At 72.1% G+C, this 112,735-nt stretch carries 102 protein-coding genes and 1 pseudogene (1 of these 103 cut by a window edge); 46 read left to right on the top strand and 57 right to left on the bottom strand.

The window, feature by feature from the left end; translation table 11 throughout:
• From IF67_RS39055 to IF67_RS0111850, 10 genes and pseudogenes are all read right to left on the bottom strand, one after another.
• Positions 1–330, bottom strand: a pseudogene (locus IF67_RS39055) (LysE family translocator); it reaches 314 nt to the left of the window's first position.
• A gap of 306 nt (positions 331–636) precedes the next feature.
• Positions 637–1,257 carry an L-threonylcarbamoyladenylate synthase gene (locus IF67_RS0111890; protein ID WP_030984849.1) on the bottom strand — a complete coding sequence of 207 codons (621 nt, stop codon included), beginning with the start codon at positions 1,255–1,257 and terminating at the stop codon, positions 637–639.
• A gap of 124 nt (positions 1,258–1,381) precedes the next feature.
• On the bottom strand, positions 1,382–3,109 hold the full coding sequence (locus tag IF67_RS0111885; RefSeq protein ID WP_030984846.1) for an acyl-CoA dehydrogenase family protein: 1,728 nt from the start codon (positions 3,107–3,109) through the stop codon (positions 1,382–1,384).
• Positions 3,110–3,216: 107 nt separating this feature from the next.
• Positions 3,217–3,774, bottom strand: coding sequence for a PadR family transcriptional regulator (locus IF67_RS0111880; RefSeq protein WP_030984844.1), 558 nt, complete (start codon positions 3,772–3,774; stop codon positions 3,217–3,219).
• 138 nt (positions 3,775–3,912) lie between these two features.
• Complete coding sequence (locus IF67_RS0111875; protein ID WP_030984843.1) at positions 3,913–4,443, bottom strand: DinB family protein; 531 nt, start codon at positions 4,441–4,443, stop codon at positions 3,913–3,915.
• 155 nt (positions 4,444–4,598) lie between these two features.
• Entirely contained in the window at positions 4,599–5,015 is a 417-nt protein-coding gene (locus tag IF67_RS0111870) for a hypothetical protein (protein WP_030984841.1), read from the bottom strand.
• 3 nt (positions 5,016–5,018) lie between these two features.
• Positions 5,019–5,405 (bottom strand): hypothetical protein, encoded by a 387-nt coding sequence (locus IF67_RS0111865; RefSeq protein WP_030984839.1) that lies wholly within the window; start codon positions 5,403–5,405, stop codon positions 5,019–5,021.
• 41 nt (positions 5,406–5,446) lie between these two features.
• The gene (locus tag IF67_RS0111860) at positions 5,447–6,154 is read right to left on the bottom strand and encodes a hypothetical protein (protein WP_030984837.1); all 708 of its coding nucleotides are present in this window, start codon (positions 6,152–6,154) and stop codon (positions 5,447–5,449) included.
• Between the two features lie 77 nt (positions 6,155–6,231).
• Complete coding sequence (locus tag IF67_RS0111855) at positions 6,232–6,612, bottom strand: hypothetical protein (protein ID WP_030984836.1); 381 nt, start codon at positions 6,610–6,612, stop codon at positions 6,232–6,234.
• Positions 6,613–6,930: 318 nt separating this feature from the next.
• Entirely contained in the window at positions 6,931–9,846 is a 2,916-nt protein-coding gene (locus IF67_RS0111850) for an ATP-binding protein (RefSeq protein WP_078889384.1), read from the bottom strand.
• 229 nt (positions 9,847–10,075) lie between these two features.
• On the opposite strand from IF67_RS0111850, the gene IF67_RS0111845 reads away from it, so the two are divergent.
• Positions 10,076–10,627, top strand: coding sequence for a nucleotide triphosphate diphosphatase NUDT15 (locus IF67_RS0111845; protein ID WP_051817923.1), 552 nt, complete (start codon positions 10,076–10,078; stop codon positions 10,625–10,627).
• Between the two features lie 226 nt (positions 10,628–10,853).
• Positions 10,854–11,276, top strand: a complete 423-nt coding sequence (locus IF67_RS0111840) for a DUF779 domain-containing protein (RefSeq protein WP_030984833.1) — start codon at positions 10,854–10,856, stop codon at positions 11,274–11,276.
• A 184-nt stretch (positions 11,277–11,460) separates the two neighbouring features.
• Here IF67_RS0111840 and IF67_RS0111835 read toward each other — a convergent pair whose 3' ends face one another.
• From IF67_RS0111835 to IF67_RS0111825, 3 genes are all read right to left on the bottom strand, one after another.
• The gene (locus tag IF67_RS0111835; protein ID WP_030984832.1) at positions 11,461–12,408 is read right to left on the bottom strand and encodes a hypothetical protein; all 948 of its coding nucleotides are present in this window, start codon (positions 12,406–12,408) and stop codon (positions 11,461–11,463) included.
• Positions 12,409–12,579: 171 nt separating this feature from the next.
• Positions 12,580–13,098: a lytic polysaccharide monooxygenase auxiliary activity family 9 protein gene (locus tag IF67_RS0111830; protein ID WP_030984831.1), complete on the bottom strand. Its 519-nt coding sequence runs from the start codon at positions 13,096–13,098 to the stop codon at positions 12,580–12,582.
• A 223-nt stretch (positions 13,099–13,321) separates the two neighbouring features.
• Positions 13,322–14,341 (bottom strand): LacI family DNA-binding transcriptional regulator, encoded by a 1,020-nt coding sequence (locus IF67_RS0111825; protein WP_030984829.1) that lies wholly within the window; start codon positions 14,339–14,341, stop codon positions 13,322–13,324.
• A 336-nt stretch (positions 14,342–14,677) separates the two neighbouring features.
• Here IF67_RS0111825 and IF67_RS0111820 point away from each other — a divergent pair, with 336 nt between their 5' ends.
• Complete coding sequence (locus IF67_RS0111820) at positions 14,678–15,625, top strand: nucleoside hydrolase (protein WP_030984827.1); 948 nt, start codon at positions 14,678–14,680, stop codon at positions 15,623–15,625.
• Entirely contained in the window at positions 15,622–17,064 is a 1,443-nt protein-coding gene (locus IF67_RS0111815; protein ID WP_030984825.1) for an MFS transporter, read from the top strand. Before IF67_RS0111820 ends, IF67_RS0111815 begins: the two co-directional genes overlap by 4 nt.
• A 120-nt stretch (positions 17,065–17,184) precedes the next feature.
• Here the strand turns inward: IF67_RS0111815 and IF67_RS45710 are convergent, their stop codons facing one another.
• Together IF67_RS45710 and IF67_RS0111805 are read right to left on the bottom strand one after the other, a co-directional pair.
• Positions 17,185–17,313: an LPFR motif small protein gene (locus IF67_RS45710; protein WP_267959187.1), complete on the bottom strand. Its 129-nt coding sequence runs from the start codon at positions 17,311–17,313 to the stop codon at positions 17,185–17,187.
• A 101-nt stretch (positions 17,314–17,414) separates the two neighbouring features.
• A complete protein-coding gene (locus IF67_RS0111805; protein WP_030984823.1) occupies positions 17,415–18,554 on the bottom strand; it encodes a Vms1/Ankzf1 family peptidyl-tRNA hydrolase in 1,140 nt (379 codons plus the stop codon).
• Positions 18,555–18,825: 271 nt separating this feature from the next.
• On the opposite strand from IF67_RS0111805, the gene IF67_RS0111800 reads away from it, so the two are divergent.
• Together IF67_RS0111800 and IF67_RS0111795 are read left to right on the top strand one after the other, a co-directional pair.
• Positions 18,826–19,242 (top strand): DUF2795 domain-containing protein, encoded by a 417-nt coding sequence (locus IF67_RS0111800; protein WP_030984820.1) that lies wholly within the window; start codon positions 18,826–18,828, stop codon positions 19,240–19,242.
• A gap of 114 nt (positions 19,243–19,356) precedes the next feature.
• Positions 19,357–19,839: a DUF5709 domain-containing protein gene (locus IF67_RS0111795; RefSeq protein ID WP_030984817.1), complete on the top strand. Its 483-nt coding sequence runs from the start codon at positions 19,357–19,359 to the stop codon at positions 19,837–19,839.
• A gap of 31 nt (positions 19,840–19,870) precedes the next feature.
• On the opposite strand, the gene IF67_RS0111790 is transcribed toward IF67_RS0111795, so the two are convergent.
• Together IF67_RS0111790 and IF67_RS0111785 are read right to left on the bottom strand one after the other, a co-directional pair.
• Complete coding sequence (locus IF67_RS0111790; protein ID WP_030984815.1) at positions 19,871–20,410, bottom strand: cysteine hydrolase family protein; 540 nt, start codon at positions 20,408–20,410, stop codon at positions 19,871–19,873.
• A gap of 114 nt (positions 20,411–20,524) precedes the next feature.
• Entirely contained in the window at positions 20,525–21,151 is a 627-nt protein-coding gene (locus tag IF67_RS0111785) for a DNA polymerase ligase N-terminal domain-containing protein (protein ID WP_030984813.1), read from the bottom strand.
• Positions 21,152–21,354: 203 nt separating this feature from the next.
• On the opposite strand from IF67_RS0111785, the gene fdh reads away from it, so the two are divergent.
• The 6 genes from fdh (at position 21,355) to IF67_RS0111755 (ending at position 29,685) form a co-directional block, all read left to right on the top strand.
• Positions 21,355–24,624, top strand: a complete 3,270-nt coding sequence (gene fdh / locus IF67_RS0111780; protein WP_030984811.1) for a formate dehydrogenase — start codon at positions 21,355–21,357, stop codon at positions 24,622–24,624.
• Positions 24,621–25,535 carry a 4Fe-4S dicluster domain-containing protein gene (locus IF67_RS0111775; RefSeq protein WP_030984809.1) on the top strand — a complete coding sequence of 305 codons (915 nt, stop codon included), beginning with the start codon at positions 24,621–24,623 and terminating at the stop codon, positions 25,533–25,535. Before fdh ends, IF67_RS0111775 begins: the two co-directional genes overlap by 4 nt.
• A 2-nt stretch (positions 25,536–25,537) precedes the next feature.
• Positions 25,538–26,506: an NrfD/PsrC family molybdoenzyme membrane anchor subunit gene (nrfD, locus tag IF67_RS0111770; protein WP_199812717.1), complete on the top strand. Its 969-nt coding sequence runs from the start codon at positions 25,538–25,540 to the stop codon at positions 26,504–26,506.
• Positions 26,507–26,691: 185 nt separating this feature from the next.
• The gene (locus IF67_RS0111765) at positions 26,692–27,999 is read left to right on the top strand and encodes an NAD(P)/FAD-dependent oxidoreductase (protein WP_030984806.1); all 1,308 of its coding nucleotides are present in this window, start codon (positions 26,692–26,694) and stop codon (positions 27,997–27,999) included.
• 126 nt (positions 28,000–28,125) lie between these two features.
• Positions 28,126–28,425: a DUF6479 family protein gene (locus tag IF67_RS0111760; RefSeq protein ID WP_030984805.1), complete on the top strand. Its 300-nt coding sequence runs from the start codon at positions 28,126–28,128 to the stop codon at positions 28,423–28,425.
• A 177-nt stretch (positions 28,426–28,602) separates the two neighbouring features.
• Positions 28,603–29,685, top strand: coding sequence for an SMP-30/gluconolactonase/LRE family protein (locus IF67_RS0111755; protein WP_234341057.1), 1,083 nt, complete (start codon positions 28,603–28,605; stop codon positions 29,683–29,685).
• A gap of 63 nt (positions 29,686–29,748) precedes the next feature.
• Here IF67_RS0111755 and IF67_RS0111750 read toward each other — a convergent pair whose 3' ends face one another.
• The 3 genes from IF67_RS0111750 to ctaD form a co-directional block, all read right to left on the bottom strand.
• A complete protein-coding gene (locus tag IF67_RS0111750) occupies positions 29,749–30,162 on the bottom strand; it encodes an Asp23/Gls24 family envelope stress response protein (RefSeq protein WP_030984803.1) in 414 nt (137 codons plus the stop codon).
• A gap of 247 nt (positions 30,163–30,409) precedes the next feature.
• Complete coding sequence (locus IF67_RS0111745; RefSeq protein WP_030984802.1) at positions 30,410–30,760, bottom strand: hypothetical protein; 351 nt, start codon at positions 30,758–30,760, stop codon at positions 30,410–30,412.
• Between the two features lie 12 nt (positions 30,761–30,772).
• The gene (ctaD, locus tag IF67_RS0111740; RefSeq protein ID WP_051817921.1) at positions 30,773–32,506 is read right to left on the bottom strand and encodes a cytochrome c oxidase subunit I; all 1,734 of its coding nucleotides are present in this window, start codon (positions 32,504–32,506) and stop codon (positions 30,773–30,775) included.
• 260 nt (positions 32,507–32,766) lie between these two features.
• Here ctaD and IF67_RS0111735 point away from each other — a divergent pair, with 260 nt between their 5' ends.
• A complete protein-coding gene (locus tag IF67_RS0111735; RefSeq protein WP_051817919.1) occupies positions 32,767–33,156 on the top strand; it encodes a TraR/DksA family transcriptional regulator in 390 nt (129 codons plus the stop codon).
• Between the two features lie 55 nt (positions 33,157–33,211).
• Here IF67_RS0111735 and IF67_RS0111730 read toward each other — a convergent pair whose 3' ends face one another.
• The 3 genes from IF67_RS0111730 to IF67_RS0111720 are packed head-to-tail and all read right to left on the bottom strand — an operon-like array spanning position 33,212 to position 37,184.
• Positions 33,212–35,086, bottom strand: coding sequence for a GMC family oxidoreductase N-terminal domain-containing protein (locus IF67_RS0111730; protein WP_030984799.1), 1,875 nt, complete (start codon positions 35,084–35,086; stop codon positions 33,212–33,214).
• Complete coding sequence (locus IF67_RS0111725) at positions 35,083–36,501, bottom strand: hypothetical protein (protein WP_030984798.1); 1,419 nt, start codon at positions 36,499–36,501, stop codon at positions 35,083–35,085. Before IF67_RS0111725 ends, IF67_RS0111730 begins: the two co-directional genes overlap by 4 nt.
• Complete coding sequence (locus IF67_RS0111720) at positions 36,498–37,184, bottom strand: FadR/GntR family transcriptional regulator (RefSeq protein ID WP_030984797.1); 687 nt, start codon at positions 37,182–37,184, stop codon at positions 36,498–36,500. The genes IF67_RS0111725 and IF67_RS0111720 overlap by 4 nt, the downstream gene beginning before the upstream one ends.
• A 152-nt stretch (positions 37,185–37,336) precedes the next feature.
• Here IF67_RS0111720 and IF67_RS0111715 point away from each other — a divergent pair, with 152 nt between their 5' ends.
• The gene (locus tag IF67_RS0111715) at positions 37,337–38,068 is read left to right on the top strand and encodes a class I SAM-dependent methyltransferase (RefSeq protein WP_030984796.1); all 732 of its coding nucleotides are present in this window, start codon (positions 37,337–37,339) and stop codon (positions 38,066–38,068) included.
• A gap of 323 nt (positions 38,069–38,391) precedes the next feature.
• Here the strand turns inward: IF67_RS0111715 and IF67_RS0111710 are convergent, their stop codons facing one another.
• Positions 38,392–39,213, bottom strand: a complete 822-nt coding sequence (locus IF67_RS0111710) for a maleylpyruvate isomerase family mycothiol-dependent enzyme (protein WP_030984795.1) — start codon at positions 39,211–39,213, stop codon at positions 38,392–38,394.
• A gap of 425 nt (positions 39,214–39,638) precedes the next feature.
• Between IF67_RS0111710 and IF67_RS0111705 the strand changes: the two genes are divergently transcribed.
• The gene (locus tag IF67_RS0111705; protein WP_037839208.1) at positions 39,639–40,301 is read left to right on the top strand and encodes a TetR/AcrR family transcriptional regulator; all 663 of its coding nucleotides are present in this window, start codon (positions 39,639–39,641) and stop codon (positions 40,299–40,301) included.
• Here IF67_RS0111705 and IF67_RS0111700 read toward each other — a convergent pair.
• A complete protein-coding gene (locus tag IF67_RS0111700; RefSeq protein ID WP_030984791.1) occupies positions 40,292–41,776 on the bottom strand; it encodes an LVIVD repeat-containing protein in 1,485 nt (494 codons plus the stop codon). The two genes, IF67_RS0111705 and IF67_RS0111700, sit on opposite strands and share 10 nt — an antisense overlap.
• A gap of 164 nt (positions 41,777–41,940) precedes the next feature.
• Here IF67_RS0111700 and IF67_RS0111695 point away from each other — a divergent pair, with 164 nt between their 5' ends.
• Positions 41,941–42,612, top strand: coding sequence for a DUF305 domain-containing protein (locus IF67_RS0111695; RefSeq protein ID WP_107050205.1), 672 nt, complete (start codon positions 41,941–41,943; stop codon positions 42,610–42,612).
• 9 nt (positions 42,613–42,621) lie between these two features.
• Here the strand turns inward: IF67_RS0111695 and IF67_RS0111690 are convergent, their stop codons facing one another.
• On the bottom strand, positions 42,622–43,713 hold the full coding sequence (locus tag IF67_RS0111690) for a DUF6214 family protein (RefSeq protein WP_030984789.1): 1,092 nt from the start codon (positions 43,711–43,713) through the stop codon (positions 42,622–42,624).
• A 193-nt stretch (positions 43,714–43,906) separates the two neighbouring features.
• On the opposite strand from IF67_RS0111690, the gene IF67_RS0111685 reads away from it, so the two are divergent.
• The gene (locus IF67_RS0111685) at positions 43,907–45,292 is read left to right on the top strand and encodes an FAD-dependent oxidoreductase (protein ID WP_037839206.1); all 1,386 of its coding nucleotides are present in this window, start codon (positions 43,907–43,909) and stop codon (positions 45,290–45,292) included.
• A gap of 55 nt (positions 45,293–45,347) precedes the next feature.
• Here the strand turns inward: IF67_RS0111685 and IF67_RS0111680 are convergent, their stop codons facing one another.
• A complete protein-coding gene (locus IF67_RS0111680; RefSeq protein ID WP_030984787.1) occupies positions 45,348–45,719 on the bottom strand; it encodes an ArsR/SmtB family transcription factor in 372 nt (123 codons plus the stop codon).
• 166 nt (positions 45,720–45,885) lie between these two features.
• Between IF67_RS0111680 and IF67_RS0111675 the strand changes: the two genes are divergently transcribed.
• The 7 genes from IF67_RS0111675 to IF67_RS0111645 all read left to right on the top strand — a co-directional run bounded on the left by IF67_RS0111675 (position 45,886) and on the right by IF67_RS0111645 (position 52,983).
• Positions 45,886–46,989, top strand: a complete 1,104-nt coding sequence (locus IF67_RS0111675) for an NADH:flavin oxidoreductase/NADH oxidase (RefSeq protein ID WP_030984786.1) — start codon at positions 45,886–45,888, stop codon at positions 46,987–46,989.
• A 156-nt stretch (positions 46,990–47,145) separates the two neighbouring features.
• Positions 47,146–48,228, top strand: a complete 1,083-nt coding sequence (locus IF67_RS0111670; RefSeq protein WP_030984785.1) for a WD40/YVTN/BNR-like repeat-containing protein — start codon at positions 47,146–47,148, stop codon at positions 48,226–48,228.
• 158 nt (positions 48,229–48,386) lie between these two features.
• Complete coding sequence (locus IF67_RS0111665) at positions 48,387–49,064, top strand: uracil-DNA glycosylase (RefSeq protein WP_030984784.1); 678 nt, start codon at positions 48,387–48,389, stop codon at positions 49,062–49,064.
• A gap of 23 nt (positions 49,065–49,087) precedes the next feature.
• Positions 49,088–50,200: a phospholipid scramblase-related protein gene (locus tag IF67_RS0111660; protein WP_030984783.1), complete on the top strand. Its 1,113-nt coding sequence runs from the start codon at positions 49,088–49,090 to the stop codon at positions 50,198–50,200.
• Positions 50,193–51,230, top strand: a complete 1,038-nt coding sequence (locus tag IF67_RS0111655; RefSeq protein ID WP_030984782.1) for an N-acetylglucosamine kinase — start codon at positions 50,193–50,195, stop codon at positions 51,228–51,230. The genes IF67_RS0111660 and IF67_RS0111655 overlap by 8 nt, the downstream gene beginning before the upstream one ends.
• A 93-nt stretch (positions 51,231–51,323) precedes the next feature.
• Positions 51,324–52,277: a sirohydrochlorin chelatase gene (locus IF67_RS0111650; protein WP_420708637.1), complete on the top strand. Its 954-nt coding sequence runs from the start codon at positions 51,324–51,326 to the stop codon at positions 52,275–52,277.
• Positions 52,278–52,641: 364 nt separating this feature from the next.
• Positions 52,642–52,983: a nuclear transport factor 2 family protein gene (locus IF67_RS0111645; protein WP_030984780.1), complete on the top strand. Its 342-nt coding sequence runs from the start codon at positions 52,642–52,644 to the stop codon at positions 52,981–52,983.
• Between the two features lie 17 nt (positions 52,984–53,000).
• On the opposite strand, the gene IF67_RS0111640 is transcribed toward IF67_RS0111645, so the two are convergent.
• The 8 genes from IF67_RS0111640 to IF67_RS0111605 form a co-directional block, all read right to left on the bottom strand.
• Positions 53,001–54,047 (bottom strand): lactonase family protein, encoded by a 1,047-nt coding sequence (locus tag IF67_RS0111640; RefSeq protein WP_030984779.1) that lies wholly within the window; start codon positions 54,045–54,047, stop codon positions 53,001–53,003.
• A 200-nt stretch (positions 54,048–54,247) separates the two neighbouring features.
• Complete coding sequence (locus IF67_RS0111635; RefSeq protein ID WP_030984778.1) at positions 54,248–55,756, bottom strand: FUSC family protein; 1,509 nt, start codon at positions 55,754–55,756, stop codon at positions 54,248–54,250.
• Positions 55,757–56,085: 329 nt separating this feature from the next.
• Positions 56,086–58,068 carry an acyltransferase domain-containing protein gene (locus IF67_RS44805; RefSeq protein WP_063754333.1) on the bottom strand — a complete coding sequence of 661 codons (1,983 nt, stop codon included), beginning with the start codon at positions 58,066–58,068 and terminating at the stop codon, positions 56,086–56,088.
• A gap of 338 nt (positions 58,069–58,406) precedes the next feature.
• The gene (locus IF67_RS0111625) at positions 58,407–58,691 is read right to left on the bottom strand and encodes an acyl carrier protein (protein ID WP_030984776.1); all 285 of its coding nucleotides are present in this window, start codon (positions 58,689–58,691) and stop codon (positions 58,407–58,409) included.
• 11 nt (positions 58,692–58,702) lie between these two features.
• Positions 58,703–59,956: a ketosynthase chain-length factor gene (locus IF67_RS0111620; protein WP_037839204.1), complete on the bottom strand. Its 1,254-nt coding sequence runs from the start codon at positions 59,954–59,956 to the stop codon at positions 58,703–58,705.
• Positions 59,953–61,218, bottom strand: a complete 1,266-nt coding sequence (locus tag IF67_RS0111615) for a beta-ketoacyl-[acyl-carrier-protein] synthase family protein (RefSeq protein WP_030984774.1) — start codon at positions 61,216–61,218, stop codon at positions 59,953–59,955. The genes IF67_RS0111620 and IF67_RS0111615 overlap by 4 nt, the downstream gene beginning before the upstream one ends.
• 302 nt (positions 61,219–61,520) lie before the next feature.
• Positions 61,521–63,119 (bottom strand): acyl-CoA carboxylase subunit beta, encoded by a 1,599-nt coding sequence (locus IF67_RS0111610; RefSeq protein ID WP_030984773.1) that lies wholly within the window; start codon positions 63,117–63,119, stop codon positions 61,521–61,523.
• 106 nt (positions 63,120–63,225) lie between these two features.
• Positions 63,226–64,020, bottom strand: coding sequence for an AfsR/SARP family transcriptional regulator (locus IF67_RS0111605; RefSeq protein WP_030984772.1), 795 nt, complete (start codon positions 64,018–64,020; stop codon positions 63,226–63,228).
• Positions 64,021–64,287: 267 nt separating this feature from the next.
• Between IF67_RS0111605 and IF67_RS0111600 the strand changes: the two genes are divergently transcribed.
• The 4 genes from IF67_RS0111600 (at position 64,288) to IF67_RS0111585 (ending at position 68,899) form a co-directional block, all read left to right on the top strand.
• Positions 64,288–64,554 carry a hypothetical protein gene (locus IF67_RS0111600; protein WP_030984771.1) on the top strand — a complete coding sequence of 89 codons (267 nt, stop codon included), beginning with the start codon at positions 64,288–64,290 and terminating at the stop codon, positions 64,552–64,554.
• A gap of 4 nt (positions 64,555–64,558) precedes the next feature.
• Positions 64,559–66,850, top strand: coding sequence for a TOMM precursor leader peptide-binding protein (locus IF67_RS0111595; protein WP_051817917.1), 2,292 nt, complete (start codon positions 64,559–64,561; stop codon positions 66,848–66,850).
• A gap of 145 nt (positions 66,851–66,995) precedes the next feature.
• Entirely contained in the window at positions 66,996–68,231 is a 1,236-nt protein-coding gene (locus tag IF67_RS0111590; protein ID WP_078889383.1) for a sensor histidine kinase, read from the top strand.
• 53 nt (positions 68,232–68,284) lie between these two features.
• The gene (locus IF67_RS0111585; RefSeq protein ID WP_030082846.1) at positions 68,285–68,899 is read left to right on the top strand and encodes a response regulator transcription factor; all 615 of its coding nucleotides are present in this window, start codon (positions 68,285–68,287) and stop codon (positions 68,897–68,899) included.
• Between the two features lie 37 nt (positions 68,900–68,936).
• Here the strand turns inward: IF67_RS0111585 and IF67_RS0111580 are convergent, their stop codons facing one another.
• The 11 genes from IF67_RS0111580 to IF67_RS0111530 all read right to left on the bottom strand — a co-directional run bounded on the left by IF67_RS0111580 (position 68,937) and on the right by IF67_RS0111530 (position 82,106).
• Positions 68,937–69,773 (bottom strand): 4'-phosphopantetheinyl transferase family protein, encoded by an 837-nt coding sequence (locus IF67_RS0111580; RefSeq protein ID WP_030984768.1) that lies wholly within the window; start codon positions 69,771–69,773, stop codon positions 68,937–68,939.
• A gap of 1 nt (position 69,774) precedes the next feature.
• Positions 69,775–71,025 carry an acyltransferase domain-containing protein gene (locus IF67_RS39050; protein WP_030984767.1) on the bottom strand — a complete coding sequence of 417 codons (1,251 nt, stop codon included), beginning with the start codon at positions 71,023–71,025 and terminating at the stop codon, positions 69,775–69,777.
• A 58-nt stretch (positions 71,026–71,083) separates the two neighbouring features.
• Entirely contained in the window at positions 71,084–72,793 is a 1,710-nt protein-coding gene (locus IF67_RS0111570) for an acyl-CoA dehydrogenase family protein (RefSeq protein WP_051817915.1), read from the bottom strand.
• Entirely contained in the window at positions 72,790–74,532 is a 1,743-nt protein-coding gene (locus IF67_RS0111565) for a fatty acyl-AMP ligase (RefSeq protein WP_030984765.1), read from the bottom strand. The genes IF67_RS0111570 and IF67_RS0111565 overlap by 4 nt, the downstream gene beginning before the upstream one ends.
• 129 nt (positions 74,533–74,661) lie before the next feature.
• Positions 74,662–74,862: an acyl-CoA carboxylase subunit epsilon gene (locus IF67_RS39045; protein ID WP_037839202.1), complete on the bottom strand. Its 201-nt coding sequence runs from the start codon at positions 74,860–74,862 to the stop codon at positions 74,662–74,664.
• A gap of 140 nt (positions 74,863–75,002) precedes the next feature.
• Entirely contained in the window at positions 75,003–75,632 is a 630-nt protein-coding gene (locus IF67_RS40275) for an antibiotic biosynthesis monooxygenase (protein ID WP_051817913.1), read from the bottom strand.
• Positions 75,619–76,599, bottom strand: coding sequence for an aromatase/cyclase (locus tag IF67_RS0111550; RefSeq protein WP_030984763.1), 981 nt, complete (start codon positions 76,597–76,599; stop codon positions 75,619–75,621). The genes IF67_RS40275 and IF67_RS0111550 overlap by 14 nt, the downstream gene beginning before the upstream one ends.
• Positions 76,600–76,714: 115 nt before the next feature.
• A complete protein-coding gene (locus IF67_RS0111545; protein WP_030984761.1) occupies positions 76,715–77,749 on the bottom strand; it encodes a ketoacyl-ACP synthase III family protein in 1,035 nt (344 codons plus the stop codon).
• A 63-nt stretch (positions 77,750–77,812) separates the two neighbouring features.
• Positions 77,813–79,462, bottom strand: a complete 1,650-nt coding sequence (gene cimA, locus IF67_RS0111540; RefSeq protein WP_030984759.1) for a citramalate synthase — start codon at positions 79,460–79,462, stop codon at positions 77,813–77,815.
• 284 nt (positions 79,463–79,746) lie between these two features.
• Positions 79,747–80,811, bottom strand: a complete 1,065-nt coding sequence (locus tag IF67_RS0111535; protein WP_030984757.1) for a glucose-1-phosphate thymidylyltransferase — start codon at positions 80,809–80,811, stop codon at positions 79,747–79,749.
• A 152-nt stretch (positions 80,812–80,963) separates the two neighbouring features.
• A complete protein-coding gene (locus IF67_RS0111530; protein ID WP_037839242.1) occupies positions 80,964–82,106 on the bottom strand; it encodes a CaiB/BaiF CoA transferase family protein in 1,143 nt (380 codons plus the stop codon).
• A gap of 247 nt (positions 82,107–82,353) precedes the next feature.
• Between IF67_RS0111530 and IF67_RS0111525 the strand changes: the two genes are divergently transcribed.
• From IF67_RS0111525 to IF67_RS0111500, 6 genes are all read left to right on the top strand, one after another.
• Positions 82,354–83,517 carry a winged helix DNA-binding domain-containing protein gene (locus IF67_RS0111525; RefSeq protein ID WP_078889380.1) on the top strand — a complete coding sequence of 388 codons (1,164 nt, stop codon included), beginning with the start codon at positions 82,354–82,356 and terminating at the stop codon, positions 83,515–83,517.
• An 88-nt stretch (positions 83,518–83,605) separates the two neighbouring features.
• On the top strand, positions 83,606–84,376 hold the full coding sequence (locus tag IF67_RS0111520) for an SDR family NAD(P)-dependent oxidoreductase (RefSeq protein WP_030984750.1): 771 nt from the start codon (positions 83,606–83,608) through the stop codon (positions 84,374–84,376).
• A gap of 104 nt (positions 84,377–84,480) precedes the next feature.
• Complete coding sequence (locus tag IF67_RS0111515) at positions 84,481–85,602, top strand: epoxide hydrolase family protein (protein ID WP_030984748.1); 1,122 nt, start codon at positions 84,481–84,483, stop codon at positions 85,600–85,602.
• Positions 85,603–85,630: 28 nt separating this feature from the next.
• Positions 85,631–86,854, top strand: a complete 1,224-nt coding sequence (locus IF67_RS0111510; protein WP_030984746.1) for a cytochrome P450 — start codon at positions 85,631–85,633, stop codon at positions 86,852–86,854.
• A gap of 86 nt (positions 86,855–86,940) precedes the next feature.
• Positions 86,941–87,264 (top strand): 2Fe-2S iron-sulfur cluster-binding protein, encoded by a 324-nt coding sequence (locus tag IF67_RS0111505; protein ID WP_030984744.1) that lies wholly within the window; start codon positions 86,941–86,943, stop codon positions 87,262–87,264.
• Complete coding sequence (locus tag IF67_RS0111500) at positions 87,264–88,505, top strand: NAD(P)/FAD-dependent oxidoreductase (protein ID WP_030984741.1); 1,242 nt, start codon at positions 87,264–87,266, stop codon at positions 88,503–88,505. The genes IF67_RS0111505 and IF67_RS0111500 overlap by 1 nt, the downstream gene beginning before the upstream one ends.
• Before the next feature lie 55 nt (positions 88,506–88,560).
• On the opposite strand, the gene IF67_RS0111495 is transcribed toward IF67_RS0111500, so the two are convergent.
• The gene (locus tag IF67_RS0111495; RefSeq protein ID WP_158713072.1) at positions 88,561–89,040 is read right to left on the bottom strand and encodes a hypothetical protein; all 480 of its coding nucleotides are present in this window, start codon (positions 89,038–89,040) and stop codon (positions 88,561–88,563) included.
• 188 nt (positions 89,041–89,228) lie between these two features.
• Between IF67_RS0111495 and IF67_RS0111490 the strand changes: the two genes are divergently transcribed.
• The gene (locus IF67_RS0111490) at positions 89,229–89,612 is read left to right on the top strand and encodes a hypothetical protein (protein WP_030984737.1); all 384 of its coding nucleotides are present in this window, start codon (positions 89,229–89,231) and stop codon (positions 89,610–89,612) included.
• A 76-nt stretch (positions 89,613–89,688) separates the two neighbouring features.
• Here IF67_RS0111490 and IF67_RS0111485 read toward each other — a convergent pair whose 3' ends face one another.
• A complete protein-coding gene (locus tag IF67_RS0111485) occupies positions 89,689–90,720 on the bottom strand; it encodes an MDR family NADP-dependent oxidoreductase (protein ID WP_030984734.1) in 1,032 nt (343 codons plus the stop codon).
• Positions 90,721–90,837: 117 nt separating this feature from the next.
• Entirely contained in the window at positions 90,838–91,341 is a 504-nt protein-coding gene (locus IF67_RS0111480; protein WP_234341056.1) for a DinB family protein, read from the bottom strand.
• A 250-nt stretch (positions 91,342–91,591) separates the two neighbouring features.
• On the opposite strand from IF67_RS0111480, the gene IF67_RS0111475 reads away from it, so the two are divergent.
• The 4 genes from IF67_RS0111475 (at position 91,592) to IF67_RS0111460 (ending at position 95,983) form a co-directional block, all read left to right on the top strand.
• Positions 91,592–92,122, top strand: coding sequence for a nuclear transport factor 2 family protein (locus IF67_RS0111475; protein ID WP_030984730.1), 531 nt, complete (start codon positions 91,592–91,594; stop codon positions 92,120–92,122).
• Positions 92,123–92,193: 71 nt separating this feature from the next.
• A complete protein-coding gene (locus tag IF67_RS0111470; RefSeq protein WP_037839201.1) occupies positions 92,194–93,414 on the top strand; it encodes a cytochrome P450 in 1,221 nt (406 codons plus the stop codon).
• 4 nt (positions 93,415–93,418) lie between these two features.
• Entirely contained in the window at positions 93,419–94,804 is a 1,386-nt protein-coding gene (locus IF67_RS0111465; RefSeq protein WP_030984725.1) for an NDP-hexose 2,3-dehydratase family protein, read from the top strand.
• Positions 94,805–94,870: 66 nt separating this feature from the next.
• On the top strand, positions 94,871–95,983 hold the full coding sequence (locus IF67_RS0111460) for a winged helix DNA-binding domain-containing protein (protein WP_063754331.1): 1,113 nt from the start codon (positions 94,871–94,873) through the stop codon (positions 95,981–95,983).
• Between the two features lie 63 nt (positions 95,984–96,046).
• Here the strand turns inward: IF67_RS0111460 and IF67_RS0111455 are convergent, their stop codons facing one another.
• From IF67_RS0111455 to IF67_RS0111445, 3 genes are all read right to left on the bottom strand, one after another.
• Positions 96,047–97,003, bottom strand: a complete 957-nt coding sequence (locus tag IF67_RS0111455; RefSeq protein ID WP_030984721.1) for an NAD-dependent epimerase/dehydratase family protein — start codon at positions 97,001–97,003, stop codon at positions 96,047–96,049.
• Between the two features lie 11 nt (positions 97,004–97,014).
• Positions 97,015–97,596 (bottom strand): dTDP-4-dehydrorhamnose 3,5-epimerase family protein, encoded by a 582-nt coding sequence (locus tag IF67_RS0111450; RefSeq protein WP_030984719.1) that lies wholly within the window; start codon positions 97,594–97,596, stop codon positions 97,015–97,017.
• Positions 97,597–97,666: 70 nt separating this feature from the next.
• Complete coding sequence (locus tag IF67_RS0111445) at positions 97,667–98,899, bottom strand: class I SAM-dependent methyltransferase (RefSeq protein WP_030984717.1); 1,233 nt, start codon at positions 98,897–98,899, stop codon at positions 97,667–97,669.
• Between the two features lie 251 nt (positions 98,900–99,150).
• Here IF67_RS0111445 and IF67_RS0111440 point away from each other — a divergent pair, with 251 nt between their 5' ends.
• A complete protein-coding gene (locus IF67_RS0111440; protein WP_051817908.1) occupies positions 99,151–100,734 on the top strand; it encodes an MFS transporter in 1,584 nt (527 codons plus the stop codon).
• 193 nt (positions 100,735–100,927) lie between these two features.
• A complete protein-coding gene (locus IF67_RS0111435; RefSeq protein ID WP_030984712.1) occupies positions 100,928–102,100 on the top strand; it encodes a winged helix DNA-binding domain-containing protein in 1,173 nt (390 codons plus the stop codon).
• 84 nt (positions 102,101–102,184) lie between these two features.
• On the opposite strand, the gene IF67_RS0111430 is transcribed toward IF67_RS0111435, so the two are convergent.
• The 5 genes from IF67_RS0111430 to IF67_RS0111410 all read right to left on the bottom strand — a co-directional run bounded on the left by IF67_RS0111430 (position 102,185) and on the right by IF67_RS0111410 (position 107,588).
• Positions 102,185–102,907, bottom strand: coding sequence for an SDR family oxidoreductase (locus IF67_RS0111430; protein ID WP_030984711.1), 723 nt, complete (start codon positions 102,905–102,907; stop codon positions 102,185–102,187).
• 167 nt (positions 102,908–103,074) lie between these two features.
• A complete protein-coding gene (locus IF67_RS0111425; RefSeq protein WP_030984709.1) occupies positions 103,075–104,097 on the bottom strand; it encodes a methyltransferase in 1,023 nt (340 codons plus the stop codon).
• Positions 104,098–104,177: 80 nt separating this feature from the next.
• The gene (locus IF67_RS0111420) at positions 104,178–105,236 is read right to left on the bottom strand and encodes a methyltransferase (protein WP_030984707.1); all 1,059 of its coding nucleotides are present in this window, start codon (positions 105,234–105,236) and stop codon (positions 104,178–104,180) included.
• A gap of 62 nt (positions 105,237–105,298) precedes the next feature.
• Positions 105,299–106,546 carry a cytochrome P450 family protein gene (locus IF67_RS0111415; protein ID WP_051817905.1) on the bottom strand — a complete coding sequence of 416 codons (1,248 nt, stop codon included), beginning with the start codon at positions 106,544–106,546 and terminating at the stop codon, positions 105,299–105,301.
• A complete protein-coding gene (locus tag IF67_RS0111410) occupies positions 106,539–107,588 on the bottom strand; it encodes a Gfo/Idh/MocA family protein (protein ID WP_078889379.1) in 1,050 nt (349 codons plus the stop codon). Before IF67_RS0111410 ends, IF67_RS0111415 begins: the two co-directional genes overlap by 8 nt.
• 199 nt (positions 107,589–107,787) lie before the next feature.
• Between IF67_RS0111410 and IF67_RS0111405 the strand changes: the two genes are divergently transcribed.
• The 5 genes from IF67_RS0111405 to IF67_RS44800 all read left to right on the top strand — a co-directional run.
• Positions 107,788–108,171 carry a hypothetical protein gene (locus tag IF67_RS0111405; RefSeq protein ID WP_030984700.1) on the top strand — a complete coding sequence of 128 codons (384 nt, stop codon included), beginning with the start codon at positions 107,788–107,790 and terminating at the stop codon, positions 108,169–108,171.
• A gap of 159 nt (positions 108,172–108,330) precedes the next feature.
• A complete protein-coding gene (locus tag IF67_RS0111400) occupies positions 108,331–109,350 on the top strand; it encodes a methyltransferase (protein WP_030984698.1) in 1,020 nt (339 codons plus the stop codon).
• A 249-nt stretch (positions 109,351–109,599) separates the two neighbouring features.
• Complete coding sequence (locus tag IF67_RS0111395; RefSeq protein WP_030984696.1) at positions 109,600–110,889, top strand: nucleotide disphospho-sugar-binding domain-containing protein; 1,290 nt, start codon at positions 109,600–109,602, stop codon at positions 110,887–110,889.
• 212 nt (positions 110,890–111,101) lie between these two features.
• On the top strand, positions 111,102–112,655 hold the full coding sequence (locus IF67_RS0111390) for an alpha/beta fold hydrolase (RefSeq protein WP_234341055.1): 1,554 nt from the start codon (positions 111,102–111,104) through the stop codon (positions 112,653–112,655).
• The coding region (locus IF67_RS44800; RefSeq protein WP_234341066.1) for an adenosylhomocysteinase at positions 112,652–112,735 on the top strand (84 nt) is incomplete at its 3' end. The genes IF67_RS0111390 and IF67_RS44800, both read left to right, overlap by 4 nt.

Genomic DNA, 112,735 nt, shown 5'->3' with positions numbered 1-112,735 from the left:
GCTTTCGCTCTTCGGCGTGCCACCGTCGGACACCGCCGGCAGCCGGCGGTTCCGCCACGCCTGAACCCCCAGATGCACGAGATACAGCGCACCGGCGAACTTCAGCAGCGAGAAGACGAGCATCGAGCGCTCGACGACGCTCCCCAGCCCGAACGCCACCAACGCCACCTGCACCAGCAGGCCCGCCTCGTTTCCCACCGCCGTGAACACCGCGGCCCGCCGCCCGAGCGCGACACCACGGCTGACGACGAACAGGACGCTCGGCCCCGGCACAGCGATCAATACGGCCACAGCGGTCACGAAGACGGCAAGACGGCCTAACTTGATCATGACGACAAGTTACCCACCGCATTCACTGCGTGATGTGGTTTCCGGTGTGCCGGCGGGGTGAGAGCGGCCGGCGGTGGGGCCCGCCTCGGCGGGGCTCCTGTCGTGCGGTGCGTCCGCCGGGTCCTTGCGGGGGCACCACCCCGGCATCAAGCGGAGGAGCACGCATGACGGGGGATCAAAAGGCCCTCGATCACGAACGCTGCTGTCGGAGCTCCGAGTCGGAGAGGAGTCCCCCTGGACGTCGAACAGGCCCGCACACGCCTTGCCGCCCTCCGCGCGGCCGACAGCAAGGTGTCCTCGGTCCGGCTACTCGAATCGTGCGACGTCGCCTGCCCCTCGGCGTACGATCTCGGCGTCGCCACCGGAGAAGTCGATCACCGTGGTCGGCTCGGTGCCGCAGTCGCCCGAGTCGAGCACTGCGTCCACCACGTGGTCGAGCCGTTCCTTGATCTCCCACCCCTGCGTCATCGGCTCCTCCTCGTCCGGCAGCAGCAGGGTGCTGGAGAGCAGCGGCTCACCGAGTTCGGCGAGCAGGGCCTGAGTGACGACATGGTCCGGGATCCGGACTCCGACGGTCTTCTTCTTCGGGTGCCACAGCTGGCGCGGCACCTCCTTGGTGGCGGGGAGGATGAAGGTGTAACTGCCGGGCGTCGCCGCCTTGATCGCGCGGAAGACGTCGTTGTCGATGTGCACGAACTGCCCGAGCTGAGCAAAGTTCTCGCACATGAGGGTGAAGTGGTGACGGTCGTCGAGGTTGCGGATCGACCGGATCCGGCCGATGCCGTCACGGCTGCCCAGCTGGCATCCCAGCGCGAAACAGGAGTCCGTCGGATACGCGATGAGCGCGCCGGAGCGGATGCTGTCGGCCACCGTGCTCATGGTGCGCCGCTGGGGGTTCTCGGGGTGCACGTCGAAATACTTCGCCATCCGCCGAGCCTACGTGATCCGGCCACTCGCGCCCACGTCACAGGTCCGGCAAGGACCGGCCGGCGCCTGGGGGCGTCGGCCGGTCCGCCGGTCCGCGATGCGGGCGGCCCGGGGGGCTCCGCTGCTACGGCGCCATCTCGTACGCCCCGGCCAGGGCCTCGACACGCTCCCAGACGCGCGTCGAGCGGGCGTCGTCGACGACCGGACGCCGGACCGCGTCCAGTGCCCAGCGCTGCTGTGCTTCGGTGGCGGAATCCTTTCCGTGCAGCTCGACGGCGTGCGCGGAGAAGTCGCGGACGAGGACGGCGAACAGCTCGTCGAGCACGTCGGCGTCGAGACCGGTCAGGCGCGCCTGCTCCAGGATCAGCTGGCCGTGCACGACCAGCGCGAACAGCTGGCCGACGGCGAGCAGCAGGTCGAGGTCGCGGCTCTGCTCCTCGCCAGGGGCGGCGGTGGTGACGAACTCGCAGAGGGCGTCCGCCTGCTCCCGGAAGCGGCCGACGTTGGGCACCTCGGCGTAGGCGTCGTAGGCGGTGCGCCAGTCGTGGAAGCGGATGGAGCCCAGGCCGCGGGCCGGTCCCTGCCGGAAGAGGAACGCGTCGTCGGCCGCGTCGAGGCGGGTCGGCACCGCCTCGTAGTCGGCCGCGTTCAGCAGATGGTTGCCCATGAACTTGAGGATCAGGGCGAGGTTGACGTGGACCGTGCCCTCCAGCTTCGGCAGGCCGCGGATCTCGGTGGCGGCCTGGGCGAAGTAGGTGTCCTTCTCGAAGCCCTTGGCCGCGATGACGTCCCACATCAGGTCGATGACCTTCTCGCCCTCGGTGGTCACCTTCATCTTCGTCATCGGGTTGAAGAGCAGATAGCGGCGGTCGTCGGGGCCGGCGGAGCGGAAGTAGTCGACGGCGCGGTCGCTGAACAGCTTCATCCCGACGAGGCGGACGTATGCGTCGGTCAGCTCTCGGCGCACATGCGGGAAGGCGGTGACGGGGCGGCCGTAGAGGATGCGGTTCTGCGCGTGCGTGACGGCCTCGTACATCGCGTGCTCGCAGATGCCGATCGAGGCGGTGCAGAGGTTGAACTTACCGACGTTGACGGTGTTGAGGGCGGCGTCGAAGGCGGCGCGGCCGGTGTGCAGTACGTCGTCCGGGCCGACGGGGTAGTCGTCGAGGCGGAACTCACTGACGTACTTCGAGGAGTCCACGACGTTCTTCACGAGGTGGTAGGCGGGGTGGCGGCTGTCGGCGGCGAAGAAGACATAGCCGTCCGGGCCCTCGATGTCGGTGCGGCGGCCGAAGACGGAGACGAGCCCGGCGGCGTTGCCGTTGCCGATGTAGTACTTGGAGCCGCTGGCACGGAAGCCGCCGGCACCGTCGGCGTCCGGCTCCAGCAGCATGTCGGTGGAGTAGATGTCGGCGCCGTGGGACTTCTCGGACAGGCCGAAGGCGAACACCTCGCCCTGGGTGAGGAGCTCGGCGGCCCGGCTGCGGGCGGCGGCGTTGTCGCTCTGCCAGACCGGGCCGAGACCGAGGATGGTGACCTGCCAGGCGTACCAGTAGTCGAGCCCGTAGAAGCCGAATATCTCGTTGAGGGCGGCGATCCGGGCGGTGTCCCAGCGCTTGTCCGGCTGACCGTCGGCGGCGGAGGCCGGGGTGAGGAAGGTCGCGAACAGCCCTTCCTTGGCGGAGAACGCGAGGAAGTCCGCCAGCCAGGCACGGGAGCGGTAGTCCTCGATCAGCCGGCGCTTGCCGCGCTCCTCGAACCAGTCGACGGTGGCGCGCAGCAGCCTGCGGGTCTCGGGGTCGAAGTGCGCCGGGTCGTAGGTGCGCGGGTTGAACAGCAGCTGGTCGGCCATGGATGTTCGCCTTTCCGGCTCGGGGGTTGAGGGACGTGGAGGGAAAGCTTCGGGGCCGTGTCGGTGGACGGCGGGGTGGGGCGGTCAGGCGGCTCGTCGGCGCCGGTTCAGCGCGCGGAGCCGAGTCGGTGCAGGGTGGCGAGTACGTCGTCGAGCCAGGCGAGGGTCATGCGCTCGTACGCGATGCCGCCGCGCAGCACGACGTGCTGGAGTTCTTGCCCGGCGTCGGGCGTGGCGGGGGCCTCGGGGCCGGTGAAGTCCCGCCGCTCCCCCGCGAGATAGTGCGCGAGCCGGTCGGTGTGCACCTGACGGTGCCGCTCGACCTCGCGGATCAGCGCGGCCGGGTCGTCGAAGGCCGCGCCGCGGATCTTCACGGCGAGCTCGTGCCGCACGCTCTCGGGTTCGATCGGCTCGTGCAGCCACTGGGAGAGCGCGGCCCTGCCGGGGGCGGCGACGGAGTACTCCTTCTTGTCCGGCCGGGCCTGTTGCGGCACCTCGCGGACATCGAGCCGCCCGTCGCTCTCCATGCGCTTGAGGACGCGGTAGATCTGCTGATGGGTGGCGGTCCAGAAGTATCCGATGGACCGCTCGAACCGCCGGGCCAGCTCATAGCCGGAGCCCGGCTTCTCCAGCAGAGAGACGAGGATCGCGTGTTCGAGCGCCATGCCCCGATCCTTCTATGCAACGAGTTGCATAGACAAGGGGCACCGCCGGGGTGAGACACGGCTCACCCGGGCGGGGTGCAGCTCCTCGGCTCTTGCCCCCGTTGGTGCCGGCCCATGACGGGCGGGCGGTGTCGTCGGCTACTCCCCGACGGCTCCATCGGCCAGCTCGCGTGCGATGTCGAGGTGCCCTACATGTCGGGCGTACTCCTGGAGCAGGTGGAAGAGGATCCAGATCAGGGTGGGACGGTCCTCGTCGGCCGGAACTTTGCCGCCGAGGGTGGCAGCCTGGTCCTCCAGCCGTGCCGCGGCGACGATGGCGCGGGATCGTGCGCAGGTCTCCTGAAAGAACTGCTTGACGTCCTCGAACGTTTCGCCGGAGTCGACGTGCCACGGCCCGGGGCGCTCTTTGAAATCGGCCCATGGCTCTTCGATGTGTTCTCCGTTGAACCCCCATTGCAGCCAGCGCGATTCCACACAGGCCAGGTGCTTGAACAAGCCCAGCGGCGACCAGCCGGTGGGCAGCCGGCTGTTCCTCAGCTCCGCGTCGGACATTCCCTCCACCTTGCGCAGCACGGCGTCCCGGTAGAAGTCGAGGTAGCCGGTCAGAAGGTCGGAGGGGCTGGTGAGAGTGACCGGAGGCTCTACGGCGGGCTCGATCTTATGGACCATGATGAGGACCTTAAGGAGGGGAAAGTGAACTGTCCAGTGATGCGTTCCGTTCAGTGCCGGTCCCTCTGGGAGCTCCCCGAAAGGCCGCATGCGGTCAGGCGACATACCGCGGGGCCCGTCGGCGGAATGCACCGACGGGCCCCGGAGTCAGTCGCTCAGCACTTCGTATCGAGGACGTGGATTCCGGGCAGGATGCCTTCGATCCGGTAACAGTGGTTCTTGTCGGCCTCGTTGATGTACAGCGGCTGTGAGCCTCCCGACCAGTGCACGGTGACCGTGACCCCGGTTGCCTCAGCGGGGAAATAAGCCTTCCAGGAATCCCCGACCGGCCGGTAATTGTGGCAGTAGTTCTTCTTCTCTATGCCCTCCGGGCCCTTCCACTCGTAGCAGGTGTCGATGAGAGACGCCGCCTGGTGGTCAAACTGGAGGTAGTTGTCCGAGGCGGCAGTGGCGGCGGGGGCCGTCAATACCGCGCCGGCCAGCGCCAGGCCCAGGGCGGCGGCGCCGTATGCCAGGGAACGCTTCTTGCTTCGCATGCTGGAGTTCGCCTCTCGCTTCGATGGTCCGGGCATGCCCTAGCACTCCTTGTCAGTGATCGCCGGGCTACCCGTGAGACCGCTCAGCACGTAGCAATGATTGCGGCTCAGGTCCGTTATCTGCGGCGACACATTGCCGCCCCCGACCTGCGCAAGCACCGTCACCTCGACCCTGACACCCTGGGCGTCGTCGGGGATTTCCACCCGCCAGTCCGTGCCCTTGGGCTTTCCTCTGTCGCAGGAGTCCGGGGTCGCCGAGGACTGCCAGTGGAAGCAGGTGTCGACGAGATACCAACCGTTGTTGGTGAAACCGATGTACTTGCCCGAGCCCGCCGCCGCGGCGGACGGTGCGGTCATTGCTCCGCCGGCCAGCGCGAGGCCCAGGGCGGCAACGCCGTAGGCCACCGACTTCTTGTAATTCCGCACAGGATGCCCCTTCATGAGTTTTTGGTGAGCGGAACCGGCGCTCAACTCTGCTCCTTCTTCAGCAGTTCACCGCACTTGACCACGTCGGTGCTCACCCGCGCCGCCTCGGCCAGGAGGATTTCGGTGCGCAGTCCCGAGATCTTCGCGCCGCCGAACTTGCCACCCTGGATCGTCACATCGGAGATTCGCTGTTCCGTGTCCTTGCCCATCATCAGCATCCCCCGCTCGCCCGGCTTCACGGTGATCCGGATGTCGCCGGCCTTCGTCTCGGCATTGGTCTCGCTGTACTGCGCGGAGGCGCCGATCTTCAGCACATCCTTGACCAGGGTGAGATCGACATTGCCGCCGACGTTCCAGCCCCAGGTGAAGGTTTTGCTTCCGCTGAGCGTCTGGTTTATCTCCCCCTGCCCTGTACCGCAGTTCTCGATGGGGCCGACGCCCATGGCGTCATTGCCCACGTCGAACCACTTCGTCACCTGCTTGCTTTCCACGGGCTTCTCGGCGCACGAAACACTGCTGTCCTTGCACTGTTCCAGTGCGCTCTTGACTTCTTCCGCGGAGTCCACCTTGTAACCGTTGTCGTAGGTGACGGAGGGAGTCGCCTGCGCCATCCACTTGTCGGTGTGGCCGTTCACCTGGGTGAGGTCGGCGCCTTGTGCGGCCGCCGATGCCGTGGGCGCCACCAGGAACAGCGCGGTGGTGACGGCACCGAGGGTGATACCTATTCGGGATGCGGATGTGGAGATCAACGTTTTCCTCACTCTGTTGCTGACGGAAGCTTTTCCGGCGGAGAGCGCCGCACCGGCGCTCTCCGTGATACCTGCCTTCAGCAGCCCGTTTCCTGAAGCTTCGGCCGGTCGGCGAGGCCGGTTATCTCGAAGCAGTGGTTCTTGTTGGTATCGATCACCGCTGCGGAGTCCACCGTGGCGTAGTCCACCACGCTGATGCTGAGATCGATCATCGCGCCGGTCGCTTCCGCGGGGAAATACGCCTTCCAGGTCTGGCCCACCGGCTTGACGTTGTGGCAGTAGTTCTTGTCCTCGGCGCCACGCCACTTGTAGCAGGTGTTGGCGAGGACGCCGCCGTGGTTGGTGATCTGGATGTAGTTGTCGGATCCCGCGTAAGCGGCGGGAGCGGAGAGTACGGTTGAGAAGCACGCGGCACCCACCGAAAGAAGACCGAATACGGCCCGATGGCTGATCTTCACGGTTGCTACTCCCTCTTGCGCTGGCTGGTGACGTCGAAAGAATGTGACGCCATGAGAGGTGAGTAAGTCATGCCAAGGCCGCCGAATCAATTGATTGCGGCTAAGACTTCGGTACCCGGAGACCTCCCCTCCCGGGACAACCACGAGGAATGCCGGAAGAAATCCGGAACCACGGCTTTGGACCACGAGAACCACGAGAACCACAGGGCTTTGTCCCTGCGGACCACAGGACCGATGACTGCCGACGGACATACCGAAAGCCCCTCACCTTCCGATGAGGGGCTTTCGAGGTCGGTCGCAGAGCCTGTGGGGCCGTGATCAGGCGTCTGCCGGGTCGCTCCCCCTGCGGAACCTGGCCGCCTCGGCCATCGCGGCCGCCAGATGCGGGCGCCCGGTGATCCCGAGCTTGCGGTAGGTGCCGGTGAGGTGGGTCTCCACCGTCCGCAGCGTGACGACGAGCAGTTCGGCGATCTGCCTGTTGCTGTATCCCTGAGCCGCCAGTGTGCTGACGCGTTCTTCCCCTGCGGTCAGCGCCCGGATCCCCTGCCCACCTGATCTGCCGACCCGGCCGCCGGCGAGGTGCAGCCGCTCCCCCAGCCGTGTGGCGAGCGCCGTGGCACCACAGCCGACGGCGAGATCCAGCCCCTCGCGCAGTGCACCGCGGGCACCTCGTCTGTCGTCCTGGCGCAGCAGTGCGACACCGAAGTCGTGCAGGGCACGGGCGAGTTCGAGGCGTGCGGGGGTGGGGCCGAGGACGCTCACGGCTTCGGCCAGCAGGTCCAGCCCCTGGCGGCCACGCGTCACCGTTCCCGCCACCCGCAGCGCCACCCCGAGGGCACGGGGGATCCGGCAGCGGCGGGCGAGATCGAGTTCCTGCTCGGCCAGCTCATGGGCCGACTTCACGTCCCCCAGCGCGAGATGGGCGGCCGCGGCACGGGAGCGCCACGGAGACATCGCGGGGCTGACCGTCCCGGCGGCGTCGCAGTGGTGGCCGCACTCACGGAGCAGCGAGAGCCCCGTGCGCAGATCGCCCTGAGCGATCCGCAGCGCCGCCAGGCTCATCAGGAACCGGGGCCGCTCCCACGCCACTTCGGCCTGCCCCGCCACGGCATGGGGGACCGCGACCCGCTCGGCCGCCTCGATGTGGCCCTGCGCGAGAAGTGCATCGATCCTGATCGTGTCCAAGGTCAGCGCGTACGGGGGCCGGCCGGCGGAGGATGCCTGGTCCGCCGCGGCCTGCGCCGTGTCGAGGGCTTCGGTGATGTTCCCGCGGCGCAGCGCCAGCCCTGCTTGGTACAGCAGCAGGGAGGAGACGAGCAGTTCCATGCCCTTGCCCGAGATCTCCCGTGTCAGATGGCGGTTGAGCCGGTCGGCGGTATCGAGCTCGTCGAGATACAGCAGCGTCTGGGCGACGAAGTAGTGCAGCGGGAAGAGGTCATGGGAGAAGGCCGGCAGATTGACGGACGCGCGCTCGATGAGACCGGCGATGTACGGGGCGGGCAGGGCGGCGCGCAGGGCACGGAAAGCACGGATGGCGAGCAGCTGCCGTTCCCCCGCGGTGCGGTCGGCCAAGTCGTCGTCCGTGCCGGGCGCCGGCGCCGGGGCGGGGCCGACGGACGGCCGCTCGAACTCCATCCACGAGCGCAGCGCGGTCATCCGCAGCGCCAGCTCCCGGTCGGCGGCCCCGGAGCCCGCGGTGCGCCGGTCGCACAGTGCCGCGATCTTCCGGTCCACGCTGGACAGGTCCGTACGGGAGCCGCGGGAGAGCAGCAGTGAGTAGGCCAGCACGCCCAGGGCGTCGCTGCGGGCCGTTTCGTCGGTCAGTTCTTCGAGCGCGCCGGTGACACAGGAGATGGCCAGCGCGGCGTCGTAATGGCTGGCCGCCGTGCCCAGCTCGAGGAGTACGCGGGCGCGTTCGGGCAGGTCCAGCGGCTGGTTCAACGCGGCGTGCAGATAGGTCACGGCGGTCTCCGGTGCGCCACGGCGTAAGGCCTGGGTGGCTGCTCTGCGCAGTGCCGGCAGGACCCAGGAGCCGTGTACGGGACCGGCCGCCAGCAGATGGGCCGCGACTTCCTCGTCGGGACGTCCGCTGAGGCAGGACACCTGGGCCGCCCGCGCATGGCCGACGCCGAGTTCTTCGGGCGACAGCGTTCCCAGCACCGTGTCGCGGACGACCGGGTGGGTGAGGCGGAGGTCGCCGTCCGCCCGCAGCAGGCCCAGCGACCGCAGGTCCTCGGCCGCGGAGAGCACCACGGCCCGTCCTGTCCCGCAGTACGCGGCGAGCAGCTCGGGCGGTTTGCGGTCGCCCAGGAAGGCCAGCGCCCGCGCCAGCGCCACGACTTCGCCGGACGCCTGGCAGAGCCGGTGCGAGATCTCCCCGCCGAGCGTCGACAGCAGGACCGTGGGGATCCGGTCCCGGAATTCCGCCGTCGGCTGCGCCCCGTTGCGCTGTGCCTGGTGGAGCAGGGCGCGGACGAACAGGGGGTGCCCGCCCGTCGCGGCGTGACAGGCGGCGCAGAAGCCCTCGTCGGGCGCCTCCGCACCCCACAGCGTCCGCACCAGCTGCCGCACCCCGGATACGTCGAGCGGCTCCAGGACGAGGGTGTGGCAGTTCGCGGGACGGACGAGTTCGGCGAACAGCGGATCGAGCCTTTTGACCTCGCCACTGCGGGTGGTCACCGCAATCAGCACCGGGTGGCTGTCGGCCCGTCCCACGAAATGGACGAGCCATCGCAGGGACGGCTGGTCGATCCACTGGAGGGCGTCGACCGCCAGGAGGAGGGGCTGCCGGCGGGAGAGCCGGGAGACGAGCACGTCGAGTTCCCGCAGCGTCGATGCCGTCACATCGGCCGCCTCCGGGCGCACGGGGTCCGTGGCGGCGGCGTCGTCCAGCGCCCGCAGCGTGGCGGCCGCGGAGCCTTCCAGGAGACGTGCGCGCTCGGTTTCGGAGACCGCCGCCAGCAGCGGCTTGAACAGCTGTCGTACGGCGCCGAAGGCGAATTCGCGCTCCAGGGGATGGCAGCGGGCCCGTAGCACCCGGAACTGCTCGTTACGTTCCCACCAGGTGCTCAGCAGGACGGACTTGCCGATCCCGGCCGGCCCTTCGAGCTGGACGACGCGCGACCGGCCGGACAAGACGTCGGCGGCCACGGCGTCGAGGGCAGCGAGCTCGCGTTCGCGCCCCACCAACGGCCAGTCGTCACCGCATGCATCACGGGAATGTCCGAACGTCACGGGTTGCTCAACTCTCCTCTGTTCCATCTGGCTTTCGAGACGTCCCGATGACCACCGCGGTTGCTTGATCCGGGCGCCCAGATGTACCCGGCCGACGGATCCGCCGGAGAGACGTGTGTCCGGGCGGAATGCTGCGGTCCGTCACGGGAGGCGGGTACTCCGCGCGCGTACCGCCGCCGACGGCATACGCTGCTGCCCCTCTCACCGGACGGACTCCAGGAGGCCCGGCATGACGGACGGAACCACTCGAGGCACGGTGACCGGCCGGCCGCGCAACAGCCGGCCTCCGGAGGCACGGGCCGCCTTCGGCGTGGGCGTCATCGTCCTCGCCCCTCAGGGACAGGTCCTGATCGGACGGCACCGCGCCGGGACCTGGGAACTCCCGGGAGGCAAGATCGACCCGGGCGAGAGTGTGCCGACCGCCGCCGCACGGGAACTGCACGAGGAAACCGGCCTGCACGCCGAGCCGCACGCCGTCCGGGTCTTCGCGATGCTGCACGACGACGTCCAGGGCGTCCACCGCATCACGATGGCCGCCCTCGTCACCGCCTACACCGGCACGCCCTACCCGGCCGAGCCCGATAACGTCGGCGACTGGCAGTGGCACGACCCCGCCGGCCTGCCGGGCCCCCTGTTCACGCCCTCCGCCCAGATCCTCGCGGCCTGGCGCCCCGACCTGGACATCGAGGTACCGCCGCCGCACTTCTTCGGCATTGCGGCGCCTCTGTCGCACCACGACCGCCGGGAATCACCGGACGCCGACGGGAGCCGCCGCGTCTGACAGTTCCCGCCCTCATGTGCAACCACCGCGCAACGTTGCAGGGAGTTAACTGGGGCACTGCCTCTGTGGCGGCGCGGTGACCACGATCCGGCCCCGTCCGGGCCGGTTCGCCGCCGTCCCGGGGCGGCGTCCGTTGTGGCCGGTCAAGAGAGGAACGGCACGTGTACCGACAAGAGACCGACAACCCGCTGGTCAGCTGCTGCGCGAAGAAGCCGGGGGACATCTGATGGGCGGCGGCGAGGGGCAGGAGGCTGCCGGGGCCGCCGCCCCGGAGGACGCTTCGCGTATCGCACTCAGCGCGGCGGCGACGGAACTGCTGCGCCTGCTGCACGATCAGCACGGCCCGCTGATGTTCCACCAGTCCGGCGGCTGCTGTGACGGCAGCGCGCCCATGTGCTACCAGGCCGGGGAATTCCGCACAGGTTCGTCGGATGTGCTGCTGGCCCGGCTGACCGTGGAGGGCGTACCGGAACCGGTGGGGTTCTGGATGTCGGCCGACCAGTTCGAGCGCTGGCGGCACACCCATCTGACGGTGGACGTCGTACCGGGGCGGGGCAGCGGCTTCTCCCTGGAAGCGCCGGAGGGCGTCCGCTTCCTGATCCGCTCGCGGTTGCTCACCGAGGAGGAGCGCGCAGGGCTCGACGGCTGAGACCGAGCGGGCGGGCCGGAGCTCACAGATACCGGCCCGGAGACATAGTGAGGCCCCACGCACGGGGGAGAGCGTGGGGCCTCACCAGTGATAACGGGTGGAGGGGGCCGCAGGTTCCCTCATGGTGAATATTTCGCAAGAAAATCTTGTGCGAGGTGTGCGCGCCCGGACGGTGCGGCGCCGCTCAGGCCTCGTCCTGCACCAACCGCTCCAGCATCGCCTGGAAGTCCGCATCCGCCACCACCCGCAGCCCGCCGCCGTCCAGCTCGCTCAGCGGGGTCATCACGCCCCGGCGCCACCAGAAGACCCTCGGGCTGATGGCGCCCGCCGCGTCCTCGTGGCCGGCCGCCGCGAACTGCGCCATGGCCTGCAACGCCGGGACGACCTGGGCATCGTGGATGCGGTGGAACGCCAGCTGGTGGCGGAAGGGCAGGGCGACCAGCGCACCGTCCGGAGTGAGCTCGGTGCCCATGAGCCGCTGCACCAGTTCGTCCAGTACCAGCACCCGGCTCGCGGTGAAGAAGGAATCGCCGAGCAGCACCTCGAACGCCGAACCGTCGCCGCGCCGGACGGTCTCGTGCCCCTCGACCGGCAGGGCGCGCAGATTGTTCATCGCCCGGATACGCAGCTCGGCCACGTCCCCGAGGTCGTTGAGCGAGTCCTCGCTCAACATCTGCACCGCCTCGGGCATATCGAGGGCGAGCACCTCCCGCAGCCCCGGTGCCGGCGCACGGCCATAACGGAAGGAGTCCGAGGCGGGCAGCGTCTCCTGGGCGACCACACGGGGGTAGAGGCAGGCCCGGATCTCGTCCGCGCTGAGGATCTCCAGCGGCTGCGGGCCGTCCATCGTACGGAGCACCTTGCCGACGTGATCCCGGATCAGCGCGGGCCAGCTGCGCTCACCGCGCCGGTCGCGGTGGCACACCGCGGCGAGGTTGCCGAGGCCGAACTGCCGGCCCGCGGAGTCGGTGACCACCCCCGCGTACGCGGTGACTTCGAGTCCCTGTTCCGCGAAGGCCTGCCGGACCTGTGATCTGAAGACGCCGCCTTCGCGCTCGGAGAAGAAGCCGAACTCCCCGTCACGTGCCAGCTCGCGGGAATCCCGCTTCGGTCCTCGGCGGAACAGGCCCATCTCTTCCTCCCGGCAGCGGCCACGCACAACGGCCTTGAATGGGCCGATCGTAACGGGTGCCTCACCGCCCTCGTCGCCCTGCCGCTCGGCTGCTCACGGCTGTGACCGGCGAAGGGAGACGGGGGCGGTGGTGCCGGGAGGGGCGAGGGAGCGGGCACCGAGGGGAGACGCTCAGCCGCCGATGTTGACGTCGATGCAGGCGTAGAAGGCATTCGCGGTATCGGCGATGTTCCAGACCGCGAGGATCTTCTGCTTGCCCTTGAGGGAGCCGAAATTGACGGTGTGCGAGACGGTCTCGGGCGGCTGGGCACCGCCGTCGTTGAATTCGGCGACCTTCTGCCCGCCGACGAAGTACTGCCAGGTGCTGGTGGAGTGACGGGCCGTCAGTCTCCAGTTGAAGGACTGGGAGCTGCCGATCGGAGTGACCTTCCAGCCCTTGGCGTCATTGTCGAGTTCGGCGAACCGGCTGTTGCCGCCACTACAGCTGGTCAGCCCCTTGGGCCCCTCGACGCTCTGCGGCTCCCATTTGACGGGGCCGCACTCGATGGTGCCCGCGGCACACTGCGCCTGCCGGCTCGGCGGCGAGGACACATAGCCGTGCGCGCTTGCCGGGCTGACCGGCATGGTGACGACGAGCAGCGGGGCGATGCCCGCCCCGATGGCGAGGGCCAGCCTTCTTTTCCTGTGCATGACAACCCTTTCGCGAAGGAGACCGCCACGCGAGAACGGCGGACCCGACGCCGCCGACGGCGCCGAACGCCCGCCCCGGGAGGCCTCGTCGAGTGTGGGGTGGATGACGCGAGGGTGTGCTGATTGGTCTAGACTTTACTCGCTGACCGCGTACGGTCAAGAGTTGCGGAGCCGCTCCGATACTCCCCCACGGGGAAGCGGTCAGCGGACCAAGAGGCAGCGGTCAGTGGGCCGAGGGGGCGCCGACCGGTGCGCTGGAGGCCCGTACGACCAGCTGCGGTGCGAGCCGGACCGTGTGCCGTGGTCCCGGCTCCCCTCCGGCCGGGCGCCGGCTCAGCAGACGGGCGGCCTCGGCGGCCAGTTCGCCGACCGGCTGGCGGACGGTGGTCAGCGCCGGATCGGCGAGCCCCGCCAGCGGGATGTCGTCAAACCCGGTGACGGCGACCTCGCCCGGTACGTCCGCGCCCAACTGCCGCAGACGTTGCAGCGCACCGGCGGCGATGAGGTCGTTGGCGCAGATCAGGGCATCCGGCCGGGACGGCCAGACACGGTCGACGGCGGCCCGGCCCCACTGCACCGAGAAGTCGCCGAGTTCGATGCGGCCGGGGGCCGTGGGGTCCAGCGCCCCGGCGCCCGCCTCGTAGGCCGCGCGCCGCTCGACCGCCGCCGACGCGGTACCGGCGGCGCCGACGAAGCACGGGCGGCGGCGGCCGGTGGCCGCCAGATGATCGAGAACGAGAGCCATGCCCGCCGCGTTGTCGACGGCGACGGAGTCGGCGACGCCGGGGCCGCATCCGCGGTCCAGCAGCACCAGCGGCACCCGGGCGGCCGCGCTCGCCACCGCCTCCCGGCTGCGCCGCTCGTCGACCGGTATCAGAAGCAGGGCGTCGACCTGCCGCCCCAGGAACGCGCCGATCCGGGCCGCCTCGGTCACCGGGTCGTCGTCGCAGTCGGCGAGGAGCACGGCCCGCCCCTCGGCGTGCAGGGCGTGCTCCAGCTCCCGGACGAGGGAGGGGAAGAACGGGTTGGTGATCTGCGGCAGAACGAGTCCGACGGTGCCGGTGGAACGGCTGCGCAGGGCGCGGGCCACATGGTTGGGCCGGTAGCCCAGCCGCTCGGCCGCCTCGCGTACGGTGCGGGCGGTCTCGGCGCCGACCGGACGGGTGCCGGCCAGGACGCGGGAGACCGTGGCAATGGAGCAGCCCGACGCCAGCGCGACATCCTTCAACGTGACTTCGGCCACCGTCTCCCGGCTCCCTTCGCTCGGCCCACCCGAACCGGAGGGAGCATACGCCCCTTTGAACGCCTGGCAATCGTTGTCCCACAGGACGTGGATTCACCGGCCGCGCCACCCACCCTTCATCCCGATAAGGGGCGGAAGGCCAGAGATTGAACCGTTGACAACCGGCCGGTCCATGCGTCAAGTTTCCGGAGAACGTTTTCCCATGCTGCTCGCCCGTCGGCTGACCCCACGCCCGGGCTCACCATGGGTGACCGCCGGGCGCGCTGTGCGCCGGAGCCCATGTCGGCCCGCACACATCACCGCTTTTCCGAGCAGCAGAGCAAAGGGGCTCCTCCGTTGGCCAGAAAGATCATCCTCGACTGCGACCCGGGGCATGACGATGCGATCGCCATGCTCCTGGCCCATGGCAATCCCGACGTCGAGCTGGTCGCCGTGACGACCGTGGTCGGGAACCAGACGCTGGAGAAGGTGACCCGCAACGCCCTGTCCGTGGCGCGCATCGCCGGGATCACGGGCGTGCCCTTTGCCGCCGGCTGCCCGCGTCCGCTGGTGCGGTCGATCGAGACGGCGCCGGACATCCACGGCGAGACCGGCCTCGACGGCCCGGACCTGCCCGAGCCGGCCATCGAGCTGGACCGCCGGCATGCGGTGGACCTGATCATCGACACGGTGATGTCCCACGAGCCCGGCGAGATCACCATCGTCCCGACCGCGGGCCTGACCAACATCGCGCTGGCCGTCCGCAAGGAGCCGCGGATCGCGGAGCGGGTCCGCGAGGTCGTTCTGATGGGCGGCGGCTACCACGAGGGCAACTGGAGCGCGGTCGCCGAGTTCAACATCATCATCGACCCCGAGGCCGCGCACATCGTCTTCAACGAGAAGTGGCCGGTCACGATGGTCGGCCTGGACCTCACGCACCAGGCACTGGCCACCCCCGCGGTCGAGGAGAAGATCGCCGCGGTCGGTACCAGGCCCGCCACCTTCGTCCTGGAGCTGCTGGACTTCTTCCGCGAGGCCTACCGCGAGAACCAGGGCTTCGACCACCCGCCGGTCCACGACCCGTGCGCGGTCGCGTATGTGATCGACCCGGACGTCATGACCGTGCGCAAGGCCCCGGTGGACATCGAGCTGCGCGGTGCGCTGACGCTCGGGATGACCGTGACGGACTTCCGTGCGCCCGCCCCGGACGACTGCACCACCCAGGTCGCGGTCAAGCTCGACCACGAGCGGTTCTGGAACCTCGTCGTGGACGCGCTCGAGCGGATCGGCGACGTCGAGGCATGAACGTTTCCACCACCCAGCGCCCCGTCGAGGTGACGGACGGCGGCGGCTCCGGCGTCCGGATAGGCGTCCTGGTCGCGGCGCTGCTCGCGGCGTGCTTCGCCTTCCAGCTCAACGCCAGCATGCTCAGCCCCGCGCTGAAGAACATCGAGGACTCGCTCGGCGCCAGCTCCGCGGAGATCGGCCTCACCCAGACCGCGTTCTTCACCTCGGCGGCGCTGTTCTCCCTGTTCCTCCCGCGGCTGGGCGATGTCATCGGCCGCCGCCGGGTACTGGCCGGCATGCTCGGCCTGATGGTCGTCGGATGTGTGGTCGCCGCGCTGGCGACCAGCGTGCCGATGCTGTTCGCCGGCCGGGTCATCCAGGGGGTCTGCGGTCCGGTCGTCCCGCTGTGTCTGATCATGCTGCGGGTCGAGGTGAAGGAGCCGAAGCGCTACGGCACCCTGCTCGGCGTGATCACCGCGGTCAACGGCGGTATCGCCGGGGTCGACTCCCTGGCGGGCGGCTACCTCGCCGACCACCACGGGTTCGGGTCGGTCTTCTGGGCGATGGCGGTCGTCGCGGCCCTGGCCACCGTGCTGGTCGCCACCCTGACCCCGGAGTCGAAGGCGCCCGCGGCGACCCGTATGGACTGGCCCGGGGTCACGCTGCTCGTCGTCTCCGTCGGCTCGCTGCTGACCGCGCTCAACGAGGCGGGCAAGCTGGCCGCCGCCGACTGGCCGCTGATCGCCGTCCTCCTCGTGGTGTCCGCGGCCGCCTTCGCCCTGTTCTGGCGGACCGAGAACCGCAGCGGGCACCCGCTGGTCGCCACCCGGCACCTCAAGCAGCGCGCGACGTGGGCGACGTTGCTGACCACCGTGCTCACCATGACCGGTGTGTTCGCCGTCATGAACGGGCTGATCCCGGCCTTCGCCCAGGACGCCCAGGCCGGTCTCGGGATGAGCGCCGAGGCCTCCGCATGGTGGACGCTGTCGCCGTACGCGCTCGCCGGGCTGGCCATGGGCCCGCTGGCCGGCCGCCTCGCCGCCACCTTCGGCTACGGCCGGATCCTGCGGTTCGGCCTGGTCGGCTCGGTGGCGACGGTCGTCCTGATGCTGCTCACGATGCACAGCCATTCGCAGGTCCTGCTGCTGGTGACGTCCATCCTGGTGGGCGTCGCCTACGCGGGCGTGGCCAACATCGTCCTCAACGGGCTGGGCATCGTCCTCTCCCCCAGCGAGAACCCGGGCTTCCTGCCCGGTCTCAACGCGGGCGCGTTCAACCTCGGCGCGGGCCTGAGCTTTGCGCTCCTCTACGCGGTCAAGACGGCCGTCACGCCGACGGACCCGTCGTCAGCCGGCGGCTACACCGCAGGAATGATCGCGGGCGTGGTCATTCTGACCGCGGCCATCGCGACGTCCTTCCTGATCCCGAAGCCGGTGGCGGCCGAAGCCGAGAGCTGAGGCAGCCGCCCGGTACCACACCGCCGCCCGCCGACCGGATTCCGGTCGGCGGGCGGCGGTGTGTCGGCGGAAGTGTGCGCGGGAGTGCCCGTGCGGCAGGCCACGCTCTCCGCGTGCGTTTCAGTGGCGTCCGTGTGCGGTGTCCGCGGCCCCGCCGAAGAGCCGGGCCACGGCCCTGAACGGCAGGGTGACGACGGTGGCGATGGCGCCACCGATCGACCTGAGAACATCTGCGATCGCCGTCAGCATTCTGAGCCTCCATCATGGCGTCCGGCAACGCGGGAGATGCGTCGCCGTCGGCCGGTTCGATCGGTCGGGGGCTGCCCGCCGAAGGAGAGTAGGTCACCAGGTCACTCCGGTGCCGTCTTTTCGGTTCCGCGCAGGATGGCGCCGAGCCCGCCGGACGGCGCCCGCTCGGGGTCACGGACCACCACGACGTCGGCGCCGGTCGCGGCCGCCGACCGCACCAGGGCGTCATCCGCCCGCGCGGCGACCGGATGCTCCTCACCCAGATACGTCAACTCCGTACCGCGCACGGCAAGTTGGTCCGCATCCGAGCCCACCCAGATATGCCGTGCGATGTCCGCGCCGTGCGGACTGACCAGCAGCGTGTCGATCCGGTGTTCCCGGGCCGCTTCGACCAGGGCGGGGATGCCTGCGGCGGCGTGCGGGGCGCTCTTGTTCCCGGGCCCGGCGCCCGTGCGGAAGCGGTCCGCCACCTGCGCGACATGTTCGCGTTCCTGGACCGCCCTGACCTGGGCGATGTCCCGGTCCACCAGTGCGCTCTCGGCACCGGGCGCACGCCCGCCGTGCTCGCTCTCGTAGGTGAGGGCGCGCAGCGGTTCGGGCAGCTTGTCGTGTACCGAGTGGCGTTCCCGCGCCTCCCCGATCAGGAGGACGGCCTCGGCGCCGCTCCTCTCGAATGCCTCGCGCACCGCGTCGGCGATCTCTGCGGCGTTGTGTTCCCAGGTGTTCTCCACCTTGGTCCGGAAGTTCCGTTCGGACGGGTCGCCCGACGAGGTGCGGTGGAGGTGCCGGGCGGCACCGCTGACCTGGCCGGCGTCCTCGGTGCCCCGTTGACCGAGGACCGCGAAGTCCGCTCCGGCCCGGTCCAGACGGACCACGAGGCAGACGGGGTCGTCGCCGATCGCCGCCAGCAAGGGGGTGACCCGGGGCACCGGGCCCCAGGCCGCGAAGGGGAAGGCCGGGGGCCCGGGAAGGGGGGTGTCGAGCACGACCGCACCGTGGGCGGCGAACAGCGCCCGCCCGGCGTGCGCCCCGCTCTCGCCACCGCGCCACGTGAGCAGTGCCTCGTGCACCGCACCACAGGTGGCCTCGTCGGCGCCGAGCGCGAACAACTGCGCCGTGGTGGCACTTGCCGTCAACTCTTGTTGTTTTGCGGCGTCCTCGGTGCTCTGCGGGATATTGGCATAGACGGATGCCCAGGGGCCTGGCCGGTCGATAACCGGTTTCAGGAGCGAGAGTCGCATGGTGCTGCCTCCTTGGCTTCCTCGGATTCCGCGGATTCTCCCGTTGTGCGAGGGGCTGTCATCGGTGTGTGGTGGGCTGACATACGAATTCCCGTTCCCGAAAGGCGTATGCATGGCGGGCATATGCATCTGCCGTCACGTTCCGCGCATGCCCGGACGGTTTCCGTATGCACGCTTGAAACAGCCGCCGCCGGGTTGTTAGGGCTGAGGGACCAGGGAAACTGGGAGTAACGCGTCGGGTCGGCAGGGACCCGTAGAGCCGGAGGCACCCATGGTCATGGAACACGGCACGGACAAGACCGGCCCCGCCCGGGACGACGTCATGAAGAAGCAACTGCGGGCGCAGATGACGGCGGAGCGCTCCCTGCGGACCGATGAGGAGCATGAACTCCAGCCGGCGGGCGAGGACCAGCCGGTGGCGGCATGGTCCCCCGAGAGCGACTTCAGGGGCGGCACGCCGTACGGCATGACCGAGCAGGACGTCGGGCTGCGCTCCGAACTCGCCCAGCACCTCGGGCGAAGCCTGTATCCGGCCGACAAAAACTCGGTCATCGAGACCCTTCGGCAGAACAACGCACCGGACCGGCTGGTCGCCATGGCCGAGCGGCTGCCCGCACACGAGCGGTTCGGCAATGTGCAGAGCATCGCCGAGGCCGTCGGCATCGCGACCGAACACCGGCGCGCCTGAGCCCGGCTCCGCCTCCTGGCGCTGCCGCGAGGCACCAGGAGGCGGACAATTGGTCGTACAGGCACCAGCCGCACCCCGCGGCCGGGCCACCGGACGGGAAGAGGGAGGGCGGTCATGTCCGACGACGCGATGGGCGACGAGGTCTACCAGCCGCCCAGATCCGATCCCCAGGACAACCCCAACGACCTCGACATGGAGGACGCCCTGGACGAGCCGGATCTCGATCAGACGCTGGACACGGGCTACTCGCCTCCGGAACGGCCCTTCGTGGTGAATCACGACGGGACCACCGCGCAGGAACTGCACGACCGCGAGACGCTCGACCATCGGCTGGCCGTGGAGGTACCGGACGTCTGCGCACCCGACGGCGACGGTATCGGCGACCTGCCGGGCGGGGTCGGTGAACCCACGGACCTGGAATGCGGTGACGAGCGGGCGGGGCGTCTCGTGGGGTCCGACGAGGGTTTCTGGCGCGGGGGCAGCAATGACATTTCCGCCCGGGATGTCGGCATAGACGGCGGCGCCGCGTCGGCGGAGGAGGCGGCGGTGCATATCGCCCGGGACAATGCGGGGGACGGGGAGCCGGAGAGCGGTTAGTCCCCTCCGGCGGGCCGGGGCGGCGGTACCGTCAGAAGATGTCTTCGTCGGCCGACCGCACGATACGGGCCTGGATATTGCGTTCCATCATGTGCAGCGCGGCCGCGGCGAGATCGCTGTGGATATGCGCACAGGCATCCTCGACGACGGTCACCCGAATATGCCGGATATGGGCATCGAGTGCCGAATAGAGCACACATTGTTCGGTCACCTGGCCACAGAGCACGATGGTGTCGATACCGTGCTGGCGCAGCAGATATTCGAGCGGCGTCTGATAGAAAATCGAGTGCCGCACTTTCACGACGAACAGGGACTTCTCGTCCGGCCGGATCGGCTCCACCAGGTCGGCGTGCGGGCTGCTCAGCACGTTTTCGAGGAGTTCGTCGTGGTGTGACCGCCACAAGCCGAAGTTGTCATTGACATAAATGACCTCGACACCGTGCTGTCGCGCCCTGTCGAGCAGCGTGACGAGGTGTGGCAGGGCCTGGCGCGCCGACCGCAGAAGAAGCTCCGCGTCTTCGTGCTCGTAGGAATTGAGCATATCGATCACGATGAGCGCCTTTGCCGGCATGGCAGCCTTCCTCTCGTCGGCCCTGGGCGGGCTTCTCCCGGACCGCGCCCGCGGGCCGCGTCAGCGACCGCCGCGTGGCAGGCAGGGATGCCGGAGGGCCGCTGACCATGCCCCTCAGGCCGCTCCATGCCCCGCGGCCTCCTCGGCGGCGGTCTGCTTCAGGGTCCGCCCGCTGAGCACGGACCGGGCCCGCCGCGGGTCGGGGGCACCGCGCCGGCCGGCCCGGTCGTCGTTCTCCTTCACCAGCAGCCAGGCCTCCCGTTCTCCGGGGCGCTCGCCGGTACGGAAGCGGGTGAGGGCGTAGCCGCCGTGGAGTTTGCCGCCGTCGAGCCAGAAGGAGGCGTGTCCGTCCTCCAGGGCCTGGCCGAACGACCGGGTGCGGCCCTTCTTCTTCCCGGGCAGCGGGCGATAGGTACCCCGGTCCCAGACGATCACGGTGCCCCCGCCGTACTCCCCCGCCGGAATGACCCCCTCGAAGGCGAGGTACTCCAGCGGATGGTCCTCGGTGGGCATCGCCAGCCGCTTGTCGTGCGGGTCGGCGGACGGGCCCTTGGGGACGGACCAGGACTTCAGCACGCCGTCGGCCTCCAGCCGGAAGTCGAAGTGCAGGGTGCTCGCGTCGTGGATCTGCACGACGAAGGACGGCGCCTCGCCCGTGGACGTCCGGGTGCCCGGTGGCTCGCGGGTCCGGTCGAAGTGCCGTTTCCCGCGGTACGGCGTCAGCCCGTCCTTGCCACCCACGTGCCCCGCCTGCCCTTCGTGCCGATGGCCGCATCTCTCACTGTCGCGCGCGGCGGCCGGCGGCGCATGTGCGGACGCGCCGCCGGTGCCCGTGCCCCTTCCGGGTGCCCGGTTGGGTCAGTGACAGGCCTGCCAGGAAGCGGACGGAGCCCACGGGAGAGAGCTTGGAGGCATACCTGTCGAGCCGAGGCGTGGGAGGAACCATGGGCGTAGGCAGGCTGCTCCGCGACTGGCCCGCCTACCGGCAGCTCAGGGGCGAGGACCCGCTGGGCCGGGGACGCGCCGCAATGTCCCGGCGCACCGAGGAGCTGCGGCCGCGCACCGACACCGCCGAGCGCGTGGTGGCCTCGGTCTGCCCGTACTGCGCGGTCGGCTGCGCCCAGCAGGTGTACGTCAAGGACGAACGGGTGGTGCAGATCGAGGGGGATCCCGGCTCCCCGATCAGCAGGGGGCGGCTGTGCCCCAAGGGGGCGGCGACGCTTCAGCTGACGACGGGCCCGTCACGGCGCCATCAGGTGCTCTACCGGCGCCCTTACGGGACCGAGTGGGAGCCACTGGATCTCGACACGGCCATGGACATGATCGTCGAGCGGGTGATCAAGCTACGTCGTGACACCTGGCAGTGGGAGGAGGACGGCAGGCGGGTCGCCCGGACGCTCGGCATCGCCAGTCTGGGCGGCGCGACCCTCGACAACGAGGAGAACTACCTGATCAAGAAGTTGCTGACCGGCCTCGGCGTGATCCAGGTGGAGAACCAGGCCCGGGTCTGCCACAGCTCCACGGTCGCCGGCCTCGGCACCTCGTTCGGGCGCGGCGGGGCGACCACCTTCATGCAGGACCTCCAGCACGCGGACTGCATCGTCATCGAGGGCTCCAATTTCGCCGAGGCGCACCCGGTCGGCTTCCAGTGGGTCATGGAGGCCAAGGCCAGGGGTGCCCGGATCATTCATGTCGATCCGCGCTTCACCCGCACCAGCGCCCTGTGCGATCTGCATGTGCCGATCCGGGCGGGCAGCGACATCGCCTTCCTCGGCGGGATCATCCATCACGTCCTGAACGAGGAGAAGGCCTTCCGGGAGTACGTCCTCGCCTACACGAATGCCGCCACCTTGGTCCGCGAGGACTTCCGCGACACCGAGGATCTCGACGGCGTCTTCTCCGGCATGGACGAGGAGCGGCGGCGTTACGACCCCGAGAGCTGGCAGTACGAAGGCACCGACGTCCAGGCACCGGCGGGCGACGTCGAGCAGCTGCACGACCAGCGCCTCCGGGGCAGCACGGTCGAGCCGCAGGCGATCCCGGGTCATGCCGAGACGCATGGCGCGGGCGGCCCCCAGGCCCACTCCCGCGCACCGCAGGACCCGACGCTGCAACACCCCCGCTGCGTGTACCAGATCCTCAAGCGGCACTATGCCCGCTACACCCCCGAGATGGTCGAGCGGACCTGCGGGGTGCCACGCGAGACGTTCTTGCAGGTGTGCGAGGCGCTGACGGAGAACTCCGGGCGCGAGCGCACCAGCGCGTTCGTCTACGCGGTGGGCTGGACCCAGCATGCGACCGGCTCCCAGTTCATCCGGGCGGCCAGTGTGCTCCAGCTTCTGCTGGGGAACATCGGGCGCCCCGGCGGCGGCATCCAGGCGCTGCGCGGCCATGCGTCCATCCAGGGCTCCAGCGACATCCCCACGCTCTTCAACCTGCTGCCCGGCTATCTGCCGATGCCGCATGCGCACGCCCACGAGGACTTGCACACCTTTGTCGCGGCGAGCCGTACCGACAAGGGTTTCTGGGGCGAGATGCGGGCGTACTTCGTCAGTCTGCTCAAGGCCTACTACGGCGACGCGGCCACTGCCGACAACGACTTCTGCTTCGACCATCTGCCGCGGCTGACCGGCTCGCACAGCACCTATGACACCGTGCTCGCCCAGCTGGACGGCGTCTGCAAGGGCTACTTCCTGTTCGGTGAGAATCCGGCCGTCGGCTCCGCCAACACCCGGTTGCAGCGGCTGGGAATGGCCAACCTGGACTGGCTGGTCGTCCGTGACTTCTCCCTCATCGAGTCGGCGACCTGGTGGCAGGACGGGCCCGAGACCGAGACCGGCGAACTGCGCACCGAGGACATCGGGACGGAGGTGTTCTTCCTCCCGGCGGCCGCCCATACCGAGAAGTCCGGGTCCTTCACCAACACCAACCGCTGGCTCCAGTGGCACCATGCCGCCGTCGAGCCGCAGGGTGACGCGCGCAGCGATCTGTGGTTCATGTACCACCTGGGCCGGCGCATCAAGGAGAAGCTGGCGGCGTCCACCGATCCGATGGACCGGATGATCCAGGATCTGACCTGGGACTACCCGGTGGAGGGGCCGCTCAGGGAGCCGGTGGCGGCGGCCGTGCTGGCCGAGATCAACGGGCACGGTCCCGACGGGGCGCCGCTGAGCGCGTACACGGAGCTCAAGGACGACGGTTCGACCCGGTGCGGCTGCTGGATCTACTGCGGGGTCTTCGCGGACGGTGTCAACCAGGCCGCCCGCCGCACCCCGCACACCGAGCAGGACTGGGTCGCCGCACGATGGGCCTGGGCCTGGCCCGCGAACCGGCGGATCCTCTACAACCGGGCCTCGGCCGCCCCCGACGGCACTCCCTGGAGCGCGCGCAAGGCCTATGTCTGGTGGGACGCCGACGACGGGCACTGGACCGGCCATGACGTCCCGGACTTCGTTCCCGACCGGGCCCCGGACCACGTACCGCCGACGGACGCCACGGGACCTGACGCCCTGCGCGGCGACGACCCCTTCATCATGCAGGCGGACGGCAAGGGCTGGCTCTACGTACCGGCCGGGCTGCACGACGGGCCGCTGCCCACGCACTACGAGCCGCAGGACTCCCCGTTCCCCAACGCCCTCTACCCCGACCGCCCACGCTCCCCCACCAAGCAGCTCTACTTCCGCGAAGGCAACCGCTACCACCCCAGCGGCGACGAACCGGGCGCCGAGGTCTATCCGTTCGTGCTGACCACCCACCGTCTCACCGAGCACTTCACGGCGGGCGGGATGAGCCGCTGGTCGCCGTATCTGGCCGAGCTACAGCCCGAGTTGTTCTGCGAGGTGTCACCGCAGCTCGCCGCGGAGCGCGGTCTGGAGCACAACGGATGGGCCACGCTCATCACCGCCCGCAATGCCATCGAGGCCCGGGTGGCGGTCACCGACCGCATCAGGACGCTGACGGTGCACGGCCGTACGGTCCACCAGATCGGGCTGCCGTTCCACTGGGGGCCCAACGGGATCGTCACCGGCGACGCGGCCAACGAGCTGGTCGCCATCGCACTGGACCCCAACTCCCATATCCAGGAGGACAAGGCCCTCACCGCCGACATCCGGCCGGGACGGCGGCCGCGCGGCCCCGCGCTTCCCCGACTGGTGGCCGACTACCGGCGGCGCGCGGGTATCACCGAGCACACCGGAGAGGACCACCGGTCATGACCGACAGCCTGCTCAGCGGCCCGGAGCCCGACCCGGCCGGCGACGCCGGGCATGCCGATGCCCCGCCGCGCGTGGGGTTCTTCACCGACACCTCCGTCTGTATCGGCTGCAAGGCCTGCGAGGTGGCGTGCAAGGAGTGGAACGCGATCCCGGAGGACGGCCTGTCCCTCACCGGCATGTCGTACGACAACACCGGGGGCCTCGGCGCCTCGACCTGGCGTCATGTGGCCTTCATCGAGCAGTCGGCGCCACCGGCCGCGCCGGCGGTGCCCGCCCCCGAGGGCCGTACGCAACTCCCTCTCACCGCGGATGCCGTACCGGCGGGCGGCGAGTTCCGCTGGCTGATGTCCTCCGACGTCTGCAAGCACTGCACCCATGCTGCCTGCCTCGATGTCTGCCCGACCGGCTCGCTCTTCCGTACCGAGTTCGGGACAGTCGTGGTCCAGGAGGACATCTGCAACGGCTGCGGCTACTGCGTCCCGGCCTGCCCCTACGGCGTCATCGACCAACGCCCGTCCGACGGCCGGGCCTTCAAGTGCACCCTGTGCTACGACCGGCTGGGCGTGGGGCTGGAGCCTGCCTGCGCCAAGGCGTGCCCGACCGAGTCGATCCAGTTCGGCCCGCTGGACGAACTGCGCGCCCGCGCGGCACTGCGGGTCGACCAGCTGCATGCGGCGGGCGTGACCGACGCCCGGCTCTACGGCCACGATCCCGAGGACGGGGTCGGCGGTGACGGGGCGTTCTTCCTGCTGCTCGACGAACCCGAGGTGTACGGGCTGCCACCCGATCCGGTGGTCACCACCCGGGACCTGCCCGCGATGTGGAAGCACGCCGGCGCGGCGGCACTGTCGTTGGCGGGCGGTATTGCCCTCTCCTTCGCGCTGCCGACGCTCCTGCAAAGGAAGGTATGACGATGACCGACCAGGCACCCCGCAGGGGCGGCACCCGCTCGCGCCGCAGCCCCAAGGGCGAGCAACTCATGGTCCCTCGGGCGGAGTTCCGCTCCTACTACGGCCGTCCGGTCATCAAAGCCCCCTCCTGGGCGGCCCGCGACATCGCCGGATACTTCTTCCTCGGCGGCCTGGCGGGAGCCGGCTCGGTGCTCGCGGCGGGCGCCCAGCTGACCGGCCGCACGGCGCTGGCCGCCGCGATGAAGGTGTCCTCCCTGGCAGCCGTGTCCCTCTCCGCCGCCGCGCTCATCAACGACCTGGGCCGCCCGGCCCGCTTCGCCCACATGCTGCGCGTGCTGAAGCCGACCTCGCCGATGAGCGTGGGCTCCTGGCTGCTCGGCGGCTACGGTCCGGCGGCCGGCGCGGCGGCCCTGTGCGCAGTCACCGGCCGGCTGCCGCGGGCCGGCGCCGCCGCCACCGCGGCCGCCGCGGTCCTGGGACCGGCCGTGGCCACCTATACCGCCGTGCTCGCCGCGGACACCGCCGTACCGGCCTGGCACGGCGCGCACCGCGAGCTGCCGTACCTCTTCGCCGCCTCCGCGACCGCCGCCGCGTCCGGTATGGCGCTGGTTCTCGCCCCCGCCCAGGAGAACGCCCCCGCCCGCTGCGCCGCCGCCCTGGCCGCGGTGGCGGACTCGGTGGCGGTCCGGGCGGCCGAGCGGCGGCTGGGGATGGTGGCGGAAACCTACCGGGAGGGGCGGGCGGGCAGGCTGCTGCGGGGTGCGCAGGTGCTCACCGGCGGCGGCGCGGCGATGGCGGCGCTCGGGGGCCGTCGCCACCGCGCAGCGGCCGTCGCAGGCGGCCTGGCACTGCTCGCCGGCTCGGCCTGCACCCGCTTCGGCGTCTTCGCGGCCGGCCTCGCCTCCGCCGAGGACCCGGCCTACACGGTCCTGCCTCAACGAGCCGCCCAAGGGCTGCTGCCGTCACACTGAGAACAGCGAAGCGCCCTCACCACCATGTGTACCCGGCCGCTCACCGGTAAGCCGACAGAGCACGACCTCTTCGACCGGTGCATCTGCGCGGGCCGACCGTTCACCGCGGACCGTGACCGTGTGGCCGGCGCTTGAGCACCCCCTCGACCGCGGGAGTCCACGTGCAGCGACGTCGTCCTCGGATCGTGATCGTCGGAGCCGGTTTCGCCGGTTACGAATGTGCCCGCACGCTCTCCCGGCTGGCCAAGGGAGCCGCCGAGATCGTGCTCCTCAACCCCCATGACTACTTTCTGTATGTGCCGCTGCTGCCGGAAGTGGCGGCCGGGATTCTCGAACCCCGGCGGGTGGCGGTATCGCTCACCGGCACCTTGCCGGGTGTCCGGCTCGTCCTCGGGCACGCCCACGACGTGGACTTCGATGCCCGTCGGGTGAGCTACACCGACCCCGAGGACCAGGAGGGATCCCTGTCCTACGACCGTCTGGTCCTGACCGTCGGCAGCGTCAACAAACTGCTGCCCGTCCCCGGGGTCGCCGAGCATGCCCACGGCTTCCGCGGCATGCCCGAAGCGCTGTACCTCCGCGACCACATCACCCGCCAGATCGAACTGGCGGGTGCGGCCGAGGACCCGGCCGAACGGTCCGCCAGAACCACCTTCGTAGTGGTGGGCGCCGGCTACACCGGCACCGAAGTCGCCGCCCACGGCGTGCTGTTCACCGACGACCTGGCCCGGCAGAACACGGGACTGCGGGACGGTCCACGCCCCCGCTGGCTGCTGCTGGACGTCGCCGACCGGCTGCTGCCCGGACTCGACGAACGGCTGTCGCGCACTGCCGACCGGGTCCTGCGCTCCCGCGGCGTCGATGTCCGCACCCGCACGTCCGTCAAGGAGGCGACCCCGGACGGCGTACTGCTCGACGACGGCGAGTTCCTCCACAGCCGCTCGCTGATCTGGTGTGTCGGCGTACGGCCCGACCCGCTGGTCGACTCGCTGGGGCTGCCCACCGACAGGGGGCGGTTGTGCGTCGACAAGTTCCTGGGGGTGCCCGGCCGGCCGGAGGTGTTCGCCTGCGGTGATGCCGCGGCCGTTCCGGACCTGACCCGGCCCGGTGAGGTGACGCCGATGACCGCCCAGCACGCCCAGCGGCAGGGCAAGGTGGCGGCGCGCAATGTGGCGGCGTCCTGCGGCCAGGGCGCACCGCGCGCGTACGAGCACCGCGATCTGGGGTTCATGGTCGACCTCGGCGGTGTCCAGGCCGCGGCGAACCCCCTGCACGTCCCGCTCTCCGGCCCGCTCGCCGGCGCCCTCACCCGCGCCTACCACCTCATGGCGATGCCGGACAACCGCATCCGGGTGGCCGCCGACTGGCTCCTGGAGGCCGTGCTGCCGCGCCACGGCGTACAGCTGGGTCTGCTCAGCTCCTGGTCGGTACCGCTGGACACGGAAACCCCCGAAGTGGCCCGCCTGCCGCACGACCCGTCGGAAACGGCTTAGGAACTGTCGTTCGGATCAGGCCGGGCTCGCGGGGTCCGGCCTGATCCACACGACAGGCCCTGGCCGCCACGGTCTGCGCGTCATTCCCGCCACGCCGGGTACCCGGGCCGAATGGAGAATCTGGTGATGGATGCAACGACCGTGCCCGAACAACTCGCCGCTCCTCACGTGACCAGCGGCGCCCTGCTCATCCTCGTCGGCGTGCTCCTCGTCGCCGTCATCATTGCGGCCTTCGCCTGGGGACGCCGCCTCAAGGCCCGCGCACCGGCCCCGCCCACGCCCGAGGAGCAGCCACGACTGCCGGAGGGCGGGCCCGTGGGCGATGTCGTCGAGAGCCGCGAGCCCGATGAGCTCCCCCGAACGGACCAACGGCGCACACCGCACGAGCTGAAGGGCGACGGGAGCGGCTCCCGGCGCGGTTTCTAGCCGTCGGATGCACTGACCCCGCGGGGACTCGTCGCTCTCCGGTAACGGCCTTCGCCGCCGTGGAGGAATCTCCGGATGCCGGATGCCGGATGCGTCCGCTTCTGCTTGGCTTGCCGACGTATGCGCGCGGCGCGTACGGACGGTGTCGCACGTCGTCGGCACCCGCACGAGGTGGAGGTGGGAGATGGACCTGCACTGCGGCCCGAGGGCGGCCCGGCGCCGCGGCACGCGATGAGCGGGCAGTTGGCGGCCGGCGTCAGGAGGGACGGCCCCCAGCCGCTGCCGGTGCCCCGTATCGTCGCCCCCGCGATCCAGGGACCCGAGGATGTGGTGGCCGACGCCGACGGCAGCTTCCTCGCCGGCGCGGCGGACGGCGCGATCTGGCGGCTGCGGCTCTCGGCGTCGGGCGCGGAGGAGGGAGCGGAGGTCGTGGCACACACCGGTGGCCGGCCGCTCGGTCTTCAGCCCCTCGCGGGCGGCGAGTTTCTCGTCTGTGACGCCGTACGGGGACTGCTGCGCATCAGCCCGCGGCACGGCACCGTACGCGTCCTCGCCGACGAGGCGGCCGGAGCGCCCCTGCGGTTCGCCAGCAACGTCACCGCGGCTGCGGACGGCACGCTCTACTTCACCGTCTCCAGCCGCCGCTACGGCCTCGACGAGTGGCTGGGCGACTTCCTGGAGCACACCGGAACCGGGCAGCTGCTGCGCCTGCGCCCCGACGCGACGACCCCCGAAGTCCTGTTGGACGGGCTCCAGTTCGCCAACGGGGTGGCCCTGGACCCGGACGAGTCCTTCCTCGTCGTGGCCGAGACCGGGGCACGCCGCCTTCGCCGCTACCGGCTGACCGGCCCGCGGGCCGGCACCGCCGACATCTGGGCCGGTGACCTGCCCGGCTACCCCGACAACATCTCCCGTGGCCCCGACGGCGCGTTCTGGGTCGCCCTGGCGGCACCGCGGGCGGCCGGCCTGGAGCTGCTGCACGGCATGCCGCGCGCCTTCCGGCGACTGTCATGGCAGGTGTGCAAGCGGTTGCGTCTGCGCCCGCCCGTGCAGCAGACAGTGCGCGTGCTGGCGCTGCGGCCCGACGGCGGCACGGCGCGCGACCTGCGCGCCGTCAACTCCCCGTACCGGATGGTCACCAGTGTCTGCCGAACGGAAAACCTCCTGCTCATGAGCAGCGTCGAGGAACGCGGCATCGCCGTCTGCACCCTTCCCGGGCCGGACGGCGTGGGCAGCGCGGGCCCGGCTCCCGGACGGTGACCGGCGCACCAGGGCCGGCGCAGCGACGGACCGACCGGCCTCAGGGGCCGGCCGCAAGGCCGCCTACTGCACTCGTTCCGGCTCTTCCTCCTCCTCGGGGAGCCATACATCGCTGACCGCGATATTGACCTCCACGACTTCGAGACCCGTCATCCGCTCGACCGAGGAAATCACGTTCTCGCGCACGGCTTTCCCCACCTCGGGGATGACCTCGCCGTAATCGACGACGACGTCCAGATCGACCGCCGCCTGTTTCTCGCCGACTTCGACCTTGACGCCGTGCGTGCTGGTCGTGCCGCCCCCGGGTACGCGTTTGCGCAGGGCTCCCACCGATCTCGAAATCCCGCTGCCCAGGGCATGGACCCCTACCACCTCACCGGCTGCCAGAAAGGCGATCTTCGCGACCACACCGTCGGCAATGGTCGTGCGCCCCAGGTCCCCGGCCTTCCGCGACCCGCGCTCGGCGATCTCGGTCATCGCGCATCACCCCTTTGCTCCATTGCGGGGAAGTTCTCCGCCCGTCTCTTCACGCTATGGCCGGACGGGTGACGCTGCCTCCCGAAACGGGGCGGGGCGGTCCGGGGCCGGGGCGGGGACCGGGATGTGGGCCGGGGCCGGGGCATGACGCCCTCTCCATTTGCCGTTTCAGCAAATATGTTTGCGCGACCTGAGAGGGTGTCCTCGACCCGCGTACGCAGCGCACCCTCTCGGCTCGTGACGCCGGTCAGCGGGCCAGCAGCAGGACGTCGAGGAACGTGAGGACCGTCAGCAGGGCCAACGCGGTGACCAGGACGCGCCGTTTGAGGACGTCATAGCGTTGCTGGTACTCCCGGCGGAGCTGGAGTGCGCGGGTGGCGATACGGGTGACGGCCTTCTGTGAGAGGTCGAGCTGGCGACGGGCCAAGAGGGCCACCAGCTCGTCCCGTTGGGCGGATGTCGGCCAGTCGAGGGCGTCGACGAAGGCTTCGGCGTCGGTGCGGGCGCGGTCGATCTCCGCCTGCCACAGGAGGTAGCCCTCCATGCGGGCGATCCCCGCCTCGACGGAGCGGCTGTCCGGCGTTCGGCTGTGGGTCATGGCGCGGCCGGCTCAGCGCGGCTCGTCCCCCGAGGGGCGGTCGCCGTGATGTGGCTCTTCGGGTTCGACCACATCGCGCCGCGCGCCCTTCCTGGCCAGTTCCAGGGCGGCGACGTCGGGATGATGCAGGTCGAAGGCCGGCGACTCGGAGCGGACCCGGGGCAGCGTGGTGAAGTTGTGACGCGGCGGCGGGCACGAGGTGGCCCACTCGAGGGAGCGTGCGTAGCCCCAAGGGTCGTCGGCGGTCACCTTCGGTGCGTACTTCGCCGTCTTCCAGACGTTATAGAGGAACGGCAGCACCGACAGCCCCAGCAGGAACGAGCCGATGCTGGAGATCGTATTCAGCGTGGTGAAGCCATCGGACGCCAGATAGTCCGCATAGCGGCGCGGCATGCCTTCGACGCCGAGCCAGTGCTGGATGAGAAAGGTGAGGTGGAAACCGATGAACAGGGTCCAGAAGTGGATTTTGCCGAGCCGTTCATCGAGCATTTTGCCGCTGAACTTGGGCCACCAGAAGTAGAAGCCGGCGAACATCGCGAAGACCACGGTGCCGAACACGGTGTAGTGGAAGTGGGCGACGACGAAGTACGAATCGGACACATGGAAGTCCATCGGCGGCGAGGCCAGCAGAACGCCGGTGAGTCCGCCGAAGAGAAAGGTCACCAGGAACCCGATCGACCAGAGCATGGGTGTCTCGAAGGACAGCGAACCATGCCACATCGTGCCGACCCAGTTGAAGAACTTCACTCCCGTCGGTACCGCGATGAGGAAGGACATGAAGGAGAAGAACGGCAGAAGTACCGCGCCCGTCACGAACATGTGGTGCGCCCAGACCGTGACCGAGAGCCCCGCGATGGAGATCGTCGCCGCGATGAGTCCGATATAGCCGAAGATGGGCTTGCGGCTGAACACGGGGAAGATCTCGGTGACGATGCCGAAGAACGGCAGCGCGATGATGTACACCTCGGGGTGGCCGAAGAACCAGAAGAGGTGCTGCCAGAGCAGCGAGCCCCCGTTCGCGGGGTCGAAGACATGCGCGCCGAATTTCCGGTCCGCCTCCAGCACCAGCAGCGCGGCGGCCAGCACGGGAAAGGCGAACAGCACGAGCACGGCCGTCAGCAGAATGTTCCAGGTGAAAATCGGCATCCGGAACATCGTCATGCCGGGCGCGCGCATACAGATGATCGTGGTGATGAAGTTGACCGACCCCAGGATCGTCCCGAAGCCGGAAAAGGCCAGGCCCATCACCCACAGGTCGCCACCGATTCCGGGGGTACGGAGAGGACCCGACAGCGGGGTGTACGCGGTCCAGCCGAAGTCGGCGGCCCCGTCCGGTGTGATGAAGGCGCCGAGGGCGATCAGGGAACCGAACAGGTAGAGCCAGTAGGCGAACATATTGAGCCGAGGGAAGGCCACATCAGGCGCGCCGATCTGCAAGGGCATGATCCAGTTCGCGAACCCGGCGAACAGCGGCGTCGCGAACATCAGCAGCATGATGGTGCCGTGCATCGTGAAAGCCTGGTTGAACTGCTCGTTCGAGAGAATCTGGAGACCCGGCCGGGCGAGCTCCGCCCGAATGGCCAGCGCCAGAAGACCGCCGACCATGAAGAATCCGAACGCCGTACTCAGATAGAGCGTGCCGATGGTCTTGTGGTCGGTGGTCGTCAGCCAATCCACCACCACCCGTCCGGCATTCTTCCGCCGCCTGGCTGGTTGCAACGATTCCGTCTGCTGTACGGCAGTCACGGTCCGGGCTCCTCATCGCACGTGGTCGCCCCCCTCGCCGGGCTGACGGTACAGACAGCTCGGAAGACGCCAAAGAGGCTCGCCGCCGCGCGCCATCAGTCACATCAAGGGCGGGCACGGGAGTTCTCCGTCGTGCGTCGCGCGTCGCGCACCGTGCGGACGGCGACCCTGTGCACGGACGGGTTCGGCGGGACCCCGCGCATACCCGAGATTCCGGGCATACTGGAATAGGCGGATCACGCAATGTGTTGTGTTGTGGCGTGGAAGACCGTACCGAGAGCGCCGGGGGCTCACGCGCACAATGGACTGCCGCGGCAGAGCGGATCGCGGAGGACCGGGCCGGTACCGAGCGGCTGATCGGCTCGTTGACGCGCCTGTGGGACGGGGTCGTCGAGGCGGCGAGTCTGACGGCCAACGACGACGAGCACGACCCCGAGGGCGCCACAGTCGCGTTCGAACGGGCCCACCTGCGCGACATGTTGAAGCAGGCACACGCCGACCTGGACGACCTCGATCGTGCCGCCCGGCGGATAGCCACCGGCGCCTACGGCAGCTGTGAGCGCTGCGGCGGGCCGATCTCCTCAGGACGGCTCACCGCCCGCCCGACGGCGAGGACCTGCATTGGCTGCGCCAACAAGGCCGGCAGATGACCGGCCGGGAGACCGTCAGCCGCGTGAACACCCCTGCGGGTCTCGCCGGGCCCCCTCACCCCGCCTCCACCGCTCGCTCCGCGACGCCCAGGGCCGCGGCCATGATGCTCAACTGCGGGTTCACTTCGGGGCAGCTGGGGAGCAGCGAGCCGTCGGCGAGCAGGACCCCGTGGACGCCGCGCAGGCGGCCTTCCCCGTCGGCGGGGCATCGGTGGGGGTCCGACCCCGCGGCCACCGTTCCGGTGGGATGGAAGGCCGAGAGGTGGAGCCGGCGTGCGCTCACCCCGTCCAGCAGTGCGGACAGCTCGGCCAGGGAACGGGCGCGCGGAGCGGTGGGGATGCCGGTCAGTACCTCCTGGGCGCCGGCTGCGAAGAGCAGTTCGCCCATGGCACGCACCGCGGTCATCAGACGCCCCGCATCGCGGGGATCGAGGTCGTAGCGGAGTACGGTGCGGTCCCGGCCCAGGACCCGGCCCGACGGGCGGTCCGCGATCATGGCGCCGAGGGTGGCCAGCCGGTCGGCGGCGTCCAGTTCGCGGCGCAGCTCGCGGCCCACGCCCGGGAGGACGAAGCTGCCCATGCCCGGTGGGGTGGCGGTCGCCTCGATGAGGATTCCGTCGCTGTGCAGCTCCTCGACGCCGACGCTCTGCAACACCCCCTCCCAGGCGGTCACCGGCTCGGCGAAGCGGCCCGCCACGCTGGTCGCCGGATGGACGCTGAGGTTTCGGCCGAGCCGGGGATGGGTGCCCAGCCCGGAGCGCCGCAGCAGCGGCGGCGACTGAAGGGCGCCTGCCGCGACCACCACCAGCGGGCTCAGAATCTCCAGGTCAGCACCGTCCGGGCGGTGGACGGACACCCCCGCCGCCCTCGGACCGCCGGGCCGGTCGGCATCCACCAGAATCCGCCGCACCCGGGCCCCGGTGACGATCCGGGCTCCGGCGGCGCAGGCGTCCGGCAGCACCGACAACTGCACGCTCTGCTTGGCGCCGTTGGGGCAGCCCACGACGCACTGACAGGAACCCCGGCAGCCAGGGGCGTTGCGGCGCAGCGGTGCGGCGCGCCAGCCGAGGCGTTCCGCCCCGGCGAGGGTGAGCAGACCGTTGTTGCCGAGGACGTCGAGGGGCTGGGTGGCCACGCCCAGGGTGCGTTCCGCCTCGTCGAGATGCGCCCCGAAGCCGTCGGCGAGGTCGAGTCCGAAGGCGGTGCGCCAGCGCTCCAGCACGTGGTCGGGGGTCCGGTAGCAGGTGCCGGAGTTGACGAGGGTGGTCCCGCCCACGGCCCGTCCGGTGGGCAGCAGCAGTGGTGGGCGGCCGGCCGCCACGGTGGCGCCGCCGTCGCGGTAGAGGTCCGCGAACCGTTCCAGGGGCGTGCGCCGTCCGAAGGATGCGGTGGTGTGGTGGTCGCCCTCTTCCAGGACGACGGTACGCAATCCGGCCCGGGCCAGGGCCCGCGCCGCCATGGCGCCTCCGGCGCCGGAGCCGATCACCACCGCGTCCGCGGTGCTGCGCGCGGGCCAGTGCCGCGCCGGTGTGCAGTCCAGCGGCGGATCGCGCGGCGGTGCGAAGGCGAGCGGGAGCGCTCCCCCGGCACCGGCACCGCGTCTCGCGCGGGCCCGGTCGTCGAGCATCCGCTCCGTGCCCGCGGCCAGCAGCACCGGAACCTTCAGCAGGTCCAGCAGCGAGGCCAGGCGCGGCCGGGCGGCGAGCGCAGTCATCAGCCGGTCGCGCTCCACCGGGTCGAGGGCGGCGAGCGGGCGTCCCGTGCGGGCCAGCGCATAGGCGTCGACGGCCCGTGCGGCGCCGCGCACCCCGGCGCGGGCCGGTGCGGGCATCGAGGCCAGGACGTCGTCGAGCCGGCGGGGCACCTTGGCCGGCCAGCGTTCGCTGCCGTCGTCGGCGAGGAGGGCGGCGACGAGTCCGGCGGCGCTCATCGCTCCCCCACCTCCGCGTGCGCGGTTCCTTCGAGGAGCCACTCCGCCTCCGGGCGCCAGCGCCCCCACCAGCGTTCCAGGCGGACGACGGCGTCGGCGGTCTCGCTGTTGTGGCAGCGGGCCGGACTGCCGTCGGGGTCCGCGTAGTCGAGCCGCAGGGTGCGTTCGGCGGGCAGGCTCACCTCGACCCGGATGCGGCGCAGCCCGGCGCGTCCTGTGACGCTCCAGTCCGGACGCCCGAGGGCGGCGCGGAAGCGGCCGAGTCCCGCCCAGCCGAGCGCGGCGCGCTCCGCCCGCCGGGGCCAGGTGCGGCCGCCACGGCGCAGCCGCAGGAAGACCAGCGGCGGCAGCCGTCGCAGTCCCGGTCGCATCGAGACGGCGGCGACGATCTCCAGTACGTCGCCCTCGCCGAGATCCGCGTGCAACCAGGCCCAGCGGAGCGCGTTGCCGTGCCCGTAGATGCGGGCGGAGGCGCCCGGCGCACCCTGAAGGGTCAGTTTCTCGCCGCCATAGGTGACCGTGCCGTCGTACGAGGCGCGGGCCGCCGGGAGCATCTGCGCGGCGGGCAGCCGGGGGCGGCGCCAGGACCAGCGGGGGAAGGTGAACAGCGGGCCGTCCTCGGGGCGTTCGGTCAGCTCCCAGCGAAAGTCACCGGCCGCACCTTCGAGATGCCCGGCACGCGCGACGATGCCGTCCGCACGGAAGCCGTCCGGGCCGCCGTGCCAGGGCTCGGGGCCGAAGCGCACGTGCCGCACCGCGTCCTGCGGGCCGTCCGGTTCCGCCCGGGGGAAGACGGCGGCCCAGCCGTGTACGAAGGGCGGTGAACCGTCGGTGGGCACGGTCAGCTCGTGGTGCAGCCACAGGCCGTGGCCGGTCGCCGGGTCGGTGACGGTGGTGTACCAGACCTCGGTGCGGCCGGGCTCTCCGCGCCAGCGCGGCGCCAGGTGCCGGCTGCCGTCCTCGCGGCGCGGAAAGCGGACGCTGCCCAGGAAGGGGGCCAGGCCGGTGGCCAGGGGGAAGCGCAACGTGCCGGTGCCGACCCGCTCTTCTCCGTCATGGAGCGCGTAGGGCAGCACCGTCATCGAGCGGACGGGGTGGCGCAGCGAGACGGATTTCCAGCCGTCCAGGGTCAGCCGGCGCCCTTGCACGGTGCAGGTCAGCCGGTAGCGGATACGGCGCCGGGCGAACGGCGAGATCTCCATCTCGCCCGTGACGTACGGGTCGTCGGCCCATCCGGCGATGCGCAGGCGCCCGCTCAGCCTGGCCTTGGTCGTCCCCAGCGGACGCAGTACGTCCTGCGCCGCCACCCGCAGATCGAGCCGGGCCGGCCGGGTCCCGTCCTCGCCGTCGATCCGGGCGCTGCCAAGCATGGTCTCGGTGAAGGTGGTGCCGCGGGCGCTGTCGCCGTCGCTCACGCGAGCTCCTCCAGCATGATCCGTTCGGTGGCGGTCAGATAGCTCTCGGCGGCGGTGCGCGCAGCTCCCGCGTCGCCCGCCGCCACCGCCTCGACCAGGGGCGCCAGCCGGGCGTGCGCGGCGTCCGGGTCGGTGAAGGGCCGTACCAGGGCGGAGCGGAACGGCAGATAGGCCTGGAAGAGGGTGTTGGTCAGCAGCACGTAGACGCGGTTGCCGGTGGCGCGGGCCAGTGCGCGGTGCACCTCGATGTCCGCGAGCTGTACGGCGTCGCCGCTCTCGGCCGTCCGTACGACCGCCAGCAGCTCGCGCAGCTCGGCGTGCTGCGCGGCCTGCGACCGTGCGGCGGCCCGCTCGGCGATCAACGCGCCGACACCGCGCCGCACTTCGAAGATCTCACCGATCCAGTCCGGGCTGTGCCGCACCAGCATCGGCAGCAGATCGGCACCGCCGAGGCGCAGGAAGTCGCGCACCCGGGTGCCCACGCCGTGCCGCGTCTCCAGCAGTCCGGCCTGGAGGAGACGGCCGTAGGCGTGCTTGAGGGTGGTGCGGTTGACGCCGTACCGCTCCGCCAGCCGGCGCTCGGTGGGCAGATAGCCGCCGGTGGGGTAGCGGCCGGTGAGGATCTCCTCCCGCAGCCGGTTCTCCAGGACGTCGACGACGGTCTCACGGGGCAGCGTCTCCACGATTTCCCTCCCGGGGCAGGCAGTTGCCCTTGCGCCACCCGGCGGGGCCAGGTGAGCCAGTGACTGAGTGGATGATCCACTGCACCATCACGGTGCACCCCCGTCAAGCCCTTTCACCGCAGCGGCTGTTGTCTTCGGCTACGTTCCGGCACATGGCCGACGCATCCTTCCGAGACCCACAACTGGCCGCGCTCTACGATCCGCTCGATCCCGATCGCCGCGACCTGGAGGCATACCTGCACCTCACAGAGGAGCTCGGCGCCCGTCACGTGCTGGACATCGGCTGCGGTACAGGTGTGCTGGCGCTCCTGCTGGCCGATCGCGGGATCGAGGTCGTCGGTGTGGATCCCGCCCTGGCTTCCCTCGACGTGGCCAAGGCCAAACCGGGCGGTGATCGGGTCCGCTGGATCTGCGGCGACGCGACGGCACTGCCCCCGCTCCGGGCCGACCTCGCCACCATGACGGCGAACGTCGCCCAGGCCATCGTCGATCCACAGGCTTGGCGGCAGACACTGGAGGGAGCCCGCGAGGCACTTCGTCCGGGCGGCCATCTGGCATTCGAGACCCGCGATCCGTCCCGGCGCGCCTGGGAGGAGTGGAACCGCGAGGCCTCCTACAGCGTGACGGAGGTCCCGGGTGCCGGCTCGGTGGAGAGCTGGGTCGACCTGATCGACGTCGACGGGCCGCTGGTGACATTCCGCTGGACCTATGTGTTCGCCGCCGATGGGCAGGTGCTGACGTCGGATTCGACTCTGCGGTTTCGTGACCGGCAGGAAGTCGAGGCGGACCTGCTCGCGCACGGGTATGTGGTGAAGGAGGTGCGCGACGCCCCCGACCGGCCAGGGAGGGAGTTCGTCTTCCTCGCCCTCCGGCCCGCGCCCTGAGCGAGAGGTGCCAACTGAGGGAGCCGCGGGGGCCGTTACGACTGACTCCCGAGCCCCATCCCTGACGAACAGGCACACCGTTCACCGCCTTCGCCGCGGTCTTCGGGGTGGTACGCCCCACCCGGCTGATCTTGCCCGCACTCCTCGGGAGCGGCCTTCTGCTGACCGCTTTCCTCACCTGACACACGCTCAGGAGCCCTTGTCCGCCGACCTGCCGCCCTCCCCATCGGCTCTCTGTCCGTCAGGCGTCGGGGTCGACGACACCCCGGTCGCCTCGGTCCCCTCAAGACCGGCTGCCTGTGGCCGAACCCTGCCCGCCGTGTTCAGGGCGCCTTGAAGAGAGCCGGGAAGCGAGGGGCGAGCCACGGCTTACGGCCCCGGACGAGTATGCGGCCCCGGGCGAGGGCGCCCCACTGGTTGCGGCGGCCGAGTGCCATCAGGAGGAAGGTGACCGGCTCGATGAGGATGGTGCAGTCCGGACGGGCCGGGGGCTGCGGGCCCACGGACACCGCACCGTTGGTCACCGTCACGCCGAATCGGGCGCCGCCCCACAAGCGGATCGCGTAGCGGGCGGAAAGCCCGGCTGTGCGGGCGGTGTCGGTCACCCGTGGCATGGCCGTGATCAGGAACGGCAGGGTCAGCTCGACCCGGGCGCGGTCGATCATGTGCGGACGCCCCAGTGCACGGGCGAGGTCGTATCCGTGACCGAGCATGTGCGTGAGCAGGTACGACCCCAGGACGTCCGGGTCCATCGGACCCAACGGGGTGGCGACGGTTCCTTCCGTCGCGCTCTCGTCCCTCGCCTTCAGATAGGCCTCCGCCTGGGCCACGATCATCGCGGCCAGCGGCTCGGCCCCGCGCTCGTCGAATGCGGCGAGCGCTCGCTCGTTGGCCGCGGCGAGGCTCTGCGGCGTGCCGTCCCCATGACTGCGTACGTGCCCTGCCGCGATCTCCGCCATCAGTTCGTTGGCCTGCGCCAGATGCGCTGCCGCCTCCCCGACGCTCCACTCCGACCCGGGTACCGGAAGCCCCGTGTCGGCGCCCCCGCGCAGCAGCGCGGCGATCTCCTCGGCGGTCTCGCGCAGGGCCGCACCGAGCCCCTCGGGCAGAGTGCCCCGTGCATCCTGCCCAGCCGCTGTTTCCACGCCGTTCTCCTCGTCGCTCCCGTGCCCGTGCCGGATGCGTACGCAAACGGGCCGCGAACGCGCTACGGATCACTCGGCGTACAGAAGACCAGGCAACGGAGCCTGCGACAAGGCCCTGAGCAGGGAGGACGGACGGTTCGAAGGGGGAACGTCCGGCGCGGGCCGCCGGGCGCACCGCCGTCCGGCGCTCGCTGCACCCGCGGGCCTTTCAGAAGGGCGGGCAGGATCCCGATATGAGCCAGGGGCGGCCTCTTGACCTGGTAAGGCGCAGGTCGCGAGACCGCCACTGGTCTCATCGCCACCCGATTCGGGCGATCCCCCGCGTCGCCCGAATCAGGCAGCTTGCCCGGGTTCCGCCTGAAGACGGACATCCGGAGTCATACAGAGTATGTTGGCCCTGAGCCAGTCAACGCAGGAGTTACAGGATGTCCCCCCGCAGCGCATCGGTCAATGAAGAATTGCGGCGGCGGTCCCGCGAACGGCTGCTCCAGGCGACGATCGAGCTGGTCGGAGAGCGCGGGTTCGAGGCCACGACGCTCGGAGACATCGCTCATCGGGCGGGGGCGGCGCGGGGGCTCGTCTCGTACTACTTCCCCGGTAAGCGTCAGCTGCTCCAGTCCGCCGTGCACCGACTGATGCACCTCACCTTGCAGGCCGCGCTGGAGCGCGAGCCTCCGCCGGCCGGACCGGACGCGGGGCGGGAGCTGATGGCGCGGGCCATCGACGCGATCCTGGGGCTTGCGCATGATCACCCGTTGCTGATGCGGACGCATATGGCGGGCATTCTGACGGCCGACGGATTCATCCAGTGCCCCGAGCAGCAGCGGCTGGCCCAGTTGCTGCGGGAGACGGTCGTGGCATACGGCTCGTCGGATCCCGATGCCGACTATCCGCTGTTGCGGGCGCTGCTGATGGGCGCGGTGGTGCCGATGCTGCTGCCGGGAGCGTCGATGCCGCGGGTGCGGCTGCGTGCCGAACTGTTCCAACGGTACGGACTGGCCTGGGAGTTCGGGGTCCCGCCGGGCGAGGAGCCGCCCGGCGGGACTGCCGACGCGAGGAGTGGTACGGGGGTGTCCGGTCAGCGGTAGTCGGGCTGGGTCTGGACGTTGAGCTCCCGCATCCGTACCGGCTCGGCGCTGTCCGTGCGACGGTCGTCGATCGCGAGGACGTCGAAGCCCTTGGCCATGTCGTTCGAGTAGATGTGGCCGTTGTAGTAGTACGCGGACCACGCGCCGCCGGTGACCAGTGCGTCCGTGGAGAGCGGGCCGCGCTCGAAGTAGCCGATCTCCTTCGGGTGCGCGGAGTCGGTGAAGTCCCAGATCGAGACGCCGCCCTGGTACCACGCCTGGACCATGATGTCGCGGTTCCTGGCCGGGATCAGCGAGCCGTTGTGGGCGACGCAGTTCTCGGTGTCGGCCTGGTGGCGCGGGATCTTGTAGTAGCTCATGAAGACCAGCTTGCGATGGGTGCCCTTGCCGACGATGTCGTAGATCCCGTCGGCGCCGCGGTTCGGTCCGGTCTTCTCGTTGCAGGTGGCCGCTCCACCGCCGCCCAGTTCATCGGTGAACACCACCTTGTTTCCGCGCTCGTTGAAGGTCGCGGAGTGCCAGAAGGCGAAGTTGACGTTGTCCTGGACGCGGTCGATGACCTTGGGTGCGGCCGGGTTCGAGAGGTCCATCAGGACGCCGTCGCCCATGCAGGCGCCCGCGGCCAGCTTCAGCTTCGGGAAGGTGGTGATGTCGTGGCAGCCGGTGGTCTGCGAGACGCCCGGGTTGGTGGAGCCGCCGGGGTTGCCGCCGTCCGGGAAAAGAACGGGGAAGTCGACGACGGCGGCCTTTTCGGGCGCGGAGCGCGGCACCTTGATGACGGAGATGCCGTCGTGCGGCGGTTGGCAGTCGGGGAAGGCCGCGCTGGGCGAGTAGGACGAAACGTAGACATAGACGTTCCGGCGCTCGGGAAGCAGCGTGTGGGTGTGGGAACCACAGGCGGTCTCGACGGCGGCGACGTACTGGGGGTTCTTCTTGTCGCTGATGTCGAAGATCTTCATGCCCTCCCAGGAGGACTTCTCCGTCGCGGGCTGTGCGGCGCTGCTACAGGAGTTGTCGCTGCGCGAGGAGTCCGTGGACAGGAAGAGCAGGTTCCCGGAGACCGAGACATCGTTCTGTGAGCCGGGGCAGAGCACCTGGCTCACGGTCCTGGGCGCCTTGGGCCGGGAGATGTCGTAGATCACGAAGCCGTCGTAGTTGCCGGCGAAGGCGTACTTCCCCTGGAAGGCCAGGTCGGAGTTGGTGCCCTGGAGGGCCTGCTTCGGGATGTTCGCCAGATGGCGGACGTTGGCGCTGTGGACGACCTCGTCCACGCCGGGTATGTCGCCGTTCTTGATCGCGGCCCGGGTGTCCGCCTCCTGGCCGCGGCTCACCTCCCGGGCCCCTGAGGGGTGGTCGCCGGGGTCGGGAGTTGCGGCCGCCGGTCCGGCCACGAGGAGGGAAGCGGCGAGCCCGAAGGCCGCGGCCACCACCCTGAGGGGTCTGCGCCGCACGCGGGGTGTGTGCAACGACGTCACGAGGACCTCCTGAAGTCCGTTCCGATGTGAACGGTTCTTGGCCCCGGTAGTATCGCGCTGCTCATGTACATATCAATAGAAGGCAATGAAGAGGTAACGCCCGAGTGAGGCGGACGAGGCCGGGCGCGCCCCGGCGGAGGGTCCGACGGACAGGAGTGCGCGCGTTGAAGCGTCCCAGGAGAGCGATCATCCTCGCCGCGGCCGGCTGCGGGCTGGCCATCTCTCTTGCCCTGAGCGGCTGTTCGTCCGACGACGGCGCCGGAGCGAACCGTGCCGCCGCACCGAACGTGGTGGCACCGGGCAAGCCGGGTGAACCCGCGAAGACCCTCACCGTCGACGAGGCCAGGAAGGCGCGCGGTGACGACTCCCCCAACTCCGCCGACTTCGGCTACGTCCAGATGATGATCCCGCACCACCGGCAGGCGCTGGTGATGACGGGCCTGGCCAAGCGGTATGCCCATACCGAGCAGGTCGGGCGGGTGGCGGAGCGGATAGCCGCGGCCCAGGGGCCCGAAATCGGCGCCATGGAGGGCTGGTTGAGCGGCTTCGGCGGGCCGCGCGCGGAGGGCGGGCACCACCATCACGGAGAGATGCCCGGAATGGCGACCGCCGCTCAGCTCGCCCAGTTGCGGGCGGCGCGCGGCGAGAAGTTCGACGCGCTCTTCCTGAAGTTGATGATCGCGCACCACCGGGGTGCGGTCTCCATGGCCACGGATCTGCTCTCCGAGGGCAGGAACACGCTCGCGGAGGAGATGGCGAACGATGTCATCGCGCAGCAGAGCGCCGAGATCGGGCGGATGCAGCGGATGCAGCCGGACGCCGGGGAGACGCCCTGACGTTGCCGGTCAGCGCTTGTTGTGACGTGGCGTCAGCAGCCCTTCGTCACGGGCGCCGGCGATCAGCCGCAAGGCCCTTCGGCGGTTACGGCCGGTGGCCAGCATGACGGCCAGCACCGGATCGCACCCTTCCCGCTGGGCCTGGCGGTACGCGTCCGCGGCGACCCTGCGGCGCGCACCGGCCCGCGACCGGGCGAGGACGGCGGAGCGGGCGCGCTCGGACGCCTTGGCCGAGGCGGGCGGCGGCTCGCTCGACGTCGGTGACGTGGCAGGCGTGGAGGCCGTGGCGGGAGCGGACGACGCGGGCGAGGCGGCCAGAGCCGGGGACGGTTCGGCGGAGGGCTCGGCTGCCGGTTCGGCCGGCGCCTCGGCGGACGGCTCGGCAGGGTGGCCGGTAGCCCTGTGCGTTGGCGTCCCGTGGACTGCGCTGTCGCCCCGCGCGACACCCGTCGGGCCCGTCGGGCCCGTCGGGCCCGTCGGCCCCTCGCCTGGCGCGGCCGCACCCTGAGGCGCGGGCGCCACACCCTCCCCTGCCGCCGCTCCCGCTCCGGCACCCCTCGGTTCCGGTCGCGGCTCGCGTCCTGGCGCCGTCCCGGCCATCGGCCGTGGTGTCGACGATGTCGGCCCGTTCGGCGAGTTCGGCCGCGGGCCGGTCGCCGGCTCGGGTGCCGCGCCTCTCGCCGGCTCCGTCGGCGGCCCGGCCGGCGGCCTTCCGCCGCGCTCAGGCGAGGTGGCCGCCGGACCGGTCTGCCGGGGTGCGGGCCGTGTCCTGCGCGGCCGCCCGGTGGCCGCCCGGAAGGCGTCGTCCAGGGGGCCTTCGATCCAGCGGGCCAGGTCGGTGAGGCCGGTGAGCGTCAGCGGCGGGTCGGCCCGCACGTCCTCGACGGTGATGCGGTCGTCGGAGACCGTCACCAGGACATCGACCCGGGCGCCGTCGGCGAAGGTCAGCCGGGCGCTGCACCAGGGGCCCAGCGGATCGAGCCGGGGCAGTGGGCATCCGGGGCCGCGGGGTCCGGCCGGATCGTCGGGGGCGGCAGGGTCGGGGGCGAGAGCGGGCGCGGCGGAGCCGTGCGCCTGGAGCTCCCACGTGGGCCACTCCAATGGCGCGCCCTTGGCTTCATATCGGTGATTAACGGTATAAAAGTCACTTTCCGACACATTGAAAACCTAGCCCCCCGCTCACCCGGCCCAGTAGCGCGGCACGCTCATCCCACCGGGAGCAACCCCGATAGCGCATCTCCCGTCGCGCGCCTGCCGGTGCGATCCTGGGGGTATCCCGCGGAAGGGGCCACTCGTGCTTCGTGTCGCAGTGATCGGTTCTGGACCCAGCGGCGTCTACACCGCCCAGTCCCTGATCGAGCAGCAGACCGTGCCGGACATCGAGGTGTACGTCCTCGACCGGCTGCCCTGCCCGTACGGCCTGGTGCGCTACGGCGTCGCCCCGGACCACGAGAAGATCAAATCGCTCCAGAACAATCTGCGCACGGTGCTGGAGCATCCCAAGGTGCGCTTCCTGGGGAACGTCGAGGTCGGGGCGCAAGGGCTGGGCGTCGAGGAGCTGCGGGAGATCTTCGACGCGGTGGTGTTCTGCGTGGGCGCCGCCACCGACCGGCATCTGGGCATCCCCGGTGAGGATCTGCCCGGCAGCCATCCGGCGACCGAGTTCGTCGCCTGGTACAGCGCACATCCGGATGCGGCCGCGGTCCGTTTCACCCTCGCGGCACGGTCCGCCGTGGTGATCGGCGTGGGGAATGTGGCGGTGGACGTGGCGCGGATGCTGTCCCGAGGTGCCGACGAGCTCGCCGTCACCGATATGCCTCAGGGACCGCTCGGCGCGCTCGCGGACAGCCGCGTCGAGGACGTCTGGATGGTCGGCAGACGCGGCCCCTCCCAGGCCAAGTTCACCACCAAGGAGCTACGGGAACTGGGCTCCCTTGCGGGTACGGAGGTGCTCGTACGGCCCGAGGAGCTGACGCTGGATCCGGCGTTCCGGGATCCGGGCGGGCTGCCCGCGGCGGGGCGGCGGAATGTCGAGGTACTGCGCGGCTGGGCGGAGCGGACGGCTGCCGCCCCGCCGGTCCCGGACGCGGGGGCCGAGGGGCCCGGGCGCCGGATTCATCTGCGGTTCTTCCTGCGACCGGTCGAGGTGCTCGGGGACGCCACCGGAGTGCGCGCGGTCCGGTTCGAGCGGACGGCACCCGACGGGCGTGGCGGGGTCACCGGGACCGGCGAATTCGAGGACATCGAGGGGCAGTTGGTGCTGCGTTCGGTCGGCTACCGGGGGACGCCGCAGCCCGGCCTGCCGTTCGACGAGACGTCCGGGACGGTGCCGCACCTGGCCGGGCGGGTGCTGCGGGACGGGACGCCGCTCCCCGGTGTGTACGTGGCGGGCTGGATCAAGCGAGGCCCCACGGGGGTGATCGGCACCAACCGGCCGTGCGCGAAGGAGACCGCGCTGTCGCTGCTGGCGGACGCCCCCACGCTCGCGGAGCGCGGCAGCGCCGGGGACCCGCTCGCCGCACTGATCCGGGCGGGGCAGCGGCCGGTGCCGTGGCCGGGCTGGCTGGCGATCGAGGCCGCCGAGGCGGAGTGGGGCCGCGGACTGGGCCGAGGCACGGTCAAACTGCCGGACTGGGCAGGACTGCTGGACGCGGCGCACTCGGTGGAGATGACCCGCTGAGCCGGGGGCGGGCGAGGGCGAACGGACCCTGGCCCGCCGGAGCGGCCCGGCTCTGCTACTCCGCCCCGAGGCGGCCGGCCTGGAGATCGGCCGCCCGCAGGACACCGTCGATCAGGCCGGGGAAGAGCTCTTCCAGATCGGCCCGGCGCAGCCCGTTCATCTTGGCCGTGCCCCGGTAGAGCTGCTGGATGACGCCGTGCTCACGCAGCACCCTGAAGTGGTGGGTACAGGTCGACTTGCTGACCGGGAGCTCGATGTCCGCGCAGTTCAGCTCGCCCTCGGCGGCCGCCAGTGCGCACACGATCCGCAGCCGCACCGGGTCGGCGAGGGCATGCAGCACATCGGCCAGCCGGATGTCCTCACGGGCCGGGTGCTCCAGCGACCGGGAGCCCGACGGAGCGTGCGGGGAGGTCGTTTCGGTCGGCATGAGGGCTCCTGACTGGTTCTGCGGGGCTCGGTGGGGCCTGGCGCGCCGCGCCCGCCCGCTCATTGTACGAGAAGCTTCGTAGTTTGACATCCACCGTAGTACGACGCCTATCGTATGAGTGCGGGGCCGGCCGGCACCCGTTCGCCTTCAGGTACAGGAGCCTGCCGTGAGCGCACTGTTCGAGCCCATCACCCTTCGCTCGCTGACCGTCCCGAACCGCCTCTGGATGGCACCCATGTGCCAGTACTCCGCGGCTCCCGAGGGCCCGGCAGAGGGGGTGCCCGGTGACTGGCACTTCCAGCACCTGGCCGCGCGAGCGGCGGGCGGCACCGGCCTCATCCTCACGGAGGCCACCGCGGTGAGCCCCGAGGGACGCATCAGCCCGTACGACCTCGGCCTGTGGAACGACACCCAGACCGAGGCCTTCCGGCGCATCACCGGCTTCCTCAAGGAGCAGGGCACCGTCCCTGGAATCCAGATCGCCCACGCCGGCCGGAAGGCTTCCACCGAGCGCACCTGGGTGGACCGTGGCGCGCCGCTCCTGCCGGGGCAGCGGTACGGCTGGGAGCCGGTCGGGCCGAGCCCGGTGCCGTTCGGCGAGGGGTTCGTGGCCCCCGCGGAGCTGACCGTGGCGCAGATCGGCGAGATCGTCGCGCAGTTCCGCGCGACGGCCCGGCGGGCGCTGGCGGCCGGCTTCGAGGTCGCCGAGATCCACGGTGCGCACGGCTACTTGATCAACCAGTTCCTCTCCCCCTTCACCAACCGGCGCACCGACGAGTACGGCGGCTCGTACGAGAACCGGACGCGGTTCGCGCTGGAGGTCGTGGACGCCGTACGGGAGATCTGGCCCGACGAACTGCCGGTCTTCTTCCGGATCTCGGCGACCGACTGGCTCACCGAGGACGAGAGCGACGCGCGCGAGGGCTGGACGGCCGACGACACCGTTCGCTTCGCGCGCGAGCTGCGGGAGCACGGGATCGACCTGCTGGACACCTCCACGGGGGGCAATGCGCCGGACGCGAAGATCACCACGGGGCCCGGCTACCAGGTGCCGTTCGCGGAGCGGGTCAAGAAGGAGAGCGGTCTCGCGGTGGGCGCGGTCGGTCTGATCACCGAGGCCCGGCAGGCCGAGAAGATCATCGCGGACGGTCAGGCCGACGCCGTACTGCTCGGCCGTGAACTCCTGCGCTCCCCCAGCTTCGCGCAGCACGCGGCCCGGGAGCTGGGCGCGCGGATCGCCGTGCCGCAGCCGTACCACCGGGCCGTCTGAGCCCGTCCGAGGCTGCCCGCAAGGGCGTGCGGGGCCCGTGGCAGGAGCGGGGCCGCACCGTCCGACCTGCGCGGACACGTTCCGGGACGCCGTTGTCAGTGGCCGGGTGCAAACTTGCCACTATCTGAGACAACGGCGTCCCGGAGGTGTTCCGGCATGACTGACGTACTACTCGCGGTGGGCACGCGCAAAGGGCTCTTCATCGGCCGTCGACGGCATGGTGACTGGGACGTGAGCGGTCCGCATTTCCCCGCGCAGGCGGTGTACTCCCTCGCGATCGACACCCGCCGTGCCACGCCCCGGCTGCTGGCCGGGGCCGACAGTGCCCATTGGGGCCCGTCGGTGTTCCACTCCGACGACCTGGGCGAAACCTGGCACGAGCCCTCCCGTGCCGCGGTCAAGTACCCGAAGTACACCGGGACTTCACTGGAACGGGTCTGGCAGCTGCATCCGGCCGGTCCCGCCGCCCCCGATGTGGTCTACGCGGGCACCGAACCCGGCGGCCTGTTCCGCTCCGAGGACGGCGGTGAGACCTTCGAGCTCGTACGGGCGCTGTGGGACCACCCGAGCCGGGAGCAGTGGGTGCCGGGCGGCGGCGGGCTGGCCGTCCATACGGTGATCACGGATCCGCGGGATGCCGACGCGGTCACCGTCGCCGTCTCCGCGGCAGGGGTCTTCCGCACCCTCGACGGGGGCGCCGGCTGGGCCCCGTCGAACAAGGGCGTGAAGGCGGTCTTCCTGCCGGACCAGCATCCCGAGTTCGGCCAGTGCGTCCACAAGATCGCGCAGGACCCGGTGCACCGCGACCGGCTGTATCTCCAGAACCACTGGGGCGTCTACCGCAGCGACGACGCGGGCGCCGAGTGGACGGACATCGGCGGCGGGCTGCCTTCCGACTTCGGCTTCGCCGTGGCCGCCCATCCGCGCACGGGAGATGTCGCCTACCTCTTCCCGATCACCGCCGATATCGACCGGGTGCCGGCCGGGCGCCGCTGCCGGGTCTTCCGCACGACCGACGCCGGCCGGAGCTGGCAGGCCCTGAGCGACGGACTGCCGGACGAGGACCATTACGGCACGGTGCTCAGGGACGCGCTGTCGGTCGATGACGCCGATCCCGCGGGGGTGTATTTCGGCAATCGCAACGGCGAGGTGTACGCCAGCGCGGACGACGGCGACAGCTGGCAGCAGCTCGCCTCCCATCTGCCGGATGTGCTGTGCGTACGGGCCGCGGTGGCCTGAGGGAGGCGGAGGAGCAAGGGACGCGAGGCGGCGCGATGGCTCGCATATCGGATAACGGCACCTTACGGGGCGTCAGTTGGGATGGATCACCGTGCCGGCCGGACGAGGCTCGGGCCATCGGTTGAAGGGGAGCGGGCCGCGGCCAGTAGGGTGATCCCGTGGCTGCACGACCTCTCCAAGACATTGTCGAACCAGGCTGGGCCAAGGCACTTGAGCCCGTTGCCGGACAGATCTCCGCGATGGGCGAGTTCCTGCGGGCGGAGATCGCCGCGGGACGCACCTATCTGCCGGCCGGCAGCAATGTGCTGCGCGCCTTCCAACAGCCCTTCGACGAGGTGCGGGTGCTCATCGTCGGACAGGACCCCTACCCCACACCGGGGCATGCGGTCGGGCTGAGCTTCTCCGTGGCGCCGGATGTGCGTCCGCTGCCCGGCAGCCTGGAGAACATCTTCCGCGAGCTGCACTCCGACCTCGGACTGCCCCGCCCGTCGAACGGCGATCTGACCCCGTGGACGCACCAGGGCGTGCTGCTGCTGAACAGAGCGCTCACGACGGCGCCCCGCAAGCCCGCCGCGCACCGCGGCAAGGGCTGGGAGGAGGTCACCGAGCAGGCCATCCGCGCGCTGGTGGCGCGCGGGCGCCCGCTGGTGTCGGTGCTGTGGGGGCGCGATGCGCGCAATCTGCGGCCGCTGCTCGGCGATCTGCCGGCCGTCGAGTCCGCGCACCCCTCCCCCATGTCCGCCGACCGGGGATTCTTCGGCTCGCGGCCCTTCAGCCGGGTGAACGACCTCTTGGTGCGACAGGGCGCACAGCCCGTCGACTGGAGGCTGCCCTGACACCGGGCGATAGTGTGCCTGGCATGACGAATGCGAACATCCCTGCGGGCTGGTATGCCGACCCGCAGGGCACCCCCCACCAACTTCGCTGGTGGGACGGGTCCCAGTGGACGGAGCACACCCACCCGGGACAACAGGCCGCAGCGCCGGGCCAAGGCCGGGCGCCGCAGCCCGGGGCTCAGCAGGCCCCGCATCAGCAGGCTCCTCAGCAGCAGGCCGGTCAGCAGCCTCCGCAGCAGCAGACGCTCCAGAAGCCCGCGCCGCAGCAGCCGATGCCCCAGCAGTCCGCGCCGCAGCAGCAGGCCCCGGGCCAGGCGCCGGGCCAGGCCCCGTATCCGGGCCAGCAGCAGGGCGGCGCTCCGTACGGTCAGCAAGGGTACGGCTATCCCCAGCAGGCGCCCGGCCAGCAGGCGCCGGGCCAGCCCGTGCAGCAGCCGTACGGACAGCAGCCGATGCAGCAGCCGGGTGCGCACCCGGGCGCCGTGCAGCAGCAGGTGCAGCACCAGGCGGGGGTGGCACCCGGCGGACCGGGCGGCGGCACGCTGTTCACCGAACCGGTGCTGGTGGTCAACCAGAAGGCCAAGCTCATCGAGGTCACCAACGAGTACGGCGTCTTCGACCAGCACGGCAACACGATCGGCGCGGTCGTCCAGGTCGGCCAGAGCACGGCCAAGAAGGTGCTCCGCGTCGTCTCCAGCCTCGATCAGTACATGACCCACAAGCTGGAGATCCGGGACGCTCACGGCCAGCCGCAGCTGATCCTGACCCGGCCCGCGAAGATCATCAAGTCCAAGGTGATCGTGCAGCGTCCGGACGGCTCACCGGTCGGCGAGATCGTGCAGCAGAACGCCATCGGGAAGATCAACTTCGCGATGATGGTCAACGGCCAGCAGATCGGCGCCATCAAGGCCGAGAACTGGCGCGCCTGGAACTTCGCCATCGTGGACCACGCCGAGACCGAGGTCGCCCGGATCACCAAGACCTGGGAAGGCCTGGCCAAGACGATGTTCACGAGCGCGGACAACTACGTCCTCCAGATCCACCACCAGCTGCCCGACCCGCTGCTGAGCCTGGTCGTCGCCACGGCCCTGACCGTCGACACCGCCCTCAAGCAGGACGCCCGCGGCTTTGGCTGAGCCCGCCGGCCACAGCCCGGACGCCCTCGGGTCCGGCCGTTTTCTCGGGGTTCTCGGAGTCGACTCGGGCGGGTCGGGGCTGCGGATCGCCGTCGCACGCGCCGACGACGCCGAGGCCCGGCCGCTGGCCGGCCGCACCTCGCCCGAGCCGGTGCGCACCGGCCCCGCCGGGATCGACGCGGACCACATGCTGTCCCAACTCCTGCCCATGGCGGAGGAGTTGCGGCGCGAAGCGGGAGCGCACGGGTTTGCGGCGGTGTGCGTGGGCGCGGCCGGTATGGCGACGCTGGGCGACGATCTGCGCGCCCGGCTGCCGGCCGCACTGGCCGCCGCGTTCGGGGTGCACCACCTCGCCCTCGCGGCGGACGCCGTGACCGCGTACGCCGGTGCGCTGGGCCAGCGGCCCGGTGCCGTGGTGGCCGCGGGCACCGGCATGATCGCCCTGGGCACGGACCTGACCACGGAGGGCGGTTGGCGCCGCGCGGACGGCTGGGGTCATCTGCTGGGCGACTGCGGTGGCGGCGCGTGGATCGGCCGGGCCGGGCTGGAGGCCGCGATGCGGGCGTACGACGGCCGGCCGGGCGGTTCGGCCGCCCTGCTGGCGCGGGCGGAAGCGACGTTCGGGCCGGTCGCCGGGCTTCCCGGCGCGCTCTACCCGCGCCCCGACCGGCCCGCCGTACTGGCCTCGTTCGCCCCGGAGGTCGCCCGCTGCGCCGCCGAGGACGACCCGGCGGCCCTCGGCATCGTGCAAGCCGCCGCGGGCCATATCGCCGATGCCGCCGCCGCGGTCTGCCCGCCGGGGACCGGCACCGCGGTGGCCTGCACCGGCGGGCTGTTCGGGCTGGGCGAACCCCTGCTGGCCCCGCTGCGTACGGCGCTGGCCGAGCGGCTGCCCGACGCCCGCCCGGCAGCGGCCGCGGGCAGCCCGCTCGACGGGGCGCTGACCATCGCCGCGGCACTGGCCGGCGACCGCCTGGCACTGCCCGCCGACGCGCAGTTGTTGCAGATCACACGGCCTGCGCCAGGGTAATTGGCGTGACGCGCGGGATAAATCGGGACGGATACCTCAGCACCGAACCCTCCCTCCGCGCGGGGGTGGTCCGAACCGTTAGCATGCGGCGCCATGAGTTCCCCCACTGGGCCCGCACCTGGCTCGCCCGATTTTGACGCCGCATCCCCGAGCCCGGGAGCCGCACCCGGCCTGCCTGTACGAATGCCGCGACGGCAGACCGGCCGCCACCGCAAGCCGGAGCCGCTCGCCGCACCCGAGGGCGCACCCGCCCTGGTGCTGGCCGTACCCGGCACCCCCTCCGCCGCCTCGCGCAGCCTGGCGGAAGAGGTCTCCAGCATCGCCCGCTCGGAGCTCCCCGGCCTCGACGCCCGGATCGGCTACGTCGACGGCGGCGACGACGAGTTCCCGTCCCTGGAGGCCGTGCTGGCGCAGGCCGCCGCGGAGCACAAGGCCCGGGTGGGCGCCGACGGGCAGCCCGACCCCGGCCCCGCCGCTGTGGTGGTGCCGCTGCTGGCCGGACCGGACAGCGCGCTGCTGCGCCGGATACGCCAGGCCATGATGAACAGCGGCTCCGGCGCCGAGCTGACCGATGTCCTCGGCCCGCACCCGCTGCTCGCGGAGGCGCTGCACGTCCGGCTCTCCGAGGCCGGTCTGGCCCGCGCGGACCGCGCCCGGCTGTTCACCGTCGCGACGGCAGCGGACGGCATCATCCTCGCCACCGTGGGCGGCGAGGAGGCCGTGCAGGCCGCCGGGATCACCGGCATGCTGCTCTCCGCGCGGCTCGCGGTGCCGGTGCTGGCCGCCGCCCTGGACGAGGAGGGCGCCATCTCCCGTACGGCCGAGCAGCTGCGCGGGTCGGGTTCGCAGCAGCTGGCGCTGGCCCCGTACCTGATCGGCCCGGAGATCACCGACGGCCTTCTGGGGGCGGCCGCGGCGGAGGCGGGCTGCGCATCGGCCGAGGCGCTGGGCGCCTACGGCACGGTGGGCCGGCTGGCGCTGTCGAACTACGCGGCGGCGGTGGGCATCACCCTCCCGACGCAGACGCAGGGGGCGCCGGTCCGCTAGGGGTCTCCCCGGGCCGGACGCATCTCCCCGAAGGGCCGTCTTCGCGCAGTGCGCGGGGGCGGCCCTTCGCCGTGTCCGGGTGCGGTGTCCCGGCTCGGCGTCCGGCGCGTCCAGGCGGAGGCGATACGTCCGATTCCGCTCCGAGCGGCGCAGATGCGCCTGAGGTGACCCAGGAGCCCGGCGGTCGCGGTGCTGGCGGATGCGTGGGTGTACGTCCGCGAGAGGCCCTTACAGGTGGCTTTCCGTACCCCTTGAGCGCCGACTGATGAGTCGGAGGACCCGGCGGCGTCCCCCACCCTGTAAAGGCCATTCACCTGCCGCTCGCCGTTCGTGGCGCGGCCGGGCCGCCCACGGAAGGAAGTTCATGTCGAACGTCGGCCTTGTCCGCGCCGCCTTCGCGGCCTGTCTCGCCCAGGACCGCGCGGCCATGGAACGGCTGCTCGCCGAGGATTTCGTCTTCACCAGCCCCCAGGACGACCACATCGGCAAGGCCGCTTTCCTGGAGATCTGCTTCCCCACGGCGGACCGCTTGCGGTCGCAGGAGATTCTCGACGCCGTGGCCCTCGACGGCGAGCAGGTCTTCGTCCGGTACGAGTACGAGCTGACGACGGGCGAGCGGCACCGCAACGTCGAGGTGATGAGCGTGCGGGACGGCCGGCTCGCCGAGACGCAGGTGTACTTCGGCGGGCGCTTTCCGCAGGGGTGAGGCGGCCCGGGGGCAGCTCAGACGAAGACCACACAGGAGGCGGCCGGTGCCTCGACGGATCCGCCCCGGGCCGGGACGCCGGTCGCCGGGTCGACGGTGAACCAGGTGACGTCGCCGGAGCGCTCGTTGGCGGCGTAGAGGTGCCGGCCGTCGGGATGCAGTGCCAGATCGCGGGGCCAATGGCCGCCGCAGGGGACGGTGGTGACGAGGGTTGCGGTGCCGCCGTGAAGGGACAGGACGGAGAGGCTGTCGTGGCCCCGGTTGGCGGCCCAGGCGAACCGCCCGTCGCGGGAGACGACCAGTTCGGAGGGGAAGGTGTCCGCCGCATCCGCCCTGGCCTCGTCCGGGAGCAGGCGGGTCTCCCCCAAGGAGGTCAGCGCACCGAGCCCGGGGTCCCAGCGGCAGACCGTGACCGTCGGATCGAGCTCGTTGAGGACATAGGCGCGGTCGCCGTCGGGATGGAAGGCGAGATGGCGCGGGCCGCTGCCGGGCCGCAGCCGGGTCTCGGTGTGTACGGTCAGCGCCCCCTCGGTGTCCAGGGCGCAGCTGCGGACCGAGTCGGTGCCCAGGTCGACGCTGAGCAGCCAGCGGCCGCTGGGGTCGGGCAGCACGGCGTGGGCGTGCGGGCCCTCCTGGCGGTCGGACCGCGGGCCGCTGCCCCGGTGGGCGAGCACGGTGGCGGGTCCGGCGAGCGTGCCGTCGGCCCGTACGGGGAGCGTACTGAGGCTGCCGGAGCTGTAGTTGGCGGTGACGAGACGGCTGCCGGCCAGGGTGAGGTGGGTGGGGTCGGCGCCGTCCACGGGGACGGCGGGTGCCAGTAGTTCCGGTCCCCTGCGGGTCAGGGCGAAGGCGGCTGCGGCGCCGTCCGGGGTCTCGCTGACCGCGTAGAGGTACCGGCCGTCTGGGCTCGGGGCCAGGTAGGAGGGGTTGGGGACGGCGTCGGTGGAGTGCAGCGGGGTGAGTGCGCCGGTGTCCGGGTGGACAGCCGCCGTGGTGATGCCGAGGCCGCCGGCCGCGGTGAACGATCCGATGTATGCCCGTCGGCCGTGGTCGCTCGTCCCCACTGGTCCGCCCTTCGTCCGCCCGCCCGTTGAGGTGCCCCGGGCGACGCTAACAGCCAGGGGCGGGGCGTTGCGGGCGTTGGCCGGTTCCTGCTCACGGGCGCGCGCCCGTGGGCCCGGGTGCCCGTGATCGCGGCTACGCCGGAGGGCGCTCCGGGCGCAGCGAAGCGGGCGTGGAGAGCTGCGTCCGGAGGCGCCGGGGGTCAGGCGTCGACCAGCGGGGAGCGCCGGGTACTGCGCAGTGGCGCCGCGAGTTCGGCGAGCGCCCGCTCCAGGCCGTGGAGATGGACCAGTGCGGGTTCCGCCGCGGGAGGGTGCGACTCGGCGACGGTGGCGGCTGCCGCGTCGCGTGCGCCGCGCGGTGTGGTGAGAGCCTCGACGGCTGCCTCCACCCGCTGGCAGGCGGCGGTGAGCCGGGCGTCGTGGGATGCCTCCGGGTCGGCGGCGATGGAGGCCAGCCCGCGGACCTCACGGGCGCAGTCGTCGAGCAGCGCGAGCACCTGACGCGCCCGCGCCTTGCGGGCCCGCAGCGGGCTCAGCGGGTGCACGAGCGGGGAGAGCGACAGCCGCACCCTGCCCAGCAGGAGCTCCAGGTCGGCGACGTGGGGGGCGGGGTCCGCGGTCGCGGAGCCCGCGAGGCGGGCGGCCGCCTCGGCGGTGCAGTGGTGCACACAGCGCAGGGCCCGCTGGATCCAGGCGTCGGTGGTGGCGTGGGTCGTGACGGGCAGCACCAGGAGCACCGCCAGCGCCGCGCCGAGCGCGCCCACACCGGTCTCCGCGAGACGCAGCGTGAGCAGGTCGGCGTCCAGCACTCCCAGGAGCCCGTACAGCAGCGTGGCCATCAAGGTCACCGCGAGCATCATCCAGGTGTACGAGACGGCGGCCGTGTAGAAGATGCCGAAAACGCTGGCCGCGACCAGCGCCACGGTGGGGACGACGGCACCGTGCAGCGGGACGGCGACGAGCAGCCCGAGGGCGATGCCGACGACCGTGCCGAGGGTCCGGCGGAAGCCGCGGACCAGCGTCTCGCCGCGCGACGCGGTGTTCACAAAGATCCACCAAGTGGCGCCCACGGCCCAGTACCAGCGCTGTTCGGAGAGCAACTGGCCCAGGATGAGGGCGAAGGCGCTGCCGGCGGTGGCCTGGATCGCCTGGCGGGTGGTCGTCCGGGCGAGTCCCCGGCCGCCCGGCGGAGCGGGCAGCACGACCGGGGGCAGCCGGCGCTCGTAGCACCACACCCCGAAGCGGACGGTCGAGGAGGCGAGCAACGAGAGGGCGACCGCGGTATACAGCTGGGGCAGCTGGTCCGGCACCGTGTGCAGGAACTGCGCGGCGAAGAAGGTCATGAACGCAAACACCCCCAGGGCGTGCCCGCGCGGCCCCCAGCGGCGGGCGTAGACCCCCGCACCCACCACGGCGGCGAAGGCCACGCCCCGTGCCACCGGGTGATCGTGGAGCGCCGCCGCGGCGGCGAGCACCGGGAAGCCGACCGCGGGCAGCAGGCCCGTGGTGACCATCTGTTTGCCGACCGTTGCGTCGGTGACCGTGAAGAGGGCGAGCAGCGCGGCGAGCCCGCCGGTGATGGCCGCGACGAGCGAGTGCTCGGCGTAGCCGCACACGGTGACCGCCAGGCCGATGCCGAGGACGGACCGGGCGGCGCTGCGCAGCCGCAGCCACCCCGGATCCGGAGCCACGAACATCCTCTTCAGCACAGCTTCCGCCCCTTCGGCTTTCCCGCATGAAAAAGGCGCCGCGGGATCCGCAGCGCCATCGACGGGCCCATCACAGCATCATTGCGGCAGGTTGCTCAACCTAGGTCGTGGGGACTGTGCCATTGGTACAGCCAGGTCCGCCCCCGATGTGCCAGAAGGAGGCCAATGGGCGAGAGCGGGGGCCGGGGCAAGATCTCCGGTCCCGGACCGCTCTCGGGGGCACGGCCGGTGCGGGGAGCAGCCGGCCGCGCCCCGGCAGTCGGCAGGGGGAGCGGCCGACGGGAGAGGAGATCCGGCGGGGGCACGCCGGATTCCCGTGCGCGGCGGCTTCAGCTCGCGACGCCCACCGGGGGTGTGCCGGCACGGGTGGCGGGGGCGGGGTCGGCCTCTTCGGCGGCGCAGGTCCACAGGCGGGCCAGGGCTTCTCCTTTGAGCTGGTGGCCCTCCTGCCAGAGGCGGCAGGCTGCGGTCAGGACGGCGTGCCGGTCGGCCTCCGGGGTGGTGGGGCGGGCGGGCAGGAGGGGGACGGCGGCCGAGGCGCCCAGGCGGACGGCGCGGTGACGGCGGGCGAAGACGGTGAGGGTCTGCCGGGGGCCCGCTTCGACGAGGAGCATGTCGTCGGCCGCCAGCAGCTGGTCGAGCGCGGGCTGGAAGAGCACCGGGTCGGTGATCTGACGGGCCCAGAAGCGGGGGCTCACCGCGTCGTCGGGCCCCAGCAGGTCGCCGGTGTAGCCGGAGTAGAGCGGCAGGGCGGGGATACGGAAGGGGATACCGGTGCAGGCGCGTTCCACCGCGGCCGCTGCCGGGGCCATGGCCGGGCTGTGGAAGGGGCTGGTGGCGGGCACCGTGACGACGGTGTGCCCGTCGGCGCGCAGTGCGGCGGCGGTTTCCGCCAGCGGAGCGGTCGAACCGGCCAGCATGGTCTGGCTGGTGGCGTTGACCGCGGCGACGACGACATCGGCGCGCAGGTACGGACGCAGGGTGTCGGCGCCGGCGGCCACGGCGAGCATGCCGCCCGCGGGAATCCGCACCGCCGCGACGACCCGCTCGCGCATCATCGCGACCGCGTGGCTGAGCGGGACCACTCCGGCGAGGACCGCGGCGACCAGTTCACCGGCGCTGTGGCCGAGGAAGGCGGCCGGGCGGATGCCCCAGCTGAGCACCATGCACCCCAGGCCGTAGTCGACCGCGAAGAGCAGGGGCTGGGCGCGGCGGACGTCGTCGATGGCGAGGGACGGGGTGTCGGTGAGCCAGTCGGCGCGGATGGCGGGCCCCTCCGGGCCCAGCAGTTCCAGTACGGCATCGACGGCGGCGGTGAAGACCGGCTCCCGGCCGTAGAGTCCGGCGGCCATCGCGGTGTGCTGGGACCCCTGGCCGGGGAAGAGCAGCGCGACCGGGCGGGGGCGGGGCGCGTACCCGGCGCGGGCCGCGGCGACCGCCGCGGGGGCGCGCTCGGCGGTGGTGACGGCCCCGGCGCGGACGGGGCCGGGGGCCTGGCCGCAGGGCATCGTGGTGGGCAGGGCGGGGAACGCCTCGGGGAACAATCCGTCGAGCAGGGGCGCCAGTTCGCGCCGTACGCGCTGTTCCTCCGCCGCGTTGCCACCGGACCAGAGCAGCAGACGGGGCGCCGCGGGGTCGGTGAGCCGGCGGCTGTGCCGGGAGGGGCGCAGGATCGGCTCGTCCGCCGGTCCCGCACAGCCCTCGAAGTCCAGCACCCCCAGCACACTGTCGTCGGCGGCGACCGCTTCGGCCGCCCGCCGGAGGGTCTGGACGGTGACGGCCCGGCCCAGGGGCTCCTGGAAGCCCGCAACCAACGCCAGGTCGGCGGTCTTGGCCTGGAGTTCGTGGTGGGCCAGGTGCAGGGCGTGCGCGGGTGAGGGGGCGGTACGCACCGGGATGCCCTCGTGGGTGGCGGGAAGTCCGGTGAGCGCGGCGGTGGATCCGATGAAGACGACGGTACGGGGCGGCAGTTCACGGGTCCGGCCGCCGAAGGCGTGCAGCACGGCGGTGACGGCGGTGGGCGGGAGGGCGCGGCCGGCGGATGCGTCGAGGACGGTGTCGAGGAACGTGCCGGTGGCGGCACCGGGTGCCGCGTCGGTGCCGAGGGCCGGGCCGGGTGCCGCGTCGGTGCCGGTGGCTGCATCGGGCGCCGCATCGGTGCCGGTGGCCGCGCCGGGTGCCGCGGTGCCGAGGGCCGGGCCGGTGCCCGCTTCGTCCGCGGCGACCGGGGTGTCCGTGTCGCCCGGGAGCGGTGGTGCCTTGGGGGTGATCTCCAGCCTTCTGGTCACCGCGGTCTGGTTGGCGAGAGACATGGGTGCCCTCCTTCCGGGCGGGTGCACATGCGGGGTGTGGCAAGTGGTGCGCGGCGGGCGGATGCCGGGCGGGGGCGGTCTGCCGGGCGGGGCAGGGGCGTGGGCGGTGCGGGGTCGGGCGTGGTGCGGGGCGAGGCGTGGTGCGGAGGGCGGCGGTGGGGGGACGGCGGTGGCGGCCGTGGGCCGGCGGGCGGCAAACGTGACGGGAAGAGGGGCCTGCGTGGCGGGAGCCGGCGGTGGTGCGGGCCCCGCCACCAGGCAGCCTCACTCCTCCTGGAGCGGCGCCGAAGGCGGCCCGTCCGGCCGGGGGAACCGGGATGGCCGCCTTCGACGCCTGATCATGCGGCCGACGTGCTGCCGGCGTTGATGAGGTCGAGCAGGGCGCGCGGGGTCTCGGCGTCGACGACCGCGTCGTCCGGGATCTCCACGCCGTACTCACGCTGGATCTCGCCGATCACCTGGAGCAGCGCGAGCGAGTCGTAGCCGAGCTCGATGAAGGGCGTGTCGATGACGTCGCCGTCCAGGTCGACGCCCTCCTCCTCGCCCGCGCTCTCGCGCAGCATCCGGGTGAGGTCGGTGAGGGTGACGTGGGTGGTGGTGACGTGGGTGGTGGTGGTGGGCATGGCGTGTCCTCTCAGTCGTTCCGGCCGGATGCCGGGTCCGTCGTCGCGGCATGCCGTCGTACGACGAGGGCCGCGTTGAAGCCACCGTGACCGCGGGCGAGCACCAGCGCGGCGCGCAGGTCCTGCTCCCTCGGTGACCCGGTGACCAGATCCAGGGGGAAGTCCGTGGCCGGGGCGGCCACGTTGACGGTGGGGGGGATGACGCCGTCGCGAAGGGCGAGCAGGGCGGTGGCCACGTCCAGGGCCGCGCCGCCGGCGAGCAGCCGGCCGGTCATGGTCTTGGGGGCGGTGACGGGCACGGCCCGCGGGCCGAAGAGGCCGGTGATCGCCTCGGCCTCCACCCGGTCCAGGTCCGGTACGCCCGCGGCATCGGCGAAGACCACATCGATGTCGGCGGGTGTCAGGCCCGCGTCGGCCAGCGCGTTGCGCGCGGCCCGGGCCAGACCGGGCGGACGGGAGGAGCCGGGAGCCGGGTCGAGAGTGGCGGCGTACCCGGCGATTTCGCCGTAGACCTGTGGTGCGCGGCGTTCGCGGGCGCTGCCGGCGTCCTCGGTGACGAGGATGGCGCCGCCCTCGCCGGGAACATATCCGCAGGCGTCCGGCGAGAACGGCAGATAGGCACGGGCCGGGTCACCGGCGGTGCTCATCCGCCCGGAGGCGAGCTGCGGTACCCAGCCCCAGGGGCACAGGGCCGCGTCGACGCCGCCGGCGACGACCAGCGGGATGCCCTTGCGGATGTGGCGCCGCGCGTGGCCGAGGGAGTCGATACCGCCGGCCTGTTCGGTCAGCAGCACCCCGCTGGGGCCGCGCATCTTGTGCCGGATGGAGATCTGGCCGGTGTTGACGGCGTAGAACCAGGCGAAGGACTGGTAGGCGCTGACGTACTCCTTGCCCTTGCTCCACAGGTTCTGTAGTTCGCGCTGGCCGAACTCGACGGCGCCTCCCGAGGCGGCGGTGACCACACCCATGCCGTACTCGGGCAGGGCCGCCGCGTCGACCCCCGCGTCGTCGATGGCCCAGGCGGCGGCGGTCATGGCGAGACGGGTCATGTGGTCGGTCTGCGGCATCAGTCTGCTGGGGATGTGCTCCTCGGCGACGAAGCCGGGGACCTCGCCGGCCAGCGTCGCGGGGTACTGCGAGGCGTCGAAGCGGGTGACCGGGCCGATACCGGAGCGGCCGTCCAGGGTGGCCTTCCAGTAGTCCTCGGTGCCCAGGCCGTTGGGTGCGGTGATGCCGATGCCGGTCACCACGGTCGTGGCGGTCATACGGCGCTCCTCTCCGGGCGGGCCAGCACCATCGCGCTCTGGAACCCGCCGAAGCCGCTGCCGACGCTGAGGACGGTGTCGGTCTTCTGCCGGCGGGCGGTGAGCGGGATGTAGTCCAGGTCGAGTTCGGGGTCGGGCTCGTGCAGATTGGCGGTGGGCGGCAGCACCGAGTGCTCCATGGCCAGCGCACAGGCGGCGATCTCCAGCGAGCCGATCGCGCCGAGCGAGTGCCCGATCATGGACTTGATGGAGCTGACCGGGGTGCGGTAGGCGTGCGCGCCGAGGCTGCGTTTGAAGGCGCCGGTCTCGTGCCGGTCGTTCATCTTGGTGCCGGAGCCATGGGCGTTGATGTAGTCGATGGCGGTGGGGTCGATCCGCGCCTCGTCCAGGGCGGCGTCGATGGCCTGCGCCATCTCCCGGCCGTCCGGCTTGAGGCCGGTCATGTGGTACGCGTTGCAGCGCGCGGCGAACCCGGCGATCTCCGCGTAGATGTGCGCACCGCGTGCCTGTGCGCTCGTCAGCTCCTCCAGCACGAGGACGGCAGCGCCCTCGCCGAGGACCAGTCCGCTGCGGGTGCGGTCGAAGGGGCGGCAGGCGCTCTCCGGGGTGTCGTTACGCGGGGTGGTGGCATGGATGGCGTCAAAACAGGCCGAGGTGATCGGGGAGATGGGGGCCTCGGTGGCGCCGGCGATCATCACGTCACAGGTGCCCTCGCGGATCAGCTCGACGGCGTGCCCGAGGGAGTCGAGTCCGGAGGTGCACCCGGTGGAGATGACGGCCGCGGGGCCCTCGGCGCCGGCCGCCATGCCGACCTCGGCTGCCATCGAGCTGGGCACGAAGTGCCGGTAGAGCTCGGGGACCGCGTAGGTGTGGTCGACCTGCCAGCTGCGTCCGCCGTTGCTGACGACGACGTACTCGCGCTCCAGGCTGGTGGTGCAGCCGACCGCGCTGCCCAGGGAGGTGCCGATCCGGCCCGGGTCGATGCCGGCGGTGTCCAGGCCGCTGTCGGCGAGCGCCTCGCGGGTGGAGACGACCGCGAACTGCGCGGCGCGGTCCAGCCGGCGGATCTCCTGGGGCGTCAGTCCGGCCGCCACCGGGTCGAAGTCGCACTCGGCGGCGACCTGCGAGCGGAACGGGGAGGCGTCGTAGAAGGAGATCGTGCGGGTCGCCGACCGGCCGGCGGTCAGCAGGTCCCAGTAGTTCTTGATGCCCACTCCCCCGGGCGCCACGGCCCCGAGTCCTGTGATGGCGACTCTGCGCATCGCCGCTACCTCGCCTTCGACGGGGCCGAGTACCCCTGCGGGTACGGGCCTGACAGAACGTTGCGGGCCACGGTGTTCCCTTCGGTCGGTCCGCTCCTCGATGAGCCCGGCGGCCGGGGCCGGGCCGGGGGGTGGCCCCCCGGCGCCCCGCCGCCGCGGCGGACAGCTTCGGTGGCCGTTTGTGGCGCTTCCCCCGCTGCCGGCTCCGCCATGGTTCGGCCCTCGCCTCGATACCCGCTCGTATGTGCGTGGATCTGCCGACGGGGATGCCGTAGGTGCTGGTCAGCGAGGTGCCGGCGGTCTCATGTCGGGACGATGCCGTGCTTGCGGTCGGGCAGTTCGGCCTTCTTCTCGCGGAGCATGGCAAGGGACCGCACCAGCACCCGCCGGGTGTCGCCGGGGTCGATGACGTCGTCGACGAGGCCGCGTTCGGCCGCGTAATAGGGGTGCATCAGCTCGGACTTGTACTCCTTGACCAGGCGCTCGCGGGTCGCGTCCGGGTCGGGGGACGCGGCGATCTCGCGCCGGAAGACGACATTGGCCGCGCCCTCGGCGCCCATCACCGCGATCTCGTTCGTGGGCCAGGCGAAGGACAGGTCGGCGCCGATGGACCGGGAGTCCATGACGATGTACGCGCCGCCGTAGGCCTTGCGCAGCACGATGGAGATACGGGGCACGGTGGCGTTGCAGTAGGCGTGCAGGAGCTTGGCGCCGTGCCGGATGATGCCGCCGTGTTCCTGGTCGACGCCCGGCAGGAAGCCGGGCACGTCCACCAGCGTCACCAGCGGGATGTTGAAAGCGTCGCAGGTGGTGACGAAGCGGGCGGCCTTCTCCGAGGCATGGATGTCCAGCACGCCGGCCAGGGTGTTCGGCTGGTTGGCGATCACGCCGACGGTCTGCCCGTCCAGCCGGGCCAGGGCGCACACCACGTTGCGGGCCCAGCCCTCGTGCACCTCCAGGTACTCGCCGTCGTCGACGATCTCCTCGATCACCGCGCGCATGTCGTAGGCGCGTCCGGGGTCGGCGGGGACCAGGGTGGTGAGCGCGTCGGTGCGCCGGTCCGCGGGGTCCTCGCCCCGTACGGGCGCGGCGAGTTCACGGTTGTTGCGGGGCAGCAGCGACAGCAGCCAGCGGACCTCTTCCAGGCAGGCGGCCTCGTCGTCGAAGACGAAGTGGGCGACGCCGGAGGTCCCGGCGTGCACATCCGCGCCGCCCAGACCGTTGTGGGTGATCTTCTCCCCGGTCACGGCCTGGACGACGTCCGGTCCCGTGATGAACATCTGGGCGGTCTCGCGCACCATGAACACGAAGTCGGTCAGCGCCGGGGAGTAGGCCGCGCCGCCGGCACACGGGCCGAGCATCACGGAGATCTGCGGGATCACCCCGGACGCGCGGACGTTGCGGCGGAAGATCCCGCCGTAGCCGGCGAGTGCGGTGACGCCTTCCTGGATGCGGGCGCCCGCGCCGTCGTTGAGCGAGACCAGCGGGGCGCCGGACGCCTCCGCGAGGTCCATGACCTTGTGCACCTTCGTCGCGTGCGCCTCGCCCAGCGCCCCGGCGAACACCCGGAAGTCATGGGCGTAGGCGAAGACGGTGCGGCCGTGCACCAGGCCCCAGCCGATGATCACGCCGTCGCCGTGCGGCTTGCGGGACTCCAGCCCGAAGCCGGTGGCACGGTGCCGGCGCAGCGGTTCGATCTCGGTGAAAGTGCCCTCGTCGAAGAGGAGTTCCAGCCGCTCGTGGGCGGTCAGCTTGCCCTTGGCGTGCTGCCGGCGGGTGGCGGCCGCGTCGGGGCCGCGGCTGACCTCCTCCTTGAGGCGGTGCAGTTCGTCGGTGGCCCGGCCGAGGTCGGGGCGCGGCGGGGCGAGCGACGGGGTCGCGGTTTCCTGAAGGATCGTCATCGGCCGAACGTAGGAACGGCGGCTCGAACCCCGCTGGAGAGCACGCGGCGGCGGCGGCTGCCGGCCGGGTGTGGCCCGGCCCGGCCGCGGCGGCGCGCGACCGTCGTCAGCCGGTGGCGGTCAGCGACTGCCCGAGGTCCACGTCGCCGGACAGTACGGCGTGCTGGAGCTGCTGGAGCCGGGCCGACGGCTCGATGCCGAGCTCCCCGACGAGCGCGTCGCGCAGCCGCTGGTACGCCTCCAGCGCACGCCAGGAGCTGCCGGAGCAGTGCAGTGCGGTCATCAGCTGGGCGCAGAAGTTCTCGTGCATGGGGTGCCGGGCGGCGAGGAAGCAGAGTTCGGGCACCACCTCGGTGTGCCGGCCGAGTTTGAGGTCGGCGTCGATCCGGCGCTCCAGACAGGCCATCCGGTCCTCCTCCAGCCGGAGCACCTCCAGTTCCAGCACCCCTCCCACGGGCACATCGACCAGCGCGGGCCCCTGCCAGACCGCCAGAGCCTTGCCCAGCAGGGCGGAGGCGGCGGCGTAGTCATGGGCGTCGTAGGCGCCGCGTCCCGACAGGGCGAGCTGCTCGAACTCCTGGACGTCGACCTGGCCGGGCTGGACCTGGAGGAGATAGCCGCCGTGCTGGGTGACCAGGACTTCCTTGGCGTTGCGCACGGGGTCGCCGTCCAGGGCCACCGCGATCTTGCGGCGCAGCTGGAGGATGTAGGTCTGAAGGGTGGTGGCCGCGCTGCGCGGCACGTTCTGCCCCCAGATCTCCTCCATCAGCGTGGGCACGGTCACCACATGGTCGCCCTGTAGCGCGAGCAGCGCGAGTATCTGGCGCGGTTTGGCGGCACTCGGCACCAGCGAGACACCGTGCTCGTGGGCGGTCAGCGGGCCCAGAACCTTGATTTCCATGCGTGCTCTCCCCTCGTGAGTCACAACCGCCGGCCACGGGGCCGCGGGTCATCTCGAGCTTCAAGCGAGGTTCGCACCGGGGAGCGCACGAGCCCAGTGAGCCACTCATGAACACAATCATGAAAATGTCATGCCGATGTGGTGAACCAGGCACTGGGGCCTGTGCCTCCGGCGCCCGCAGAATACTGCCTCACCGGACGCCGGGTCGTTGTGCCGAGTAGTTCAGGCCACCCCGACGGACCGTCCGACAACGGAGGGAACAGTCACATGCCCGCGACGCACCGGACCCTGTCTGCCCAGACCACGACCGACACCGCCGCCGACCTCTGCCGTTTCGCCGAACTCGTCGCCCGTGCGGGCCTGGAGCCCGACCTGAAGCGCCGCTACACCAGTGACCCGGCGGCCGTGTTCGCCGAGTTCGGGCTGCTGGGCGCGGAGCCCGTCTACACCGTGCCGTCGCTCCTCATCGAGGATCTCGGACGGCCTGACGCCGCGGCCACCACGCTTTTGACCGGTATCCCGTACGCCGTCTGACGCCGTGGAGACCACGGAGCCCTTCGTCGGCTTCCGCCGCCATCTGCGTGCCGAGGTGGTGCCCGACGAGGCCATCTATCTGCTGTCCGGGCGGGGGGTCACCGCGCTGTTCGGCCGGCCCGCCGAGGTCGTCGCGCCGCTGCTCGACGGGACGCGGACACTGTCGAACCTGCTGACGGAGGCGGCCCGGGAGCTGCCCGCGATGCAGGCCGGTGCGGTGGTGGCCGAGCTGGCGACGGCCGGGCTCATCGGCTACCGCTCCGATCCCGGTGTGCCGTCCGACGGTGCGGCAGCGGCCTTCTGGGATCTGGCGGAGGTCTCCGGACTGCGGTCCGCCCCGCCGCGCCTTCGTCCCACGGTCGAGATCCTGGCCGTGGGACGGGGTGCGGCCGACGGGCTGCGCGCCGCATGCACCGACTCCGGGCTCACGGTGGTCGGGCCCGGCCCCGGCGGCGGCTCGTCCCCGGGCACGGCGGACCTCTCCCTGGTGCTCTGCGACGACTACCTCGCCCCGGACCTGGCGGCGGTCGACACCTGGCACCGTGCGCAGGGCCGGCCCTGGCTGCCGGTGCGACCCGGCGGCGTCGAGCCGTGGGCCGGGCCGGTGTTCCGGCCGGACGCGGGCGCCTGCTGGCGCTGTCTGGCGGACCGGCTGCGCGGTCACCGGCGGGGCGAACTGGCCGTGCAGCGCGCCCTGGGGGCGGACCGCCCGGTGGCGGCGCCCGAGGCCTCACTGGCCGCCGGCCGCGCCATGGGCCTTCAGCTCGCCGTGCTGATGGCGGCGACCTGGCTGGGCGGGATGCGACGGGAGAGCCATGACGCGATCTGTGCGCTGGACACCCTGACGCTGCACACCCGGCACCACGCCGTGCACCGACGACCCCAGTGCCCCGGTTGCGGTGACCCGGGACTGGTGGCGCGGACGGTGAACCGGCCGGTGAAACCGGTCTCACGTACCAAGGCCGCGCACGGCGGCGGCAATCACCGGGCACTGCCCCCCGAGCAGATGCTGGCGCGCCACGGCCATCTGGTGGGGCCGGTGACCGGCGTCGTCAGCGAGATCCGGCGGGCGGACAACGCCCCTGCCGCGCTGCACTGTTACACCTCGGGGCACAACGTGGCGCTCGGCGGCGGGCTGGGCTGGCTGCGTGGCGGGCTGCGCAGCCTCAGCGGCGGCAAGGGCGTCACCGCGGTCGAGGCGCAGGTCAGTGCGCTGTGTGAGGCCGTGGAGCGCTACTCGGGGACGCGGCAGGGCGATGAGCCGGTGATCCGTGACTCGCTGCGGGCGCTGGGCGGCGACGCGCTGCACCCCAACAGCTGCCAGCTGTGGGCGGCGCGGCAGTTCCGTGACCGTGCGAGGTGGAACGCGACCACCTCCCCGCTCCAGCGGGTCGCCGCGACCTTCGACGCCGCCGCGCCCACCGACTGGACCCCGGTGTGGTCGCTGACCCAGCGACGTCAACGGCTGCTGCCCACCTCGCTGTTGTACTTCGGTCCCGCCCCGGACGGCACCCCGCCCACGGTGCCGGCCGACTCCAACGGCAACGCGGCCGGCAGCAGCCTGGAGGACGCCATCGTGCAGGGCTTCCTGGAACTGGTGGAGCGGGACGCGGTCGCCCAGTGGTGGTACAACCGGACCCGGCATGCCGCGCTGGATCTCGACGCCTTCGACGAACCGTGGATCGCCGGGCTGCGCACGGCCTACGAACGGGATCTGCACCGCGAGGTGTGGGCGCTGGATCTCACCTCGGACTTCGGCATTCCGGTGGTGGCGGCCGTCTCGCGGCGGCGGGACAAGGCCGCGCAGGACATCACCTTCGGCTTCGGCGCGCACTTCGACCCGCGGCTGGCGCTGCGCCGCGCCCTGACCGAGATGAACCAGCTGCTGCCGCCGGTGCTGGGCGCCCGCGAGGACGGCACGGGGTACCTCACCCGGGACCGTGACCTGCTCGCGTGGTGGACCGGGGCGACGGTGGGCGGACAGCCGTATCTGCTGCCCGACGGCGGGCAGAGCGCGCGCACACCGGGGAGTTACGGCTACCGGCCGCGGGCCGACCTGCGCGACGACATCGAGGCGGCGGAGCGGCTGGTGGCCGAACGGGGGCTGGAATTGCTGGTCTTGGACCAGACGAGACCGGACGTGGGCATTCCGGTGGTGGCGGTGCTGGTGCCGGGGCTGCGGCACTTCTGGGCGCGGTTCGCCCCCGGCAGGCTCTTCGACGTCCCGGTGGCCGAGGGGCGGCTGGCACGGCCGACCCGCTACGAGGATCTGAACCCCGTCCCGCTCTTCGTCTAGACCGGTAGGTGCGCCCCCCTGAGCCATATGCCAGAGGCCCCGCCCAGCTCCTAAAACCCGCTTCACGGGGCGGTCCAGGCCTGGGTTTGGCCATACTATGCTGTCACGTCCGAGAGCCGCGCAGCCAAGGCACGGGGGGGCATATATGGGTGTCACCGGCGTTCCGTCCGATGCCGACGCGGAGCCGTCACACCAGCGTTCGCGGTGGCCCGCACGGCTGCCCGACCGTGATCTGCCCGCGCCGCGGCTCGCCCGGACCATCACCATCGTGGTGCTCTTATGCCTGTCGATCGTGGTGTCGCTCAACTCCCTTGAGTACAGCGCCAATATGCCGACGCTGGCCGCTTCGGTGGCCATCGTGCTGGCCGTGTTCTTCCTGCAATTCCTGCACTCCTCGTCACGGGCACAGCGCTGGACGACGCGGACGCGGGTGCTGATGCTGCTGACCCAGGCGGTTTTCACCTACGCACCTGTCCTGATCTTCCACCGCACCTGGGTCAGCATGACCGGCCCGCTTGCGGGATCGATTCTCCTGCTGGTGCCGTTTCCGCGGGCGTGGATCCCGTTCGCGGCGACCGTCGCCGTGCCCGCCTCCTTCCAGCTGGTGGTGTCGCTCAGTTGGCTGGAGACGTCGTATCTGGTGCTGTCGACGCTCTTCACGGGCCTGGTGATCTACGGGCTGTCCCGGCTCACCGACCTCGTCCAGGAGGTGCACCACTCCCGCGCCGAACTCGCCCGGCTGGCCGTCTCGCAGGAACGGCTGCGCTTCTCGCGGGACCTGCACGACCTGCTGGGCTACAGCCTCTCCGCGATCACGCTCAAGAGCGAGCTGATCTACCGGCTGGTGCCCGGCCGGCCGGAGCAGGCGCGCGACGAGGTCGCCTCCCTGCTGGACATTTCGCGTCAGGCACTGTCGGATGTGCGCACGGTGGCCAGTGGGTACCGTGACATGTCGCTCGCCGCCGAGGCGGATTCCGCCGCGGCGATCCTGGCCTCGGCGGACGTACAGGCGGATGTCGAGATCGCCTGCGGACATCTGCATCCGGTCATAGACACCGTGCTCGCCACCGCACTGCGCGAGGGTGTCACCAACATTCTCCGCCACAGCAAGGTCGAGACCTGCCGCATCAGCGCCGTCACGGAGGACGAGAGAGTGACGCTGACCCTGACCAACGACGGGGTGCCCGACGATCTGCCCGCGCTCTCCCCCCACAGCGGCAGCGGGATCGGCAATCTCAAGGCCCGGCTCGGTGCGGTCGGCGGCCGGCTGGAGGCGGAACGGACGCGCGACGGGTGCTTCCGGATGGTGGCCGAGGCGCCGACGCGGCCGATCGCCGCGCGCACCACGCAAGACCGGATGGCCGCGAGACCCGCGGCCTGATCGATGCCTGCCCGGCTCCGCGCCGGGCACCTGCCGGCCGGGGGAGACCTGCCATGCTCGCCGTCAAGATCCTGCTCGCCGAGGATGTGCACATGATCCGCGGTGCGCTCATCGCCCTTCTGGAACTGGAACCGGATCTGCGGGTGATCGCTTCCGTGGACCGCGGCGACAAGATCGTGGAAGCCGCGCTCGCCAGCCGGCCCGATGTCGCCGTCGTCGACATCGACCTGCCGGGCATCGACGGGCTGACCGCCGCCGCGGAGCTGCACCAGCGCCTCCCGGACTGCCGCACCCTGATCCTCACCAGCCTCGGGCGGCCGGGGACCCTGCGCCGCGCACTGGCCTCCCAGGTGACGGGCTTCCTGCTCAAGGACGCGCCGCCCGACCAGCTCGCCCAGGCGGTGCGGAGCGTGGCGGCGGGGCGACGCGTCATCGACCCGCAACTGGCCCTGGCCGCCTGGGACTCCCCCGAGAACCCGCTCTCGCCCCGCGAGCTGGAGGTGCTGCGGCTGGCCGCCCGGGGCGCGGACGCCGCGGAGATCGCGGGCTGTCTGTTCCTCTCACAGGGCACCGTCCGCAACTACCTCACCGCGATCGTCACCAAGCTCAACGCCCGCAACCGGATCGACGCGGTCCGGATCGCCGAGGAGGCCGGCTGGATCCCGTAAGGGACGGCCGGCCGGCGGCCGCACGTCCGGCACGGGGTCAGCCGGTCGTGTCCAGCAGCGCGTCCAGCAGCCCGGCGTCCAGGGCCGTCTGGACGGACAGGTCGGTGCCGCCGCCGAACCCCGCGTCCTGCACGGCGGCGCTGACGACGTATTTGCCGTCGACGGCGAACGTGGCGAAGGCCCAGTCGTCGGCCCCCGCGTCCCGTCCGTCCGGCCCGACCAGCCGGGCCCAGGTGCCGTCCAGCGCGAAGCCGAACTCGGTGAAGCGGAAGCGCAGGCCCTGCCCCAGCGCCTTGCTGTACGCCTCCTTCAGCGTCCACAGCCGCACCAGCGTGTCGTTGCGGACCCGGTCGTCCGCGGCGTCCAGCCGCTGCCGCTCGAAGGGGGTGCAGCCCTGCGCCTCCGAGCCGGTGCCGGCCATCCGGCGCGCCGCCAGTTCCACGTCGACGCCCACCCGTCCGCGGCTGGTGATGCCCACCACCATCACCTCCTCGGTGTGGCTGAGGCTGATGTCGATCTGGTCGCAGCCGCGGACGAACGGCCGGCCGCCGGGCTGGTAGGCCAGGTCCACCAGGTCCGGCGCGGTCTCGATGGCCAGCGCCGCGGCGTAGCGCAGCAGCAGCCGCGAGGCCAGGAACCGTTCCTTGGCCCGCGGGTGGGTCAGCGTCTGGTAGCGGTGCCAGTCGCGGCCGAGCACGGGGCGCACCAGGGCCACGTCCTGGATGTGCGGCAGCCACTGCGCCAGCCGCCCGTAGACGAGGACCACGCCGGTGGCGGCCAGGTCGTCATGGACGGTGTGCCACGGTCCCTGCGGGCCGGCGACGGCGCGGGGGCGGCGGAGCGGGGGCCCGGCAGCGGGGGACGCCGGTGCCATGTCAGGCCCGCACCAGCGGGTCGGACAGCGGGCCGGCGTCCAGCGCGGAGAGCACGCCGGCCAGATCGACGGCGTTGCTCTCCGGGCCGCGGCACACCCCGAGACAGACGGGGCCGGCCGAGCCGCCCATCCGCCGTACGAACGGGGTGAGCACGACCTTCGGGCCGATCTCCACGACATGGCTGGGGGTTTCCTGGTCGAGCAGTTGCCGTGCCGCGTCGGCGAACCGGACCGGGGCGGTGATCTGCCGGCTCCAGTACGGCGCGTAGAGCGGCTGGGTGGTGAGCCTGCCGTGCACCGTGGAGTAGTAGGGCAGCCGCGGGGCGCCGCCGGGCAGCCGGCGGGCCACCGCCTCGAAGCGCGGCAGCATCGGCTCCATCAGCGGCGACTGGAAGGAGTGCGACACCTCCAGCATGGTGCAGCGGATACCCCGTTCCTCCAGCCGGGCCCGGACCCGTTCGAGGCCGGCCAGTTCCCCGGAGAGCACGGTCGCCCGGGCGGCGTTGATCGCGCCGATGACGACGCCGGGCTCACCTGCGATCGCCTCGGTGGCCTCGTAGGGCGCGGCGCAGGTGGCCATCATGCCGCCGTTCGACGCCGGGAGGTACTGCATGAACGCCCCGCGCAGGGCGACGAGTTTGGCGGCGTCGGCGAGCGGCAGCGCCCCGGCGGCGGTGGCCGCGGCGTACTCGCCGATGCCGTGGCCGAGCACCGCGACCGGCCGCACCCCGGCCTCCTCCAGGGTGCGGGCGAGGGCGTACTGCACGGCGAACAGCGCGGGCTGGGTGAAGGCGGTCCGGTGGATCCGGCGGTCACCGCTGAGGATCAGGTCGACGACGGACAGGCCGGTGTAGGGCCGCAGGACGTCGGCGGCCTCGTCGAGGTAGCCGCGGTAGCCGGTGGAGTGCAGGTAGAGGCCGGCGGTCATTCCCGGGTGCTGGCAGCCCTGGCCGGTGAAGACGAAGGCGGCGCGGATCCGCCGGCCGCCGCAGGGCCGGATGTCGCGGAGCTGGAGGTAGCGGGTGAGCTCCCGCACGGTGGGGTAGTCCCAGATGTCGGTCGGGTCGATCAGCGGGCCGAACTCCTCCTCGATGTCGCCGTAGAGGCTCAGCGCGGCCACCGAGTCCAGTCCGTACTCCGCGAAGGCGACATCGGCCGCGACCGGCCTGCCCAGGTAGTGCCGCAGGCGTGCGGTGAGCCAGCCCTCGTAGTCCGGTTCGTTCGGCGGGGTGGACGGCGGCGTGCTGTGCATGGCGGGCTCCTCATGGGCAGGTCGGGTACGTCGGTACGGCGACGGGGCGCGCGGGTGGTCAGGCCAGCGCGGATCCGTACAGGTCGTAGCTGCGGCGGCCGTGGAGTCTGGCCAGCACCTCGGCCAGCACCCGGTCCTCCTCCGCGGCCGGGCGGTCGGGCAGCGGCAGGCCCAGGCGGCGGCCCAGGCGGTAGAGCGCGGCGGTCGCCCAGGACGGGTCGGCGAGGAAGGCGTCGGAGCCGGCGCGCTGCTCCCGCCACACCCCCAGGCAGGCGGCCGCGGTCAGTACGAGCGAGTAGCGGTCGGCCAGCCCGAAGGCGTGCGGGCTGGCCAGCGCCTTGCGGTCGTCGGGGGCGATATCGGTGAACGCCTCCCGCAGATCGGCGAGTTCGGTGGTGAAGGCACGGGCGAGGAACCGCAGGGTGCCGCCGGGGGACGCGGCCGTGTCGCCCTCCAATTCGTCGGTGCAGGCCACCAGGGTCGCGGCGAGCGGATCGCCGTCGCCGAGCAGCGCGGGCTCCGACAGGTCCAGCGGCGGCAGCCCGTCGTGGATGCGGAACAGCGCGGCCGGTGCCTCGGGGTCGGCGAACCAGGCGTTGCGGGCGAAGTACGGCAGCTGTGGCAGCAGGCTGACCTGGCGTCCTGCGCTGCCGGCGTGGCCGAGCGAGGTGACCGGCAGATCCCGCAGCTGCTTCTGGAACATGGCGTACGCCCCGGCCTCGGCGAAGGTCGCCTTGCCCAGCACCGCCGACATCTCGTCCATGGACTCGGCGAGCAGCTTGGGCGCCTGGTAGGCGGCAGCGGCGGCGTAGGCGCTCATCTGACGGGGCAGCAGATGCAGGGCGCGGGTGGCGACGGCGGCCAGGCAGTCGCTGAGCAGAAGGTCCAGGAACGCGCCGGTCAGCACGTCCCGCACATGCCGCACGTCGAGCGAGGAGCGGCCGTCGGCGCGGCGCCGGGTGGCGAACCGGGCAACGGTGCGCAGCGCGGTGTCCGCGCCGGACAGCACGATGGACGGGATCAGCCCCCGGATGACGAGGGAGGAGCGCAGGCTCAGCTCGTAGCCGTCGCCGAGGGAGCCGACCAGGGAGTCGCGCGGGACGACGCAGTCGGTGATGCTCAGGCCGCTGAAGTCGGTGCTGCGCATGCCGTTGGTGGCGCGGCGGCCCAGGTTGCGTACCCGTCCTGCGGGGAGCCGTTCGCGGTCGAGCAGCAGCACGGAGTGGGTGCGCCCCCTGGTCTCGCCGGTGCGCGCGAACACCACCAGGCCCGCGGAGCGTGCGGCGTTGGCGATGACGGATTTGCTGCCGTTGAGCCGGAACCCGTCCTCGACGGGCTCCGCCGCGAACTCCTCGCGGACGAAGGCGTTGCCGTGGGCGACCTCGTGGCGGGCGACCGCGATCCGCCGGCCGTCGAGCAGCAGCCGGGCGGCCAGCGCGCACTGGTCGTCCTGGCCTCCGGTCCACACCGGGACGGCCGCGAAGAAGCAGTTCAGTCCGTAGCCGAAGCCCAGGGAGGCGTCACGGCGGAAGACCGGGCGCAGCACCCGGCCCAGGACATCCATCCGCGCCAGCCGGCCGCCGTGGCGCTCGGGCACGAACTCGGCGACGAAGGCGTAGGAGTCCAGCACCGCTTCGGCCGCGGCCAGTGACTCGCCGGCGGCGTCGGCGGCGAGCAGGGCGTCCTGGCCGCAGGGGTTGTGGGGGTCGTCGAGCGGGCCGAACGCGGACTCCAGGCGGTCGATGCGGTCCTGCGCCGGGCCGCTCATCGCACGCTCCCGACCGGCAGCAGCTGCTGGATGTCCGGCTCGATCTGCTGGTGCAGCGGCCGTAGCTCGCCCTGGAGGAACTGCCGTCGCATGGCGGCGCGTTCGACCTTTCCGCTGGTGGTGCGGCGGACCGTGCCGGGCCGTACCAGCAGCACCGCGCCGGCCCGTACGTCGTACTCCTCGGTGAGGGCCGCACCGATCGAGGAGGTGAGGGCGGCGAGGTCGATGTCGTAGCGGCTGCCGGCCCGCAACTCCTGTACGACGACGACGCGTTCGGGCTCGCCGGGGACCACGAAGGCGGTGACGGCGCCGAAGAGGGCGCTGAGGCGCTGGACGGTGGTCTCCAGGTCCTGCGGATAGAGGTTGCGGCCGGCCACCACGATCATGTCCTTGAGGCGGCCGGTCACATAGAGCCGGCCGTCCTCGCGGGTGCCGAGGTCGCCGGTGCGCAGATAGCCGCCGCGGCCGGCCGCGGTGGTGCCGTTGAAGGCCGCGGCGGTCTCGGCGGGGCGGCGCCAGTAGCCGCGGGCGACGCTGTCGCCGCTCAGCCAGATCTCGCCGATCCGTCCGTCGGGGAGCGGCTTGCGGGTGACCGGGTCGACGATCAGCAGTTCGCCGTCGGCGGGCTCCCCGCAGTCGGTGAGCAGGCGCCGCGGGGCACCCTCGGCGGGGGCCCGCAGCTCATGGGTTTCCAGGGCGGCGGCGTCGGCGGTCAGCTCGCGGCGCTCGGTCCCGGCCGGTGCGCCGGACGCCAGCAGGGTCGCCTCGGCGAGGCCGTAGCAGGGGGTGAGGACCTCGGGGCGCAGGCCGGCCGGGGCGAACCGTTCGGCGAAGGCGCGCAGTGTGGCCGGGCGCACCGGCTCGCCGCCGCTGACGGCGGTCTCCCATCCGGACAGGTCCAGGGTGGCGAGCTGCTCGTCGGTGACGCGCCGTACGCACAGGTCGTAGGCGAAGTCCGGGGCGCCGCTGACCGTGACGTGGTGCTGCCCGATCGCCTCCAGCCAGCGCACCGGGCGCCGGACGAACGCCTCGGGCGAGAGCAGCACACTGCTGCCGCCGAGCCACAGCGGGTGCAGCAACTGGCCGATCAGGCCCATGTCGTGGTGGAAGGGCAGCCAGCCGCCGAGGCGGGCGCCGGGCAGGGTGTGCAGCACTCGGCTGATCGCCCGCTGGTTGGCGAGGAGGTTGTCGTGGGTGACCACCACTCCGCGGGGTTCGCGGGTGGAGCCGGAGGTGTACTGGAGGAAGGCGACCGTGTCGCCGGGCAGGTCCGGTTCCTGCCAGGCCCGGGAGGCGGGGACGACCTCGGCGGCAAGGCAGGGGATATGGCCGTGACCGTGCCGGGCGAGCAGCCGGGAGACGTCCGGTGCACCGGCCCCGTCGGCCAGTGCGAGGAGGGGCGCGGCGTCCTTGACGATGCCGGCGAGGCGGGCTTCCAGGTTGCCGCGGCCGTCGGGCGGCGGCACCGGGACGGCGAGGGCGCCGGCGTAGAGGCAGGCCAGGAAGCTGATGGCGAACAGCCTGCGGTCGCTGTGCACGATCAGCACGCGCTCGCCGGCGGCCCCGCGGTCCTGGAGCCAGCCGGCCAGCCGCCGGGCGCCCTCGTCCAGCGCCCGGTAGGTCACCACTTCGGGCTGTGCCCGCCCCTCGTATTCGGGCAGCACGATCAGCGCTTCCCGGTCGGGCGTCTGGGCGGCCCTGGAGCGGACGAGTTGGGTGAAGTTGTGGTTGCCGTTCAACGCCTCCCCCTCACATGTCGTGGTGTACGGGCCCGGTCGGCCCCTGCGGCGGTGCGTTGCGGTCGCCGGGCACGGCCCGTCCGGCGGTGTGCGACTGCCGGTGGTGCGGTGCGCGCGGCGGCCGCGCGGTCATGGCGTGGACCAGCCGACGGGTGAGCGGCGCGGGCCGTGTGCGCGGCCCCATCCGGCGCGGGGCGGCAGCGGCTCGCCGGCTCCGGAGCCGGCCTCTTCACCGGCCCGCAGCACGGCGAGCAACACGGCCGTGACGGCGGCCAGTTCGGCCTCGTCCGGTCTCCCCCGGACCACGGTGAACCGTATGTCGTTGGCCATGCCCGCAGGATGCGCCGGGCCGCTCGAAGGGAACTCGTGTCCGGCCGCAAAGATCGCTATACGGTCCGGACGCGGGCGGAAACGGCCGGAGCCGAGGACCGGTGGGTCCTCGGCTCCTGGGGTGCGCGTGCGCGCCGGTATCAGCGGATGACGCGCTGGTAGGCCATGTGCACGGTCCGTTCGGTGGTGACGTCTGCGATCTCGGAGACCTCCCGCAGCCGGTCCTCGGCCTGCGGGTCGTGCAGCGCGGAGACGCAGGCGTCGCCGTTGCGCCACCACGACAGCCCGAGGTAGGTCATGGGGCTGAGGGTGGAGCGCAGCAGGTCGCTGCCGCCGAAGCCGCCGAGCCGGGACCAGCGGTCCGTCAGTGCGCCGAAGCGGTGCTCGAACTCCGCGCCCGAGCCGCGGACCCGGACGTGGGTGAGCACGACATCGGCGTCGCCGACGGCGGCGTCGTGGTGCAGCAGCCGGCCCACGCTGACGGCCTGGTCGGCCTCGGTCTCCACGAGCGCGCCGAGGCGGCGCACCCGGTCCAGGAAGGTGTCGTCGTGGACGACGTCCAGAAAGTTGCGCAGGCTGCGCCAGTGCCCCAAGTGCACGTACACATGGGGCTGTTCGATGAGCCGCACGGTCACCAGGAAGTCGAATCCCTGTTGTCTGCGCAGGAATTGGGAGTGTTCGTGGAACTCCCGCTCGAACTTACCGGTGTCGCCCTTGACGCGGAACCGGTTGATGACGGTGACGGGCCCGTTGAGGTCACGTCCGGGCATGTGCTTCCTCCGCGAACTGCTTGGCATGGCGCAACGTGGTCGAGCTGTTGGTCCCCAGTGCCCTGCGCACCAGGGTGCGGGCCTCTTCGAGCGTCGCCTCGGCCCCGAGCGTCTGGCGCACCCCCTCGGGATCGAGGGTGACAGTGTGCCAGGAGGTGGCGACGACACCCGTGCCGTGCGGCGCGCGTGGCGCTATTTCCCACCGGCCGGTGTGGCCGGCCATCGCGACGGGCACCCGTAGCTGCTTGTAGACGATCTCCGCGCGGTCGGCGAAGCAGACCCGCACGGAGGTGGTGTTGTGGGTGGAGCCGTCCGGACTGCGGGTGTCCATGTCCAGGTGCTGGAGGCCCGGTTCGTCCTCGGTCAGCTCCAGCCGTGCCACGTGCGGCAGCCGCTCGGGCCACCGGTCGGCGCGGTCGAGGAAGGCGTAGACATCGGCGGCGGCACCGTCGATCTCCACCGAGTCACTGAAGGTGAAGGTGGTCTCGTGGCGCCGGCCGGCGAGTTCGGCGGCGTTCTTCAGCGCCTCCAGTTCGGCGCGGCTGTTGCGGTCGACCGCCTGCTCGATGAGGGCGACGGCGGCCGGATCGTCGCCGACGGCCCGGTAGTCGTGCAGCAGCACCACCCGGCAGCCGCCGTCGTCATCGGGCTGTATCCGCCAGGTGCCGCCCATCGACGCCACGGGCGCGGCGGAGACGACCTGGCGGAAGGTGATGGTGTGGGTGGCGGGGTCGAGGGTGCGGCGCGACGTCCAGTTGCGTACCTCGCCGTTGGCGAACGCCCAGATGTGCAGCAGCTGTTCGCCCCGGGCCTCCTCCAGCACCTCGACATGCACGGTCGGCCCGAAGACCTGCGGCCAGGCGGTGACATCGGCGACCAGGGCGTAGACGGTGCCGGGCGGGGCGGCGACCGGGACGGTGTGCTCGGTGACATGGGTTGTGCCGGTGGTGGTAACGGTCGGCGCCACGGCGGACCTTCCCTTCGTTACGCGCCGCGCAGGCGGCGGCATCAGACTGGCAGGGGGTGCTTGAGCGGAGCTGGAGCATGGGTCGGACGGGGTCCGGACCGGCGGCGGGCGGGCCTCAGCCCTGCGCCCAGGCGGGGCGGTCGCAGATCTCCACCACGGCGGCGCCCCAGCTGTAGCCCGCTCCGACGCCGACGAGCACGACCCGGTCGCCCGGCACGGCCCGCCCCGAGGTCACGAGGTGGTCCAGGCCGGCGAACTGGTCACCGGCGCCGAGGTGGCCGACGGTGCGGCTCCACTCCCAGGTGGTGCGGGCGGGGTCGATGCCGTACGGCCGGTAGTAGATGGCCTCCAGACGGCGGCGGCCGAAGTGCGGCAGCACCACCCACTCCGCCTCGGCCAGCTCCAGGTCCGCGTCCGCCAGGGCCTGTTTGACGACGGTGCGCTGGCCGGTGTTGGCGCGGCTGATGGCGAAGGACATGCCGACCCGGCCGACGAAGGCGCGCTTGGCCTCCTCGAAATCGACCGGGGTGCGGTGGCTGAAGGGGGCCGGGCCGAAGGGTTCGTCGCCGCGGTGCATCGGCTCCAGTTCGGGGTCGGCGAGCAGCGCCAGCGACCGCAGCCGGGCGAAGCCGCCCAGCCGCGAGAGCACCAGGGCACTGGCCCCGTCGGCGTAGGGGGTTCCCGGGTCGGTGCGCCAGCGGTCGATGCCGGGGGCGCAGAACCGGTCGGCGGCGCTGAGCAGGGCGTCCCGTCGTCCTGCGGCGGCGGTGAGGTAGGCGGTGGCGAGGTCGAGGGCGGCCATCCCGCCGTTGGACATCTGGCGGATCTCGATGGCCGGGCAGGTGTTGCCGACCGCCTCCCGCTGGATGTAGGAGGCGACCGGCCACAGGTCCTGGCCCTGGTGGTAGGTGTCGGCGTGCAGGATCAGCGCGATGTCGCCCGGGGCGGACGCGGCCCTGGCGAGCGCCGCGCGGGCGGCCGCCGCGCCCATCTCGGCGGCCGACTCGTCCGGCGAATGGGCCACCGACAGCATGCCGGTCGCCCGTGCCACCTGGGGCGGGCAGCTTCCGTCGGCGACGGCGTCGGCGATCGATAACGAGGAGGGCAGCCTGGTCGCGGTCCCCCGGATGAAGATGTCGTCCACTCGCACAGCCACTCCTGGAGTGTGGTTCGCGGCCGGCGCGGCCGGGTGCCCGGCGGCGCGCCGGCGGGTTCAGTCGGCAACGGCGGCGGTCGGCAGCGCCCGGGAGCGGTCCTCGCCGGTGCGCGCACCGGACAGCAGCACATAGCGGACCGCGTCGAGCAGGGCCCGCCAGGACGCGGCGACGGTGTTCTCGTCCACGCCGACGGTGCCCCAGCGGCGCTGTCCGTCGCTGAAGCTGATCAGCACCCGGGCGGCCGCGCCGCTGCCGCCGCCCGCTCCGGCGCTGCCGGGCAGCACCCGCACCTGGTAGTCGACGACCTCCAGCGCGGTGAGCTCGGGGAAGAACGGGTCGAGTGCGGTGTGCAGCGCGCGGTCCAGGGCGTTGACCGGTCCGTTGCCCTCGCCGGCGGCGCTCAGCGGTACCCCGTCGACCCGCAGCCGTACGGAGGCCTGGGTGCGGGTGCCGCCACCCGGCTGCCGGTCCACGCCGACCCGCCAGGTCTCGACGTCGAAGGGACACTCCAGCGATCCGGCGACGGCCCCCTGGAGCTCCTCGCACAGCAGCAGTTCGAACGAGGCGTCCGCGGACTCGAAGCTGTAGCCGCGGCTCTCCAGGTCCTTGATGCGGGCGGCGGCGCGGGCGACCGGCTCGGAGCCGGCCTCGACGTCGTAGCCCAGTTCGCGGGCCTTGAGCTCCACGGAGGAGCGGCCTCCCATGTCGGAGACGAGGGTGTGCATCGCGTTGCCGACCAGCGCCGGGTCGATGTGCTGGTAGAGGCCGGGGTCGACGCGCAGCGCGGAGGCGTGCAGGCCTGCCTTGTGGGTGAAGGCGCCGGCACCGACGTACGGGGCGGCGGCGCGCACCGGAATGCCGGTCAGTTCGGCGACGGACCGGGCGGACAGGCTCATCTCCCGCAGCTGTTCGAGGGAGACCACCTCCAGGCCGCGCTGGAGCAGCAGATTGGCCGCGACGGTGAAGAGGTCGGCGTTGCCGCAGCGTTCGCCGTACCCGTGGGCGGTGCCCTGGACGTGGTCGGCGCCGGCGTCGACGGCGGCGAGGGTGTTGGCGACCGCGCAGCCGGAGTCGTTGTGGCAGTGGATGCCGAGGCGGACGCCGGTCGCGGTACGGGTGTCGTCGACCACCGCGCCGATCCGGTCCGGCAGTCCCCCGCCGTTGGTGTCGCACAGCACCACCGCCTCCGCGCCCGCGTCGGCGGCGATCCGCACCACCTCCAGGGCGTATTCGCGGTTGAGGCGGTAGCCGTCGAAGTAGTGCTCGGCGTCGACGAAGACCCGCCGGCCGGCGTGCACGAGGAAGCGCACGGTACTGCCGATCATGGCGAGGTTCTCGGCGAGGGTGGTGCGCAGGGCCAGTTCGACATGGCGCGGGTGGCTTTTGGCGACGATGGTCACCACCGGTGTGCCGGCGGAGACCAGCGCACGCACCTGCGCGTCGTTGGACACCATCGCGCCGGGCCTGCGGGTGGCCCCGAAGGCGGCCAGCTGCGCGGTGCGCAGGTCCAGTTCCTGTTCCGCGCGGCGGAAGAACTCGGTGTCCTTGGGGACCGCTCCCGGCCATCCCCCCTCGATGAACCCGACGCCGAAGGCGTCCAGATGGCGCGCGACGGCGAGTTTGTCCTCGACCGTGAGCACCATGCCCTCCTGCTGCGTTCCGTCGCGCAGGGTGGTGTCGTAGAGCTGGAAACGCTGCTCGGCCATGGTCCCTCCGTCCCTGACTCACGCCGCCCTCGGTCGGCGGCTCGGAGCGGTCACGGTCGGGCGGTGGGGTGGAGCGGGGATGGAGGGCCGCTCAAGCCGCCGTGAGAGGCCGCCGCGGGGCGCCGGGGCGGCGGCACGGGCGGGGCGAGGGGGGCGCAGGACGGCGCGACCTGCTACCGGCAGAAGGTGGGCAGGACGACGGGACCGCCGGCCGGCGCCGGGCCGGCCGGCGGTGGGACCGGAGCCCGCCGGGAACGCTGCTGTGCCTGCTCGCCGTCTCGCGCTCAGGCGGCGACCTCGACGCTGGAGTGGTCGCCGACGACGAGGCGGGAGCAACGGGTGCGGACGGCCGACGAGACCGTCGCGTCCCGGCCGATGACCGAGCCGCTGACCCCGCCGACGCGCCGGACCGTCGCCCCGTCCAGCATGATGGAGTACTCCACCTCCGCCGCGGTCAGCACACAGTCCCGGCCGACGGAGGTGTGCGGGCCGATGTGGCTGTCCTCCACCACGGTGCCGGCGCCGACGATGACCGGGCCGGTGATGCGGGAGCGTATGACCCGGGCGCCCTCCTCGATCACGACCGGGCCGGTCACCTCGCTCGCCCCGTCCACGTCGCCGAGCACGGAGGGCGCGAGCCGGTCGAGGAGTTCGCGGTTGCAGTCCAGGACGTCCTCGACCTTGCCGGTGTCCTTCCAGAAGCCGGAGTAGATCCGTGCCCGCACCTCCGCGCCGTGGGACACCATCCACTGGAGCGCGTCGGTGATCTCCAGTTCGCCGCGGGCGCTCGGCTCGATCGCGGCGACCGCTTCGTGGACGGCCGGGGTGAAGAAGTAGACGCCGGTCATCGCGAGGTCGCTGCGCGGCTCGGCGGGCTTCTCCGCGAGCCGCACCACCCGGCCGTTCTCGTCGATCTCGGCGACCCCGAACGCCCTGGGGTCCGGCACCTTGTGCACCACCACCTGGGCGGCGGGCCGGTCCTCCCGGAACTGCCGGGCGATGTCGGCCACCCCGTCGGTGAGCATGTTGTCGCCCAGGTACATCACGAAGTCGTCGTCGCCGAGGAAGTCCTGAGCGATGGTGATGCAGTGCGCGAGGCCGAGCGGTGCGTGCTGCCGGATGTAGGTGAGCTCGACGCCGAGGCCGGTGCCGTCGCCGAGCGCGGCCGCGATCTCCTTGCCGCGGTCCCCGACGATCAGTCCGACCTGGGTGACCCCGAGGGCGCGCAGGTCTTCCATCACATGGACGAGCACCGGGCGGTTGGCGATCGGGATCAGCTGCTTGGGCATGGAATGGCTGAACGGGCGCAGCCGGCTGCCCAGCCCGCCGGCCAACACGAGTGCCTTCATGGGAAGTCCTTCCTCACCGCGTCGCCGGCCGCCGCTGCACGGCGGCGGGCGGCCTGGGACCTGCCGCCGCAGAATGCGGCGGGCGGGTCGCGGCGCGCTCAACCCCCGCTGGTTTTCCGGCCCGTTGTCCGACGGACCGGGCGTACAGCGGCTCAGCGGGCCGGAGACGGTTCAGCGGTGCGCAGCCGGGCGCTCTCCGCTTCCGTCAGCCCCCAGTCGGCGAGCAGCCGCGGGCAGGGCCCGTCGGGCGCCGCCGCCGGGTCCGGCCCTGCGGGGGTGCGTCCGAACCGGGGCGCGGGGGCGGGCTCGACGACCTCGTCGGTGCGCAGGAAGGTGCCGCGTGCCCGGTGGTGCGGGTGCCCGGCGGCCTCCCGCAGACTGAGCACGGGGGTCACACACGCCTGGGTGCCGTCGAAGGCCGCGGTCCACTCCGCGCGGGTACGGGTCGCGAACCGGTCCGCGAACTCGCGCCGGAGGACAGGCCAGTTGGCGGTGTCGTCCCGGTCCGGCAGCCGGTCGGCGGCCAGTCCGAGACCGGCCAGCAGCGCCGTGTAGAAGCGCTCCTCCAGCGCGCCGACCGCGACATGCTCGCCGTCGGCACAGGTGTAGACGGCGTAGAAGGGCGCCCCGCCGTCGAGGAGGTTGCCGCCCCGGTCCGCCCGCCACTGGCCCGCCTGTGCCATGGCCAGCAGCATGCCCGTCAGCGAGACGGTGCCGTCCACGATGGCCGCGTCCACCACCTGGCCCAGCCCGGAGCGCGACCGTTCGAAGAGCGCGGCGAGGAGACCGGCGACCAGCAGCATCCCGCCGCCGCCGAAGTCACCGAGCAGGTTGACCGGCGGGACCGGAGGGCCGCCGGCCGGACCGATGGCGTGCAGCACACCGGTGAGGCCGATGTAGTTGATGTCGTGGCCGGGGGCCTGCGCCAGCGGCCCGTCCTGGCCCCACCCGGTCATCCGGCCGTACACCAGCGCGGGGTTGCGGGCGCGGCACACCTCGGGTCCGACGCCGAGCCGCTCGGCCACCCCGGGCCGGAAGCCCTCGACCAGCACATCCGCGCCGTCCACCAGCCGCAGCAACAGACCGGTGTCGGCCGGGTCCTTGAGGTCCAGGGCGACCGGGCGGCGGCCGCGGTCGAGGATGCGGTGCCATGCGGCGAAGGCACGCTCCTGGCCGGGCCGGTCGACGCGGATCACCTCGGCGCCGAGGTCGGCGAGCATCATGCAGGCGTACGGGGCGGGGCCGATCGCGGCGAGTTCGAGCACCCGCAGCCCGTGCAGCGGGCCGCCGCTCACCGTGAGTCCCGGTGGTGCGAAACGGGCGCGGCGGGTGGGACGGCAGCGGGGCGGGGCGGTGTACCGGCGGGCGAGCGGCCGGCGGCGGAGGAAGGCGGCATCCGCGGAGGGTGACAGCGGCCGCTGCACCGGGCCTTGAGGGGCTCTCGCGCCGCGCCGACACCCGCCCGCGCGCGGTTCGAGCCGGAGGCGAGTTCCCCGGTCCATAGTGGGCCTGCCCCTCCTGCACCACGACCGAAGGAATCCGATGGCCACCCGGATGCCGGCGAGCAGCCGCCCGCACAACGGCGAGGACGGCACTCCCGTCCTCAGCACCCGCGCCCTCAACCGTGCCCTGCTGGCACGCCAGTTGCTGCTGCGGCGCCATCGGCTGGGCGTCCTCGACGCGGTCACCCGGCTCGTCGGACTCCAGGCCCAGGCACCCAGCCCGCCCTACATCGGCCTGTGGACCCGCCTGGACGGGTTCGCGATCGAGGATCTGGCGGGTGCCCTTGAGGACCGTTCCCTGACCCGAATCGCCGTGATGCGCAGCACGGTGCATCTCGTCACGGCACAGGACTGCCGCACGCTGCGCCCGCTGACCCAGCCGGCCCTGGACCGCGACCTGTGGGTGGGCAGCGGGTCCGGCAAGGCGGTGGACGGGGTGGTGGACCCGGCCGAACTGGCCGCCGTCGCACGCGCCGCGCTGGCCGAGGCGCCGCTGACGACCGCGGAGCTGGGCGAGGCGTTGCAGCAGCGCTGGCCCGAGGTGGCGGCGCGGCATCTGGCCTACGCGGCGCGCACGCTGCTGCCGCTGGTGCAGGTGCCGCCGCGCGGGATCTGGGGAGTGGGCGGCCGGACGCGGTACGCCACCGCCGAGTCCTGGCTCGGCGAGCCGCTGACGGCCGGGCCCTCCCTCCAGGAGGTGGTGCTGCGTTATCTGGCGGCATACGGCCCGGCCACCGTGAAGGACGTGCAGATCTGGTCGGGGCTGACCCGGCTGCGGCCCGTTCTCGACGGTCTGCGGGACCGGCTGCGCACCTTCCGGGACGGCGCCGGCCACGAGCTGTTCGACGTGCCCGGAGCGCCGCTGCCCGACCCGGACCTCCCCGCCCCCGTGCGGTTCCTGCCGGAGTTCGACAACATCCTGCTGTCGCACGCCGACCGGGGCCGCATCATCACCGACGAGGACCGCCGGCGGATCTTCACCCGCAACGGCATCGTCCGTGCCACCTTCCTCGTCGACGGCTTCGTCCGCGGCATGTGGGCCATCGACCGCGCCCGTGACGGTGCGGTGCTGCGCGTCGAGCCGTTCGCTCCGCTCGGCGCGCCGGACCGTGCCGCCCTGTCGGAGGAGGGCGCCCGCCTGCTGGCGTTCGCCGCGGCCGACGCCCGCGCGCACGACATCCGCTTCGCACCGCCCGGAGGGTGACCGCGCCCTCCCGTCTTGGCCGGTGCGCCCGGTACGACCCCCTGCCCCGGGCGGACGAGCCGCCCGGCCTTCCCGAGAGGAACCCGCCATGCCCCACGCACCGTTCACCGGCCGGACCGTCGTCGTCACCGGAGGCGGCACCGGCATCGGCCGCGCCACCGCGCTCGCCTTCGCCGAGCAGGGCGCCGCCGTGCTCGTCACCGGCCGCCGCAAGGAACGGCTGGCCGAGACCGCCGCCGCACACTCCGCGGTCGTCCCGGTGACCGCCGATGTCACCACCGAGGCGGGCGCCGAGGCGGTCGCCGAGGCCGTGCGCGAGCGCGGCGGGACGGTGGATGTGCTGGTGCACAACGCCGGCATCTTCCGCTTCAGCCCGCTGGCGGCCCTGGACGTGACCGCCGCCCGGGAGGTCCTCGACACCAACGTGCTGGGCCCGGTCCTGCTCACCAAGCATCTGCTGCCGCTGCTGCGTTCGCCGGGCGGCAGCCTGGTGCTGGTCTCCAGCCGCGGCGGCCACAACCCGGGCCCCGGCAGCTCGCTGTACTCGGCCAGCAAGGCGGCCGTGCACAGCCTGACGCGCAGCTGGGCGGCCGAACTGTCCGCACAGGGCATCCGGGTCAACGCGGTCGCCCCCGGCTTCGTCCGTACCGACGCCTACGCCGCCAACGGCCTGGCGCCGCAGGAGGTCGAAGGCCTCTTCGCGGGGGTCGCCCACGGCATCCCGCTGGGCCGGGTCGCCGAGACCGACGACATCACACCCTGGATCGTCCAGCTGGCCCATCCGTCGTCCGCCCTGGTCACCGGCCAGGTCATCACCATCGACGGCGGGATGGACGTGGGCGGGCCGCAGGGCGGCTGACCCGCCGCGACGCCCTGGTCCAGCCGGGCTCGACCCGGCGTTCAGGCCGCACTTCTAGCCTCGGTGCGACCGAGGCAAGCCGCAGCGCTGGAGGGGACGTTCCTATGAGCCCGGCCATCACCCCGTACCGCATCGACATTCCGCAGCCGGAGATCGACGACCTCCGCCGGCGGCTCGCCCGGACCCGCTGGCCGGAGGCGGAGACCGTCGCCGACCGGTCCCAGGGCGTCCCGCTCGCGGTCATGAAGGACCTGTGCGCCCACTGGGCGGAGCGCTACGACTGGCGGGCCACCGAGGCCCGGCTGAACGCGCTGCCGCAGTTCCGTACGGAGATCGACGGGCTGGGCCTCCACTTCCTGCACGTCCGCTCCCCGCACCCCGGCGCGGTACCGCTGCTGATCACCCATGGCTGGCCCGGCTCGGTGGTGGAATTCCTCGACATCATCGGCCCGTTGACCGATCCCGCGGACCCGGCCGACGCGTTCCACGTGGTGTGCCCGTCGCTGCCGGGCTACGGCTTCAGCGACAAGCCGTCCGAGGCAGGCTGGGGCGCCGAGCGGATCGCGGCGGCGTGGCAGGAGCTGATGGCGCGGCTGGGGTACACCCGCTATGCGGCGCACGGGGTGGACTGGGGTTCCTTCATCTCGGCGGTGATCGGCGAGACCGACCGCGGCAGCCTGCTGGGGCTGCATCTGACGATGCCGTTCGCCCGGCCGCCGCAGGAACAGGCCGAGCTGTCCGAGCGGGACCTGGCCGGGCTGGCCGCCATGAAGCGGTTCCAGCAGGAGGAAGGCGGCTACTCGGTCCTCCAGACCACCCGGCCGCAGACGCTCGGATACGGGCTGACCGACTCCCCCGCCGGCCAGCTCGCCTGGATGGCCGAGAAGTACTGGGCGTGGAGCGATCACGACGGGGACCTGGAGAAGGTCATCTCCCGCGACCGGCTGCTGGACGCCGTGTCGGTGGCCTGGTTCACGGCATCGGCCGCGTCGTCGGCCCGGATCTACTGGGAGAGCCAGAACAAGCTCGCGCTGGCCCCCGTCCACGTGCCCACCGCCGTCGCCAACTACCCGAAGGACGGCCGGATGCCGCGGCCCTGGATCGAGGGCCGCTTCACCGATCTGCGGGACTGGAAGGACCACGAGCACGGCGGTCACTTCCCGGCTCTGGAACAGCCCGAGAACCTCGTCCGCGACCTGCGCGCGTTCTTCCGCACCCTGCGCTGACCCCCGCCTCTCCTGGAAAGGACTCATCGTGACGACCTCTGCCACCGGACCCGGCGCGGCCACCGACGCCAAGACGTTCCCCTATCAGCGCAGGTGCCCCTTCAGCCCGCCGGCCGAGTACACGGCGATGGCCGAGCAGGATGTCTCGGAGGTGACGCTGACCGGCTCCGGGCTGCGGATATGGACGGTGACCGGCTACCACACCATCCGCAAGCTGCTCACCGATCCGCGGGTCAGCGCCTCGCGCAAACACGCCAACTTCCCCTTCTACTTCGTGGCGCCGCCGGAGTACCGCACCGAGACCTCCTTCATCGGGTACGACGGCGCGGAGCACACCGCGACCCGGCGCAAGGCCGCGCTGACGTTCACCAACCGGCAGGTGCAGCGGCTGCGCCCGCGTATCGAGCAGATCGTCGACGAGCACCTCGACCTGATGCTGGGCATGCAGCCGCCGGTCGATATGCACCGGGTGTTCTCGCTGGCGGTGCCGATGACCGTCATCTGTGAACTCCTCGGCATCCCGCAGGACAAGCACGACTTCTTCATCAAGCACGGCACCGCCCTGCTCGGCGGCCACAGCTCCACGGAGGAGCGGCAGGCCGCCATCGTCGAGGTCAACGCCTATGTCGACGAACTGATCCAGCTCAAGAAGCGCGAACCGGGCGACGATCTGCTGAGCCGGGCGATGGCCGACTACGCGGCGTCCGGCGAGGAGTACACCGACCGGGACCTGTTCAACATGGTGCGGCTGCTGATGAACGGCGGGCACGAGACCACCGCCAGCCAGATCTCGCTGGGCACCGCCTGCCTCCTGGAGAACCCCGACCAACTGCAACTGCTGCTGGACGACCCGGCGCTGGTCAAGCCCGCCGTCGAGGAGCTGGTGCGGTTCGCCACCATCGGGGACACCGCGGTACCGCGCGTCGCGCTGGAGGACCTGGAGATCGGCGGGCAGGTCATCCGCAAGGGCGACGGCATCCTGTGCCTGGGGCTGGCCGCCAACCGGGACCCGGAGACCTTCCCCGAGCCGGAGAAGCTCGACATCACCCGCGGCAGCCGCAAGCACCTCGGCTTCGGACACGGCGTGCACCACTGCATCGGCGCGGACCTGGCGCGGCTGGAGCTGGAGATCGTGTGGAGCAAGCTCTTCCGGCGCATCCCGGACCTCCGGCTGGCCAAGCCGTTCCTGGAGATCCCGCGCAAGGAAGGCGCGGTCATCTACGGGCTGTGGGAGCTGCCGGTCACCTGGTGACCTCCCGGGCCCAACCGGCGTCGCACCGGCGCCCGTTGGCCCTCTTCACGATTGTCCGCCGGCCGTCATCCGACGAGGAGAGCTCCATGGCCAAGATCACCTATCGGCATCCGAACGGAACCGAGACCGTCGTCGACGTCCCGGTGCCCAACACCGTGATGCGCGGCGCGAAGATCAACAACATCGACGGGATAGAGGCCCAGTGCGGCGGTTCCGCCCAGTGCGGCACCTGCCATGTGTACATCGACGAGGCCAACGCGCTGCCGCTGCCCGAGATGCACGAGTCCGAGGACGACGTCCTCTACGGCACTGCCGCCCCGCGCCGCGCGAACAGCCGCCTCAGCTGCCAGCTGCCGGTCTCCGACGAGATCGACGGGCTCGTGGTGCATCTGCCGGAGACCCAGAGCTGATGGCAGCGCCGTCGGTCGTCGTCATCGGCGCGGGGCAGGCCGGCTCGGACACCGCCGCCGCGCTGCGGTCCCAGGGCTTCGGCGGGCGGATCACCTTGGTCGGCGCCGAGGGCGTCCTGCCCTACCAACGGCCCCCGCTGTCCAAGCAGTTCCTCGCCGGCACCCGCAGCAGCACCGGTCTCGCCCTGCGCCCCGCCTCGTTCCACACCGCCCAGGACATCGAGTTCGTGGGCCGGGATCCGGCCGTGCGCCTCGACCGGGCCGGCGCCCGGGTCCTCCTCGCGTCCGGACGCTCCCTCGGCTATCAGCACCTGGTCCTGGCCCTCGGCGCACGCCCCCGCCGGCTCCCCGTTCCCGGCGCCGGGCTGGACGGGGTGCTGACCCTGCGCACCCTCACGGACGCCGGCCGGCTGCGCGACGGGATGCGCAACGCCGGGCATCTCCTGGTGATCGGCGGCGGTTTCGTGGGGCTGGAGGTCGCCGCGACGGCACGGGCGGCCGGGCTGGAGGTGACCGTCGTCGAGGCCGGGGCCCGCCTGTTGACGCGTTCGGTCAGCGGCGCGATGTCGGCGCATCTGCTCGCCGAGCACCGCGCGCACGGCGTCCGGGTACTGCTCTCCCGCGAGGTGACGGCCCTGCGCGGCGACGGCGCGGGCCAAGTGCGGGAGGCCGAACTGGACGGCGGGGAGCGGATCGCGGCGGACCTGGTGGTCGTCGGCATCGGCGCGGTGCCCGAGGTCGGGCCGGCCGCCGACGCCGGTCTGGCCGTGGACGACGGCATCCTCGTCGACGCCTTTCTGCGCACCAGCGACCCCGCCGTCCATGCGGTCGGCGACTGTGCCCGGTTCCCCGGCCCGCACACCGGGCGCCCGATCCGCCTGGAATCGGTGCAGAACGCGGCCGACCAGGCGCGGTGTGTGGCGGCCACGCTCTGCGGGGCGGCCCGGCCGTACGCGGCGCTGCCGTGGTTCTGGACCGAGCAGTACGGGCTGCGGTTGCAGATCGCCGGGCTCGGCGACGGCCACGACCGGGTGGTGACCGTCGGCGATCCGAGCACCGGCCGGTTCTCCCTGCTCTGTTACCGGGGCCGGCAGCTGCTCGCCACCGAGTCGGTGAACCAGCCGGCCGACCACATGATCACCCGGCGGCTGATGGGCACGGGAGGGCCGCTGCCGACCCCCGAGGAGGCGGCGCGGCCCGGATTCGGCTTCAAGGCCTTTCAGCAGGCCGCCACCGTGTGACGCCACGGCGCAGGGCCCGCCTCCGCTGCCGGGGGCGGGCCCTGCGCCGTGCTGGTCAGGAACGGGTGCCGGTGTCGTGCGCCTGCACGCTGCGGGTGAGCACGTCGTCGGCGTCGTACTGCCGGGAGACCCCGCTGCTGGTGAAGGTGTCGCCGGTGAGCCGGGCGCTCTGGTCGACGCTCACCCGGCCGAGGTAGTCGCCCTGTTCGCTCCACATGGGCTCGGCGATCCGGAAGGTGAAGCGCCCGTCCCCCGTCCGGCTCCAGCGGCCCGCGCCGCCGCCCACGATGAACGCCGTACCGCCCGGGGTGAACTGCACGGTGCTGTCGTAGGTATGGCCCTCGAAGGACACCTTCAGTGCCCATCGCCCGACCGGACTTGCCGCGGCCGCCCGCCCGGCACCTGCGGCCGGGGCGCCCGCTTCGGCCGGGGCGACGGCCGTCGACGTACCGGTCATCGGCACCGCGGCCAGGACGGCCGCCGCCACGACGGCCGGCGTCCTGCGGCGTCTCCCTGTGTCTGCCGAACGCTTCATGCTGTTCCTCCCCCGCGCGGCGCGCGTGTGCTGTGGTGAACCGGTCGGGACAGGCTGCGGCCACCGCCTCGACGGGCGCTCGAAGGACGCTGCACGCACCGCGCTCCAGCCGGGCGCGAGACGACGTCGGGACACTGGGCGGCCCCGGGCTGATCCGGAAGACACGCCCTGGACCCCGAGGAGGACCGATGCTGCTCCCCCGCACACACCCGGACCGCGACGACCGCACCCTCCGGCCGGCGGCGGCCGGTACCTGGCGGGCGCTGGTGCGGCGGCCCCGGGAGACCTCCGCCAGCACCTTCGTCTTCACCGAGCGGGGCTCGGCCCTGCTGCTCTCCGGCACCGCGGGCTGCGGCTCGTGGAGCGCCACGGGGGCGTCGGCGTTCTCCTACCGGATCTCCGAGCCCCTGTGGGACGCGGACGGCCGTTTCCGGGGCTGGGTGGACATCGATCAGACGGCCGTGTGCCGGGGTGCGGGGTTCACCAGCTGCGGGGTGTCCCACGTCCATGACGCGCACGGTGTGCTGAGGTACCGCGTGCCGGTGGCGGTCTTCGCACGCCGGTGGGGGTAGCGGGCCGCGCGTGGAAGGGGGCGGGCACCGGAGATCCGGTGCCCGCCCCCTTTCCCACGGGTCGTTCAGTGTGTCCTCAGGCGTGCGCCAGGTCCAGGGCGACGTTGCCCCGGTAGGCGCCCTTGAGCAGCGACATCAGGGCGGCGGGTGCGGCCTCGATACCGCCCTCGACGGCCGTGTGCGGGAAGACGAAGGTGCCTTCGGCCACCCACATCGCGAAGTGCCGCGTCCACTCCGTGATCTGTTCCGGCGTGTGGTACGTCGCGAACGGCCGCAGCTCCAGATGCTTGGTGATGGCCGTCATGAGGTCGAGCCGGGGATGAGCCTGTGCGCCGTTCTGTGCGGACAGCGCGCCGCACAGCGCGAACCGCGCATGCGGGGCCGCGACCTCGATCGCGGCCTCGAACTGCTCGCCCCCGACGTTGTCGAAGAAGACATGGATGCCGTCCGGGGCCAGCTCGCGCAGCCGGTCGACGACCGGGCCGTCGTGGTAGTCGAACGCGTCGTCGAAGCCCAGCGCGCCGACGAGATAGTCGACCTTCTCCTTGCTGCCGGCGCTGCCGATCACCCGGGCCGCGCCCCGGCACTTGGCGATCTGCCCGGCGAGCGAGCCCACACCGCCGGCGGCACCGGAGACGAACACCACGTCGCCCTTGCCGACCCGGGCGATGCCGGCCATGCCGTAGTAGGCGGTGGGGCCCTGGCTCAGGTAGTACACCGGGCTCGGGAAGAGGTCCGGGTCGACCTTGAAGTACGTATTGGCCGGACCGCAGGAGTACTCGCTCCAGCCGGTCATCGACTGCACGATGTCGCCGACGGCCAGGTCCGGGCTCGCGGACCGGACCACCGTGCCCAGCGCGCCCCCTCCGAGCCGCTCGCCGACCTGGAACGGGGGCAGCGGCAGCGGGCAGTCGGCGCGCATCAGATCCTGGTAGGCCGCCGCCAGCGGCAGATGGTCCGTACGGACCAGGACCTCGCCGGGGGCCGGCTCGGGCACCTCGACCTCGACGATGTCGAAGTGGCCGAGGGTCAGTTCACCCTCCAAGTGCTCGGACAGCCGTACTTCCCGCGCCTTCTGCGGAATGTCGGGACCCACACCAGCGCTCATGACTCTCCTTCGTGCCGTCGGCAGCCTGGGCTGAAACCTCCCCAGGGATATCCCGGCCCGCTCGCGGCCGCCTCGGGCGCCGGTGCAGCGCCGGGCGGGGCGGCGGGCCGGGGGCCGTCATGCGCCGGGGGCGGCCTGCTGGAGGTCGAAGGCGTTGGCGCCGTCAAGGGATTCCCGGATGACGTCGGCATGGCCGGCGTGCCGGGCCGCCTCCCCGATCAGATGCAGCAGGATCCACCGGACGGTACGCGGCTCGTCCTGCGGGCCCCACGGGGTCTTGGGCATCGGCACCCGCTCGTCGAAGTCCTTGACGGCCCGTGCCGCCTGCGCCACTTCCGCGCCCACCCGCTCGTGCTCGGCCAGCAGACCGGCCACCGTGGCCGTCGCGGGCACCTCGAACTCGGCCTGCCCGTCGCGCTGAAGCCAGTCGGCCCCCCGGCCGGCGATGACCGGGATCCATTCCGGCTCTCCGCGCACGGCATGGGTGATCAGCGACGCCAGCGACAGTGTGCTGACGCTGGGGGTGCTGCGCGCCTGTTCTTCGGTGAGCCCGACGAGCGCCCGGCGCAGCACCGTGCGGTGCTCCTGCCAGGCGGCCAACAGCTCTTCACATTCATCCATCCGCGGGTCCGCCGGGGTCGGCATGCCGATCGCCTCTCGTCCGTGCTGGTGGTACGGCCTGCACAACGTCGCACGTCCGGCCGGGGACACGCGGCGCCGTACGACGCGCCCGCCCGGGGCGCGTCCCAAACGTCCCGCCCCAGGACAGGCCCTAGCACCTCTCCAGGACGCGTCCAGCCCGGCGGGTCACCGTGGACGGCGCCACAGACCCGACCGGCGACGGTGGCGCGCCATGACCGAAGGAGCCGATGTGTCCCAGGTATCGCAGGCAACCGTGCAGCGGGTGACCGCGGATCTGTATGTCGAGGTGCAGCAGTTCTACGCACGGCAGATGCCGCTCCTGGAAGCCCGGAAGCTGGAGGAGTTCCTGGAGACCCTGACCGAGGACGGCTCGATCGAGCACCGTCCCGGTGGCTGGAAGCTCGAAGGCCGCCGGCAGCTGCTGACCGAGATGCAGGCCCGCCGGGGGGACCCGGAGCGGCCGCTCGTCGAGCAGATCTCGGCCCGCGAGGCGCGGGAGCAGAACGTCTCGTACTACGACGGCCTGGTCTACCGGTACTGGTTCGACCGGATGCACATCGAGCCGGTCGGCGAGGACACCCTGAAGGTGCGCTACCAGGCGATCGTGAGCATGACCGACGCCGCGGGCAAGGTCAGCTTCGAGCCGACGACCGTCGTGGACGACGTCCTGGTCCGTATCGACGGTGAGCTGTACACCCGTTCGCGCGTCGTCACACATGACTCTCCCGCCTGGGCCGACAAGATCCACAACCCGTCCTGAGCAGCCCGGCCGACTGCCGGCCGCCCCTGGTCCGATCCGTTCCGAAAGGCCGCACACCGCGGAGGTGCCCCTTGTCCGCCTGCCCCGTTTCCGATGCTTTCCCCTTCCCCGGCTCGTCCTATCAGGGCCCGGCCCCGCACTACGCCCGGCTGCGCACCGAACAGCCGGTGGTACGGGTGCGGACGGCGGGCGGTGTGGACGCCTGGCTGGTCACCCGTTACGAGGACGTCCGGGCCGCACTGGCCGATCCCCGGCTCAGCAGGGCGGAGACCTGCCGGCCCGGCGCGCCGCGGATCGGCGGCTCGATGACGACCACGCCCGAGATGATCATTTCGCTGGACGGTGCCGAACACGCCCGGCTGCGCAAGCTGGTGGTCGGCGCGTTCACCACGCGGCGGGTCGAGCAGATGCGGCCCGGTGTGCAGAAGGTGGCCGACGAGCTGCTGGACGACATGGCGGACCGCGGCGGCCCGGTGGATCTGGTGCAGCAGCTGACGGTGCCGCTGCCGCTGACGGTCATCGGTGAGCTGCTCGGTGTCCCGCGTGAGGATCTGCGGCAGTTCGAGACCTACGCCCGCGCCTTCGCCACGGTCGACGACCGGGCCGGCGGCGAGGAGTCGCTGGCCGGCCTGGCCAAGCTGAACGAGTACATCGTCGGCCTGATCGCCGACAAGCGGGCCGAGCCCTCCGACGACATGCTCTCGGATCTGATCGCGGCCCGGGACAACGACGACCGGCTCAGCGAACAGGAGCTGGTGACCTTCGGTTTCACCCTGATCGGCGCCGGCTTCGACACCACCGCCAACCAGCTCGCCAACTCCGTACTGGCGCTGGTGGCCGGGCACCGCGACCAGTGGCGCGCGCTCGTCGAGGACCACAGCCGGATACCGGACGCCGTCGAGGAACTGCTGCGGCACGTCAACCTGTTCGCCACCGACACCTCGGGATTCCCGCGGATGGCCGTCGAGGACCTGGAGATCGGCGGAGTGCACATCGCCGCGGGCGAGCCGGTCCTGCTGTCCCTGGCCTCCGCCAACCGTGACCCGGCGGTCTTCGACGACCCGGACCGGCTGGACCTGGCCCGCGGCCGCAATCCGCACATCTCCTTCGGCCACGGCATCCACTACTGCCTCGGCAAGCAGCTCGGCCGGATGGAGATGGAGATCGCCCTGGCCGGGCTGGTGCGGCGCTTCCCGGATCTGCGGCTGGCCGTGCCACAGAGCGAACTCCCCTGGCACACGGGCGAGATCAACCACACCCTGACCAGTCTTCCGGTCACCTGGGGGGCCTGAGGCCATGGCCACCGCCACGCCCTCCCGTACGGCAGCGGATCTCGCGGAGCGCTGTGCGCGCTCCGCCGCGGTGACCGAGGCCGGCTCGTGGCTGCGTACCGCCGAGGTCCCCGGCTGGATGGCGGAGCGTCACGCGTCCCACCGCTTCGCGGTACGGCGCATCCCGTTCGCGGCGCTGACCGGATGGTCCTTCGCCCCCGGGACCGGGAACCTGCAACACGACAGCGGGCGCTTCTTCACCGTGGAGGGGCTCCAGGTCTCGGTCGGCACCGGGCCCTTCCCGCACTGGCAGCAGCCGATCATCAAACAACCGGAAGTCGGCATCCTGGGCATCCTCGCCAAGGAGTTCGACGGTGTCCTGCACTTCCTGATGCAGGCCAAGATGGAACCGGGCAACCGCAATCTGCTCCAGCTGTCGCCGACCGTGCAGGCCACCCGCAGCAACTACACCAAGGTGCACCGCGGCGCCGATGTGCGCTACCTCGACCACTTCCTGCGGCCCGCCCCGGGCAGTGTGGTGGCCGATGTGCTCCAGTCCGAACACGGCTCGTGGTTCTTCCGCAAAAGCAACCGGAACATGATCGTCGAAACCCGCGACGAAGTGCCGGTGGCCGAGGACTTCTGCTGGCTGACGCTGGGGCAGATCGGCCGGCTGCTGCGCCGGGACAACATCGTGAACATGGATGCCCGGTCGGTCCTGGCGTGCGTACCCACGGGCGGCACTCCGGGGCCCGGCGCCCCGTACGGTGACACGGACCTGCTGTCCTGGTTCACCGCCGAGCGCTCCCGCCACACCGTCAGCGCCGAGCGCATCCCCCTGGACGCGGTGGCGGGCTGGCGGCGCGGGCCGGACACGATCGAGCGCCCGGACGGCCGGTACTTCCGTGTGGTGGCGGTGGCCGTCGAGGCGGGCAGCCGCGAGGTGACGGGCTGGAGCCAGCCCCTGATCGAACCGTGCGGACTCGGTGTCACCGCCTTCCTCACCCGTCGTGTCCGAGGCGTCCCCCAAGTACTGGTGCACGCCCGGGTGGAGGGCGGCTTCCTGGACACCGTCGAGCTCGGGCCGACCGTCCAGTGCGTGCCGGGCAACCACGCCGCTCTGCCGCCCGGGGACCGGCCGCCGTTCCTCGACACGGTGCTGACGGCCGGGCCCGGCCGCCTCCGGTACGCGGCGGTCCACTCCGAGGAGGGCGGCCGCTTCCGCCACGCCGAGAGCCGCTATCTGCTAGTCGAGGCGGCGGACGACATGCCGGAGGAGCTGCCGCCGGGCTACCGCTGGGTCACGCCCGGCATGCTCGGTGCGCTGGTCCGGCACGGCCACTACCTCAACGTCCAGGCACGCAGCCTGCTCTCGCTGCTCACCACCGGCGCCGCCGGCCTCCAGGACTGACCGCAGCACCGGCGGGGCGGCGCGGCCTCGAGTGCCGGTCGAGTACGGGCGGCAACAATGAGGCGCATGTCCCAGCTCTCCCTGCGCACGCTCAACCGCACCTACCTGGAACGGCAGTTACTGCTCGACCGCGCCACCCGCACCCCCCTCGAAACCGTCGGCCATCTGATGGGCCTCCAGGGCCAGGAGCCCGACGCGCCCTATGTGGGCCTGTGGGCACGGCTCGCGGACTTCCGGCACGACGGACTGACGGCGTTGCTGCACGACCGCTCCGTCGTCCGCGCCAAGCTCCAGCGCAACACCCAGCACCTGGTGCACGCGGAGGATTTCCGTACGCTGCATCCGCTGCTGGCCCCGGTGCTGGGCAAGGCCCGCCAGGGCGCGTTCGGGCGGGCCATCCACGGGCTCGACACGGCCGAACTCAGCCGGGCCGGGCGGGAGTTGATGAGCGGCGACGGGCTCACCCGGCCGCAGCTGGGCCGGGCGCTGGCGGCGCGGTTCCCCGGGCGGGACAGTCTCGCCCTGGCCTATGCCGTGCAGTCGCTGGTGGCGCATGTGCACCCGCCGCCCAGCGGCGTCTGGGGCCACCGCGGCGCCACTCCGGTGGTCCTCGCGGAGGAATGGCTCGGCCGCCCGGTGGCGGAGCTGCCCCGCGTCGATGAGGTGATCCTGCGCTATCTCGCGGCCTACGGGCCGGCCGGGGTGATGGACATCCAGGCGTGGTGCGGTCTGACCAGGCTGCGGGCGGTGGTCGACGGGATGCGGTCGCGGCTGCGGGTGTACCACGACTCCTCGGGCCGGGAGTTGTTCGATGTGCCCGGCGCTCCGCTCGCCGACCCGGACCGGCCCGCGCCGGTGCGCTTTCTGCCGCCCTTCGACAATCTGGTCCTCAGCCATGCGGACCGGACACGGGTGATCGACGACGAGGACCGCCGGCGAGTGATCACCGGCAGCGAGGTGCGCCCGGTGTTCCTGGTCGACGGCTTTGTGCGCGGCATCTGGTCGTGGCGGGACGGCACCTTGGAGGTCACACCGTTCCGGCCGCTGACGCCGGACGAGGCGGCCGAGGTACGGGAGGAGGCCGGAGCGCTGCTCGGTTTTCTGCCGGGGCCCGGCGGAGCGGGCGCCGCGGGGCGAAGGCGCGCGGTGCACGCGGCGGGCCAGGTCCTGATCGGCTGAGCTGCGCATCGGGGAGCCGGTGACCCCGGCGTGGCGGTCACCGCTCCCCGCGCCGGCCTTCCGTCAGGCGGTGTACCGGCCGTCCGCGGCGCCCACGGTGTCCCACATATCGCGCAACGACGTGGCCAGGGCGAGGCGCGGGCGCCAGCCCAGGGACCGCTCGGCCCGGGAGCGGTCCACCTGGATCCAGTCCGCGCCGGCGCTGCGGCTGGTTACGTCGTCGACGCTGACCCGGACCGCGTCCGAGGGCAGGCCGCTGACCGTGATCAGGGTGCGGACCATGGTGTGGATGTCCACCGCTGCGCCCCGGCCGATGTTCAGCAGTGGTTCGGCGGACCGGACCGCGGCCGCGGCGAGCACCGCGTCGGCCGCGTCCCTGACATCGACATAGTCGCGGCGGGCCGCGGCCACCGTGACGTCCAGCCCTTCGGCCGGGTCGGCCCGCCGCAGCCGTGCCGCCAGGGCCCCGAAGAAGCTCTCCCTGGCCGGGTGCGGCCCGACGGTGTTGGTCAGCCGCAGCACGGAGCCCTGGACCTCTCCGCGGCGGACGGCGTCCAGCACCAGGCGCGACGCGGTCAGCTTCGCCTGGGCGTACAGCGATGCCGGGCGCGGCGCGATGTCCTCGTCGAGGGAGGTGCCGGCCGGGACCGGTCCGTACTCGTGGATGGTGCCCAGGTGCACGAGCCGGACCGGGTCCGGGAGCCGCGGCAGGGCGGCCAGCAGCCGTTCCACCGGACGGACGTTGGAGTGCGCCATCTCCTCGGGCGTACTCCCCCAGCCGAGGGTGGCGTTGACGACCGTGTCGACGCCCTCGTCCGCCAGGATCGCGGCCAGCCCGGCCCCCGTGCATTGGGCCAGGTCGAGCGAGCGGAACGGATAGCGGCGCAGGTGCGGGGCGTTGTGGCGGGCGATCGCGACGACGTCCGTCCCCCGGGCCGCGAAGGCCGCGCACAGGTGCCGGCCCACACAGCCGCTGGCGCCCAGGACCGCGACCCGGCGGGGCATGTCAGTCGTGGTCATCGAGGCCTCCGTCAGACCCGTACGCAGTCCGCATGGCGGGGCAGCAGCCCCTGGGCCGTGGCCTGCGCCAGGCCGGGGGCGACACGGTCCCGGTCGGAGAGCACGAAGTCGATGCCGGCCGGCCACGGCAGGGCGAGATCCTTGTCCAGGGGGTCGAGGGCCAGCTCCCGTTCGGCCCGGTAGCCGGTGGACACCAGATACGACATGACGGTGTCGTCCTCCAGGGCGAGGAAGGCGTGGCCCACGCCCTCGGGGTAGTAGGCGGCCCGGCAGGTCCCCTCGTCCATGTCCACGGTGTCCCGGGCGCCGAACGTGGGTGAACCCAGCCGCAGATCGACCACCACGTCGAGGGCCCGGCCGCGGGCACAGTGGACGTACTTGGCCTGGCCGGGAGGCGCGGTGGTGAAGTGCACACCGCGCAGCACCCCGCGGGCCGATCTGCTGTGGTTGGTCTGGGCCACGGGGAAGGGGCGGCCGACGGCGGCGAGGAACGCCTCTTCCTGCATGGGCGAGACGAACATCCCCCGCCGGTCGGCGTGGACTTCCGGGGTGAACTCGAAGGCGCCGGCCACGGCGAGCTCTCGGGTGCGCACGGGGCTCACCACCGTTCCTGACGGGGCGTCGGGCCGAGGGCGGGCGGCCCGTACGGCGCGGTCGGCGCCCTCACAGGACGGTGATTTCCGGGAGCGGGAAGACCAGCTTTCCGCCGTTGGCGACGAAGGCGGCCTCCCGTTCGACGTAGCCGTCACGGTAGATCCAGGGCAGCACGAGCAGCTGGTCCGGTGCGAGGGCCTTGGCATCGGCCTCGGACACGATCGGGATGCCCGTGCCGGGGGTGAAGCAGCCGGCCTTCTCCTCGTTGGGTTCGCCGATGCACGGCAGGTCGTCCGGGCCCAGTCCGCAGTACTGGAGGATGACATTGCCCTTGGTGGAGGCGCCGTAGCCGACGGTCAGCCGGCCGGCCTTGCGGGAGTCCGCAAGGAACTCCACCAGCTGGTCGCGGGAGTCGGCGGCCCGCCGGGCGAACGCCTCGTAGGGGGCCGGGGTGTCGAGCCCCAGCCTCCGCTCGTGGGCGCGGATGCGGGCGAGGGCGGTGTGGTCGACGGGCAGCCGGCTGCCCTGCTTGGCCAGGGTCAGCGAGAGGCTGCCGCCGTAGACATCGGTGAGCCGGGCCCCGATGACCACGAGCCCCGCGCGCTCGGCCATCCACTCGATCTGTCGCAGTGCGTAGTACTCCAGGTGCTCGTGGCAGACCACGTCATAGGCACTGGCCTCCAGCATGGCGGGCATATAGCTCTGTTCCATGACCCACACGCCGTCGTCATCGAGGATCGCGGCGACGTCCCGCATGAAGTCGAGCGGGCGCGGGAGGTCGTAGAACATCGCGATGGAGGTGACCGCTTTGGCGCGCCGGGCGCCGAACCGCTCGGTGAAGACCTGCCGGGAGAAGAAGTCGGTGACCAGCTCGGCGTCCGGCGGGTAGGAGGCGCGGAACTTCTCCCCCGACGGGTCGATGCCGACCAGCGCGAGGCCGTTTCGGGGGTAGCAGCTGAGCAGGGTGCCGTCGTTGCTGCCGATGTCCAGCACCAGGTCGCCCGGGGCGAGTTCGACCAGTCCGGTGATCGCCGCCACCTTGCCGCGCAGGTGCTCGATCATGAACGGCCGGATGCCGGAGCGGTATCCGTAGTGCTCGCCGTACATCAGCCCCAGGTCGGCGGTGTGCCGCAGCTGGAGCAGACCGCAGCCGTCGGGCGAGCACATCACCAACTCCAGTGGGACGGTGGGCACTTGCTGTTCCGGCGTCGCGGGGAAGACGCCCGTGAGGGCGGAGGGGCCCAGGTCGAGCACGGGCAACAGCGTGCGGTTGTCGCAGATGCGGCAGGCATCGATGACCATTCGTCCTCCAGGGCGCGTCGAACGGCGAGCCGGGCCGGCTCGGACGGGACCCACCGTCGTGGACGGGACTCGAACGCCCGTGGAGCGTCGCTGAAGACCAGCGCCCCTACGGTCCCGCGCCGGCCGCCCCTGCCCTGCCCCCTCCGTGGAGCGGAGGCGGAGACCCCGGCTCCGGCGGCACCCGAGCGCGGCTCCAGCGCGGTACAGCAGGCTCGGTAGACACGCCCAAACCCCCGTATCAGGAGAGGCCCATGAGCTCCGCCCGCGAAACAGCGGCAGAACCGGTCGCGGATGCCCGGCGCTGGATGGCACTGGCCGTATTACTGACCGCTACCCTGCTGGATCTGCTCGACGCGACGATCATCAACATCGCGATTCCGAGCATCCAGCGGGACATCGATGCTTCCTACACGTCCATTCAGTGGATCGCGGCAGGCTATACGCTCGCGTTCGCCGTCGGCCTGGTCACCGGTGGCCGGCTCGGCGACATCTTCGGGCGCAAGAAAGTCTTCCTGCTCGCCATGGCCGGTTTCACCCTCGCGTCCGCGCTGTCGGGCCTGGCGACCGGCCCGGACATGCTGATCGTCTCCCGCGTGCTCCAGGGCGGGATGGCCGCCATGATGGTCCCGCAGGTGCTGTCGATCATCCATGTCACCTTCGCTCCCCAGGAGAGCGGGAAGGTCTTCGGGATGTTCGGTGCCGTCTGCGGCATCGGTGCGGTCTCCGGCCCGGTCATCGGCGCCCTGCTGACCGAGTGGAACCTCTTCGGTCTCGAATGGCGCCCGATCTTCCTGGTCAACCTGCCGATCGGGATCGCCGGGCTGATCCTCGGCCACCGCTTCGTCCGTGAGTCCAAGGCGCCCAGCGCGCCACGCCTGGACCTGGCGGGCGTCACCCTCGTCACGCTCGCCCTGTTCATGCTGCTCTTCCCGCTCACCCGGGGCCGTGACCTGGGCTGGCCGGCGTGGTGCTTCGCATCCCTCGCCGGCAGCGTCGTACTGTTCGTACTGTTCGTCCTGCACCAGCGCGCCAAGGTCCGCAAGGACGCCTCCCCGCTGCTGGAGCTCTCGCTGTTCCGCATCCGGAGCTTCGCGGCAGGCATCGTCGTCCAGCTGACCTTCGGCACCTCCTTCGGCCTGTTCTCCCTCACCGGAGCGCTCTATATGCAGGTCGGCCTGGGCTGGACGCCGTTGCGGGCCGCGCTGACAAGCCTGCTGTTCGGCGCGACGATGGCCGGTGTCGCCATGGTCGCCGTGCCGAAGCTCGTACCGCGATTCGGCCGGAAGGTGCTCCAGGCCGGAGCACTGCTGATGATCGTCGGGCTGGGGCTCTACGGCTGGATCGCCCATCAGCAGGGCACCGAGGTCACTCCGGCACAGATCGCCGTCCCCCTCATCGTGGGCGGCTGCGGCCTCGGCATGATCATGGCGCCGCTGACCAGTGCGGTGCTGTCCGAAGTGCCCGGCCGGCACGCCGGTTCCGCTTCGGGGCTGATCAACACGATCAACCAGGTGGGCCTGTCGCTCGGTCTCGGTCTGACGTCGGTGGCCTTCTTCAACGTCGTGGACGACGCCGGGAAGCCGGCCCCGACCGGCGGCGCACCCTTCATCACGGCGTTCACCCACTCGCTGTGGTGGGTGATCGGCGGTATGGCGCTGGCATTCCTGCTGATGTTCGCCCTGCCGAAGGCCGCGCAGGCCCAGTTCGCGCCGCCCGCCGAGGACGGCGCCGAGGACACGGCCGCCGCCTCCGGCACTGCATCGGCCGACGACGAACCGGCGCTCCGCAGCGAGGCCACGTCCGCCGCGAACGCACCGACGCCCTCCGTCGGCTGACATCCCGTAGCCGCGCCCGCCCGCCCGCGCCGGCCCGTGGCCCCTCCCGGGGCTCGGGCCGGCCGTCGTGCTGTCCTGGGACACGGACCGCGGTTCGAGCGCCGGTCGAGGCGGCCACGAGTCCGGATGGGTAGGTTCACAAGTCCGTCTGCCGCCGGGGACGGCGCCGCGAGGAACAAGGAAGTGATCACTGATGAGCGACACCACGCGCGACGCCGTGCGGCTGCGGTGGCCGGCGGTCTCCGCCCGGCGTCTGGAGCGCAGCGCACTCGCCGCGCCGTCACCGCATCTGGACCCCGCCGGGATCGTCGGCGCCCTGTGCGGCGCGCACGCCCAGGTGCTGAGCGCCGCCGAACTGTCCATCGGCATGCGGGGCGAGGGCCTCACCCGGAGCGTGGTGCGCAAGGCGCTGTGGGACGAGGCCGGGCTGATCAAGATGTACGGGCCGCGGGGCACCGTCCATCTGCTGCCGGCGGCGGATCTGCCGATGTGGGTGGGCGCCCTGAGCGCGCTGCCGTCCTCCCCCAGTCCGTTCACCAAGGACGTCCGGATGACCCCCGAGCAGACGGAAGAGGTCGTCGCGGCCATCGGGGCGGCCCTGCGCGACGCCGAACTGACCCTCGACGAGCTCAGCGAGGCCGTCATCGCCGCCACCGGGCCCTGGGCCGGCGATCTGGTCATGCCGGCCTTCCAGGGGATGTGGCCGCGCTGGCGGCAGGCCATCACCCTCGCCTCGCACCGCGGGCAGCTGTGCTTTGGCCCGAACCGCGGCCGCAAGGTGACCTACACCCACCCGCAGCATCTGACCGGTGGCGATCCCACGGAGGGCACGGCGGCGCTGGCCCGGCTCGTGGAGCGGTATCTGCATGCCTACGGCCCGGCCACTCCGCAGAACTTCGCCCGATGGCTCAATGTCTCACCGCGCTGGGCCACCGAGCTGTTCGACTCCCTGGCCGGCGCGCTCCAGCGCGTCGATCTGGAGGGCACGGCGGCCTGGGTGAACGCGGGTGACACCGACACGCCCGGGGAACCACCGCGCGGGGTACGGCTGTTGCCGTACTTCGACGCCTATGTGGTGGCCTGTCAGCCACGTGACCGGCTCTACCCGGGGGCCATGGCGGAACGCGCGCTGACCCCCAGCGGCCAGGCAGGCAACTATCCGGTCCTCCTGGTCGACGGCGTGGTGAGCGGCGTCTGGCACCAGCGGCGGTCCGGCCGCCGGCTGGCCGTCACCGTCGAGCCGAGCACCGAACTGACGGCCGCGCAGCGGGCGGAGCTCGACGAGCAGGTGGAGCGGCTGGCGTTCGTGCTGGAGGGGACGGCCGAGCTGACGACCGGGACCGTCGGCGTCGGCCCGCACGCGTGACGGGCCCCACCCCCGGTCCGGCCCGGCCGGCCGCCGCGGAGCCGCGGCGACCGGCCGGGCTTGCTTTTGCGCGGCACGCCGCGGTCACCAGTCCACGGGGCCGCCGTCGTTGAGGAACCGGCCGGTCGGCCCATCAGCGCCGAGGGTGGCGAGCCGGACCTCGATCTCGGCGCCCTCTTCGGCCGTCCGCTCCCCGACGCCCCGGTTGATGTCCGTGGCGACGAAGCCGGGCGAGCAGGCGTTGATCTTGACGGCCGTGCCCCGCAGTTCGTTCGCATAGAGCACGGTCAGCATGTTCACCGCCGCCTTCGACACGCTGTACGCGGTCATCGCCGGCATCTCGGACCCGGCCAGCCAGGCGGGCATTCCCATCTCGCTGGAGACGTTGACGATCCGGCCCGCCGCCGAGCGCCGGAGGAGCGGCAGCAGCGCGTTGGTGACCTCGACCAGTCCGAACACATTCGTCTCCAGGGTCGCCCACAGAGCGTCGCGAGAGACCTCGCTCGGCGCGCCGGCCGGCCATTCGACATTGATCCCGGCGTTGTTGATGAGGATGTCCAGGCGTCCGTACCGCTCGTCGACGTGCCGTGCGGCCGCGGCGATGGTGGCCGCGTCCGTGACGTCCAGATGCACGGCGTGCGCGTCCGCGCCCTCCTCGCGCAGCGTCTTCGCGGCGGCCTCGCCGCGCGCCGGATCACGGGTGCCGAGCAGGACGACCGCGCCCTGGGCGCCCAGCCGCCGGGCGGCCTGGAAACCGATGCCCTTGTTGGCGCCGGTGATCAGTGAAATCTTCGCTGTGGCAGTCATGGAGCGAGGCTGTCACCGTGCGCTAGGGCGCGGCTGGTCCCTGGCTCAGCACCGTGACGGCAGCGGCCGGCGCGCTCCGCAGGGGCCGGTCCGCACACGGCGCCGGTCCGCACACGCCGCGGGGCGCCACCGCGGCGCACGCCGGTGGCACCCCTGTCCCGGCCGGCTCAGAGCGCGGCGCCGGTGGGCACGGCCTCCACGATGCTCAGGGACGAGTCCGTGCCGATGACCCTCTTCACCCGGAACCCGGCCTCGGTGAGCAGCGCCGTGTACTCGTCCTGCGTCCGCTCCTGGCCGCCCGCCATGACGAGCATGGCCAGGTCGAACGCCTTGCTGGAGTGCGGGGTGTCCCCGACGGGGATCACCCGCTCGATGAGCAGCAGCGTGCCGTCCGGCTTCATCGCCCGCCGGCAGCCGGTGAGGATGCTGACGACCTCCCGGTCCGTCCAGCCGTGCAGTACGGACTTCATCATGTACAGGTCGCCGCCGGCGGGCAGCTCACCGAAGACGTCACCGCCGACGATCTCGCAACGGCCGGTGAGTCCGGCGTCGCCGATGCGGTGGCGCTCGACGACATGCGGAAGGTCGAAGAGCACCCCGGCAGTCTCCGGGTGGGCCGTCAGCACCGTGGCCAGCAGGGTGCCGTCGCCGCCGCCGATGTCCACCAGCCGGGCGGTGCCGGAGAAGTCGTAGGCCGCCACGATCGCGTCGCGTTCGATACGGCTGTGCTCGTGCATCGCGGTGTCGAAGTCCGCGCCCTCGTCGGGGTGTTCCTGGAGATAGTCCCAGACGGGCTGCCCGAAGGCGGTGGTGAACGCCCCTTCGCCGGTGCGCAGCACCTCCTCGGCGTGGTTGAACGTCTTCGCGGTCAGCCGGCCGGCCTGCGCCACGGTCGCCCGGACGGACCGCGGGTGGTCGGAGCGCAGGCACTCACCGACCGGGGTGAGGCCGAACCGGCCGGTCTCCACCTCGGTGAACACCCCCCGCCCTGCGAGCGCCCGCAGCAGGCGGTAGAGGGCCGCCGGCCGGGTGGCGCTGGCCTCGGCGAGTTCCGCCGTCGGGCGCGGGCCGTCCGCCAGCAGATCGGCGAGCTTCAGCTCCGCCGCCAGATGCAGCGCCCGTGCGTAGATGAAGCTCTCACTGATTTCCAGCAGTTGCAGACTGCCGTCCTGTGCGATGTCGCTGCCCATCGGCTGATCCCACTCCTTCTTCCGTTGCGCTGAGGTCATTTCCACCGGGGGCACCGGGGCCGGTGCCGTGCCGCGTGCGGTCAGCGGGGGACGGCCTCGACGAGGCTGTCCGGGCCCGAGCTGTGGAGGACGCGGGTGAGCCGCAGCCCCGCACGGTCGAGCAGCTCGCGGAACTCCCCTTCGGTGCGCTGCCGGCCCGTCGTACCGATCAGGGTCTCCAGGTCGAGGAGCTTGCCCACGGACGGTTCCGGCCCGTCCGGCAGCACGGGTTCGCCCAGGAGCAAGGTGGCGTGAGCGGGCATGGCCGCGCGGCAGTTGCGCAGGATGCGTACCGAGGCATCGTCGTCCCAGTCGTGGATGACGGCCGTCAGCACATAGGCGTCGGCGCCCTGCGGCACCGCGTCGAAGAAGGAGCCGCCGGCCACCTCGCACCGGTCGGCGACACCCGCCTTGGCCAGGACGGGGGCGGAGCGCTCCACGACGTCGGGGAGGTCGAAGAGCACCCCGCGCAGTGCCGGGTAGGAGGCGAGGATGCCGGAGAGGTAGGCGCCGTTGCCGCCGCCGACGTCGACGACGGTGCCGAACCGCCCGAAGTCGTAGGACTCCAGCGTCGCGTAGATCGCGGAGGCGACGGACGTCATCGCCGCGTCGAAGATCGCGGCTTCTTCCGGGTGGCTGCGGTAGTAGTCGAACTGCGGCGCCCCGTGGACCCGCTCGAAGGCCGCCTCACCGGTGCGGACGCTGTCGTACAGGCCACTCCATGCGGCCCGGTGGAAGCCCGATCCGAAGTGCTCCGCCAGCCCGCGCAGCGACGGGGTGCTGTCACTGCGCAGCAGCTCGCCCGCCGGGGTGAGCGCGAAGTGCCGGCCCGCCAGCTCCGCGAACACGCCGAAGTCCCCCAGGGCGCGCAGCAGCCGGTAGAGGGACGGCGCATGCGCACCGACCTCGGCGGCGATGTCGTCCACGTGCCGGGGGCCCTGGGCGAGGGCGTCCGCCACACCGAACCGGGCCGCCACACCGATGGACTGGGTGACAAAACCGCCCATCAGGAGTTGCATGAGTGCCGCCTCCGGCGGTGCCTCGGCCGTCGGCCCTGCCCACCCCGTCGACGGGTCCAGCTCACTCGCCGTGTCGGTCATCGCCTGTTCCCTTCCACTGCCACCAGCGCTCCTTCTGACGTCGTCACAGTGCAGGAGCCCCCTCAACGAGCGCTTGAGACCTGGTGCACCTCCGGGTCCTGGGCCGCGGGCGCGGGGACCATCCGGACCGGGACGTGGGGCAGGCCGCGCATCATGGCGCTGTGGTGCCAGACCAGCTCGTCCGGCGCGGCGTCCAGCGCGAGGCCGGGGCAGCGTTGCAGCAGGGTCCGGATCGCGGTCCGCGCCTCCAGCCGGGCGAGCGGGGCGCCGAAGCAGTAGTGGATACCGTGCCCGAAGGCCAGATGGCCGCGGTGGTCGCGGCGGATGTCGAAGCGGCCGGGGTCCGGGAAGCGGCCGGGGTCGTGGTTGGCGGGGGTGTTGCCGATGAGGACGAGCTCCCCGCCGCCGGGAATGAGGGTGCCGGCGATGTCGACGGGCCCGGTGGTGAACCGGTGCAGCGAGGTCCCGGTCGGTCCGCTGTGCCGCAGCATCTCCTCCACCGCACCGTCGAGCAGGCCGAAGTCGGCTTGCAGCGCGGCGAGTTGGTCCGGGTTACGGAGCAGCGCGAGCATCCCGTTGGAGATCAGTCCCGCGGTGGTCTCGTGGCCGGCGATGAGCAACAGGACGGCCATGCCGAGGAGTTCGTCCGGGGACAGCCGGTCGCCGTCCTCGCCGGTCGTCCGGATCAGCGCGCTCAGCAGATCGTCACCGGGCCGGCGGCCCTTGTCCTCCAGCAGCCGCATCAGATAGCCGGCCAGTTCCCCCATGGCTGCTTCGGCCCGTGGCCCGCCGGAGCGCTTGGTGACCTCGGTGGACCACTCGTGGAAGGCCTTCCGGTCGGCGTAGGGCACCCCGAGGAGTTCGCAGATGACGGCGGCGGGCAGCGGGAACGCGAAGTCCTCCACGAGGTCGGCACGGCCGCCGGGCCGGCTCAGCATGGTGTCGATCAGCTCGTCGGTGATCTCCCGTACCCGGGGGCCCAGGGCCTCGATACGGCGCGGGGTGAACTCCTTGACCACCAGCCTGCGCAGCCGGGTGTGCCGGGGCGGGTCGGAGATGAGCATGTGCGGCGCGGCCGCGGGATCGCCCTCGTCGGCGCCCGCGGCATGGCGCCAGTCGTTGGAGAGCCGCGGGTCGGACAGCGCGGCGCGGGCGGCTTCGTAGCCGACGACCAGCCATGCCTCGAAGCCCTCGGGAAGCCGCACCCGGTGCACCGGCCCCCGGGCCCGCAGCCCGGCGTACACCGGGTGCGGGTCCCGGGTGAACTCCTCCCCCAGGGCCGCCAGGTCGACGATGCGGTCTTCACTCACCAGGACACCTCCGTACGGGGGCCGACACGTCGGCGGCACCGTAGGGAGCCGCGGTGGAGCCCGGGTCGGCCGCCGATCGCGGCTGCGCACGGCGGCGGATGGCGTGCAGCAGCCGTGCCTGCTCGCGGATGCCGTCGTCCGGGGAGGTCCGCCGGGCGCGCACCGCCGCACCGAAGGCACTGACGGTGTTGCGCACCTGGTCGTCGGGGGCGAGCCGGATCTCCCGGGTGCCACTGCCGTCCTCCAGGCGGACCAGGGGCGTCAGATCGGCGGGCGGGGTGAAGGCCCGCTCGATGACGATGCGGCCCCGGGTGCCCCGGAGTTCACAGACGTTGCGGTACACGTGGTCCAGGCCGAACGACAGCTGGGCGCTCACCCCGTCGCCCCTGACCAGCAGCGCGGATCCGGTGGTGTCCACCCGGCGGCCCGGACCGCGGGCCAGGACGGCACCGGTGACCCGCAGCCCGCCGCCGAGGTGGTGGACGGCGGCCCGGACGGGGTAGACCCCGGTGTCCCAGAGGGCGCCGCCGCCCAGTTCGGGCCGGTAGCGGATGTCGTCGTCGGACAGCCGCGGGACGGCGAAGGCCGCGTGCAGGGAGCGCAGTTCACCGATGGCGCCCGCGCGCACCAGGTCCCGTACGGCGGTGTGCTGGCGGTGGTGCGGGAACATCACGTTCTCCGCGACCACCAGGCCCCGTGCCGCGGCCAGCGCGAGCAGCCGGTCCGTACGCCCGGGGTCGAGCGTCAGGGGTTTCTCGGCCAGGACGTGTTTGCCCGCGTGCAGCGCGGCCTCCGTCCAGTCGGCGTGCAGCGCGGCGGGCAGCGGAAGGTAGACGGCGTCCACGGCCGGGTCCTCCAGCGCGGCGGCATAGCCCTGGACATGCCGGCACCCGAACTCCCGGGCCAGCTCCGCGGCGCGGGCGGCTTCTCTGCTCGCCACCACCACCGGCGTCACACCGGGCGTACCGGCGAAGGCGGGCAGCATGCGCCGGCGGGCGATGCCGGCACAGCCCAATACGGCAATCCGGACGGGCGGGGGCATGGCTCCTCCTGCGTCGGTGGCCGCACCCGGCGGCGGGGCGGTCGGCCCGACGGTAGGGGGGCGCCCTCGAAACCGGCTCGTCCGTGTACGGAGCCCGTCCGGCACGGGGCGGATGACCGTGACTCGAGCGGTCGTTGAGGTGTGCGCCCGAGGCTGGGCCCCCAGCGACGCCGCGTGCGGCGGTGAGGAGGCACAGGAGATGAACCAGTCGGTGGCCGGCCGGACCGCCACGGCGAGCACCCCGGTGGGCACATGGAGGGAGGAACTGCTCCTGGAGCGGGGGACCTACACCAGCACCCTGCGCTTCACCCCCAACGGGCGCACCCTGCTGCTGGCCGGACCGCGGCCGGGCTGTGTGGGTGCCGGAAGCTGGACCGCGACGGGGGCCGGCCGTTTCTCCTTCCGGCTCGCCGAGCTCGTCTTCGACCCGGACGGCACCTTCACGGGCTGGGTGGACATCGAGCAGCACGTCGTCCAGACGGGAGACACCTTCACCAGCTCCGGGGTCTCCCATGTCTACGACGCCGACGACCGGCTGCTGGAGCGCGCGGAGGTCGCGGCGCGCGGGACCCGCAGCCGCTGACGGACCGCCCCGGCCGCGCCCTGGACGGGCAGGCGCTCAGGCGCGGTACGACCCGCCCTGTGCCGTCGCTCATGCGGCGGTCGGCACCGTGGGAGACACGCAGCACCGCCCCACTCCTGGCCCGCAGGCGGGCCTTTCCGTACACCTCGGAGGACAAAGATGACATCTGCTCACGGCGACGCCGCCGAGCTCAGCGCACAGCTGTCGGAGCACATGAACGGCTTTCTGTACTCGGCGGCGCTCTACACGGTGACCCTGCACGGCGTCGCCGACCACCTCGCCGGCGGCCCGCGCTCCCCCGAGGAGCTCGGGGAGCTCACCGGTCTGCACGGCCCGCACCTGGGCCGGGTGCTGCGCTATCTGTCCACCCGCCAGGTGTTCCAGGAGGACGCGGAGGGACGCTTCGGCCTCACGCCCATGGCGGAGCTGCTCCGCGCCGGGGTGCCGGGCTCCCTGCGCGACAGCTTCCTCATGCTGGGCGACGACCTGTACTGGAAGCCGGTCGGCCGGCTGCACGAGACGGTCCGCACGGGACGTACGGCCTTCGACGAGATCTTCGGCGCGCCCTTCTTCGCCCATCTTCAGACGGACCCGGCCGCCGCCTCGCTCTTCAACGCCGGGACCGCGGGCTTCTCGCACCTGGTGACCGAACATGTCGCGCAGAGCTGTGACTTCCCGGACGGCGCCACCGTCGTCGATGTCGGCGGCGGGCGCGGCGGTCTGCTGCGCTCGGTGCTCGCCGCGCACCCGCAGGTCACCGGCACGCTGTACGACCAGGCGTCGGTCATCGCCGAACACCAGCTGGACCACCCTGAGGTGGCGGGCCGGTGGGCCACCGCGTCCGGCGACTTCTTCGAGTCGGTGCCGGCCGGCCACGACCACTATCTGCTCAAGTCGATCCTGCACGACTGGAGCGACGAGAACTGCCTGCGCATCCTTCAGGCCGTGCGGGCGGGGATGCGCAAGGACAGCAAGCTGCTGGTCGTCGACCCGGTCATCCCGCCGGGCAACGAGTTCGACGCCAGCAAGACCATCGACGTGATGATGATGGCCGTCTACGACGGCAAGGAGCGCACCCAGCGGGAGTTCGAGGAGATCCTCACCAAGGCCGGGTTCAAGATCACTCGCATTCTGCCGACACCGTCGCTGATGTCGGTCATCGAGGCGGTCATCGCCTGATCCGCCGGCCGGCCACCCGGCCCCGCTTCCCCGGCGCCCTTGGCGCACCTGCCCCCGCCCTGCCCCGGACGCGCGTCACCGGGCAGGGCGGACGGCTGCCGGGAGCCGGCGACGAGGAGTCGAGTGCCCCTCGACGGCCGCATGTGAGGCTCGGGCCGCATCGTCGTGGAAGGTCCCCCAGCGCGGCCGATCCACGCCTTCCGCCACTCGCGCCGGACAGCAACGGGCCAGACAGCAAAGGGGAACTCCATGCGCGTACTGATCGTGGTGTGGCCACTGACCGCACATCTGTATCCGGCCCTTCCGGTGGCCTGGGCACTCCAGGGCGCCGGCCACGAGGTCCGCGTCGCCTCGCATCCGGACCTGACCGGCACCGTCACCGCCGCCGGGCTGTCCGCGGTTCCGCTCGGCACGCCGGAGACCATCGCCTCCCCCGCGGCGGTCGGCGATCATCTGCTCCCCGCGGAACACCGGGAGCGGCTCGCCGAGGCCCTGGACATCGACCAGGACGGCGAGCCCGACGTCTGGGCCACCGTCAGCACCTACACCCTGGCGTCCTCGCGCGTCTTCCACCCGGCGGACGGCTCCGCGACGGAGGGCTGGGGCGGGGTCGACGACCTGGTCGCCGCGGCCCGTGACTGGCAGCCCGATCTGGTGCTGTGGGACCCCAACTGGCCGGCCGCCGCGGTCGCCGCACGGGCCTGCGGCGCGGCCCACGGGCGGGTGCTGTGGGGGCGTGACTACCTGGGCTGGGCCTGTCACCGCATCGACCGGCGCCGCGCCGCGCTGGCCGCGGCGGGGCTGCCGGACCCGGTGGCCGAGATCGTCCGCCCGGCAGCCGAACGCCACGGTGTGCGGGTCGACGACGACCTGCTGCTCGGCCAGTTCACCCTCGACCCGACGCCCGCCGACATGCGGCTGCCGAGCCGGGCCCGTACCGTGCCGGTCCGGCGCATTCCGTACACCGGCGCGGCAGCCGTCCCGTCCTGGCTCCGGTCGCGGCCCGCCCGCCCGCGGGTCGCACTGACCCTGGGCGCCACCCAGCGCATGTTCGACAACGACAAGGTGCTCGTACCGGCGCTGCTGGAGATGGTGGACGGGCTGGACATCGAGGTGATCGCCACCCTCGACACCTCCCAACTGGCCGGGCAGCGCCTGCCGGACAACGTCCGTGCCGTCGACTACCTGCCGCTGAACCTGCTGCTGCCGAGCTGCTCGGCGATCATTCATCACGGCGGTATCGGCACCTTCACGGCGGCCGTCGCCCACCGCGTGCCGCAGCTGGTCGTCGGGGACGAGCTGCGCGTGGCCTACGCCGCCAACTCCGCCTATGCGGTCGGCCATGGCGCGGGTCTCGCGGTGGATCCTCAGCAGCAGTCGGTGGCGGAGATGCGTGCGCGCTTCCTGCGGGTCCTGACCGAACCGTCGTTCCAGGACAGCACCCGGCGGCTGCACGCGGACTGGCTGGCCATGCCCAGCCCGAACGACACGGTGCCCGTGCTGGAGAAGCTCGCCGGTCTCCACCGCGCCGCGCGCTGACCGAGTCGCCCGGACTCCGGTACCGGTCCGCGGCCGCCGTCCGTTTCCACCGTCCGTCGTCCGCCGTGCGTCGTGCGTCGTGCGGGCGCGGCCTGGCCGGTGCCGGGCGGCGGCTCCCGCTGGGGGCGTCCTGCATACCGGTCCGGAGCGGTTCCAGAGCCTCTCAAGGCGCCACCGCAACGCTGACCTCATCACGAGAACGGAGATCCCCGGTGGTAATCAAGCGGCCCGACTCCCCGACGACTTCCTCCGCGATGCGTGCCCTGCGCGCCCAGCAGCCGCGGTGGACGGCAGCCACAACCGACGACGGCCTCCCGGTCGAGTACGCGAGCCTCGAAGTGCCGCGGGACCACGCCGATCCCGGCGGAGCCCGGCTGACCCTGGCTCTCAGCCGCCACCGGGCCACCGACCCGGACCGCCGGCGGGGCATCCTGCTGGCCGTCAACGGCGGCCCCGGCGGTGACTGGGGCCTGGGCCGGGGCCTGGCGGCGAAGTTCGCCGGGACCCCGCTGCACGAGGTCTACGACCTCATCGGATTCGACCCGCGCGGCACCGGCGCCTCCACCCCGCTGCACGCCGAAGTGACGCTCCCCAAGGCGCCGTTCGACTCCCGCCCGCCCGACTCGGCCTTCGACGCGCTCGCCGAGGACATGCGGCGCCGCGAACTGGCCTGCGAGCGGGCCGGCGGCGAGCTGCGCCGCCACATCAGCACCCCGAACACCGCCAGGGACATGGACCTCATCCGGTCCGTACTCGGCGAGGACCGGCTGAACTTCGTCGGGTACGCGTACGGGGCGTATGTCGGTGCCGTCTACGGCTCGCTCTTCCCCGAGCACCTGGACCGCAGCGTCCTGGACTCCTGCGTCCACCCCGGCTGGACCTGGCGCGAGCAGTTCCTGTGGCAGGGCGACGCCGTCCGGCGCAATGTGGACGCCTGGGCCCGCTGGGCCGGCGAGCGGCACAGCCACTTCGGTCTCGGCACCGACGCGACGGCGGTGCTCGCCACCGTCGAGGACGTGGTCGCCCGCCTGGAGCGCCAGACGGACGGGAACCGGGTGCGCACCCTGCTCGACGGTGCGGTGGGCAACCGCGCGACCGACCGCGCGCAGTGGGCCGAACTCGGCCACCTGGTACGGGAGGTGCGGGCCGCCGCGCTGGCCGGGGACCCGGCGAAGACCCGCGAGCTGCTGTCCGAGCAGGGCACCTGGCGGCCCGGCGACAGCGAGGGCGATCTGCGCTGCGGGGTCCTCGAAGCCATCACCCTGGAACACGACTGGCCCACGGACCTGGAGACCTACTTCACGGACATGCGGGAGTTCCGCAGGCGCTACCCCTACGGCTACGGAGTGCTGCGGGCCCAGCCCTGGGTGGGCGCCTTCCGTACCTTCACCGCGCCGGAGCGCCCCGTCGCCCTCACCCGCCGGGGCTACCCGGCCGGGCTCGTCGTCCAGGCCGACGGCGACCCCATGGACCACTACGCCGGCGGTGTCGCCATGGCCGACCGGCTCGGCCACCACCTCGTCACGGTCGAGGACTCCGGCGACCACGAGGTGTTCGTACTGTCCGGCAATGCGCAGGTGGACGCCCATGTCCACCGCTATCTCGTGCACGGCACGCTGCCGCCCGCGCGAACCGGCGTGCCGGGAACCGCCGTCCGGCCGGACCTTCCGGCCGACGCGCCCGACGCGCCCGGCGCACCCGCCGCGCCCTCCCCGTCTGACACCCGGCCCCACCACTCGCCACGCCCCGAGGAGCAGCCCGCATGACGACAGCAGCCACCGGCCAGGACTTCAAGGTCGCTGACCTTTCCCTTGCCGCTTTCGGCCGCAAGGAGATCACCCTGGCC

Origin of the sequence: Streptomyces sp. NRRL S-1813 (genome assembly GCF_000719605.1) — a bacterium.
In the GTDB taxonomy this organism is placed as follows: Bacteria; Actinomycetota; Actinomycetes; order Streptomycetales; family Streptomycetaceae; genus Streptomyces; species Streptomyces decoyicus.
This window is presented reverse-complemented; position numbering and strand designations above follow the sequence as displayed.

Excerpts from the sequence above, each read along its gene's own strand:
- IF67_RS0111890 (WP_030984849.1), bottom strand. The coding sequence starts at position 1,257 with ATGGCGAAGTATTTCGACGTGCACCCCGAGAACCCCCAGCGGCGCACC.
- IF67_RS0111885 (WP_030984846.1), bottom strand. The coding sequence starts at position 3,109 with ATGGCCGACCAGCTGCTGTTCAACCCGCGCACCTACGACCCGGCGCAC.
- IF67_RS0111880 (WP_030984844.1), bottom strand. The coding sequence starts at position 3,774 with ATGGCGCTCGAACACGCGATCCTCGTCTCTCTGCTGGAGAAGCCGGGC.
- IF67_RS0111875 (WP_030984843.1), bottom strand. The coding sequence starts at position 4,443 with ATGGTCCATAAGATCGAGCCCGCCGTAGAGCCTCCGGTCACTCTCACC.
- IF67_RS0111870 (WP_030984841.1), bottom strand. The coding sequence starts at position 5,015 with ATGCCCGGACCATCGAAGCGAGAGGCGAACTCCAGCATGCGAAGCAAG.
- IF67_RS0111845 (WP_051817923.1), top strand. The coding sequence starts at position 10,076 with ATGACGGACGGAACCACTCGAGGCACGGTGACCGGCCGGCCGCGCAAC.
- IF67_RS0111840 (WP_030984833.1), top strand. The coding sequence starts at position 10,854 with ATGGGCGGCGGCGAGGGGCAGGAGGCTGCCGGGGCCGCCGCCCCGGAG.
- IF67_RS0111835 (WP_030984832.1), bottom strand. The coding sequence starts at position 12,408 with ATGGGCCTGTTCCGCCGAGGACCGAAGCGGGATTCCCGCGAGCTGGCA.
- IF67_RS0111830 (WP_030984831.1), bottom strand. The coding sequence starts at position 13,098 with ATGCACAGGAAAAGAAGGCTGGCCCTCGCCATCGGGGCGGGCATCGCC.
- IF67_RS0111815 (WP_030984825.1), top strand. The coding sequence starts at position 15,622 with ATGAACGTTTCCACCACCCAGCGCCCCGTCGAGGTGACGGACGGCGGC.
- IF67_RS45710 (WP_267959187.1), bottom strand. The coding sequence starts at position 17,313 with ATGCTGACGGCGATCGCAGATGTTCTCAGGTCGATCGGTGGCGCCATC.
- IF67_RS0111805 (WP_030984823.1), bottom strand. The coding sequence starts at position 18,554 with ATGCGACTCTCGCTCCTGAAACCGGTTATCGACCGGCCAGGCCCCTGG.
- IF67_RS0111800 (WP_030984820.1), top strand. The coding sequence starts at position 18,826 with ATGGTCATGGAACACGGCACGGACAAGACCGGCCCCGCCCGGGACGAC.
- IF67_RS0111795 (WP_030984817.1), top strand. The coding sequence starts at position 19,357 with ATGTCCGACGACGCGATGGGCGACGAGGTCTACCAGCCGCCCAGATCC.
- IF67_RS0111790 (WP_030984815.1), bottom strand. The coding sequence starts at position 20,410 with ATGCCGGCAAAGGCGCTCATCGTGATCGATATGCTCAATTCCTACGAG.
- fdh (WP_030984811.1), top strand. The coding sequence starts at position 21,355 with ATGGGCGTAGGCAGGCTGCTCCGCGACTGGCCCGCCTACCGGCAGCTC.
- IF67_RS0111775 (WP_030984809.1), top strand. The coding sequence starts at position 24,621 with ATGACCGACAGCCTGCTCAGCGGCCCGGAGCCCGACCCGGCCGGCGAC.
- nrfD (WP_199812717.1), top strand. The coding sequence starts at position 25,538 with ATGACCGACCAGGCACCCCGCAGGGGCGGCACCCGCTCGCGCCGCAGC.
- IF67_RS0111760 (WP_030984805.1), top strand. The coding sequence starts at position 28,126 with ATGGATGCAACGACCGTGCCCGAACAACTCGCCGCTCCTCACGTGACC.
- IF67_RS0111750 (WP_030984803.1), bottom strand. The coding sequence starts at position 30,162 with ATGACCGAGATCGCCGAGCGCGGGTCGCGGAAGGCCGGGGACCTGGGG.
- IF67_RS0111745 (WP_030984802.1), bottom strand. The coding sequence starts at position 30,760 with ATGACCCACAGCCGAACGCCGGACAGCCGCTCCGTCGAGGCGGGGATC.
- IF67_RS0111730 (WP_030984799.1), bottom strand. The coding sequence starts at position 35,086 with ATGAGCGCCGCCGGACTCGTCGCCGCCCTCCTCGCCGACGACGGCAGC.
- IF67_RS0111715 (WP_030984796.1), top strand. The coding sequence starts at position 37,337 with ATGGCCGACGCATCCTTCCGAGACCCACAACTGGCCGCGCTCTACGAT.
- IF67_RS0111705 (WP_037839208.1), top strand. The coding sequence starts at position 39,639 with ATGTCCCCCCGCAGCGCATCGGTCAATGAAGAATTGCGGCGGCGGTCC.
- IF67_RS0111680 (WP_030984787.1), bottom strand. The coding sequence starts at position 45,719 with ATGCCGACCGAAACGACCTCCCCGCACGCTCCGTCGGGCTCCCGGTCG.
- IF67_RS0111670 (WP_030984785.1), top strand. The coding sequence starts at position 47,146 with ATGACTGACGTACTACTCGCGGTGGGCACGCGCAAAGGGCTCTTCATC.
- IF67_RS0111660 (WP_030984783.1), top strand. The coding sequence starts at position 49,088 with ATGACGAATGCGAACATCCCTGCGGGCTGGTATGCCGACCCGCAGGGC.
- IF67_RS0111650 (WP_420708637.1), top strand. The coding sequence starts at position 51,324 with ATGAGTTCCCCCACTGGGCCCGCACCTGGCTCGCCCGATTTTGACGCC.
- IF67_RS0111645 (WP_030984780.1), top strand. The coding sequence starts at position 52,642 with ATGTCGAACGTCGGCCTTGTCCGCGCCGCCTTCGCGGCCTGTCTCGCC.
- IF67_RS44805 (WP_063754333.1), bottom strand. The coding sequence starts at position 58,068 with ATGTCTCTCGCCAACCAGACCGCGGTGACCAGAAGGCTGGAGATCACC.
- IF67_RS0111625 (WP_030984776.1), bottom strand. The coding sequence starts at position 58,691 with ATGCCCACCACCACCACCCACGTCACCACCACCCACGTCACCCTCACC.
- IF67_RS0111620 (WP_037839204.1), bottom strand. The coding sequence starts at position 59,956 with ATGACCGCCACGACCGTGGTGACCGGCATCGGCATCACCGCACCCAAC.
- IF67_RS0111615 (WP_030984774.1), bottom strand. The coding sequence starts at position 61,218 with ATGCGCAGAGTCGCCATCACAGGACTCGGGGCCGTGGCGCCCGGGGGA.
- IF67_RS0111610 (WP_030984773.1), bottom strand. The coding sequence starts at position 63,119 with ATGACGATCCTTCAGGAAACCGCGACCCCGTCGCTCGCCCCGCCGCGC.
- IF67_RS0111605 (WP_030984772.1), bottom strand. The coding sequence starts at position 64,020 with ATGGAAATCAAGGTTCTGGGCCCGCTGACCGCCCACGAGCACGGTGTC.
- IF67_RS0111600 (WP_030984771.1), top strand. The coding sequence starts at position 64,288 with ATGCCCGCGACGCACCGGACCCTGTCTGCCCAGACCACGACCGACACC.
- IF67_RS0111590 (WP_078889383.1), top strand. The coding sequence starts at position 66,996 with ATGGGTGTCACCGGCGTTCCGTCCGATGCCGACGCGGAGCCGTCACAC.
- IF67_RS0111585 (WP_030082846.1), top strand. The coding sequence starts at position 68,285 with ATGCTCGCCGTCAAGATCCTGCTCGCCGAGGATGTGCACATGATCCGC.
- IF67_RS0111580 (WP_030984768.1), bottom strand. The coding sequence starts at position 69,773 with ATGGCACCGGCGTCCCCCGCTGCCGGGCCCCCGCTCCGCCGCCCCCGC.
- IF67_RS39050 (WP_030984767.1), bottom strand. The coding sequence starts at position 71,025 with ATGCACAGCACGCCGCCGTCCACCCCGCCGAACGAACCGGACTACGAG.
- IF67_RS0111570 (WP_051817915.1), bottom strand. The coding sequence starts at position 72,793 with ATGAGCGGCCCGGCGCAGGACCGCATCGACCGCCTGGAGTCCGCGTTC.
- IF67_RS39045 (WP_037839202.1), bottom strand. The coding sequence starts at position 74,862 with ATGGCCAACGACATACGGTTCACCGTGGTCCGGGGGAGACCGGACGAG.
- IF67_RS40275 (WP_051817913.1), bottom strand. The coding sequence starts at position 75,632 with ATGCCCGGACGTGACCTCAACGGGCCCGTCACCGTCATCAACCGGTTC.
- cimA (WP_030984759.1), bottom strand. The coding sequence starts at position 79,462 with ATGGCCGAGCAGCGTTTCCAGCTCTACGACACCACCCTGCGCGACGGA.
- IF67_RS0111535 (WP_030984757.1), bottom strand. The coding sequence starts at position 80,811 with ATGAAGGCACTCGTGTTGGCCGGCGGGCTGGGCAGCCGGCTGCGCCCG.
- IF67_RS0111525 (WP_078889380.1), top strand. The coding sequence starts at position 82,354 with ATGGCCACCCGGATGCCGGCGAGCAGCCGCCCGCACAACGGCGAGGAC.
- IF67_RS0111520 (WP_030984750.1), top strand. The coding sequence starts at position 83,606 with ATGCCCCACGCACCGTTCACCGGCCGGACCGTCGTCGTCACCGGAGGC.
- IF67_RS0111515 (WP_030984748.1), top strand. The coding sequence starts at position 84,481 with ATGAGCCCGGCCATCACCCCGTACCGCATCGACATTCCGCAGCCGGAG.
- IF67_RS0111505 (WP_030984744.1), top strand. The coding sequence starts at position 86,941 with ATGGCCAAGATCACCTATCGGCATCCGAACGGAACCGAGACCGTCGTC.
- IF67_RS0111500 (WP_030984741.1), top strand. The coding sequence starts at position 87,264 with ATGGCAGCGCCGTCGGTCGTCGTCATCGGCGCGGGGCAGGCCGGCTCG.
- IF67_RS0111495 (WP_158713072.1), bottom strand. The coding sequence starts at position 89,040 with ATGAAGCGTTCGGCAGACACAGGGAGACGCCGCAGGACGCCGGCCGTC.
- IF67_RS0111490 (WP_030984737.1), top strand. The coding sequence starts at position 89,229 with ATGCTGCTCCCCCGCACACACCCGGACCGCGACGACCGCACCCTCCGG.
- IF67_RS0111485 (WP_030984734.1), bottom strand. The coding sequence starts at position 90,720 with ATGAGCGCTGGTGTGGGTCCCGACATTCCGCAGAAGGCGCGGGAAGTA.
- IF67_RS0111480 (WP_234341056.1), bottom strand. The coding sequence starts at position 91,341 with ATGGATGAATGTGAAGAGCTGTTGGCCGCCTGGCAGGAGCACCGCACG.
- IF67_RS0111465 (WP_030984725.1), top strand. The coding sequence starts at position 93,419 with ATGGCCACCGCCACGCCCTCCCGTACGGCAGCGGATCTCGCGGAGCGC.
- IF67_RS0111460 (WP_063754331.1), top strand. The coding sequence starts at position 94,871 with ATGTCCCAGCTCTCCCTGCGCACGCTCAACCGCACCTACCTGGAACGG.
- IF67_RS0111455 (WP_030984721.1), bottom strand. The coding sequence starts at position 97,003 with ATGACCACGACTGACATGCCCCGCCGGGTCGCGGTCCTGGGCGCCAGC.
- IF67_RS0111445 (WP_030984717.1), bottom strand. The coding sequence starts at position 98,899 with ATGGTCATCGATGCCTGCCGCATCTGCGACAACCGCACGCTGTTGCCC.
- IF67_RS0111440 (WP_051817908.1), top strand. The coding sequence starts at position 99,151 with ATGAGCTCCGCCCGCGAAACAGCGGCAGAACCGGTCGCGGATGCCCGG.
- IF67_RS0111435 (WP_030984712.1), top strand. The coding sequence starts at position 100,928 with ATGAGCGACACCACGCGCGACGCCGTGCGGCTGCGGTGGCCGGCGGTC.
- IF67_RS0111430 (WP_030984711.1), bottom strand. The coding sequence starts at position 102,907 with ATGACTGCCACAGCGAAGATTTCACTGATCACCGGCGCCAACAAGGGC.
- IF67_RS0111425 (WP_030984709.1), bottom strand. The coding sequence starts at position 104,097 with ATGGGCAGCGACATCGCACAGGACGGCAGTCTGCAACTGCTGGAAATC.
- IF67_RS0111420 (WP_030984707.1), bottom strand. The coding sequence starts at position 105,236 with ATGACCGACACGGCGAGTGAGCTGGACCCGTCGACGGGGTGGGCAGGG.
- IF67_RS0111410 (WP_078889379.1), bottom strand. The coding sequence starts at position 107,588 with ATGCCCCCGCCCGTCCGGATTGCCGTATTGGGCTGTGCCGGCATCGCC.
- IF67_RS0111405 (WP_030984700.1), top strand. The coding sequence starts at position 107,788 with ATGAACCAGTCGGTGGCCGGCCGGACCGCCACGGCGAGCACCCCGGTG.
- IF67_RS0111400 (WP_030984698.1), top strand. The coding sequence starts at position 108,331 with ATGACATCTGCTCACGGCGACGCCGCCGAGCTCAGCGCACAGCTGTCG.
- IF67_RS0111395 (WP_030984696.1), top strand. The coding sequence starts at position 109,600 with ATGCGCGTACTGATCGTGGTGTGGCCACTGACCGCACATCTGTATCCG.